Source organism: Brachybacterium sp. (assembly GCF_036379615.1).
GTDB lineage: Bacteria > Actinomycetota > Actinomycetes > Actinomycetales > Dermabacteraceae > Brachybacterium.
The window spans coordinates 1-105524 of the sequence record NZ_DASVGJ010000002.1 but is presented as its reverse complement, the minus strand read 5'-3'; the positions used below and the strand labels follow the sequence as shown (position 1 = coordinate 105524).

General features: G+C 72.1%; 87 protein-coding genes, 2 tRNA genes and 1 riboswitch. Of the genes, 42 read left to right on the top strand and 47 right to left on the bottom strand.

The features are described from left to right. Positions 1-44: 44 nt before the first annotated feature. From VF289_RS00475 to VF289_RS00445, 7 genes are all read right to left on the bottom strand, one after another. Positions 45-1622: a PQQ-binding-like beta-propeller repeat protein gene (locus VF289_RS00475; RefSeq protein WP_330879990.1), complete on the bottom strand. Its 1578-nt coding sequence runs from the start codon at positions 1620-1622 to the stop codon at positions 45-47. Positions 1623-1629: 7 nt separating this feature from the next. Then, positions 1630-2913 (bottom strand): tRNA guanosine(34) transglycosylase Tgt, encoded by a 1284-nt coding sequence (gene tgt / locus VF289_RS00470; RefSeq protein WP_330879995.1) that lies wholly within the window; start codon positions 2911-2913, stop codon positions 1630-1632. A 248-nt stretch (positions 2914-3161) separates the two neighbouring features. Beyond that, positions 3162-4292 (bottom strand): glycosyltransferase family 2 protein, encoded by a 1131-nt coding sequence (locus tag VF289_RS00465; RefSeq protein ID WP_330879988.1) that lies wholly within the window; start codon positions 4290-4292, stop codon positions 3162-3164. A 145-nt stretch (positions 4293-4437) separates the two neighbouring features. Next, positions 4438-6408: a hypothetical protein gene (locus VF289_RS00460; protein ID WP_330879986.1), complete on the bottom strand. Its 1971-nt coding sequence runs from the start codon at positions 6406-6408 to the stop codon at positions 4438-4440. A 4-nt stretch (positions 6409-6412) separates the two neighbouring features. Then, positions 6413-7657: a polysaccharide pyruvyl transferase family protein gene (locus tag VF289_RS00455; protein WP_330879984.1), complete on the bottom strand. Its 1245-nt coding sequence runs from the start codon at positions 7655-7657 to the stop codon at positions 6413-6415. Beyond that, entirely contained in the window at positions 7654-8622 is a 969-nt protein-coding gene (locus VF289_RS00450; protein WP_330879982.1) for a lysylphosphatidylglycerol synthase domain-containing protein, read from the bottom strand. Before VF289_RS00450 ends, VF289_RS00455 begins: the two co-directional genes overlap by 4 nt. A 70-nt stretch (positions 8623-8692) precedes the next feature. Then, positions 8693-9769: a nitroreductase family protein gene (locus tag VF289_RS00445; RefSeq protein WP_330879980.1), complete on the bottom strand. Its 1077-nt coding sequence runs from the start codon at positions 9767-9769 to the stop codon at positions 8693-8695. 165 nt (positions 9770-9934) lie between these two features. Between VF289_RS00445 and VF289_RS00440 the strand changes: the two genes are divergently transcribed. The 4 genes from VF289_RS00440 to VF289_RS00425 all read left to right on the top strand — a co-directional run bounded on the left by VF289_RS00440 (position 9935) and on the right by VF289_RS00425 (position 17258). Further along, complete coding sequence (locus VF289_RS00440; RefSeq protein ID WP_330879978.1) at positions 9935-11797, top strand: hypothetical protein; 1863 nt, start codon at positions 9935-9937, stop codon at positions 11795-11797. A gap of 158 nt (positions 11798-11955) precedes the next feature. Further along, entirely contained in the window at positions 11956-13272 is a 1317-nt protein-coding gene (locus tag VF289_RS00435) for a UDP-glucose/GDP-mannose dehydrogenase family protein (RefSeq protein ID WP_330879976.1), read from the top strand. 93 nt (positions 13273-13365) lie between these two features. Next, entirely contained in the window at positions 13366-15810 is a 2445-nt protein-coding gene (locus VF289_RS00430) for an acyltransferase family protein (protein WP_330879974.1), read from the top strand. A 47-nt stretch (positions 15811-15857) separates the two neighbouring features. Beyond that, positions 15858-17258: a M18 family aminopeptidase gene (locus VF289_RS00425; protein ID WP_330879972.1), complete on the top strand. Its 1401-nt coding sequence runs from the start codon at positions 15858-15860 to the stop codon at positions 17256-17258. Between the two features lie 62 nt (positions 17259-17320). On the opposite strand, the gene VF289_RS00420 is transcribed toward VF289_RS00425, so the two are convergent. Beyond that, on the bottom strand, positions 17321-17611 hold the full coding sequence (locus VF289_RS00420; RefSeq protein WP_330879970.1) for a hypothetical protein: 291 nt from the start codon (positions 17609-17611) through the stop codon (positions 17321-17323). 125 nt (positions 17612-17736) lie between these two features. On the opposite strand from VF289_RS00420, the gene VF289_RS00415 reads away from it, so the two are divergent. Both VF289_RS00415 and VF289_RS00410 read left to right on the top strand, forming a co-directional pair. After that, complete coding sequence (locus VF289_RS00415) at positions 17737-18513, top strand: uroporphyrinogen-III synthase (RefSeq protein ID WP_330879968.1); 777 nt, start codon at positions 17737-17739, stop codon at positions 18511-18513. 7 nt (positions 18514-18520) lie between these two features. Further along, positions 18521-19000, top strand: a complete 480-nt coding sequence (locus VF289_RS00410) for a hypothetical protein (protein WP_330879966.1) — start codon at positions 18521-18523, stop codon at positions 18998-19000. A 174-nt stretch (positions 19001-19174) separates the two neighbouring features. Here the strand turns inward: VF289_RS00410 and VF289_RS00405 are convergent, their stop codons facing one another. Next, entirely contained in the window at positions 19175-20800 is a 1626-nt protein-coding gene (locus tag VF289_RS00405) for a glutamyl-tRNA reductase (RefSeq protein WP_330879965.1), read from the bottom strand. Positions 20801-21120: 320 nt separating this feature from the next. Between VF289_RS00405 and hemE the strand changes: the two genes are divergently transcribed. From hemE to hemL, 8 genes are all read left to right on the top strand, one after another. Further along, entirely contained in the window at positions 21121-22176 is a 1056-nt protein-coding gene (hemE, locus tag VF289_RS00400) for a uroporphyrinogen decarboxylase (protein ID WP_330879994.1), read from the top strand. Further along, on the top strand, positions 22173-23657 hold the full coding sequence (gene hemG / locus VF289_RS00395) for a protoporphyrinogen oxidase (protein ID WP_330879963.1): 1485 nt from the start codon (positions 22173-22175) through the stop codon (positions 23655-23657). Before hemE ends, hemG begins: the two co-directional genes overlap by 4 nt. Further along, positions 23647-24393: a hydrogen peroxide-dependent heme synthase gene (hemQ, locus tag VF289_RS00390; RefSeq protein ID WP_330879961.1), complete on the top strand. Its 747-nt coding sequence runs from the start codon at positions 23647-23649 to the stop codon at positions 24391-24393. The genes hemG and hemQ overlap by 11 nt, the downstream gene beginning before the upstream one ends. Before the next feature lie 40 nt (positions 24394-24433). Then, the gene (locus VF289_RS00385; RefSeq protein ID WP_330879958.1) at positions 24434-25678 is read left to right on the top strand and encodes a ferrochelatase; all 1245 of its coding nucleotides are present in this window, start codon (positions 24434-24436) and stop codon (positions 25676-25678) included. Then, on the top strand, positions 25675-26691 hold the full coding sequence (gene hemC, locus VF289_RS00380) for a hydroxymethylbilane synthase (RefSeq protein ID WP_330879956.1): 1017 nt from the start codon (positions 25675-25677) through the stop codon (positions 26689-26691). Before VF289_RS00385 ends, hemC begins: the two co-directional genes overlap by 4 nt. Continuing rightward, positions 26691-27485: a uroporphyrinogen-III synthase gene (locus VF289_RS00375; RefSeq protein WP_330879954.1), complete on the top strand. Its 795-nt coding sequence runs from the start codon at positions 26691-26693 to the stop codon at positions 27483-27485. Before hemC ends, VF289_RS00375 begins: the two co-directional genes overlap by 1 nt. Next, positions 27482-28519, top strand: coding sequence for a porphobilinogen synthase (hemB, locus tag VF289_RS00370; RefSeq protein ID WP_330879953.1), 1038 nt, complete (start codon positions 27482-27484; stop codon positions 28517-28519). Before VF289_RS00375 ends, hemB begins: the two co-directional genes overlap by 4 nt. A 99-nt stretch (positions 28520-28618) precedes the next feature. Further along, positions 28619-29935 (top strand): glutamate-1-semialdehyde 2,1-aminomutase, encoded by a 1317-nt coding sequence (gene hemL, locus VF289_RS00365; protein ID WP_330879951.1) that lies wholly within the window; start codon positions 28619-28621, stop codon positions 29933-29935. Positions 29936-29962: 27 nt separating this feature from the next. Here the strand turns inward: hemL and VF289_RS00360 are convergent, their stop codons facing one another. Both VF289_RS00360 and VF289_RS00355 read right to left on the bottom strand, forming a co-directional pair. Further along, on the bottom strand, positions 29963-30487 hold the full coding sequence (locus VF289_RS00360) for a hypothetical protein (RefSeq protein WP_330879949.1): 525 nt from the start codon (positions 30485-30487) through the stop codon (positions 29963-29965). A gap of 197 nt (positions 30488-30684) precedes the next feature. Beyond that, positions 30685-32259: an HNH endonuclease signature motif containing protein gene (locus tag VF289_RS00355; RefSeq protein WP_330879948.1), complete on the bottom strand. Its 1575-nt coding sequence runs from the start codon at positions 32257-32259 to the stop codon at positions 30685-30687. A gap of 440 nt (positions 32260-32699) precedes the next feature. On the opposite strand from VF289_RS00355, the gene VF289_RS00350 reads away from it, so the two are divergent. Both VF289_RS00350 and VF289_RS00345 read left to right on the top strand, forming a co-directional pair. Then, a tRNA-Met gene (locus VF289_RS00350) sits at positions 32700-32773 on the top strand. A gap of 115 nt (positions 32774-32888) precedes the next feature. Further along, on the top strand, positions 32889-33554 hold the full coding sequence (locus VF289_RS00345) for a pentapeptide repeat-containing protein (protein WP_330879947.1): 666 nt from the start codon (positions 32889-32891) through the stop codon (positions 33552-33554). A gap of 69 nt (positions 33555-33623) precedes the next feature. Here the strand turns inward: VF289_RS00345 and VF289_RS00340 are convergent, their stop codons facing one another. The 8 genes from VF289_RS00340 to VF289_RS00305 form a co-directional block, all read right to left on the bottom strand. Further along, positions 33624-34199 carry a CoA-binding protein gene (locus VF289_RS00340; RefSeq protein ID WP_330879945.1) on the bottom strand — a complete coding sequence of 192 codons (576 nt, stop codon included), beginning with the start codon at positions 34197-34199 and terminating at the stop codon, positions 33624-33626. Beyond that, entirely contained in the window at positions 34196-35614 is a 1419-nt protein-coding gene (locus VF289_RS00335) for an O-acetylhomoserine aminocarboxypropyltransferase/cysteine synthase family protein (protein ID WP_330879943.1), read from the bottom strand. The genes VF289_RS00340 and VF289_RS00335 overlap by 4 nt, the downstream gene beginning before the upstream one ends. After that, positions 35611-36849 carry a dimethylsulfone monooxygenase SfnG gene (gene sfnG, locus VF289_RS00330; RefSeq protein WP_330879941.1) on the bottom strand — a complete coding sequence of 413 codons (1239 nt, stop codon included), beginning with the start codon at positions 36847-36849 and terminating at the stop codon, positions 35611-35613. The genes VF289_RS00335 and sfnG overlap by 4 nt, the downstream gene beginning before the upstream one ends. An 80-nt stretch (positions 36850-36929) precedes the next feature. Further along, positions 36930-39050 carry an acetate--CoA ligase gene (acs, locus tag VF289_RS00325; protein ID WP_330879939.1) on the bottom strand — a complete coding sequence of 707 codons (2121 nt, stop codon included), beginning with the start codon at positions 39048-39050 and terminating at the stop codon, positions 36930-36932. Further along, positions 39047-39907: an ABC transporter permease gene (locus VF289_RS00320; protein WP_330879937.1), complete on the bottom strand. Its 861-nt coding sequence runs from the start codon at positions 39905-39907 to the stop codon at positions 39047-39049. Before VF289_RS00320 ends, acs begins: the two co-directional genes overlap by 4 nt. Then, the gene (locus VF289_RS00315) at positions 39904-40944 is read right to left on the bottom strand and encodes an aliphatic sulfonate ABC transporter substrate-binding protein (RefSeq protein ID WP_330879936.1); all 1041 of its coding nucleotides are present in this window, start codon (positions 40942-40944) and stop codon (positions 39904-39906) included. The genes VF289_RS00320 and VF289_RS00315 overlap by 4 nt, the downstream gene beginning before the upstream one ends. Beyond that, a complete protein-coding gene (locus VF289_RS00310) occupies positions 40941-41876 on the bottom strand; it encodes an ABC transporter ATP-binding protein (RefSeq protein WP_330879934.1) in 936 nt (311 codons plus the stop codon). Before VF289_RS00310 ends, VF289_RS00315 begins: the two co-directional genes overlap by 4 nt. Positions 41877-42048: 172 nt before the next feature. After that, entirely contained in the window at positions 42049-43044 is a 996-nt protein-coding gene (locus VF289_RS00305) for a GNAT family N-acetyltransferase (RefSeq protein WP_330879932.1), read from the bottom strand. A 400-nt stretch (positions 43045-43444) separates the two neighbouring features. Here VF289_RS00305 and VF289_RS00300 point away from each other — a divergent pair, with 400 nt between their 5' ends. Beyond that, on the top strand, positions 43445-44272 hold the full coding sequence (locus tag VF289_RS00300; RefSeq protein ID WP_330879930.1) for a C40 family peptidase: 828 nt from the start codon (positions 43445-43447) through the stop codon (positions 44270-44272). A gap of 235 nt (positions 44273-44507) precedes the next feature. Here the strand turns inward: VF289_RS00300 and VF289_RS00295 are convergent, their stop codons facing one another. The 3 genes from VF289_RS00295 to VF289_RS00285 are packed head-to-tail and all read right to left on the bottom strand — an operon-like array spanning position 44508 to position 47452. Further along, complete coding sequence (locus VF289_RS00295) at positions 44508-45170, bottom strand: GNAT family protein (RefSeq protein WP_330879928.1); 663 nt, start codon at positions 45168-45170, stop codon at positions 44508-44510. After that, on the bottom strand, positions 45163-46293 hold the full coding sequence (locus tag VF289_RS00290; protein ID WP_330879926.1) for a glycosyltransferase: 1131 nt from the start codon (positions 46291-46293) through the stop codon (positions 45163-45165). Before VF289_RS00290 ends, VF289_RS00295 begins: the two co-directional genes overlap by 8 nt. Before the next feature lie 10 nt (positions 46294-46303). Further along, positions 46304-47452 carry an NAD-dependent epimerase/dehydratase family protein gene (locus VF289_RS00285; protein WP_330879924.1) on the bottom strand — a complete coding sequence of 383 codons (1149 nt, stop codon included), beginning with the start codon at positions 47450-47452 and terminating at the stop codon, positions 46304-46306. Between the two features lie 147 nt (positions 47453-47599). Between VF289_RS00285 and folP the strand changes: the two genes are divergently transcribed. Then, the gene (folP, locus tag VF289_RS00280) at positions 47600-48619 is read left to right on the top strand and encodes a dihydropteroate synthase (protein WP_330879923.1); all 1020 of its coding nucleotides are present in this window, start codon (positions 47600-47602) and stop codon (positions 48617-48619) included. Positions 48620-48670: 51 nt separating this feature from the next. Here folP and VF289_RS00275 read toward each other — a convergent pair whose 3' ends face one another. Next, the gene (locus VF289_RS00275) at positions 48671-49480 is read right to left on the bottom strand and encodes a serine hydrolase domain-containing protein (protein ID WP_330879921.1); all 810 of its coding nucleotides are present in this window, start codon (positions 49478-49480) and stop codon (positions 48671-48673) included. Next, positions 49477-50352, bottom strand: a complete 876-nt coding sequence (locus VF289_RS00270; protein WP_414644428.1) for a serine hydrolase domain-containing protein — start codon at positions 50350-50352, stop codon at positions 49477-49479. The genes VF289_RS00275 and VF289_RS00270 overlap by 4 nt, the downstream gene beginning before the upstream one ends. A gap of 196 nt (positions 50353-50548) precedes the next feature. Here VF289_RS00270 and VF289_RS00265 point away from each other — a divergent pair, with 196 nt between their 5' ends. From VF289_RS00265 to VF289_RS00225, 9 genes are all read left to right on the top strand, one after another. Then, entirely contained in the window at positions 50549-51346 is a 798-nt protein-coding gene (locus VF289_RS00265) for a L,D-transpeptidase family protein (RefSeq protein ID WP_330879992.1), read from the top strand. Positions 51347-51594: 248 nt separating this feature from the next. After that, positions 51595-52308: a DUF3662 and FHA domain-containing protein gene (locus tag VF289_RS00260; protein WP_330879917.1), complete on the top strand. Its 714-nt coding sequence runs from the start codon at positions 51595-51597 to the stop codon at positions 52306-52308. Between the two features lie 7 nt (positions 52309-52315). Further along, positions 52316-52843, top strand: a complete 528-nt coding sequence (locus VF289_RS00255) for an FHA domain-containing protein FhaB/FipA (RefSeq protein ID WP_330879915.1) — start codon at positions 52316-52318, stop codon at positions 52841-52843. Further along, a complete protein-coding gene (locus VF289_RS00250; RefSeq protein WP_330879913.1) occupies positions 52840-54258 on the top strand; it encodes a Stp1/IreP family PP2C-type Ser/Thr phosphatase in 1419 nt (472 codons plus the stop codon). The genes VF289_RS00255 and VF289_RS00250 overlap by 4 nt, the downstream gene beginning before the upstream one ends. Next, positions 54258-55649, top strand: a complete 1392-nt coding sequence (locus VF289_RS00245; protein WP_330879911.1) for an FtsW/RodA/SpoVE family cell cycle protein — start codon at positions 54258-54260, stop codon at positions 55647-55649. The genes VF289_RS00250 and VF289_RS00245 overlap by 1 nt, the downstream gene beginning before the upstream one ends. Next, on the top strand, positions 55646-57091 hold the full coding sequence (locus VF289_RS00240; RefSeq protein WP_330879909.1) for a peptidoglycan D,D-transpeptidase FtsI family protein: 1446 nt from the start codon (positions 55646-55648) through the stop codon (positions 57089-57091). Before VF289_RS00245 ends, VF289_RS00240 begins: the two co-directional genes overlap by 4 nt. Next, the gene (locus VF289_RS00235; RefSeq protein WP_330879907.1) at positions 57088-58749 is read left to right on the top strand and encodes a serine/threonine-protein kinase; all 1662 of its coding nucleotides are present in this window, start codon (positions 57088-57090) and stop codon (positions 58747-58749) included. Before VF289_RS00240 ends, VF289_RS00235 begins: the two co-directional genes overlap by 4 nt. Beyond that, positions 58746-60971 (top strand): Stk1 family PASTA domain-containing Ser/Thr kinase, encoded by a 2226-nt coding sequence (gene pknB / locus VF289_RS00230; RefSeq protein WP_330879905.1) that lies wholly within the window; start codon positions 58746-58748, stop codon positions 60969-60971. The genes VF289_RS00235 and pknB overlap by 4 nt, the downstream gene beginning before the upstream one ends. Continuing rightward, positions 60958-61692, top strand: a complete 735-nt coding sequence (locus VF289_RS00225; protein ID WP_330879903.1) for an anthranilate synthase component II — start codon at positions 60958-60960, stop codon at positions 61690-61692. Before pknB ends, VF289_RS00225 begins: the two co-directional genes overlap by 14 nt. Here the strand turns inward: VF289_RS00225 and VF289_RS00220 are convergent. From VF289_RS00220 to VF289_RS00210, 3 genes are read right to left on the bottom strand one after another with little or no spacing between them, the layout of a single operon-like run. Then, the gene (locus VF289_RS00220; RefSeq protein WP_330879901.1) at positions 61676-61912 is read right to left on the bottom strand and encodes a hypothetical protein; all 237 of its coding nucleotides are present in this window, start codon (positions 61910-61912) and stop codon (positions 61676-61678) included. The two genes, VF289_RS00225 and VF289_RS00220, sit on opposite strands and share 17 nt — an antisense overlap. After that, positions 61912-62652: a class E sortase gene (locus VF289_RS00215; protein ID WP_330879899.1), complete on the bottom strand. Its 741-nt coding sequence runs from the start codon at positions 62650-62652 to the stop codon at positions 61912-61914. Before VF289_RS00215 ends, VF289_RS00220 begins: the two co-directional genes overlap by 1 nt. Further along, positions 62649-63389, bottom strand: a complete 741-nt coding sequence (locus tag VF289_RS00210; protein ID WP_330879897.1) for a DUF881 domain-containing protein — start codon at positions 63387-63389, stop codon at positions 62649-62651. The genes VF289_RS00215 and VF289_RS00210 overlap by 4 nt, the downstream gene beginning before the upstream one ends. A gap of 115 nt (positions 63390-63504) precedes the next feature. Between VF289_RS00210 and VF289_RS00205 the strand changes: the two genes are divergently transcribed. The 3 genes from VF289_RS00205 to VF289_RS00195 all read left to right on the top strand — a co-directional run bounded on the left by VF289_RS00205 (position 63505) and on the right by VF289_RS00195 (position 65523). After that, positions 63505-64086 (top strand): cell division protein CrgA, encoded by a 582-nt coding sequence (locus tag VF289_RS00205; RefSeq protein ID WP_330879895.1) that lies wholly within the window; start codon positions 63505-63507, stop codon positions 64084-64086. A 176-nt stretch (positions 64087-64262) separates the two neighbouring features. Then, positions 64263-65342, top strand: a complete 1080-nt coding sequence (locus tag VF289_RS00200; RefSeq protein WP_330879893.1) for an LppM family (lipo)protein — start codon at positions 64263-64265, stop codon at positions 65340-65342. A gap of 108 nt (positions 65343-65450) precedes the next feature. After that, positions 65451-65523, top strand: a tRNA-Arg gene (locus tag VF289_RS00195). 113 nt (positions 65524-65636) lie between these two features. Here the strand turns inward: VF289_RS00195 and VF289_RS00190 are convergent. Beyond that, positions 65637-65984 carry a metalloregulator ArsR/SmtB family transcription factor gene (locus VF289_RS00190; protein ID WP_330879891.1) on the bottom strand — a complete coding sequence of 116 codons (348 nt, stop codon included), beginning with the start codon at positions 65982-65984 and terminating at the stop codon, positions 65637-65639. Between the two features lie 56 nt (positions 65985-66040). Between VF289_RS00190 and VF289_RS00185 the strand changes: the two genes are divergently transcribed. Beyond that, positions 66041-67099, top strand: coding sequence for a cation diffusion facilitator family transporter (locus VF289_RS00185; RefSeq protein WP_330879889.1), 1059 nt, complete (start codon positions 66041-66043; stop codon positions 67097-67099). A 60-nt stretch (positions 67100-67159) separates the two neighbouring features. On the opposite strand, the gene VF289_RS00180 is transcribed toward VF289_RS00185, so the two are convergent. The 7 genes from VF289_RS00180 to VF289_RS00150 all read right to left on the bottom strand — a co-directional run bounded on the left by VF289_RS00180 (position 67160) and on the right by VF289_RS00150 (position 73853). Beyond that, positions 67160-68413, bottom strand: a complete 1254-nt coding sequence (locus tag VF289_RS00180) for a Gfo/Idh/MocA family oxidoreductase (protein ID WP_330879887.1) — start codon at positions 68411-68413, stop codon at positions 67160-67162. Then, positions 68403-69167 (bottom strand): ThuA domain-containing protein, encoded by a 765-nt coding sequence (locus tag VF289_RS00175; RefSeq protein ID WP_330879885.1) that lies wholly within the window; start codon positions 69165-69167, stop codon positions 68403-68405. Before VF289_RS00175 ends, VF289_RS00180 begins: the two co-directional genes overlap by 11 nt. A gap of 227 nt (positions 69168-69394) precedes the next feature. Continuing rightward, positions 69395-69796 carry a hypothetical protein gene (locus VF289_RS00170; protein WP_330879881.1) on the bottom strand — a complete coding sequence of 134 codons (402 nt, stop codon included), beginning with the start codon at positions 69794-69796 and terminating at the stop codon, positions 69395-69397. Continuing rightward, a complete protein-coding gene (locus VF289_RS00165; protein WP_330879880.1) occupies positions 69793-70371 on the bottom strand; it encodes a histidine phosphatase family protein in 579 nt (192 codons plus the stop codon). Before VF289_RS00165 ends, VF289_RS00170 begins: the two co-directional genes overlap by 4 nt. Positions 70372-70379: 8 nt before the next feature. After that, the gene (locus tag VF289_RS00160; RefSeq protein ID WP_330879878.1) at positions 70380-72086 is read right to left on the bottom strand and encodes an FAD-binding oxidoreductase; all 1707 of its coding nucleotides are present in this window, start codon (positions 72084-72086) and stop codon (positions 70380-70382) included. Then, the gene (locus VF289_RS00155) at positions 72083-73072 is read right to left on the bottom strand and encodes a lysophospholipid acyltransferase family protein (RefSeq protein WP_330879876.1); all 990 of its coding nucleotides are present in this window, start codon (positions 73070-73072) and stop codon (positions 72083-72085) included. Before VF289_RS00155 ends, VF289_RS00160 begins: the two co-directional genes overlap by 4 nt. Before the next feature lie 4 nt (positions 73073-73076). Next, entirely contained in the window at positions 73077-73853 is a 777-nt protein-coding gene (locus tag VF289_RS00150) for an SDR family NAD(P)-dependent oxidoreductase (protein ID WP_330879874.1), read from the bottom strand. A gap of 157 nt (positions 73854-74010) precedes the next feature. Here VF289_RS00150 and VF289_RS00145 point away from each other — a divergent pair, with 157 nt between their 5' ends. The 4 genes from VF289_RS00145 (at position 74011) to VF289_RS00130 (ending at position 79787) form a co-directional block, all read left to right on the top strand. Continuing rightward, positions 74011-76308: an HAD-IB family hydrolase gene (locus VF289_RS00145; RefSeq protein ID WP_330879872.1), complete on the top strand. Its 2298-nt coding sequence runs from the start codon at positions 74011-74013 to the stop codon at positions 76306-76308. Next, positions 76287-77612, top strand: a complete 1326-nt coding sequence (locus VF289_RS00140) for a YibE/F family protein (protein WP_330879870.1) — start codon at positions 76287-76289, stop codon at positions 77610-77612. Before VF289_RS00145 ends, VF289_RS00140 begins: the two co-directional genes overlap by 22 nt. Positions 77613-77842: 230 nt before the next feature. Then, positions 77843-78583: a hypothetical protein gene (locus tag VF289_RS00135; RefSeq protein WP_330879868.1), complete on the top strand. Its 741-nt coding sequence runs from the start codon at positions 77843-77845 to the stop codon at positions 78581-78583. A 154-nt stretch (positions 78584-78737) separates the two neighbouring features. Further along, entirely contained in the window at positions 78738-79787 is a 1050-nt protein-coding gene (locus tag VF289_RS00130; protein ID WP_330879866.1) for a CobW family GTP-binding protein, read from the top strand. A gap of 67 nt (positions 79788-79854) precedes the next feature. Here VF289_RS00130 and VF289_RS00125 read toward each other — a convergent pair whose 3' ends face one another. The 5 genes from VF289_RS00125 to VF289_RS00105 form a co-directional block, all read right to left on the bottom strand. Next, positions 79855-80733 carry an amino acid ABC transporter ATP-binding protein gene (locus tag VF289_RS00125; RefSeq protein ID WP_330879864.1) on the bottom strand — a complete coding sequence of 293 codons (879 nt, stop codon included), beginning with the start codon at positions 80731-80733 and terminating at the stop codon, positions 79855-79857. Further along, positions 80733-81734: an amino acid ABC transporter permease gene (locus tag VF289_RS00120; RefSeq protein ID WP_330879861.1), complete on the bottom strand. Its 1002-nt coding sequence runs from the start codon at positions 81732-81734 to the stop codon at positions 80733-80735. Before VF289_RS00120 ends, VF289_RS00125 begins: the two co-directional genes overlap by 1 nt. Then, positions 81731-82675 (bottom strand): ABC transporter substrate-binding protein, encoded by a 945-nt coding sequence (locus VF289_RS00115; RefSeq protein ID WP_330879859.1) that lies wholly within the window; start codon positions 82673-82675, stop codon positions 81731-81733. Before VF289_RS00115 ends, VF289_RS00120 begins: the two co-directional genes overlap by 4 nt. An 88-nt stretch (positions 82676-82763) precedes the next feature. Next, a complete protein-coding gene (locus VF289_RS00110; RefSeq protein ID WP_330879857.1) occupies positions 82764-84833 on the bottom strand; it encodes an ABC transporter ATP-binding protein in 2070 nt (689 codons plus the stop codon). Continuing rightward, positions 84833-86569: an ABC transporter ATP-binding protein gene (locus VF289_RS00105; RefSeq protein WP_330879855.1), complete on the bottom strand. Its 1737-nt coding sequence runs from the start codon at positions 86567-86569 to the stop codon at positions 84833-84835. The genes VF289_RS00110 and VF289_RS00105 overlap by 1 nt, the downstream gene beginning before the upstream one ends. A 214-nt stretch (positions 86570-86783) precedes the next feature. On the opposite strand from VF289_RS00105, the gene VF289_RS00100 reads away from it, so the two are divergent. Next, positions 86784-87449 (top strand): DUF6318 family protein, encoded by a 666-nt coding sequence (locus tag VF289_RS00100; protein WP_330879853.1) that lies wholly within the window; start codon positions 86784-86786, stop codon positions 87447-87449. A gap of 327 nt (positions 87450-87776) precedes the next feature. Next, positions 87777-88592: a hypothetical protein gene (locus tag VF289_RS00095; protein WP_330879851.1), complete on the top strand. Its 816-nt coding sequence runs from the start codon at positions 87777-87779 to the stop codon at positions 88590-88592. 184 nt (positions 88593-88776) lie between these two features. Here VF289_RS00095 and VF289_RS00090 read toward each other — a convergent pair whose 3' ends face one another. From VF289_RS00090 to VF289_RS00070, 5 genes are all read right to left on the bottom strand, one after another. Further along, positions 88777-89808, bottom strand: coding sequence for a class I SAM-dependent methyltransferase (locus VF289_RS00090; protein ID WP_330879849.1), 1032 nt, complete (start codon positions 89806-89808; stop codon positions 88777-88779). A 5-nt stretch (positions 89809-89813) separates the two neighbouring features. After that, entirely contained in the window at positions 89814-91724 is a 1911-nt protein-coding gene (locus tag VF289_RS00085; protein WP_330879847.1) for an ABC transporter ATP-binding protein, read from the bottom strand. Then, entirely contained in the window at positions 91721-93892 is a 2172-nt protein-coding gene (locus tag VF289_RS00080) for an ABC transporter ATP-binding protein (protein WP_330879845.1), read from the bottom strand. The genes VF289_RS00085 and VF289_RS00080 overlap by 4 nt, the downstream gene beginning before the upstream one ends. Then, on the bottom strand, positions 93889-94401 hold the full coding sequence (locus VF289_RS00075; RefSeq protein WP_330879843.1) for a DUF456 domain-containing protein: 513 nt from the start codon (positions 94399-94401) through the stop codon (positions 93889-93891). The genes VF289_RS00080 and VF289_RS00075 overlap by 4 nt, the downstream gene beginning before the upstream one ends. Positions 94402-94493: 92 nt before the next feature. Further along, positions 94494-95495, bottom strand: coding sequence for a beta-ketoacyl-ACP synthase 3 (locus tag VF289_RS00070; protein ID WP_330879841.1), 1002 nt, complete (start codon positions 95493-95495; stop codon positions 94494-94496). A 75-nt stretch (positions 95496-95570) separates the two neighbouring features. Between VF289_RS00070 and VF289_RS00065 the strand changes: the two genes are divergently transcribed. Then, positions 95571-96242, top strand: coding sequence for a VanZ family protein (locus tag VF289_RS00065; RefSeq protein WP_330879839.1), 672 nt, complete (start codon positions 95571-95573; stop codon positions 96240-96242). A gap of 31 nt (positions 96243-96273) precedes the next feature. Here the strand turns inward: VF289_RS00065 and VF289_RS00060 are convergent, their stop codons facing one another. Further along, positions 96274-99342: an SMC family ATPase gene (locus tag VF289_RS00060; RefSeq protein ID WP_330879837.1), complete on the bottom strand. Its 3069-nt coding sequence runs from the start codon at positions 99340-99342 to the stop codon at positions 96274-96276. Continuing rightward, complete coding sequence (locus VF289_RS00055; protein WP_330879835.1) at positions 99339-100517, bottom strand: exonuclease SbcCD subunit D; 1179 nt, start codon at positions 100515-100517, stop codon at positions 99339-99341. The genes VF289_RS00060 and VF289_RS00055 overlap by 4 nt, the downstream gene beginning before the upstream one ends. A gap of 100 nt (positions 100518-100617) precedes the next feature. After that, positions 100618-100710, top strand: a riboswitch (TPP riboswitch). Between the two features lie 56 nt (positions 100711-100766). Between VF289_RS00055 and VF289_RS00050 the strand changes: the two genes are divergently transcribed. Genes VF289_RS00050 through VF289_RS00035 form a run of 4 tightly spaced genes read left to right on the top strand, consistent with a single transcriptional unit; the run spans position 100767 to position 105254 of the window. Further along, positions 100767-102398 (top strand): bifunctional hydroxymethylpyrimidine kinase/phosphomethylpyrimidine kinase, encoded by a 1632-nt coding sequence (locus VF289_RS00050; RefSeq protein ID WP_414644427.1) that lies wholly within the window; start codon positions 100767-100769, stop codon positions 102396-102398. Further along, the gene (locus VF289_RS00045) at positions 102395-103774 is read left to right on the top strand and encodes an MFS transporter (protein ID WP_330879831.1); all 1380 of its coding nucleotides are present in this window, start codon (positions 102395-102397) and stop codon (positions 103772-103774) included. Before VF289_RS00050 ends, VF289_RS00045 begins: the two co-directional genes overlap by 4 nt. Beyond that, positions 103771-104556, top strand: coding sequence for a hydroxyethylthiazole kinase (thiM, locus tag VF289_RS00040; RefSeq protein WP_330879829.1), 786 nt, complete (start codon positions 103771-103773; stop codon positions 104554-104556). Before VF289_RS00045 ends, thiM begins: the two co-directional genes overlap by 4 nt. Further along, positions 104553-105254: a thiamine phosphate synthase gene (locus VF289_RS00035; RefSeq protein ID WP_330879827.1), complete on the top strand. Its 702-nt coding sequence runs from the start codon at positions 104553-104555 to the stop codon at positions 105252-105254. The genes thiM and VF289_RS00035 overlap by 4 nt, the downstream gene beginning before the upstream one ends. Positions 105255-105524 lie beyond the last annotated feature (270 nt).

The following is a 105524-nucleotide window of genomic DNA, read 5'->3' as shown; positions in this document are numbered from 1 at the left end:
CTCGGACCTCCTCGGCGGTCCGAGGCGCCCGGCCGTCGGGGGCCTCACGAGCCCAGCAGCAGCGTCTCCTCGCCCACGGTGACAAGGGCCCTGCCCGCCCCCACGGCGTGCACAGCGCCGACGTCCCCGGCGACCAGCGTCTCGACGCCCACCTCACCCGTCGCGGCGTCGATCACCCGCAGGCGCTGCGTGGACCGCGGCTCCAGCGGCCGCTCCCGCACGACGGCATCGAGCACCACGGCGGTCCCGGCGTCCAGCGTGCCGCGCACGGCGGCGTCCGGGGCGGACAGCGGCAGCGTCCAGGTGTTGGTGCCGTCGGCCGTGTCGTAGGCGAGCAGCTGCCCGCTCTCGTTGGTCACGATCATCCTCGCGCCGTCGATGCCGATCCGGGCGGAGAAGGCCGCGACCTGGCGCACCCCCTGGCCTCCCGGAGCGGTCCAGTCCGCCTGCTGCTCGGTCGCGAGGATCTCCCCCGGGGTGTCGGTGCCCAGCTCGGTGCCGGCGGCGAGCACCCGGCCCTGGTCCAGGCGCACCGACCAGGTCCCTGCCGGGGACGGGGCGGACTCCCACAGCTGCGCCCCGTCCTGGAAGGCCGTGGCGGTGAGGGCGCCGTCCTCGGCGGAGCAGACGGTGAGCACGCGGGGCGTCGCGTGCAGGGGGTCCTGAGCCGAGGTCGCCTCGCCGGCCGCCGCGATGCGGCACTCCTCCTCGGGGCCGGCGAGGAGGCGGCCGACGGGGAAGCCGGTGGCGGGGTCGAGCTGCACCCAGCCCTGCGCGGGATCGAAGTGCAGCGGGATCGTGGGCAGCACCCCGGTCGCCCGCGCGGCGTCCAGCAGTCCGGGCGGCTCGGCGGGGCGCGCCTCCACCAGGGTCCCGGCCGGATCGGTGCCCCGGGTCTCGGCGGAGCCGCTGACCACCCACAACGGCTCCTCTGGAGCGGTGAGGTCGTAGCCGGAGAGCCGGCAGAGCCCCTCCGAGCAGTGCCGCAGCACGATCCGGTCACCGTCGAGAGCGAGCGGAGTGCCCTCGAAGGAGAAGGTCGGGAAGCCGCCGTCGGGCGCGGAGAGCGAACGGTCCAGGGCCATCACCTCGGTGGAGGCACCGGTGGCGCGCACCAGGCGGGTGCCGTCGGCCGAGAGCGCGAGAAAGTCATGGGCCGTCGCCTCGACGGGGCGGGCGCCGACCTCGTCGAGCAGCTGGGCGGCGCCGCCGGCGCGGCGCACCAGAACCGGGCTGTCGGGGACCGGCACGGAATGGACGAGGTCGCCCTCTGCGAGGGCCTCGATGCTCCCTTCCGCCCGGTCCGCGAGCGGTGCGACGCGGGTGGCGAGCACCGCCGGGACGGTGAGAGCGAGAGCCACGACCACGGCGAGGATCGCGGCGATCATGCGCCGCGGACGCGGGCGCATCCATCGGGCCGGGAGTGCGAGCAGGGCGGCACCCAGTCCGGCCCCGGCGAGGATCCCGGCGGCCAGTCGCAGCGCACCGAGCACGAGATGCTCCCCCAGCAGGGCGCAGATCCCCGCCAGGGCGAGCAGCACCACGGCGGCACCGAGCACGGTGGCGGCGTCCGGAGAGTGCGCGTCATCGCTCCGGGGCGGCCAGGGGGACCGCTCGCTCATCACGGGCTCACCGCGGCGCGCCGTAGTAGGCGCCGGTGGTCTCCTCCCGCAGGGCGTCGAAGTCGCCGGTGTGGAGGGAGTCGCGAATCCGATCCACCAGGCCCACCACGAAGCGCTCGTTGTGGATCGTGCACAGGGTCGAGGAGAGCATCTCCTTGGCCCGGAAGAGATGGTGGACGTACGCGGCGGTGTAGTGGGTGCAGGTGTAGCAGTCGCAGCTCTCGTCGATGGGGGCGAACTGGCGTCGGTACTTCGCCCCGGTGAGGTTCACACGGCCGGTCCGGGTGTAGACGGCGCTGTTGCGCGCCACCCGGGACGGGGAGACGCAGTCGAAGGTGTCGGCTCCCGCCGCGATCGCGACGAAGAGGTCATCGACCTCGCTGATGCCCAGCAGGTGGCGCGGCTTCTCCTCGGGCAGCTCGTCGGTCACCCAGCCGACGATCGTTCCCAGGTTCTCCTTCTCCAGCGCCCCGCCGATGCCGAAGCCGTCGAAGCTCCCGCCCTCCACGTCCATCCCGCCGAGGTCGCGGGCGGCCCGGCGGCGCAGGTCCTCGTACTGGGCTCCCTGGATCACGCCCCACAGCTGCTGGTAGGGGCGGTGGGTGCGCTCGGCGGTGAGGCGCGCGTGCTCGGCCAGGCAGCGGATCGCCCACAGCCGGGTGCGCTCGAGCGCCTGCTCCTGGTAGCCGCGGGAGTTCATCAGCGTGGTGAGCTCGTCGAAGGCGAACATGATGTCCGCCCCCAGCCCGTGCTGGATCTGCATCGAGATCTCGGGCGTGAAGCGGTGCACGTCGCCGTTGATGAAGGAGCGGAAGGTGACGCCGTCGTCGTCCACGTGGGCGAGGCGCTCCTTGCCCTCGCGGACGGCGTCGTCCTCGCCGTTGGAGGTGCGGGCCTTCTCCCCACCGGAGAACTCGCTCGAGAGCACCTTCTGGAACCCGGCCCCGAGGCTCATCACCTGGAAGCCGCCGGAATCGGTGTAGGTGGGGCCGGGCCAGTTCATGAAGGCGCCCAGGCCCCCGGCCTCGTCGACCAGGTCGTGGCCGGGCTGGAGGTAGAGGTGGTAGGCGTTGGCCAGCAGCGCCTGCGCACCCAGGTCGCTCATCGACTCCGGCAGCACCGCTTTGACCGTCGCCTTGGTGCCCACGGGCACGAAGGCGGGGGTCGCGATCTCTCCGTGCGGGGTGGAGATCACCCCGGCACGGGCCTTCTCCCCGTGCCGGGCGAGGACCTCGAAGCCGGTGTCGGCCCTGGGCGCCGCGAGGGTGGGCGACGCGGCGGCGGGCGACACCGTCCCGGCTGACGCCGCGGCGGCGGGCGACGGGGCGGTGGCGGAGGGTTCGGCGCTCGGCAGGGTCACCGGGACATGGTCCCACGGCGGAGCAGAATCCACGGAAACGCCGGTGGTGACGCGGGCGGAGCCCTGCGATCAGGACCTCTGCACCGTGCCCACGACGCATCCCACAGCCCGCCCCGACGGACGCCGGCGCCCCGTCAGCGAACTGACGGGGCGCCGGCGGGGAGCACGTGCGCGGGAGCTCAGGCGGTGGGGGTCCCGGAGCCGTCCCGCGAAGCGGCCGTCGCCCACCGGTCCACGACGACCTCGTCGGTCTCCGCCGCCCCGGCGACTCCCGGGGCGTACTCACGGGGGCCGTCGTCAGACCAGCCGGTGGCGAGGGGGCCGCTCGAGGTGGGCACGCCCTCGTTGGTCCCCACCAGCGGATGGTTCGGGGTGCCGTACTGGAGGAGCTTGACCCGCTCGAGCACGTCCTCCATGAGCACCCGGTTGGTGCGCTGGAGGTCGGCGATGATCATCAGCACCAGCGTGAGGAACGAGCAGGTCAGCAGGACCAGGCCGAAGATCAGCGACTGGATGTGGCCGCCGCCCTCTCCCATCAGCGCGAAGACCAGGAAACGGATGAAGGGCACCAGGCCCAGCACCGCGGCGATCCCGGCCAGCCACAGCAGCACCGTATGGGGCTTGAACATCAGGTAGGCCCGTGCGATCGCCGAGCCCGACTTCGCCATGTGCTGGAAGATGTTGCTGAACAGGCGTGACTCGCGCGTCTTGGGGTTGGTGTCGATCGGGACCGACGCGATGCGCAGGCGCTTGTTGCCCGCCTGGATGATCGTCTCCATGCAGTAGGAGAACTGCGTGATGACGTTCAGCCGCATCAGCGACGCCTTGGAGTACGCCCGGAATCCGGAGGCCGCATCGGGCAGCTCGGTCTCCGCGGCGATGTTCACCACGTGCGAGCCGACCTGCTGCATGACCTTCTTGAAGGGCGAGAAGTGCGCGATCTTCTTCGTCTGGCGGTCGGCGATCGCGATGTCCGCCTCTCCGGAGACCACGGGCGCGACCAGATCGGCGATCCGCTCCTGCTTGTACTGGTTGTCGCCGTCGGTGTTCACGACGATGTCGGCGCCGTGCGCCAGGGCGTAGTCCACACCGTCCCGGAAGGAGCGGGCCAGGCCCATGTTCCGCGCATGCCGCACGAAGTGGGTGACGCCATATTCCTTCGCCACCTCGACGGTGCGGTCCGTCGAGCCGTCGTCGATGATCAGCACCTCGACGGAGTCGACCCCCGGGAGCTCCTTGGGGATGGTCTCGAGCACCAGCGGGAGCGTCTGCTCCTCGTTCAGGCACGGGATCTGGACGAAGACTTTCATGGGCACCTTGTCGGTCGAATCAGGGTTCTGACGACGCTGCATCCTCGGTGAGGGGCATCGCGGACCTCAGCAGACGGTTTCGAGACATCCCACCGTATCGAGCCAGGGTAGCCGGGCGGTGAACAGCACGAGGCCGCGCAGGGGATCACGGCGTGGCGGCCGGCTCGAGTCGTCCCTGTTCAGCGAGTTCATCCTGGAGAGGGCCGGGCATCACCCAGGCGTGATATCCGTAACTCTCGGCGTCGGCGAGCATCCGGGCTCCCCGCTCCGTCCCCTCGGGCCAGATGTCGCATCCCAGGGTCACCTGGGCCGTGGAGGCGTTGCGGTCCGTGGTGACGCCCATCGTGGTCGGGTGGATCCAGTACGCCAGCCGGTTCTGCACGACGGCGTTGTTGCTCATGCCGGGCGTGCACGAACGGTCGAACTCGACGGTGATCGCACCGTCGTGCTCGGCCTGCAGCTGATTGATGTCGGCGGCGAGCGAGGGCCGGCTGCCCTCGAGCTGCTGGAAATGATCGGTCGCCCGGGTGGAGCCGACGGTGCCGGCGGCACTGATCACGAGCATCACCGCCGCGAAGACCGGCGTCCCCCGCTGCCGAAGTCGGCCGCACGCGGTCAGCGCTCCCAGCAGGAGCAGGGCGGGCAGGCTCGCCAGCAGCCAGAAGCGGTTGGCGTTGGTGAAGGTGGGGATCAGGCCCCATTGCCAGTCCTCCCCTGCCTGCTGCGGCAGGGCGGCGAACCAGGGCATCACTCCCGGGATATGGGCCGGGGTCACGTATCCCCAGGTGGGGGCGTCCGGGGCGATCCAGAGCACGGTGCCCGCGACGGCCAGGGCGGTGATCCCGAGCGCCACTGCGAGGACGATCCGGCGCAGCCCGCGCAGGATCGCGGCGAGAGCGAGGGCGATCAGCAGCGAGGAGACCGGATCGATGTAGCGGCCGTACAGCCAGGCGTCGAGGCGTCGCCATCCGGCCGTGTACATCGCCTGCTCGTTGGACCACTGCCCCACGGAGAGCAGCACCACGCCCAGGAGCATCGCGGCGAGCAGGCACACCGGCCCGATCGCGCGCTCGCGACGCAGCTCCCGCCACACCAGGGCGAGCATCACCAGCAGGCCCACGGTCACCAGGCCCAGGGAGCCGGCGACCTGCTCCCACCCCTGCCCGATCGTGGCCCGCGCGATGATCGACGGGCGCGAGGTGAGGTAGTTGTCCACCAGCTTCGACCCCTGGCCCCACCCGCCGCCGAGGAACTGGTTCATCTGCCCGCCGGACCAGAAGGCGAGGTAGGCGAGCGGGGCGAGCACGGCGGTGCCCACCAGGGACGCGCGCCAGGACCGGATCGCCATGCACAGCAGCCACACCACGCACGCGATCGCGAGGGCGAGCGCCCGGGCATGGGTGGCCGTCAGCAGCGCGGCGACGAGCGCGAACACGATCGCGCGCGGGATCGTCGGCCGCTCCCAGAAGCGCAGCGCCGCGAGCATCGCGCAGACCAGCACCAGGAAGAGCAGCTTCTCGCTGGTGACGTAGCCGCTCTGGACCGTCCGCGAGGGCAGGCTCATGACGATCGCCGCGACCACGACGGCCTGCGGCATGGGCAGGCCCACCCTGGTCACGGCTCGGGCGAGCGGCCAGATCGTCGCCAGCGCGACCCCCACGCCCAGCCCGATCGCGAGGCGGTAGGCGACCGCCGGATCGGAGGTCACCCACCACACCGGCGCCATCACGACGCTCCATGCCGGGAAGTACCCGGCGCCGCGCGGCGCGGTCGGCATGCCCTCCCCGGCGAGGAACTTCGAGTACTGCAGCAGCACGATCTCGTCGAAGGGGAAGGACGGGGTGTGCGCACCGAGAGCCACCACCAGGTGGAGCACGGCCGCGAGCACCACGCTCGCCGGGGCGGCCCAGCGCCAGAACGGGCCGACGGCGCGGACCGCGGGCTCCGCGGCGGCCGTCGGCCCGGCCGGGTCCCGGGTCAGCACGGCCATGCCACGAGCCGGGGCCGGCGCCTCTGCGGCGTCGTCGGCACCGGACCTGGCCCCGGGCCCGACGCCGCTCTCGGCCCCGGGCCCGACGGTGGGCTCGGTGGCGGGGGTGGAACTGTCGTTCGTCACCGGATCAGCCGCGCGCCTCGCGACCCGCCGGACGGACCAGTGCGGCGATCAGATCGGCCTGCGCGAGCGAGGTGCGCTTCACCTCGGGCAGGTGACGGTCGAGCTTCTCCTGCACCTCGCCGCGCTGCGCGGAGAGCGTCTCGAAGCGATCCCACAGATGGTCCGGGGTGAGCTGGTCGTGACCGAAGGCCCACTCCTCGAGCTCGACCATCTCCAGCACCTCGCGGTACTTGTGGCTCCACCCGATCACGAGCGTCGGCACCGCCATCGCGAGGGAGGAGACCATCGCATGGAAGCGGCTGGCCACGAAGAGGGAGCAGCGCCCGATCAGGTAGCGCAGCTGCTGGGAGCTGAGCTCGCGATCGACGTACAGCAGGTCCTCGCCGGGCTCCAGGCGATCGTTGATCTCCGTGCACAGCGGGAGGTCGTTGTTGTGGGTCTTGTCGGTGCCGGTGCGGACGCTGTGCGGGACCAGCAGCACCTTGCGGCCGGAGGCGCGCAGCCGCTCGATGAACGCCACCATCTGGCCGACGTAGTCGCCCTCGCGGGCGTCGACCTTCTTCTGCAGCACGACGCTCGGGCACACCCCCACCACGTCTCCGGTCTCGAAGAACCCGAGATCGAGGTGGGAGGCGACGGACTCCGCCTCGGTGCCGTCCATCTCGAGGGAGAAGGCGTAGTCCGCCCCGGCGACGAGGTTGCTCAGGCCCAGCCCGGCCGCATGCTCATGAGTGATCCGGCCGCGGGTGACGAGGGTGCGCGCCTTGGGCAGGAAGACCTTCGAGACGATCCGGTTGATCGGGTTCTTGAACGGGCCGACGGCCTGCGCGCACTTGAACACCGGGGTGCCGAGGTTCAGCGCTGGCAGGATCGAGGCGACGTTGTAGAGCAGGAACTTCTCGCGCCCGTCGGTGAAGGTGATCCCGCCCTGGTCCAGCAGCACGTCGCTGTCCGCGAGCGCGCGCACCGCCCGGTTCCGCCGCAGCAGCGGCCGCGCGAAGGGCAGCAGCCGGTGGGCGAGCGCGAGCGAGTTGATGACCACGCCCAGCCGGAACGGATCCGCCCGCACCACCTCCAGGTTCGGGTAGTGGTTCTGGGCGCGGTCCTCCTCCGGGTACATGCTCAGCAGCGTGAAGTCGACGTCGCCGAGACGCGCGTCGAGGGTCTGCACAGCGCTCTCGAGCATGGCGGCGGCGCCCTTGTTGCCGGACAGTGCCGAGCCGATGATCGTGATCCGGGGACGGGTCATGGACGGGTCTCCTTCGGGAGGGTCTGACGGATGGTGGCGTAGAGGAGGGCGACGAGGACGTCGCCGAGGGTGGCGAGGAGGCGCGCCAGCAGGCTGATGATGACGGCCTCCGTGGTGGGCACGTACTGGCTGAGGACCACCACGATCACCGCTTCGCGCACGCCCAGGCCGCTGGGCACCAGGATCGCGAGGATGCCCACGGCTCCCGCCAGAGCATACGTGGCGGCGAAGGGCAGCCAGTCCTCGGGCGTCACCTCGCTGACGGAGGCGGCGATGAGCACGAAGCCGATGCCGTTGACCACGCGGGGCAGCAGGAACTCCCCCAGCGACAGCAGGGCGCGCCGGCTGCCGAGGAAGTACTCGCGCGGCACCTCGGACTTCAGGAGCTTGCGAGCGGGCAGCGAGATGAGGGTGTGGAACGCGGGCCGGTACAGCACGACGGCCGCCGGGACCAGCACCAGCAGCGGCACGATGAGCAGGGTCGCGTTCGCGCCGAAGATCTCCGGTCCCAGACTGATCAGCAGGATCACCGCGGCCGGGACGATCGAGGCGATCAACAGGAACACGTTCTCGTAGAGGAAGCTGATCAGCACGAGGGTGCGGCTGATGCCCTTGCGGCCGGCCCACAGCACCTTGTTGGTCACCGAGCCGAGCTGACCCGGGATGTACTTCAGCACCCAGGACAGGCACTGCACGGCGATCGCCTCGCGGGCGGGGATCTGCGCCGCCGGGTCGAGCCAGCGCACGATCCGTCCCCAGGCGGTGCCCGTCAGCGCGACCGCCCCCGCGAAGCACACCGTGGCCGGCACCCACCACCAGGAGAATCCCAGGTGCTGCTCGCGCACCTGCTCCCAGTTCTCGGCCAGGGACCGCGCGAACAGCCAGCCGACAACCCCCACGATCAGGAGCGTCACGCTCCAGCGCAGCAGGCGCATCACCGGGGAGCGCCGCTTGCCTCGGGTCACCCGATCTTCCGTGGTCCCATCCCGGGCGCAGTCGTCTCCGGCCATTGCACTCGTCACCTCTTCCGGCATGTCACTCGTTGTAGCGGCGGAAGGTGTCGAGCTCCTTCTTCGCCGAGAAGGGCACCAGGCCGTCCTCGAGGGCATAGCCGAAGCCGATGAGCATGATCACGCGGTCGCTGCCGTCGAGGGACAGCCGGCGCTGCATCGTGGCCTCGAGGGGCTCGAAGTCGGGCCAGTTGATGACCGTCGAGCTCAGCCCCAGGGTCTCCAGAGCGAGGATGAACTGCATCGCGGCGAGCGAGCCGTCGACGTAGATCGCGTGGCGGTCACGGGGGCTGAAGTAGGACTCGAGCTTTCCGACGACCACGGCGATCGCCGGGAGGTTCTCGCCGTACCCGGCGGTGCCGAAGGGGATCTGGCCGATCTCCTGGGCGAGCGCGGGGTCGTCGAAGACCCGGAACTCGTAGGGCATGCGGTTGCAGGCGGTGGGTGCCTGACGGGCCAGCAGCAGCGCCTTGTCGATGAGCTCGCGCTCGACCGGTCGCTGCTCGTACCAGCGCACGCTGCGGCGCTGCATCACCAGCTGCTCGAAGTCGTCGTAGCCCAGGTCGCTGAGCTTCTCCTTGGGGTGGGGGATCTTCCCCGTCGGCTCAGCCTCGTAGGGCGCGGCCTCGAAGCGGGCGCGGGCCGCCTCCACGGTGCGGTCGGTCCTCGCGGAGACCGCGAAGTACTCGACGAGCACGTCGTGCGCCCAGTCCAGCTCCGCCTGGTCCATCGTGCCCGGCGCCGAGTTCCGCTGACGGATCGCCGCCTCGTAGAACTCGATGGTCTCAGTGATGTAGTCCCGGGCGAACACGGGCCGGCGGGGCCGCATGGTGAGGCCCTTCTCCAGCCGGTGCACATTGCGCCGCAGCTCTACGTGCGTGGCGCGCGCCGTGCTCTTGTTGCGGTAGTAGTTCCTCCGCCCCCGGAGAACGGCCGATTGCTCACGGTTGAACGTGAGGAAGTTCCCGGTGAAGAAGAGGTGCGTGAGGATTCGGCTCGAACCGAAGGACTCGAGGAAGCCCCGGTTGACGGTCTCGTAGGTCCGACGGATCCAGGTGATCGCGAGAAGGTCCTTCGCGATCGACTTGAGCTTGTTCAGCACACGATCTCCCGATGAGCGGCATGAGGGTGAGGTCCACCGGACCTCGGTCACTGTATCCCGCGAGGAGGTCCGTCCCCGGCAGGGTGACGAAGGACGCGCGGCCGCCCGCTACGCTTCCCCTGGCCCCGTCGACCCCGGCACGGGCCGGTCGTCCAGGAGGATTCCGTGGCTGCACCCCACAGCGCACCGCCGTCGACCCTGCTCGAAGGCAGGGACCACCCCGCCCGCACCCCTGACGGGGAGCGCTCGGCACACCGGCCGACGCAGCGGGCCGGAAACGGTGCCTGGTGGTGGGTCACCGCAGTCATGGCAGTGATCCTGTGCACCTATCTGCACTGGGAGATCGGGCGCACCGCCTCGGCCCCGCGGACGCCGTGGGACGAGATCCACCCGCTCCAGACGGCCCGCCTCCTCGCGGGACAGTCGGATCTGCTCCCGCTCTCCGGCAGCGGCTACTACCCCGGCTGGGCTCTCCTGCTCGCCCCCGTGTGGTGGTTCACCGACGATGCCGAGCTCGTCTACCGGACCGCGGTCACGTACAGCAACGTCCTCGCACTGCTGACCATCATCCCGCTCGCGCTCCTCGCCCGGCGCATGGGGCTCACCTCGCCGCAGGCGGTCACCGTGGCGGCACTGGTGATGAGCTTCCCCGGCCGCACGGTGCTCGCGGACTACGCCCTGAGCGAGCAGGCGCTGCTGTTCATGCTGGCCTGGGCCGTGCTGGCGATGCACGCGCTGTGGTCGCGACCGACATGGTGGCGCACCGTGCTCTTCGTGGTCGCGGTCGCGGCGACCTACCTCATGCATTCGCGCGAGCTCGCAGTGGTGGCCACTGCGGCGGTGTGGCTGGGGCTGCTCGCGTTCCGGCGCTGGAAGGTCGCCGCTCTCGGCCTGCCGCTGCTGGCCGTGCTGGCCCTCGCGGTCCGTCGCTACTCCTCCCACCTCCTGAACGTGACGCTCGCCGGGGGGTCCGGCGGCAAGGAGGAGCTGCTCAGCCGTGTGATGGAGAACGGCAGGCCGTCCCTGTTCCTCCGCGTGCTGCTGAACCAGACCTGGGCGCAGGCCGTCGGCACCGCCGGACTGGCGGCACTCGGAGCCGTGGTGCTCATCGCCTGGGCCCTGCACGAAGTGCGCAGGTGGCAGATCGGGCCGGGTGTGTTCCTCTTCGGCACCTGCCTCTCGGCGCTGCTGCTCAGCGCGGTGTGGTGGACCCGCCCCGACTTCCTCTACCCCACCGGCTCGTACCAGCGCCTGGACGTGTGGATCTACACCCGCTATGTCGACCACATCGCAGTGTTCCTGGTCCTGGTGGCCCTGATCGTCCTGATCCGCGGAGTTGGCAGGGGCCCGGTGCTGGCCGCGCTGGCCCTGTTCTGCGCGGTCGCGCTCCCCGTGGTGCTGTGGGTCGCCCAGGACATCCCGCTGTGGGGCGCCCTGGACGGGCCCGGCAACTCCGCGGCGCTGCTGAGCTGGACGCAGATGTTCCCGAAGGAGCCGTTCCCGCTCCCCCAGCAGCCCACCTTCACCAACGAGAACCGATTCTGGTTGTGGGCCTCCGTCGTCGGAGCGGCGATGCTCGCCCTCGCCCTGCTGCTGCGTCGCCACCCGCGCCTGCTCCTCTCCTTGCTCCTGATCACGTCCTTCGTCCTCTCCCTCGAGGCGGATCCGACGCAGAAGCGTGACGCTCCTCGACGGATGGAGCGTGCGATCGAACGCGTCGAGGCGACCACCGGGCAGGAGGCGATCGACATCGACATGGACTACTCCTGCCGCGGCCCCGCCCTGACGCGCTATCAGGTGATGAACTGGATCGGGTACTGGATGTCCCCGCGCGACCTGGACCTCGCCGACCCGCCCGCGGGCGTGGAGTTCGACTCGGAGTACGTGGTCTCCTGCGGCGACTGGCCCCGCGCCGAGGAGTACGGCGCCCGCAAGGTCACCGACAGCGGCTTCTACTCCTACGCGCTCTGGGTCATGCCGGGCCCCGCCCTGGACGAGCTCGACGACGCCGGGCTGCTGGAGGGGTGACTGCGAGGGGTGACGACTCCGAGAGGTGACTCAATGACGTGGCCCCGTAGTGACTCCGATGCGACCCCGGAGTGGACGTGGAGCGACCCCCGGAGCGATCCCTCCGGCGTGAGCGGACGCGCGCCCTTCCGTCCCTGCTGAGCTTGTAAGCTCCTCGCATGAGAATCAGCATCATCGGGTGCGGGTACCTGGGCGCCGTCTACGCAGCATCGATGGCCTCGATCGGTCATGACGTCCTGGGTCTGGATGTGGACCAGGACAAGATCGACGGCCTGAACCAGGGCCGCGCCCCGTTCCACGAGCCCGGCTTCGACAAGGTCCTCGCGCAGTCCCTCGAGTCAGGGCGACTGCGCTTCTCCACCGAGTACGCGGACGCCGCCGACTACGAGGCGCACGTGATCTGCGTGGGAACTCCCCAGCAGGTCGATGCCGCCGGCGCCGACCTCACCTACGTGCACGCCGCCGTCGATTCGCTCATCCCCCACCTCTCGGACTCCGACGTCGTCCTGGGCCGCTCCACGGTCCCCGTCGGCACCGCCTCCTCGCTGGTGGAGCGTCTGCGCGCCGCGGGCTCGCAGGCCGTGCTGGCCTGGAACCCCGAGTTCCTCCGCGAGGGCTTCGCGGTGAAGGACACCCTCCACCCCGACCGGCTCGTCTACGGCCTGCCCGAGGATCCCGCCGAGGCGGCGCGGGCACGGGAGGTCCTCGACGCGATGTACGCCCCCATGCTCGAGGCCGAGACCCCGCTGGTCGTCGGCAACTATGCGACCGCGGAGCTGGTCAAGGGCGCTGCGAACTCGTTCCTCGCCACGAAGATCTCCTTCATCAACGCCGTGGCCGAGGTGTGCGAGGCCACCGGCGCCGACGTCTCCGTGATCGCGGAGGCGATCGGGCTGGATGATCGCATCGGCCCCAAGTTCCTGCGTGCCGGCATCGGCTTCGGCGGCGGCTGCCTGCCCAAGGACATCCGCGCCTTCATGGCGCGCGCGGGCGAGCTCGGCGTCACCGAGGCCCTCGGCTTCCTGCGCGAGGTGGACCACGTCAACAACCGTCGCCGCGACCATGTGGTGAACATGGCGCGCAAGGCGCTGGACGGCAGCTTCACCGGGAAGCGGATCGCGGTGCTTGGTGCCGCGTTCAAGCCCGATTCGGATGACACCCGCCAGTCCCCCGCCCTCTACATCGCCTCCAAGCTCTCCGGCCGCGGGGCCGATGTGGTGGTCACCGATCCCGCCGCGAACCAGCGCGTCCACGCCGAGCGCCCGAACCTCGCCATCGCCGAGGACGCCTATGCCGCGGCGACCGGCGCGGACATCGTGCTGCTGCTGACCGAATGGCAGCAGTTCAAGGACCTCGATCCCGTGAAGCTGCGCGAGGTCGTCACGACCCCGCACATGATCGACGGTCGCAATGTGCTGGATCCCGCGCAGTGGCGCGAGGCCGGCTGGACCTACCAGTCGATGGGCCGTCCCTGACCCCGGTCGGAGGACCACACCGCCCCTGACCCGAGAGCCGACGGACGAGCATGCACGCGGGAGGACACGATCAGCTCCCCCGATGACCCCGGGATGCCTGCATCCCGGGGCCGTGCGCACCGCCCGACGGACCCCTCGGACGGGGAATCGCCCTGGATCCAGGATCCCCTCGAGCAGTCACCGCGCCCACGGTCCCGGCTCGATGACTGGCTGAGCGGGCCGCTGCCCTCACGCACCACCTCCCTCGAGGACTGGCTGCAGGGCCCCGTCGAGGAGCACGCCGAGCAGGAGGCGGAGGACGCCTGGTCCACCGGGGACTCCGTCTCGGGGGCCTCGGGCGGTGAGGACCGCTCCCCCGCCGAGCACTCCGGCAGGGATCGCTTCGTCAGGGATCGCTTCGGCAGGGAGCACCCCGAGAGCGGCGCCGCGGGCGAGCGCCCGGCCGACGCCCCCGCCCCCCGGCCCCGTCCGGCCTTCCGGGCCGAGCTGCACGGTCTGCGGGCGATCGCGCTGGGCCTGGTGGCCGTCTACCACGTGTGGCTGGGCCGGGTCTCCGGCGGCGTGGACGTGTTCCTGTTCCTCTCCGCCTTCTTCCTCACCGGCACCTTCCTGCGACGGCTGGAAAGCGGCCGGCCGCTGGGCATCCCGCGCTACTGGCTCCACACCTTCAAGCGGCTGCTGCCCCCTGCGGCGGTGACGATCCTGCTGACCCTGCTGGCCACGGGCCTGCTGCTGCCGCCCTCGTCGTGGCCGGCGATCATGAAGCAGGCGGTCGCCTCCGCCGTCTATCTCGAGAACGCGGCCCTGGTGCTGATGCAGGTGGACTACCAGCAGCAGGATGCGAGCGCCTCCTCCCCGCTGCAGCACTTCTGGTCGCTGAGCGTGCAGGGCCAGGCGTTCCTGCTGTGGCCGCTGCTGTTCGCGCTGGCCCTCCCCGTCGCCCGTCGGGGCCGGGCCGTGCGCCGACCGCTGCTGGTGCTGATGCTGCTCATCGCGGGGGCGTCGCTGACGTGGTCGGTGCTCTCGACCGCGACGCAGCAGCCGATCGCCTACTTCGACACGGCGGCCCGGCTGTGGGAGTTCGCGGCCGGCTCGATGCTGGCCGTGGTCCTGCCGGCGCTCGACCGGCTCACCGGGGCGGCCCGTCCGGAGTCCGGGGCGCCGCCGCGCTTCCGGGTGCTGCGCACGCTGCTGGGCTGGGCGGGGATCGCGGGCCTGCTCGCGATCGGCGTCCTCCTGGACGTCTCCTCGCTGTTCCCCGGCTGGGTGGCGGTGCTGCCGCTGGCCGCGGCCGGGGCGGTCGTGGTCGCGGGATATTCGGGCACCCGGTGGGGGGTGGACCGGCTGCTGTCCACCCGTCCGGCGGCGTTCTTCGGCGACATCTCCTACGCCCTGTATCTGGTGCACTGGCCGATCCTGGTGATGTGGCTGCACGTGAGCGACCAGGGGCGCGCGGGACTCTGGGACGGCCTGGTGGTGCTCAGCGCCTCGGCTCTGCTCGCGTGGTTGCTGACCCGTCTGGTCGATGCCCCGATCCGCCGCTCCGCCTGGCTCGAGGCACGACCCTGGCGCGCGCTGACCGCGGTCGCCGTGAGCCTCGCGCTGGTGGTGGGGACCGCGGCCGGATGGTCCGTCTTCCTGCAGCGCAGCACCACGGAGGAGCCCGCGGCGACCGCGTCCCCGGCGCTGCCCACCGACGAGGTCGCCACCGAGGCCAGCACCGAGATCCTGCCGCACGGATGGGAACGGGATTCCCAGTGGCCGAAGCTCCCGTACCAGTGCGCGGGCAGCTTCGAGCCGGCGAGCACCTTCCCCCATGTCCCGTGCGAGCAGTTCCTCCCGGAGGGCGCCTCCTACGACGGGGTCCTGGTGGTGCTGGGGAGCTCCCACGCCCGCCAGTGGATCCCCTCGCTGCTGCCCTGGGCCCAGGAGCACGGCCTCCAGGTGGTCAACCTGCACATGGACGGCTGCGACTTCGTGCCGGGCATCGAGCGGGGCAGCTACTGCTCCGGCTACGACGAGTACGCGCTGACCTACATCGACACCGTGCAGCCCGACGTCGTGCTCACCACCTCGACCCGCACGGAGCCGGATTCCGCCGAGGAGACCACCCACGAGGGCATGGTCAATGCGGTGGCGGAGCTCACCGGGCGCGGGATCGACGTCATCAGCGTGCGGGACAACCCCCGCTGGGAGCGCGACCAGTTCACCTGCGCGGAAGAGGTCATCACCGACGACGGCACGCCCGCCGATGCGGATGCGGCCTGCGGTGCCGATGCCTCCGAGAAGCTCGCCCCGGAGAGCCCCGCCGCAGGCCTGACTCCCGTCGAGGGAGGCGGCAGCCTCACCCTCGTCGACCTCAGCGACCGGATCTGCCCCGGCGGCCGCTGCTCCCCCGTGCTCGGCGACACCTACGTCTACCTCGATGACGACCACCTGACCCGCCGCTTCGTCGAGCAGGCCCTCGTCGATCCGATGACGGAGATCCTCGAGGGCCCCACCGGTCCGCGCAGCGTGCGGGAGGCCGCCGCGGGCTGAGCTGTGGACGGACCCCGCGGCGCGCGGAGCGATGGTTCAATGGCCGGGTGACTCCAGCGTCCTCCCGCACCCCGTCCGCCCGTACGTCGTCATCCCGTGCCCCGCAGGCCTCCACGGCGCAGTCCTCCACGACGACGTCCTCCACCGCGCGTCGCCAGTCCCGGGCACGCACCGTCGCCCTGGATCTCGGGGCCTTCGTGACCGCCTCTCCCTCGAGCTTCCATGCGGCGCGCGAGGCCGCGCGACGGCTCGCGGCGGCCGGTTTCACCGAGCTCGTGGAGACCCGTCCCTGGAACGCGGCCGACGTCGCCGGGGATCGTTACGTGCTGCGCGACGGCTCGCTGATCGCATGGTCCGCCCCCGCGGGGGCCGACGCCGCCTCCAGCTTCCGGATCGTCGGTTCCCACACCGATTCCCCCGCGCTCAAGCTCAAGCCGAACCCGCAGCTGGGAGCCGAGGCGCTCGCCCAGGTGGGGGTCGAGATCTACGGCGGCCCGCTGCTGAACTCCTGGCTGGACCGCGAGCTGCGAATGGCGGGCCGGCTGGCGCTGGCCGACGGCACCACCGTGCTGGTGGACACCCCCGGGCTGCTGCGCGTCCCCCAGCTGGCCGTGCATCTGGACCGGGCGGTGAACAAGGACGGCCTGCAGCTGGACCCGCAGCGCCATATGCAGCCGCTGATCGGCTTCGCCCCGGCCGACGTGCTGGAGGTCCTCGCCCATCACGCCGGTATCGCCCGCCACGACATCGTGGGGCTGGACGTGGTGACGGCGGATGCGCAGGAGCCCGCACTGTTCGGCGCCGAGGACGAGTTCCTCGCCTCGGGCAGGCTGGACAACCTCAGCTCGGTGCACGCCGAGGTCGAGGCGCTGATCTCGGTGGCGGGCGGTGAGCGGGAGGACCTGGCCGACGGCCCCGCGCCGATCGCGCTGATGGTCGCCAACGATCATGAGGAGGTCGGTTCCGCGACCCGGTCCGGCGCCGCCGGTCCGTTCCTCGAGGACGTGCTGGTGCGGGTGCATGCCGCGCTCGGCGGGGACGAGGCGAGCCGCCGGCAGGTGCTGGCCTCCTCACTGGTGCTCTCCGCGGATGCCGGCCACGCGGCGCATCCGAACTATCCCGAGCGTCATGACCCTGTCACCCGCCCGCGGCTGGGTGAGGGGCCGATGCTGAAGATCAACGCCCAGCAGCGCTATGCGACCGACGCCGTCGGGATCGCGGCCTTCGCGGCGGCGTGCGAGCGGGCCGGGGTGCCGCACCAGCACTTCGTCTCCCACAACGCGATGCCCTGCGGCTCGACCATCGGTCCGATCACCGCGACCCGGTTGGGGATGACCACGATCGACGTGGGCATCGCCCTGCTGTCCATGCACTCCGCCCGCGAGATGTGCGCGACGGTGGACCCGCTGCTGCTGCAGGAGGCCGGTGCGGCGTTCCTCCGCGGGTGAGCAGGGTGGGCGGTGAGAGAGCCGCCGGGTGAGCACTGCGACGGCCGAGCACTGCGGCAGGGTCAGCCCGCGGTCTCGCCCGCCCCTGCCGCTCGCATCCCGATCGCACGCACCGACTCGACGGCCTCCCGCGCTCGGTGCACGGCGGGATGGTCCGGACCGTGCTCTCGCTGGGCGTCCTTGAGCAGCTCCTCGACCTGGTAGTACGAATCGTCCAGGTGTCCGGCCTCGGCCGTGGCCTCGGCCAGTTCGCAGCGCAGCTCGATCGCCTGCGGAGTGAGGGACTCACCGTGCTCGAGCAGGTCCAGGAGCTGACGCGTGGCGTCGTGGACTCGCTGCTGCGGGGTGCTCATCGGATCCTCCTGGGACATCGTGGTGAGCCCCGATCCTACGCCGGGACCGGAGGCTCCCCGCCCGCCGTCCCCAGGCGGACTCGGGCAGAATGGGCCCATACCGTTCTCACCCGCCGGAGGCACCGATGACCCACGCGACGACCCTGCCCGTGCTGGTCCCCGCCCCTGCCGAGCAGGCCGTGGCCGTGATCGCGCAGCTGCGCGAGCGGGATCTCGTCGTGGATCATGCTCCGTTCCTCGAGCTGCGCCCGCAGCGGGACGCGGACACCCGTCACGCCCTCGCCGCCCTCACCGAAGGACGCCTCCGGCACCTGGTGCTCACGCACCCGACGTCCCTCGAGGTTGTCGCCTCGGAGGGCGCGAGCCCCGATCTGGCCGGGCAGCCGCCGGTCGCGCAGCTTCCCGCCGGGCTCGAGATCACGGCCGTCGGCGAGGACACCGCCCACGCCCTGCGCGAGCGCGGCCTCACCCCCACCCGTGTCACCACGACCGCCGAGCTGCTCGCTGCACCTCCGGAGCCGGAGACTCCCGGCGCGCCGCTGCTGCTGGCGGGGATCTCTGCGCTCGATCCCTCCTTCGCCCCGGCCCTCTCCTCCGCGGGGCATGCGGTGACGGCGCTGATCACCCATAGGGTGCGCAGTGCGAGCCTCGAGCCGCAGATCGTCAGGGACCTGCGCCTGCCCGGCTACGGGGCGATCGTGCTCACTGATCCGCTGGTCGCTGACCTCGCCGGCCACCTGGGCATCCATCGGGACATCCGCGTGATCACCCGGGACGCCGAGACCTCCGCGCGGGCCCGCGCACGGTCGCTGGTGGTGCACGGCGAGGCGGCGGCCCCCGATGCCGGGGCCTTCGCGGACGCCGTGCAGCAGGCGCTGCGCACCGAGATCGACCACGGTTGAGCGCCCCGTGGAGATCAATCCGTTCGAGGCCCGTCTGCGCATGCTGGAGCAGATGGACGGGATCCGCATGCAGCGCGAGGCGACTCCTGACGAGGAGACCGCGGGCTGTCCGGGCTGTCCGTACTTCTGGACCTGCCCCGTGCCGCACCGGGGCGAGGAGGTGAGAGCCCCCGAGGAGATCGAGCTGGAGGATGTGCGGGGCACGCTGGGCACGCGCCGCGACTTCATCCCGCGCGATGAGTCGGATATCGGCTGGACCGACGTCTGGGTCGACGAGGAGGGGCTCCCGATCGCCGAGGAGGACCTGAGGCAGGTGCCGCGCACGGAACCTCCCACCGACACCGACACCGACACCGATACAGGCACCGGCATAGGCACCGCGGCCGAGAGCGCCACCGATGCGGGCCCCGGCACGGACGCAGGGGCGGCTCCCGGCACTCCCCGACCCCGACGCACCCTGCGCGAGCTGTTCCGCCGCCGCCGCTGAGCGCGCCCGGAGCATTCGTCAGGAATCCGGAGGGGTCGCTCAGGGTCCGCAGGCGGCCGCTCGGGGTCCGTCACGGCCGCTCGGGGTCCGGAGCAGTCAGCTGGTTCTGCCGGGCAGGCTCTGTCGACACAGCTCAGTCGGACAGGTCCTGTCGGACCCGTCGTGCCGGCCGGGTCAGAGCGCCCGCTGCTCGGCGCTCGAGCCGGAGCTCGCCGGGCACTGCCCGCCGTGCCGCGCGATCCGGGCGAGGTCCGCGGCGGAGAGCCGCCCTGCCTGACCGGCCCGCCCGGCCTGATCGTCCTGCCCCGCCTCGCCGGCCCGGCCCTGCTGGCCGGCCCGACCTGCCTCGACCAGCTCCTCGGCAGCGCCCGGTGATGTCCCGGCGAAGGGCGGCACCGTGCGATCCACGCGCATCCATCCGGCGGGCACGGCCTCGACGACCCCCGTCCGGTCCCCCGTACCCTCCGCGGCTGCTCCGTCGGCGGCGGCTCCGTCCACGGCGGCTCCGTCCACGGCCGCTCCCTGCGCGACCGCACTGTCCGTGAACTCCTGGTCGGCAGAGATGTCGATACCGAAGATGGTGTGGAAGGCCTCGACGTAGGCGTCGGCGTACCCGGTCTCGGCCAGGTGCCGGGCCCGCTCGGCGGGATGGTGCATGACCTTGGCGAGGATGCGGCGCACGGAGCGCTCGAGCTGGTCGGCCGTCTCGCCGGAGACGTCCCGGCGCAGGCGGTCGATCTCCCCGTCGGCCGCGTCGAACACCTCGCGGCGCAGTGCGGCCATGGCCGGGTCGATGCGGCGCACCTCCTGCTGCTGACGGAACGCCTCGACGTTCTCGGCGACGATCCCCTGGGCGGTGACCAGCGCCGGGTCTGCCTCGGCATCGGTGGTGAGCTTGAGGTCCGCCAGACCCAGCACGGTGACGCCCTTGAGGTGGCGCACCATCGGGTGCAGGTCCGAGTGCAGCGCGAGGTCGAGCACCACGGTGCGCCCTGCACCGAGGAACAGCTCGGGGAACAGCGAGGTGCCCCGCCCGGAGCAGGCGAGCACCAGATCGGCCTGCTGCACGGAGTCCTCGAGGTCCGCCGGCCCGACGACCCGGGCGCCGTGGCGCTCGGCGAAGCCGGCGGCGCGACCGGAGGGCGAGAACACGCGCACCTCCGCCACCCCGCGGCGGGTCAGCTCCGCCAGTCCCAGGCGGGCGTAGGCGCCGGTCCCCACGATCAGCACGCGGCGGCCCGCGAAGCCGCCCAGCTCGAGCCCGGCCCGGTCCACGGCGACCGTCGCACCGCTGCGTCCGGCCGCACCGACGGGCGCCTGGGTGGCGACCGACTTCGCGCAGCGGAAGCCGTGCTGGAAGAGGTCATGGAGCATCGAGGTGGTGCGGCCCTCGCGACGGGCGGCCTCGTAGGACTGACGCACCTGCCCGGCGATCTCCGCCTCGCCGAGCACGAGGGAGCGCAGTCCCGAGGTGACCTCGTAGAGGTGACGGGGCACCGGGGCGTCCATCGCGGCGTCGAAGCAGAGCGAGACGATCTCCCGGTCCAGCCCGCTGGTGCGGGTGACCGCGTCGATCACCAGCTCCACTCCCTCATGGAAGCGGTCGGTGTCGAGATAGACCTCGAGGCGGTTGCACGTGCTCACCACGACCTCACCGCCGATGACGGGCGACGTTCCGGCGGAGGCGCGCTCGGCCTGGAGCTGCTCGATGACGGCCGGAAGGGCGTCCGCTCCCCGGGTGAGGGCGTCGAGCACCCCGAGATCGAGGTGCTCGTGGGAGGCACGGAGAGCGACGAGCATGTGCGCCAGTGTAGGCCCGCGCACTGGGTCACCCTCCCCGGCCCCCACCCCCGCTGCCGCCTTTCACATGACCCACTCGGAACCATGTGCACAATGGAGGTGCCATGACACAGAACCCCTTGTCAGAGCCCATTTTTGCCGACAGCGCGTCAGATCGATCGCGACACCTGTCAGCTTCCGGGAACGCCGCAGGCCCCGGGCTCGCCACCGCTGCCGCCCCCCTCTCCGCCACCCCGTCCGCACCCCCCTCCGGGACGCCCGGCGACGCCGCAGGACTGCCCGCAGAGCACCCCGCGCAGCGGCCGACGGCCGAGGGCGGGGTGGCCGATGCCTCACTGCTGCAGGAGCTGCGAGGGGTGAGGACCGCCACTGCGAGCGTGTGGTTCATGCGACAGGCCGGACGCTCCCTGCCGGAGTACCGCGCCCTGCGCGAGGGCACCACGATGCTGGACTCCTGCGTGCGCCCCGAGATGGCCGCCGAGATCACCGTGCAGCCCGTGCGCCGTCACCGGGTGGACGCCGGCATCTTCTTCTCCGACATCGTCGTCCCAGCCCGCCAGGCCGGGCTGGGGGTCGAGATCAAGCCCGGCGTCGGCCCCGTCTTCGACCATCCGATCCGCACCGAGGCCGACGTCGACGCGCTGCCCGCGCTGGGCGATGACTACGAGGCCGCTCTCGACCCGATCCGCGAGGCCGTGCGCCTCACGGTCGCGGAGCTCGGCACCACTCCCCTGATCGGCTTCGCCGGCGCCCCCTTCACCGTGGCCAGCTACATGGTCGAGGGCGGGCCCAGCCGCGACCACCTGCGCACCCGCGCCCTGATGCGCTCCCAGCCCGAGGTGTGGGCGCGCCTGGCGGCCTGGGTCTCGGAGCTGTCCGGACGCTTCCTGCGCGCACAGGTGCTCGCGGGCGCCTCCGCCGTGCAGCTGTTCGACTCCTGGGTGGGGGCGCTGAGCGCCGAGCAGTACCTCGCCCACGTCCAGCAGCACTCCGCCGCGGCCCTCGCCCACGTCTCCGACCTGCCGGTGCCGCGCCTCCACTTCGGGGTGGGCGCCTCCCACCTGCTGGTCCCGATGCTCGAGGCGGGCGCGACCGCGATGGGCGTGGACCACCGGCTGCGGCTGGACCGAGCGCTGGAGATGCTGCCGGCGGGCACCCCGATCCAGGGCAACATCGATCCGGCCGTCCTGTTCACCTCCGAGAAGGCGCGCTTCGCGGAGGCCCGCTCGGTGCTCGAAGCCGGCGCCGCCGCGAGCGGGCACGTGGTCAACCTCGGCCACGGCGTCCCCCCGGACACCGATCCTCAGATCCTCACCGATCTCGTGAGCTACCTCCATGACCAGGACCGCTCTGGGCAGGAGGTCCGCCCGGCATGAGCACTCGGGTCCTCGTGGTCGGCGGCGGTCTGGCCGGGCTGCTCGCCGCACGCCGGCATCAGCGCGCCGGACACCGGGTGGTGCTGCTGGAGGCGTCCGGGACCGTCGGCGGGGCGATCGCCCAGGCCCGGCTCGAGGGCGCCGGCGGCCTTGCCCTGAACACGGGCGCCGAGGCGTACGCGACCGCCTCCGGCGCCGTGGACGCCCTGATCCAGGAGCTGGGCCTGACGGAGCAGGTCGTCGCGCCGCGGGAGGGACTGAGCAGCCGGGTGGTCTCCGCCGCAGGCACGCATCCCGCGCCCGCCGGCTCCCTGCTCGGCATCCCGGGCAGAGCGCTGGCCGCCGACGTCCGCGCCGTGCTGGGCACCGCAGGCGCCCTGCGCGCGAGCCTCGAGCGGTTCCTGCCCGCCCCGGTCGGCGCCCGGGAGGGGGCGACCGTCGCGGAGGTGGTGCGTCGCCGACTGGGACGCCGGGTGCTCGAACGCCTGGTCGCCCCCGTGGTCGGCGGCGTGCACTCCGCCGACCCCGCGACCCTCGAGTTCGCCGCGGCCTCCCCCGCGCTGCACCGCGGCCTGGCCGAGCACGGCTCCCTGCTCGGCGCCGTGCGCAGGCTGCGCGGAGGGCACGCGGGCAGCGCCGGCACCCGGGTCCGCTCCCTGACCCCCACCCTCGCCCTCCTCCCCGAGACGCTGCAGGCGCAGCTCCTGACCGGCGGCGGCATCGTGCGCACCGGGGTGGAGGTCGTCGCGCTCTCGCGCGACGAGGAGCGGTGGCAGGTCCGCACCGCTCGCGACGAGCACCTCGAGGCGGACCGCCTGGTCCTCGCCTGCCCGCCCGACACCGCCCGTGAGCTGCTGGCCGGGGCGGTGCCCGAGATCGCGGAGGCCGTCCCCGAATCCCCGTCGGCCGCCGTGCGTCTGGTCGCACTGGTGCTCGACACCCCCGCGCTCGATGCCCTCCCCCTCGGCACCGGGGCCCTGATCGCCCCGGGCACCCCCGGGCTCCGGGCGAAGGGACTGACCCATGCGAGCGCCAAGTGGGAGCACGTGCAGCAGGCGCTGCGCGAGGCGCTGCCCGCCGCCGAGAGCCCGCACCTGCTGCGGCTGTCCTACGGCCGTCCCGGCGAACAGATCCCGGGCCGGGAGGAGATCGTCGACCAGGCCCTCGCCGACGCCTCCCGCGTGCTCGGCATCCCGCTCGGCCACCGGCAGCTGATCACGGCGGAGGTGATCGACTGGGACCGCGCCATGCGCCGGCCGCAGCCCGGCCACCGCGCCGCCCTGGACCGTCTCACCGCCCTGCTCGCCGCGCAGGAGGACCTCGAGCTCGTCGGCTCCTGGCGGGCCGGCACCGGCATCGACGCGATCGTGCGCGCCGACGCCTCCCTGACCACCCCCGACACCCCTCGCACCTCCAGCACCCCCAGCACCCCCAGCACCCCCAGCACCCCCATTGTGGAAGGAACCCCTCATGACCGCTGAGAAGCACCCCGGCACGACCCCGGGCACGCACCCCGCGACCGACGTCGAGCAGCTCGCCCAGACCACCCGCTACACCAGCTACACCGTCTTCCGCCGCCTCTCCGGGCTCAGCGAGGACGGCGAGGTCACCGCGGAGCAGATCACGGCCGCGCTCGGCGAGGTGACCGCGCTCATGGAGGGCGAGGGGGCGGAGATCCTGGGCTTCTACGACACCTCCGGCTTCCGCGCCGAGGACGACCTCATGCTCTGGCTCGCGGCCGACGAGCCCGCGGCGCTGCAGTCCGCGCTGCGCGAGTTCGAGCGCTCCCTGCCCGGCACCTGGCTGCACCGCGAGTGGGCGGCCGTGGGCGTGCACCGCATCGCCGAGTTCTCCCGCGGCCACGTGCCCTCCTACATGGTCCCCGGCGTCGAACGCCGCGAGTGGATCTGCGTGTACCCCTTCGTGCGCAGCTACGAGTGGTACCTGCTGCCCGAGGACGAGCGCAACCGCATGCTGCGCGAGCACGGAATGATGGGTCGCGACTACCCGCAGGTCAACGCCAACACCGTCGCCGCCTTCGCGCTCGGCGACTACGAGTGGCTGCTGTCCTTCGAGGCGGACGATCTCCACGACCTCGTCGACATGATGCGTCACCTGCGCTACTCCGATGCGCGCCTGCACGTGCGCGACGAGCTGCCCTTCCACACCGGCCGTCGGCTCTCCTCCCTCGAGGACGTCGCCGCCCTGCTCGCCTGAGCCTTCCGACCCTCTCCGCATCCACCACCGAGGACCCACGATGACCGATACCGTCCAGCCGATGCCCGGCCCGTCGATGCCCGGCCCGCGGGCCGTCGACCCCCTCTCCGCCACCCACACCCGGCGCGGGGAGCCGACTCCCTTCGACGCGATCCTGTTCTCCTCCTTCGGCGGTCCGGACGGCCAGGACGACGTGATCCCCTTCCTGCGCAACGTCACCCGGGGCCGTGGCATCCCGGACGAACGGCTCGAGGAGGTCTCCGGCCACTACCGGGCGCTCGGCGGGCGCAGCCCGATCACCGCCCAGAACCAGGCGATGATCTCCGCGCTCGAGCAGGAGCTCGCCGGCCGCGGGATCGACCTGCCGGTCTACTTCGGCAACCGCAACTGGGCTCCGTACAACGCGGAGGCGGTGCGCGCCCTGCACGCGGACGGCCGACGCCACGCCCTGGGCCTCGTCACCAGCGCCTACTCCTCCTACTCGTCGTGCCGTCAGTACCGGGAGGACTTCGGGATGGTGCTCGAGGAGACCGGTCTGGCCGGCGAGGTGAGCATCGACAAGGTCCGCGTCTACTTCAACCATCCCGGGTTCCTCGAGCCCGTGGCCGACTCCCTGGCCGCCGCGCTCGCCGAGCTGGGCGCCGAGGGCCACGACCACGACCGGATCACGGTGCTCTTCTCCACCCACTCGGTGCCGCTGTCGATGGCGGAGGCCTCCGGGCCCGAGGAGACGCGGGTCGAGGGCTCCGGCGGCTGGTACGTCGAGCAGCACCTCGCCGCCTGCCGCTGGGTGATGACCCAGCTCCACGACGACTCCCCTGCGCTGCCCGACTGGCAGCTGGTGTACCAGTCGCGCTCCGGCGCCCCGCACATCCCGTGGCTCGAGCCCGACGTCAACGACGTCATCGAGCGCCTCGCCGCCGACGACGCGGCCGATGCGGTGGTCGTGGTGCCGATCGGCTTCGTCACCGATCACGTCGAGGTGGTCTGGGACCTGGACACCGAGGCGAAGGAGACTGCCGCAGAGCAGGGTCTGGCGTTCCGCCGCGCCGCCACCTCCGGCGAGGATCCCCGCTTCATCTCGGCCCTGGCCGATCTGGTCCAGGAGCGCCTGGACCCGCAGTTCCCGCGCCGCGTGGTCACCGACTTCGGCGCCACCCCCGATGTGTGCGGGGCGAACTGCTGCGTGGGTCGCCTCTGCCGCCCCACCACGAGCGCCGTCGACTCGGCGGAGGACGTCGAGCGCGCCCGGGCGGAGGCCGACGCCGCAGGAGCGTCCTCATGACGGCCGACGACTCCGCCCTGCGGATCGGCACCCGCGCCTCCGACCTCGCCCTGACCCAGTCCGGTCAGGTGGGAGCGGCGCTCGTGGCCGGGACGGACCATGCCGTGGAGCTGGTGCACGTGAGCACCCAGGGCGACCGTGACCGCACCAGCCCGCTGGCCCAGATCGGCGGCACCGGCGTGTTCGTCACCGCCGTGCGGCAGGCGCTGCTGGACGGGACGGTCGATGTGGTCGTCCACTCCTGCAAGGACCTGCCCACCGCGGCGCTCGAGGAGATCACCCTGGCCAGCTACCCGGTCCGGGAGGATCCCCGCGATGCGCTGTGCGCGCGCGACGGGATGACCCTCGAGCAGCTGCCGGCCGGGGCGACGGTGGGCACCGGCTCGCCCCGCCGCGCCGCCCAGCTGCTGCGCGCCCGGCCCGACCTGGACGTGCAGGGCATCCGCGGCAACGTCGAGACCCGCCTGGGGCGGGCCCTCGGCGAGGACGCGGACCTCGACGCCGTGGTGCTCGCCGCCTCCGGGCTGCGCCGGGTGGGCCGTGAGGCCGCGATCAGCGAGCTGCTCCCGGTGGACGTGATGCTGCCGGCTCCCGCCCAGGGCGCCCTCGCGGTCGAGGCGACCAGCGCCTCCCTCGCGTCCGGGCCCTGGTTCGCACAGCGCCTGGCTGCGGTCGACGATCCGGCCACCCGCGCGGCTGTCACCGCCGAGCGGGCGCTGCTGCGCACCCTGGAGGCCGGCTGCTCCGCCCCCGTCGCGGCGTACGCGGAGCTCGAGATCGCTGCTGCGGAGAGCGCCGATGGTGCGGGTGGCAGCGGCGTGCTGCGCCTGCGCGCCCTCGCGATCCGGCCCGACGGCAGCCACGTCGTCGAGGGCGAGGCGCGCGTGACCCTCGACCTCGCTGTCGACGAGCTCTCCGGTCCCGGATCGGTGCCGGCCGAGCTGGGCGCCGAGCTCGCCGCGGACCTCATCGAGCGCGGCGCAGGAGAGATCCTCGCGGAGGCGCGCGCCTGATGAGCGCCATCGCGTCCCCCCGCACCGTGCTGGTCACCAGACCGCCCGGGCGCGGTGACGCGCTGCTGGCACGTCTCGCCGCGCTCGGGATCGAGGCCGAGCACCATCCGTTCCAGCGCCTCGTGCCGGTGCCCGAGGCGGAGCTCGCCGCCGTGCGGGCACTGCTCACCGACGGCACCTGCACGCACCTGGTGGTCACCTCCCCCACCGTCGTCGAGGTGCTCGGCGCCGTGCAGGTCCCGGTGGGGACGGACGTGGTCGCCGTCGGCGAGGGCACCGCCGCCGCGCTCCGCACCGCCGGGGTGCCCGTCACCCTCGTCGCGGGCGGCTCCGGAGCGGCCCTCGTCCAGGAGATGCCGCCGGCTGGACCGGGCGCGAGCGTCCTGTTCCCCGCCTCCGCCGCGGCCGCCCGCACGGTCCCCGACGGTCTGCGGGCCAAGGGCTACCGGGTGCAGGAGGTGCCCGTGTACCGCCCCGAGCAGCTCGAGCTGCCGGCTGCTGTCACGACGGGGCTTCCCACCGGTGGGTACGCCGCGCTCGTGCTCACCAGCCCGCAAATCGCGCGGCGCGCCGCCGAGCTCGGCGTGCACCCCGGGACGGGCATCGTCACGATCGGAGCGCCCACCTCCGTCGCCGTCCGCCAGGCGGGGCTGCCCGTCGGCCGGCAGGCGGAGTCCCCGGACGACGCCGCCCTCGCCCACGCCGTGCAGCAGGTCCTCGCACACCCCACTGATCCCGCGGCCCGACCGGCCGCTCCCCCGCCACCGATCCGCCTCCCGAAGGAGTCCCGTTGACCTCCGCCTCCCTGCCCGGCTCGCACTTCCCGGGACCGATCGACCGCCCCCGTCGGCTCCGCACGAGCAGCGCGATGCGCTCCCTGGTGCGCGAGCACACCCTGCGCCCCCAGGACCTGGTGCTGCCGATGTTCGTGCGCGAGGGCGCGAGCGAGAACACGCCCGTCTCCTCGATGCCCGGCGTCGAGCAGCACACGATGGACTCCCTGGTCCGCGCCGCGACCGAGGCGGTCGAGCGCGGGGTCGGCGGGGTGATGCTGTTCGGTGTGCCCGAGCACAAGGACCCGGTCGGCTCCGGCGCGACCGACCCGGACGGCATCCTCAACCTCGCGCTCGCCCGTCTGAGGGCGGAGCTCGGCGACGACACGGTGATCATGGCGGACCTGTGCCTGGACGAGTTCACCGACCACGGCCACTGCGGCGTGCTCGACGCGTCCGGCCGGGTCGACAACGACGCCACCCTTCTGCGCTACCGCGAGATGGCCCTCGCCCAGGCCGAGGCGGGTGCGCACCTACTGGGCCCCTCAGGGATGATGGACGGTCAGATCGCCGCGATCCGCGACGCCCTCGACGACGCCGGCCACCTGGACACCGCGCTCTACGCCTACACCGCGAAGTACGCCTCCGCCTTCTACGGCCCCTTCCGCGAGGCGGTGGACTCCTCCCTGCAGGGCGACCGCCGCAGCTACCAGCAGGATCCCGCGAACGGCCGCGAGGCCCTGCGCGAGCTCGCGCTGGACGTCGCCGAGGGCGCGGATCTGGTGATGGTCAAGCCCGGCCTGCCCTACCTCGACGTGCTGCGCGACGTCGCCGAGGCCTCCCCGGTGCCCGTCGGCGCCTATCAGGTCTCCGGCGAGTACGCGATGATCGAGGCGGCGAGCGCGAACGGCTGGGTGGACCGCGACCGGATGATCCTCGAGTCGCTGCTGGCCTTCCGCCGCGCGGGCGCCTCGACGGTGCTGACCTACTATGCGAGCGAGGTCGCCGGCTGGTTCCGTGACGGCCTGCCGCCCCACCTGCGCGAATTCCTCTGACGCGGCGCGGCTCTGCCGTCCTGCGGCTTCGCCGCAGTGCCGCTCCGCCACTGCGCCACCCCACCCCTGCCGATCACTCCCCGACCCTCTGACCAGGAGATGCTCTCGATGACCACCACCTCTGCCGACCTCTTCTCCCGCGCCCAGCAGGTGATCCCCTCGGGCGTGAACTCCCCGGTGCGCGCCTTCGGCTCCGTGGGCGGCACCCCGCCGTTCCTCACGGAGGCGAAGGGCGCCCTGCTGCACGACGCCGACGGCAACGAGTACGTGGACCTCGTCGGCTCCTGGGGCCCGATGATCCTCGGCCACGCCGACGACCGCGTCGTCGAGGCGGTGCGGGAGGCGGCCGGCCGCGGCCTGTCCTTCGGCGCCCCGCAGCCGGGCGAGGTGGGCCTCGCCGAGGACGTCACCGCCCGGATCGGTCCCGTGGAGCAGCTGCGGCTGGTCAACTCCGGCACCGAGGCGACCATGAGCGCGCTGCGGGTGGCCCGCGCCGCGACCGGCCGCGACGTGATCGTGAAGTTCGCCGGCTGCTATCACGGGCACGTGGACTCGCTGCTCGCCGAGGCCGGCAGCGGCGTCGCGACCTTCGCCATGCCGGGCTCGGCAGGCGTCACCGCCGCGACCGCCCGGGACACCGTGGTGCTCCCCTACGGCGACCGTGACGCCGTCGCGTCGCTGTTCGCCGAGCGCGGCAGCGAGATCGCCGCGATCATCACCGAGGCGGCGCCCGCCAACATGGGCGTGGTGACCCCGCCGGAGCAGGACGGCGTGGGCTTCAACCGCTTCCTGTCCGAGACCGCGCATGCGCACGGCGCCCTGCTGATCAGCGACGAGGTGCTCACCGGGTTCCGTGCGAGCGCCGAGGGCCACTACGGCATCGACGGCGCGGACCGCAGCTGGGCCCCGGACCTCATGACCTTCGGCAAGGTCATCGGCGGCGGCCTGCCGGTGGGTGCCTTCGGCGGGCGGAAGGACCTGATGTCTCTGCTGGCCCCGGCCGGTCCCGTCTACCAGGCAGGCACTCTGTCCGGGAACCCGCTGGCCACCGCGGCGGGCCTCGCGACCCTCGAGGGCCTGGACGCGGCGGCGTACACGACGCTGGGCAGCGCGTCGCGCACTCTGCAGCAGCTGGTGGCCGACGCGTTCACCACTGCCGGTGTCCCGCACGTCATCCAGACCGCCGGCACCCTGTTCTCGGTGTTCTTCCGTGAGCAGCCCGTGCGCACCTACGAGGACGCGAAGGCGCAGGACACCGCGGCCTTCACCCGCTTCTTCCACGCGATGCTCGAGGGCGGGATCTACCTGCCGCCGTCGGCCTTCGAGGCCTGGTTCGTCTCCACCGCGCACACCCCGGACATCCTGGACCGGATCGCGGCGGCGCTGCCCGGGGCGGCGGCCGCGGCGCGCGGCTGAGCCGAGCCGGACGAGCGGGCGTTCGACCTACCGTGGGTCGGTCGCCGGGCAGACGGAGTCGACCGCGGCGCCGACCGTTCGGACGATGACCACGGCGACGAGTGCCAGCACTGCGAACAGGCTGGTCAGGTGCAGCACGAGGGCCCACGGGGAATGGTCCGCGCCTCCGACGAAGAAGGTGTCGGCGAGGGTCATGCCGGCCGGGAATGACGCCACGAGGTACACCGGGCTGCCCAGCGCGAGCAGGCCGAGCACGACCATGAGGACCGCCGGGGTGGAGAGGCGATCGCGCCATGTGCTGAGCGCGACGGAGGAGGCGATCAGCGGCCCCGGCACCAGCAGCGCGGTCATCAGGCCCCATCCCATCGTGTCCGCCGACCGCCCCACCGCGGCGTGGATCTCGACCAGGGTGCTCCCGGGCACCGTGGCCAGAGGGTTCAGCACCTGGATCTGGAGTGCCGCGAACACGGCATAGGCCAGGACGGCCGCAGCGCCGAGCAGCCCGACCACTCGGGCTGACGTGCTGCGAGGACGTGCAGGAGCGGTGCTCATGCACGGATTCTGGCATCGTCCCGATGCCTGCTCGTGGTGGATCTGTGGAGATCAGGAGGGGGGTTCCGGCCGCGGGAGATCGTCGGGGCGGGACCGGCTGGGCCGACTGCTCCTCAGGGTCCAGTGGGCTGGTCCTGTGGGCTGGTCCTGTGGGCTGGTCCCGTGGAGTGGCTCTGTGGAGCGGTCCGTGACGATCATCAGCCGGGGGATTCCGGCGGGGCTGAGGCATCCGGTAGGGACGTAGGCCGGCGTCTTCGCCGCGGGCGTGAACTCCTGGCCGCCGCTGGCGCGGTCGGGCTCGGCCGGGCTGGTCGCGACGGGGCGGTCAGGGCCCGAGGCCGGGTGGTGCGGCGGGTCCCGGAGCGGCTGATCCACTCCACGACGTGACCATCGGTCGCCGTGTCGCCGGCGCGTCGCACGCCGCCGGTCTGTCGTTCCTTGTCATTGCAGTAGACGCAGAGCCCCTGCCCGTTGTCCAGGCAGGTCTCGCCGCCCGTGGCGTGGGGGCGGATGTGGTCGGTGTGCCGGATCGCCGCATCGCAGAAGGGGCCCCGACACACCTGATCCCGCCAGCGGATGAACGTCGCGAGCGCGGCGGGGAAGGCGCGGGCACGGGACTCGACGGCCACCAGCTCGCCGGCGCGGGGGTGGGTGTACAGCCTGCGCATCACGGCGCGCAGCGCAGGGCCATCAGGGCCCATCGCCTCGTCCGCCTCATCGGTGAGCGCCGTGCCGAGCGCCCCGCGCAGCTCCTCGAGCAGCACCTCGGCCGGGGCGGTGCCATAGCCTTCGAGGTGGGCGAGGTCCCCGGCCGATGGGTGGATGAGGGCGCGCTCGGTGATCATGATGCCGATGTCGAGGGTGGTCGCCACCATGGCGTCCTCCTGCCCGAGCAGCGTGTCCACGAACGAGTCGGCTTGGATCGCCTGGTGGCCGCGACGGTCACCGGCGGCGCGCAGTCGCTCGGCCTCCAGGGAGAGCCGCTTGCGGATCTTCGCTCCGTCGAGGGCGGGGACCCGCGCGGAGACGGTCGCCATGCCGTGCTCCGCGCGGCGCACGGTGACTCGCCGCTCCTGCCGGGCGTGCTGGTGACGGCGCCGCTGGCCATACGGATCGGCAGCGGCGATCGCCCGTGAGGTGGCGTCATCCCAGGTCTCCGCACCGGCACCCTCGAGATCCGGCAGCTGCTCGCCCAGCAGGCGGTCCGCATGAGCGCGCTGGGTGGGGGACAGCGGGGCGAGCGAACGAGAGCTGCTGTGAGCGACAGTGCTGGTGACCTTCGCTGTGGCCAGGGCGGTGAACATCTCGGGCATGTCCGCGACCAGCCGACGCTGCGAGGCCAGGGAATGGGCGGCCGAGGCCGGGGACTTCCCGGTCAGCATCGAGACCTCGCGCGCCGCCTCTCTCGAGGCCTCACGCAGCAGCTGCTTCGCGGGCGGGGCCTGATCCGCCTCCTGGGCGGTGTGGGCCCTGCCCTCTGCCTGCTTCTCGAGAGTGAGCGATCCCGCCAGCGCCACCACGGCGCGGGCCTCCACGGCGTCCATCGCGCTGCGCAGCTCGTGGAGCATGCCGACGACGGCCGTGAACTCAGCACCGAGCCGAGCGTCGGGCGTGAACAGCTGCTGAGGGCGCAGCGCGAGCTCCCGCAGCACGAAACCCTGATCCCCGAGCACCGCGGCGAGCGCGGGCGCGCCCCCACCGTGCACGGCGTCGACGAGCGCCCGGTGGGGATCACCGGGTGCCTGGTCGAGGGCCTGCGTGCTAGGAGCCATCACACCACGATCGCCCATTCCGCCGACGAAAAGAAGGGCCGCCGGGAAATGTGGACAACCTCGATCGGGGAGGAACTCTGAGGGCACAGCACCCGCCGGAACCCTCCGCTCTCCACCTTCATACCTGCAGGTCATTCACCCTGCAGTGGTCGACGACATGAGCACCCTCTCCCTCCCTTCAAAAAGCCTCGAAGACAAAGCACAACCCGGTCGTCAGGAATGTGGACAAGATACGACTGTGGAGGATCCGTCGCACGCTCCGGCCAACGGTGCTCGGCGGGCTCGACCGGGGGTCCGGAAGCTCCACGACCCTTCCGCCGACGGTGGTTCCATGACGCCGGAGGACCCTTCACGACGCTCTGCGTCGGCCGATGACAGGATGCTCGACAGCGACCGCTCCGCTCCCCCAGGCTGGTACGCGTCGGCCCCCGCCGACACCCCGCTTCGTAGCTCAGCCCGGTAGAGCAGCTCCCTCATATGGAGCCGGTCGCAGGTTCAAATCCTGTCGGAGCGTCCGACCCGCCGACACGACCCCGCCGTCCCGACACGCACCTGTCTGCGCCGCCCCGTACGCTCGGACCCTCCGCCGACCGCTCCGCGTCGGACCCCGCCCGTTCCCCGAGGTGCTCATGGCCCGCACGCCCGCCACGACCAGGAAGCCCGTGCTGAGTCGGCTCGTGCTCCCCCCACTCGACTCCGTCGGCGCCGACGCACTCGAGGCGCATGCCCCGCACGAGGGGCTCTCCCTCGACGGCGTCGATCTCACCGGCTGCGACCTCACCGGAGCCGCCTTCACCGAGTGCGAGCTCGTCGGTGTCACCGCGCACACCTCGGTCCTGCAGCACGCACGGCTGGTCGAGACCCGGATCGAGCGGCTGAACGCCCCCGTGCTGGATGCGACGCGCTCCACCTGGCGCGACGTCGCACTGAGCGGTTCACGGATCGGCGCGCTGGACATCTACGACGCCGAGATCCGCTCCAGCCGGATCTCCGGCAGCAAGTTCGACTGGATCAACCTGCGCTCGAGCACCCTCGAGGACGTCCTGTTCGAGGACTGCACGATCGAGGAGCTCGACCTCGCCGGCGTCACGGCGAAGCGCGTCGCGTTCGTGAACTGCCGGGTCGGCAGTGTGGCCCTCGCCCATGCACGGCTGCAGGACGTGGATCTGCGCGGGCTCGAGGTCGGAACGATCAGCAACCTCGAGGCGCTCTCGGGAGCGACGCTCGACGCGGAGCAGGTCACCGCCCTCGCCCCGGCTTTCGCGAGCCACCTGGGGATCCGCGTCGAGGGCTGAGCCGCCTCCCCACAGCAGAACGCGGGCCGAGGGGATCCCCGACCCGCGCCTGATGCGGTGATCGTAGCGTCAGCCGCGTCCGCTGACCCGCTGCTTCCGGGAACTGATCTCCCCGGTGTTGAAACCCGCCAGGTGCAGGCCTCCGTGGAAGCGGGCGTGCTCGATCTTCACGCAGCGGTCCATCACCACGTCGAGCCCTCCGGCCTCCGCGATCGCGGCGGCCTCCTCGTTCCAGGAGCCCAGCTGCAGCCACAGCGCCTTGGCGCCCACCTCGACCGCCTCCTGAGCCACGCCCGGCAGATCGGCGTCCTTGCGGAAGACGTCCACGAGGTCGGGCACGACGGGCAGGTCCGCGAGCGAGGCGTAGGCCGGCCGGCCGAGGATCTCGGTGGCGCGGGGGTTGACGAAGTACACCTCGTAGGGCGAGCTCGAGAGCAGGTACGTGGCCACGAAGTAGCTGGCCCGCGCCGGATTCGCCGAGGCGCCCACGATCGCGATGGACCGGGCGCGGCGCAGGATCGCGAGCCGCTCGGGGGCCGAGGGGCTCCGCCAGGAGCGCTCGGGGGCGCCGCTGGCCCCGTCGGTCGCAGGAGCCGCGGGGACCGCGCAGGCCTCCCCCGCTCCCTGGATGCTGATGCCGGTCATCGCTGCACTCCCGTCGCCGCTGTGATCGCCTGGTCGAGGTCCCACAGGATGTCCTCCACGTCCTCGAGACCCACCGAGATGCGGATCAGATCCGGTCGCACGCCGCCCGCGGCGAGCTGCTCGGGGCTGAGCTGCTGGTGGGTGGTCGAGGCGGGATGGATGACCAGCGTGCGGGCATCGCCGATGTTCGCCAGGTGCGAGGCGAGCTGCAGGTTCGCGATCACCGCCTCGCCGGTCGCGCGGGCCGCAGCGGCCTCCTCCGCCGCGTCGCCGAACTCCCCCGTCGGCCGCACGCCGAAGGCGAAGACGGACCCGGGACCGAGCGGCAGGTACGCCGCCGCCCGCTCGTGGTGCGGATGGGACTCGAGCCCTGCCCAGGTCACGAAGGAGACCCGGGGGTCCGCCTCGAGCCAGGTCGCGACCGCGCGGGCGCCCGCGAGGTGGGCATCGATCCGCTGCGGCAGGGTCTCCACACCCTGCAGCAGCTGGAAGGCGGACTGCGCGGGCAGGGACGGGCCGATGTCGCGCAGCTGCTCGGAGCGGAGCTTGGTGAGGAAGCCGTACTCGCCGAAGTTGTCCCACCACGTGATGCCGCCGTAGGACTCGACCGGCTCGGTCATGCCCGGGAAGTTCCCGTTGCCCCAGTCGAAGCGGCCCGACTCGACGACCACGCCGCCGAGGGTGGTGCCGTGCCCGCCGAGGAACTTGGTGGCCGAGTGGAGGACGATGTCCGCCCCGTGCTCGATCGGCCGCACCAGGTAGGGGGTCGCGAGGGTCGCGTCGACCACCAGCGGCACCCCGTGCTCGTGTGCGAGCTCGGCCAGTCCCGAGAGGTCGGCGATCTCGCCGGAGGGGTTGCCGATGACCTCCACGTACAGCGCCTTCGTCTCCGGCCGGAAGGCGGCGCGGTAGTCCTCCACCTCGGAGGAGGGCACGAAGGTGGTCTCCACGCCGAAGCGGCGCAGCGTGACGTCGAGCTGGGTGACGGTGCCGCCGTAGAGCTGGGCGGAGGCGACGATGTGATCGCCGGCGCCGGCGAGCGCGGCGAAGGTGATGAACTCGGCGCTCATCCCCGAGGCGGTCGCGACCGCGCCGATCCCGCCCTCGAGCGAGGCGATCCGCTCCTCGAAGGCGGCGACGGTGGGATTGCCGATGCGGGAGTAGATGTTGCCGTACTTCTGCAGCGCGAAGAGGTTCGCGGCATCGGCCGCATCGTCGAACACGAAGGACGTGGTCTGGTAGATCGGCACGGCGCGGGCGCCGTGCTGGGCGTCCGGCGTGCCGCCGGCGTGCAGGGCGCGGGTGCGGAAGCCGAAGCCACGCTCGGGCGCCGAGGGAGGAACGGCCGCCGGGGCGGCGGCCGACGACGACGCGTCCGACGTGGAGTGCGGGTGCTGCTTCTCGGTGGCGGTCATGCGGCGGCTCCTGCCTTGGCCGGGTGGTCGGCCGGGAGGGTCTCGAAGGCGGCGCTCTCGGCCTCCTCGGCGGAGACGCCGGGGACGACGGGCAGCAGGTCGGTGTTCAGCTCGGTGCCGTGGGCTCGCGCCAGGTCCTTCTCCTTCTCGCGCACGATCGGCAGCACGTCCCGCCCGAAGGCCGCGACCTCCTCGGTGAAGTGGAGGTAGCAGGTCAGCAGCAGGTTCACGCCGATCTTCTTGTACTCGATGACGCGGTCCGCGATCTCCTCGGGGGTGCCGATCAGCTGGGTCTTGAAGCCGTCGTTGTACTGCACCAGGTCCTCGAAGGAGGAGTCGGCCCACATGCCCTTGCCGTCCTTGGTGGAGGCGCCGGCCTCCTGGACGGACTGGCGGAAGCCCTCGACGGCGGGGCGGTGGGCCTTGGCGACGATCTCGCGCAGGGTCTCCTCCGCCTCCTTGCGGGTCTCGCGGGCGATGACGAAGCCGTTCAGCCCGAACTTCGGGGCGCGGCCCGCGGCGGCGGCGGAGGCGAGCACGCCGTCGACGTTCTCCTCATAGCCCTCGAGGGTGCGGCCGTTGGAGAAGTACCAGTCCGCGACGCGACCGGCGGTGGCCTGGGCGGCGGTGGAGTTGCCGCCGAAGAAGATCTCGGGATGGGGGCGGCCGGGCACGTCGACGGGCTTCGGGTTCAGGGTGAAGTCGTCGATCGAGTAGTACGTCCCGTCCTGGGAGTACCCGTTCTCGGTGAGCAGCCCGCGCAGCGCGGAGATGAACTCCTCGGTGCGCACGTAGCGCTCGTCGTGCTCGAGCCAGGGCAGGCCGAACTTCACGAACTCATCCTTCAGCCAGCCGGAGACGATGTTCACCGCGGCGCGGCCGCCCGAGAGGTGGTCCGCCGTGATCAGCCACTTGGCCAGCACGCCCGGGTGCCACATGCCGGGGTGGAAGGCGGCGATGACCTTCAGGCGCTCGGTCGCGCCGAGCAGGGCGAGGGAGAAGGCGGAGGCCTCGTGCTGCTTGTCCGCGCCGTAGCTGGCGGCGTAGCGGGTCTGGGTCAGCGCGTACTCGAAGCCGGAGTTCTCGGCGATCTGGGCCAGGCGCGAGTTGTAGGGCAGCTGCCAGTCGGTGCGCTGCTCGATGGTGGAGACGACGAGGCCGCCCGAGACGTTCGGCACCCAGTACGCGAACTTCAGCGGCGTCTCGACGCTCGAGGCGGGAGAGGTGGTGGTCATGGGTCCTCCTGGGGTCGTGCAGGATCGGTTCAGCTGCAGGGTCGGTTCACGGATGAGGTCGGGTCAGGTGCAGGGTCGGCTCAGGGCTGCGGCGCGAGGAGCGGGTCGTCGGCCGGCAGGGCGGTGAGCACCGCGGCGACCGCGGCGACCGCCTCGGGGTTCTGCAGGGAGGTGATGTCTCCCAGCGGAGCCGGGCTGCGGCCCGCGCGGCGGTCCCGTTCGGCGTGCGTCAGCTGCGCGAGCAGGCGTCGCATGATCTTGCCGGAGCGGGTGCGGGGCAGGTCCGGGACGGGGACCACGAAGCGGGGCTTCGCGATCGGTCCGATCCCGGTGGCGACCCGGTCCCGCAGCGCGGGCACGTCGAGCGCGGCCCCGTCGGCGGGGATCACGAAGCCGGCGGGGATCACGAAGACCGCGACCGCCTGCCCGGTGAGGGCGTCGTCCACGCCGGCGGCTCCGGCTTCGACCACCGAGGGGTCCGCGACCAGCGCGGATTCGATCTCGATGGTGGACAGGCGGTGCCCGGAGACGTTCACGACGTCGTCGAGGCGGCCGAGGATCCAGAAGCACCCGTCGGCGTCGACCGTGGCGGAGTCCCCGGCGACGTAATAGCCGCCGTGCTCGCCGCGGCCGGCGAAGTCCCGCCAGTAGGAGTCGCGGTAGCGCTCCGGATCGCCCCAGACGGTGCGGGCCATGCCGGGCCAGGGCCTGCGCGCCACCAGCGTGCCGGCGACCCCGGCGGGCAGCTCGCGGCCCTCCGCATCGACCACGGCCATGTCGATGCCGGGCAGCGGCACGGTCGCGGAGCCGGGCTTCAGGGTGGTCACCCCGGGCAGCGGCACGAGCATCGCGGCGCCCGTCTCGGACTGCCACCAGGTGTCGATGATCGGCAGCTCGCCGCGGCCGAAGGTGCGGTGGAACCACACCCAGGCCTCAGGGTTGATCGCCTCGCCGACGGTGCCGAGCAGTCGCAGGGAGGACAGGTCGTGCCCGCTCGGCAGCTGATCTCCGAACCAGTTCATGAAGGTGCGGATCAGCGTGGGGGCGGTGTAGTAGACGGTGACGCCGTAGCGCTCGATGATCTCCAGGTGCCGCTGCTGGGAGGGCTCGCCGGGGGTGCCCTCATAGATCACCTGGGTGAGTCCGTTGCTCAGCGGGCCGTAGATCTCGTAGGTGTGGGCGGTCACCCAGGCGAGGTCGGCGGTGCACCAGTGGACGTCGTCCGGCTTCGCGTCGAAGTGCGCCCAGTGCGCCCAGGAGGCATGGGAGAGATAGCCGCCGGTGGTGTGGACCAGGCCCTTGGGCTTCCCGGTGGTGCCGGAGGTGTAGATGATGAACAGCGGATGCTCGGCGTCGAACGCCTCGGCGGTGTGCTGAGGGCTCGCGACCTCCACGCTCTCGTGCCACCAGACGTCCCGGCCGGGCGTCCACGCGACGTTCTGGCCGGTGCGGCGCACCACCAGCACATGCTCCAGGTGCTCGAGCCCGTCGGCGGCGGCGTCCGCGGCGGACTTCACCTCGACGGCGCTGCCCCGCCGGAACTGGCCGTCGGAGGTGACCAGGAGCTTCGCCCCGGTGTCCTGCAGGCGGAAGCGCACCGCCTCGGCGCTGAACCCGCCGAAGACGAGCGAATGCACGGCCCCGATCCGGGCGCAGGCCAGCGCGATCACCACAGTCTCCACCAGCACGGGCAGATAGACCACCACCCGGTCCCCCGGGACGATGCCGAGGTCGGTCAGGGCGTTCGCGGCCTGGGAGACACGGCGCCGGAGGTCCTCGTAGGTGACGGACCCGCGGTCCCCGCCCTCGCCCTCGAAGTGCAGGGCGACCTTCGTCCCGTTGCCGGCGCGGACGTGGCGGTCCACGCAGTTCTCGGCGACGTTCAGACGACCGCCGACGAACCAGCGCGCGGCGGGGACGCTCAGCGCGCCGGTGGCGGGGTCAGTGCTCGGCGGCTCCCACTCCAGGGCGGTGTGCCAGGGCTCGGCCCAGTCGAGCCGTCGCGCGGCGGCCTCCCAGAAGGCCGTGGGATCGGCCGATGCGGTGGCGTGGATGCTCGCATCGACGTTCCAGGTCCCCTCGAGCGCGGGGTCGGGCGGGAAGCTGCGGGTCTCGACCAGCCGGTTCTCTGCGGCGTTCTGCACAGGAGTTCCTGCGGCAGTCTCTGCGGGAGTGCCCGCGGTGGTCTCCGTGATGCTCATGCCCACCTCTTCAGCAGCTTCTTCTCGGCGAGGCCCAGCAGGGCGTTGGTGAGGCTGCCCAGCAGTGCGAGCAGCACGATGGCCAGCAGGATCCGGTCCACTCGGCCCGTCTGCTGGGAGTCGTTGAGGATGAACCCGAGCCCCATCGAGGAGGCGATCAGCTCCGCCGCGACCAGGAACAGCCAGGCCTGGGCGAGCGCGAGGCGCAGCCCGGAGACCACCGACGGCACCACGGCCGGCAGCTGGATGGTGCGGAACATGGACCAGCCGTGCAGTCCGAAGCAGCGCCCGGCCTCCACCAGGTGGGGGTCGATGTGGCGCAGAGCCGCGGCGACGGTGGTGAACACCGGGAAGAAGGCACCGATCGCGATGAGGGTGACCTTGGATTCCTCCCCGATCTGCAGCCACAGGATCAGCAGCGGCACCCAGGCCAGCGAGGGCACCGCCCGCAGCGCGGCCAGGGTGGGGTTCAGCAGCGCATCGCCTGCCCGGGACAGGCCCACGATCGCGGCGACGGCGAGGCCGATCAGCGCTCCGACCGCGAAGCCCAGCAGCACGCGCTGCACGGAGATCGCGATGTGCAGGCCCAGTTCGCCGCGCTCGATCAGTTCGACCCCGGCCTGCAGCACGGTCACCGGTCCGGGCAGGCGGTAGGCGGGCACCAGCCCGGCAGCGGTGGTGAGCTGCCAGGCGACGAGGATCAGCAGCGGCAGCACGGTGCCCGCGGCGAGGCGCACACCGGTGCGGTCCCAGAACGCGGGGCGGGACTGCGCAGCGCCGGAGGTCGACGCGGTCCCGGAGGGCGACCCGGTCCCGGAGGGCGCGGCGGCGGCGTGCTCGGCCGTCGCGGCGCTCACTGCTTCTCCACCGCGGCGACGGCGAAGTCGGCATGGATGATCTCGCCGCGGGCCTTCTCGACCGCCTCGGCCCCGCCCCGCACGTCCCCGGACTCCGAGAGCATCGGGGAGATCGTCTCGAGCACGGCGAGCTGGTCCTCGCCGGGCACGCCGGAGACATCGAGGTTGGAGCGCTCGGTGATCACCGCGGTCGCGACGGCCAGGTCGATGCCAGCGACCTCGGCCAGCAGCTCCGCGGTGGCCTCGAGGTTCTCCAGCGCCCAGGTACGGGCCTGCTCGTAGGCGTCCACGACCACCTGGGCGACGTCGGCGTGGTTGTCGAGGAAGTCCTCGGTGGCGTTGAGGACGCCGTAGGTGTTGAAGTCGACGTTGCGGTAGACCAGCTGCGCGCCGGATTCCACCTCGGCGGCGGCCATGATCGGGTCCAGTCCGGACCAGGCCTCGACGCTGCCGCCCTCGAGGGCGGAGCGGCCGTCGGCGTGCTGGAGGGGCTGGAGCTCCACATCGTCGATGCTCAGGCCCGCCTCGGCCAGGGTCTGGACCAGGAAGAAGTAGGGATCGGTGCCGGGGGTGGCGGCGACGGCACGGCCTGCGAGATCGGCGGGGCCGGTGATGTCGCTGCCCTCGCCGACCACGAGCGCGGACCATTCGGGCTGGGAGTAGATGCCGATCACCTTGATCGGAGAGCCGTTGGCGCGAGCCAGCAGCGCGGCGGACCCGGCGGTGGAGGCGATGTCCGCGGAGCCCGAGCGGAGGAACTCGTTGGCCTTGTTGGAGCCGGCCGACTGCACCCACTCCACGCTCACCGAGCTCCCCAGGGCGGTCTCGATGAGCTTCTGGTCGCGCACCACGAGGCTGAGCGGGTTGTAGGTGGCCCAGTCGATGGTGAGGGAGCCGGTGGTCCACTTCCCGGCGTCACCGCCGTCGGCGGTGGCGTTCTCGGAGCCCTCGCCGGGCACGCAGGCGGTCAGTGCCGTCCCGGCGAGCGCCGAGAGTCCGAGGGCGGTGGCGGTGCGGCGGCTGATGCGGTGGGTCATGAGGGGTTCTCCGAGGGGGTGGCGGGGCGGGCAGGGCGGGCATGGACGCCGAGGCCGGCCAGGAGGTCGACGCGGAGGTCGGCCAGGGCGTGATCGGCGCGGTCGCGGGGGCGGGCCCCGGGCACCTCGACGGTGCGGGTGAGCGAGCCGGAGGTCGGGTCCTCGCGCAGGGAGCGCAGCAGCAGGACCCGGTCGGCGAGGTAGAGGGCCTCCTCGACGTCGTGGGTGACCACGAGGATCGTGGTGGGCTCGGCGGCGTGGATCTGGAGCAGCAGGTCCTGCATGCGCAGGCGGGTGAGGGCGTCGAGCGCGCCGAAGGGCTCGTCCAGCAGCAGCACCTCGGGTCCGCGGGCGAGGGCCCGGGCGAGGGAGGCGCGCTGGGCCATCCCGCCGGAGACCTCGCGGGGGCGCAGCGCGGCGGCGTGCTCGAGGCCGACCAGGGCCAGCAGCTCCTGGACCCGTTCGCGCCCCTGCTTCCGGCCGACGCCCTTCCCGCCGATGCTGCGCGGCAGCCCCAGCGCGACGTTCTGCGCGAGGGTGCGCCAGGGCAGCAGGCGCGGCTCCTGGAAGGCGACGGCCGTGCGCGGATCGGTGCCGCGCAGCGCCGTGCCGCCCAGGCGGATCTCGCCGGCGCTCGGCTGGTCCAGCCCCGCGACCAGGCGCAGCAGGGTGGACTTCCCGCAGCCGGAGGGTCCCACGACCGCGACGATCTCGTCCGGCGCGAGCTCCAGGTCGAGGTCGCGCAGCACGTCGTGCCGACCCTGCGGGGTCTCGAAGGTCCGGGCGATGGAGTCCAGCCGCACGCCGTTGCGTCGCCCGGGCGCGGCCGGATCGCGGGGCGCGGACGCAGGCGCAATGCCGGGCGCGTCCGGGGTCGCGGCGTCGGCCTCGGAGCCCGGCTGCGTGGCGCGTGCGGTGGCGGTGCTGGTCATGCCGACGATGATGACGGCGCGCCGGGCACCGACGCCACAACGTCGTCATAAGCCGTCATAGTCGGGGTCCCTGCGGCAGGCGTGGGGATGACGGTGGATGACGGCGTGCGAACCAGGTCACACGCGGCCGGAACCCGACGGTGGCATCCCGCGGCGAGCACCGACGGTGGGGTCAGGCGGCGGGGCCCTCGAGGATGCTCAGCCGGTCGACGACGCGGAAGCCCAGCTCGCGGTTCAGGGCGAGCATCGGGGCGTTGTCGGGCGCGGTGTAGGTCTGGATCCAGCGCGAGTCGGCGACCTCGGGGACGCCGGCGAGGTTCTCGAGGTTCGCGAGCTTCAGGACGCGACCGATGCCGCGCCCGCGATGGGCGCGGTCCACCAGGGTGTCGTCCTGGGTGAGGATCTCCGGATCGTGCCGATTCACGAAGATCTCGGTGTAGCCGACGGCGATGCCCTCCGCGTAGGCGAGGGCCCGCACGAGGGTCCAGCCCTGGTCGTCCATCCGCTGCGCGGTGCGGCGGATCTCCTCGACGTCCGCGCGGGAGGCGGGCCGGGTGAGGTCCCCCATCGGCACGTCGGCCTCCATCTGCGTGCTGAGCCGGGCCCAGTCCTCCAGCAGCTCCTCCGGGCAGGCACCCCGCCAGGCGCGCACCTCGATGCCGGGAGCCGGGCGCGCGGAGCCGGCGAGCGCGGCGAGGTCGGAAGGGCCGGCGGGCAGGTCGAGCAGCAGGCGGTCCTCCTGGTGGCCGAGCGCCAGCCCCAGTGATCGTGCGAAGGCGACGCCCGGCTCGCCGTAGGTCTCGGCCTGCACCACCTCGCAGCGGCCGGCGAGGGACTCCTTCACGGCGGCGGCGAGCGCGCTGCCGATTCCCTGGCGTCGGTGGGCGGGCAGCACCGAGATCTCGACCTCGGCGGGGTCCCCGGGATCGACCTCGGCCCCGGCGGCGCCGACGACCTCCCCGTCCAGGCGGGCCTCCAGCAGCACCGAGTGCCGCTCGGGCCTGGGGTCCGCGAAGCGCGCGAGGGTCGTCTCCTCGCTCGCCCACCAGGCCGCCTCGCGCCCGGCGTTGAACCCCTTCCCCAGCACGGCGTTCCAGGCGAGCAGCGACTCCTGGTCCGTGGGGTCGACGGGCGTGATGCTGACACTGCGACGCTGCACGTGGCTCATCCGGCCATTCCAGCACAGGGCAGCCCATGACCCCAGCGAATACTCCGTGCCCCGGCGGGTGATCCGCGCCCGGACGGATGATCTGCTGTCACCCCCGCCCTCGTGCGGCGCACAGCGTGGCGCGCACCGTGTCGCGCACCGTGTGGCGTGCACCCCGTGCGGAGGTCATGTCGCACCAAGTTCCGGAAAACTCCCCCTGGGACGGGTCAATGCGCGCTAAATCCCTCTCTTCCCCTCGTTCACGAGGCGTGCTGCGGGCAGGCGTCGCCCCTAGCGTGGTTCTCACATCCCCGACCGCCCCGGCTGTGAGCACCGCTCCTCCAGGACCCCTCCGCTCCCCGAGCGCGGCGTCGCGGGACACACAGGATCATCAGCAGCTCGTACGAAGGACCATCACCCCATGTCTCACCTGAACACACACCGTGCCGCCGGCCGCGCCGTCACCCCGCTCACCGGCACCCACCGCGCGGCACGCGCCCTCGGCGGCAGCGCCGTGCTCGGCGGCATCCTGGTCGGCACCGCCTTCGCCGGCGGCAGCTCCGCGATGGCGAACGACACCGCGCTCGCGGGCGGCGACGAGGGCTCCAGCACCACGCAGTCCGCTCCCGTCGCCTCCGAGTCCGGCAGCTCCTCCGAGAAGCTGCGTCAGGGCGATTCCGGCGCGTCCGTCGAGGCGCTGCAGTCCGCGCTCAACGCTCAGGGCGCTGAGCTGCCCGAGACCGGCTACTTCGGCTCCATGACCGACGCCGCGGTCCAGGACTTCCAGGCCGCGAACGGCCTCCAGGTCGACGGCGTGGTGGGCCCCGAGACCCACGGTGCGCTCGGCAGCGACTCCTCCTCCGAGGGCGCCCCGGCCGCCGGCGCGACCGCGGTCCCGACCTCCTCCACCTCCGGGACCCGCAGCGCGATCGTCGATGCCGCCCGTTCCGCCGTCGGCACCCCCTACTCCTGGGGCGGCAGCTCGCTCGGCGGCATGGACTGCTCGGGCCTGGTGAACTTCGCCTATGAGGCCGCCGGCATCGACGTGCCGCGCACCAGCAGCCAGATCGCCGACCAGGGCCGCAGCATCTCCCAGTCCGAGGCGCAGCCCGGCGACCTCGTCGTCTGGCCCGGCCACGTCGCGATCTACGCCGGCGACGGCCAGATCATCGACGCCTCCGGCTCGAAGCAGCAGGTCGTCGAGCGCGGCCTCTGGGGCAACCCGACCGGGTTCGTCACCTACCGCTGATCTCGCTGACCGGCCCTGCGCCGGTACGCCTCCGAGGCCCGGTCCCGCATCTCGCGGGGCCGGGCCTTCACCGTCTCCGACCTCGGCCGATACAGGCTGAGCAGGGGCACCCATCGGATCCAGCTGGAGGTCGAGCATCCCGCCTGCATGAGCGTCGACTGGATCCAGCTGGATCGGGGTGGCCTGCGGGACGGCGGCCTGCTGCGGCAGCCGCGTCCGAGGATCCGCAGGCAGCTCAGACGTGCCGGCAGCGCCCGAGCCGCTGTGCGAGCATCGTCCGGATCCCCGGCCACTCCGGCGCGAGGATCGAGTACACGACCGTGTGGCGCACCGACCCGTCGGGCAGGATGCGGTGGGCGCGCAGGATCCCGTCCTGCTGCGCGCCGAGGGCCTCGACGGCGCGGCGCGAGGCGAGGTTCAGGTGGTGGACGCGGAACTCGACGCGCAGCAGCTCGAGCTCCTCGAAGGCATGACCGAGCAGCAGGCTCTTCATCGCCGTGTTCACCCCGGTGCGGTGCACGGAACCGGCGAGATAGGTGTTGCCGATCTCGAGGCCCCGGTCGGCGAGCGCGAGGTTCATGAAGGTGGTCAGCCCCACCACCTGCTCGTTCGTCGCGCGCACGACGGCCCAGGCGAGGCGGGTGCCGGCCTCGACGTCGGCCGTGAGCCGTGCGACGGAGCCCTCGACCGCCTCCGGCGCGGGCACATGCGGGGCGAAGGGCAGACGGTGGATCTCCCCGTCGGTCACGGCGCCCTGCAGACCCGGGACATGCGCTGTGGAGAGAGGTTCGAGACGGATCCCGTGCCCCACGAGGGTCACCGGCTGAGGTCGCGGCAGCGGCGCAGTGGGGACGGCGCGGGTGCGCTCTTCGCGCCCGTCGGCCGCCCCCTCAGTCATGGCGTCGGCCGTGCTGCTCGATCGCCATCTCGTAGTACCGCAGCAGATCGTCGGAGGCGTTCTCCCAGGAGAACTTCTCCGCCTCGGTGCGGGCGGCCGCGCGGATGCGTCTGCGCAGGTCGGAGTCCCCGAGCCGGGTCAGCGCCGCATCCAGGCTCGCCTCGTCCCCGGAGTCGAAGATCAGACCGTTCACCCCGTCGGTGACCTGCTCCATCGTCGGCCCCGAGCGGGCGGCGACCACCGGGAGCCCGGAGGCCATGCCCTCGAGGATCACCAGGCCCAGGGTCTCGGTGACCGAGGGGAAGACGAAGGCGTCGGCGCTCGCGAAGGCGCTCGCGAGCTCCTCGCCCTCCATGAAGCCGGGGAACAGCGTGGAGGTGCCGGCGAAGAGCTGCTCGAGCTCGCGTCGGTACGGGCCGTCGCCCACGATCGCGAGCGCCACGTCGTCCCGCCGCTCCATCATCGGCCGCAGCCGGTGGATCTCCTTCTCAGCGGCCAGACGCCCCACGAAGACCAGTAGCTTCTTCTCCGGATGGCCCTGGGTGAGCCGCTCGCGCATCGCCTCGGAGGCGAAGCGGGGGTGGAAGGTCTGCGTGTCCACGCCGCGGCGCACCACGTGCAGGTTGTGGATGCCCTGCTCGGCGAGCTCCGCCTTCATCGTCTGGGAGGTGGCGATGTTGACGTCGGCGAGCGCGTGGTTGCGCTTGATCTGCCACCACACGGGCCGCTTGCCCCAGCGGTAGGCCCGATAGAGGTCCAGGTAGCGGGGGATGTGGGTGTGGTAGCTGGCGACCAGCGGGATCCGCTGGCGGTGGGCGGCGTAGGCCCCCGAGGAGGCCAGCAGGATCGGCTGGGCGGCGTGGACCACGTCCGGGTGGAAACCCCGGATGATGCCGTCCACGTTGGGGCTCGGGAGGGTGAAGCGACGGTGCTTGTAGAACGGCAGCGTCACCGGGCGGATGCCCACCACCCTCGCCCCGTGATGCTCGGTGACACCGAGCTCGGGGGCGATCACCATGACCTCGTGCCCGAGGTCGGTGAACCGTTCGACGGCGTGGCGCAGGCGCGTCACCACGCCGTCGACGGAGGGCAGGAAGGTCTCCGTGACGATCGCGATCTTCACGGAAGGATGCTCACTTCCAGGTGACGGTGGGCAAGACCAGCTCGCGCGTGACGCGGTCCGTGTTGTGCATCGCGACCTCGAGGACCTCGGCGAGGTGCTCGTCGGTCAGCAGGTGCGGCTCCAGGCCTAGCGAGAGCAGGTTGGTGTTGACCGCGTTGTAGTAGTGGTCGTACTTCTCCACGCGCGGGTTCTCCATCGCGGAGATCGCCACCTCGCGGCCGAGGTCCGCGGCGACCTTCTGCACCTTCTCCGCCAGCTCCTTGACGGAGAACTGCTCGGTGAACTGGTTGTAGACGCGGAACTCGCCGCGGTCGGCGGGGTTCTCGCAGGCGATCTCGATGCAGCGCACCGTGTCCTGGATGTCCAGGTAGCCGCGGGTCTGGGAGCCGTTGCCGTAGACGGTGAGGTCGTGGCCGATGGCCGCCTGGACGATGAAGCGGTTCAGGGCGGTGCCGAACACGGCGTCGTAGTCGAAGCGGTTCACGAGGCGCGGGTCCAGACGGGTCTCGTCGGTCTCCAGACCGTAGACCACGCCCTGGTTCAGATCGGTGGCGCGCACGCCCCAGACACGGCAGGCGAACATGATGTTGTCGCTGTCGTGGACCTTGGTGAGGTGGTAGAAGGAGCCCGGGGCCTTCGGGAACGGCAGGCGGTCCTTGCGGCCCTTGTGCTCGATCTCGATCCAGCCCTCCTCGATGTCGATGTTCGGCTGGCCGTACTCGCCCATGGTGCCGAGCTTGACGAGGTGGCAGTCGGGGGCGAAGTCCTTGATCGCCCACAGCACGTTCAGGGTGCCCTCGACGTTGTTGCGGTGGTTCTCGATCGCGTGCTCGCGGTCGATCATCGAGTAGGGCGCGGAGCGGTGCTCGGCGAAGTGCACGAAGGACTCCGGCTGGATCTCCTGGAAGATCGCGGAGACCGCGTCATAGTCGGTGAGGTCGGCGATCTTCACGGCGATGTCCTTGCCGGAGACCTCCTTCCACACCTGCACGCGCTCCTCGAGCTCGAGGATCGGGGTGACGGAGTTGGAGCCGAGCTCCTCATCGATGTCCCGGCGCACCAGGTTGTCCACGATGGTGACCTCGTGGCCCTTCTGCGAGAGGTACAGGGCAGTGGGCCATCCGCAGAATCCATCTCCACCGGCGACGACGATCTTCATTGCGAGAGTCCTCCAAAGGGTCCTGGTGCCGGTGCGCGGAGCGGGCCGCGACCGGTCTGTGCAAGTCTTGGTCCGCCCATAACGTAGTGCAGGTCGGGAGCAGCTCAAAGACGAGGAGCGCCCGCCCGAACGGTGGAGGAACGGACCATGAACAACGCGTACGACGAGAGTGCGGCAGACCGTCCTCCCCTGTCGGATTCCACTCTAGCCCGCACCCCCGAGACGGGGCTGGACGCCCCGCAGGGAGTGCCCGCGGAGACTGTTCCGGCGGCGGAGCAGCCAGCCCCGGCGGCGGACGGCGCCGCCCCTCCTTCTCCCCGGCCGCTCCCAGGCACCTCGCGTCGGGTGCTGGTGATGGGCATCGTCAACCGCACCCGGGACTCCTTCTTCGACGAGGGCCGCACCTGGGGGCTGCAGGCCGCGGTCGAGGCCGGGATCGCGGCCGCCGCCGACGGCGCGGACCTCGTGGACGTGGGCGGGGTGAAGTTCGCTCCCGGCGAGGCGCTGCCGGTGGCCGAGGAGATCGACCGGGTCGTCCCCGTGGTCCGGGCTCTGCGACGGGAGCTGCCCGCGCGGGTGCTGCTCTCGGTGGACACCTTCCATGCCGCCGTCGCCCGCGCCGCCGTCGAGGTGGGGGCGGACCTCATCAACGACACCACCGGGCTGTCCGATCCGCGGATGGCCCCGACGGTCGCCAGCGCCGGCGCCTCCCTGGTGATCACCCACTCGCTCGCCGAGCCGCGACGGCCCTACCCCAGTCCCCGCTACGACGACGTGGTCGCGGAGGTGCGGGGCTTCCTGGCCGCCCGCCTCGAACGCGCCCTGGAGGCGGGCATCCCCCGCGACCGGATCGTCCTGGATCCCGGGCCGGACCTGAACAAGTCCACCGTGCAGACCCTCGAGGTGCTGCGCGGATGGCAGGAGTACGCCGCCCTGGGGATGCCGCTGCTGGCGGCGCTGTCCCGCAAGGACTTCGTGGGCGAGTCCCTGGGACTGCCGAAGGACGAGCGGCTCGAGGGATCGCTCGCCGCGGCCGCCTGGACGGTGCAGCACGGGGCCCGGATCCTGCGGGTGCATGACGTGGCCGCGACGGTGCGGATGGTGCGCATGCTGGAGGTGCTGGCCGGATGGCGGGAGCCGGCCGGGCCGCTGGTCCACAACGTCTGAGAGCCCTCGACTCCTCAGTGCGGCTCCGCCGTTCTCAGCCCGCCGCACTGCTCAGCCTGCGAATTCCTCCAGCACCGCGTCGGCCAGACGCGGCATGACCTCGCGGTGGGCGTCGCAGAAGTCGTGGGAGGTGCCGATCACGAGGGCCAGATCCGCCTCCGGGTCCACCCAGAACGCGGTGCCGAGCATGCCGAAGTGCCCGATGGTCGCGGGACTGTTGCCCGCTCCGGTCCAGTGGGGCGTCTTGTGCCCGCGCACCTCGAGCCCGAGGGCGAAGGGGTTCGGCTCCTGCTTGCCGAAGCCGGGCATGATGCCCACCAGCTCGGGGAACTGCACGGAGGTCAGCTCGGTGTACCAGCGCTCCTCGAGCAGGGTGGGGCGCAGCAGCTCGCCCGCGAACAGCGCGAGATCCGTCAGCGGCCCGCGAGCGCCGACGGAAGCCGAGCCGGTCCACTCCAGCGCCGTCATCCCCAGCGGTCCGGCGAGCCGCTCCGGGATCCAGTCGCCGAGCTCGCGGCCGAGCGCCCGCTCGAGGTGCCGGGCGGCCTCGTCGATCCCGTAGTTCGAGTAGTGCCGGCGCAGGCCCGGGGCCTGCAGCGTGCTCTCGGACTCGTAGAAGTATCCCGAGGCGTGGGCGAGCAGGTGGCGCAGGGTCGCGCCGGGCGGGCCCGCCTCGTCCTCGAGGTCCACGCGGCCCTCCTGCAGGGCGAGGGCCGCCGTGAATCCGGTGAGGGTCTTGGTGACCGAGCGCCAGGGCCGCACCAGCGTGACGTCTCCGCGTCGGGCCCGCTCCCCTTCGGGGCCGAGCACGATCGCGGCGGCCTCGAAGCCGAACTCGTCGAGTCGGTCCAGGGAGCTCATCGCGCGTCCGCGGGACCGCCGGCGCTCCCGAAGCGTTCCAGCACCGCATCGGTGAGGCCCGGCCACACTCGCACGTGCTCGGGGCCGAAGCGCTCCTCACCGAGGAAGGCTGCGGCGAGGCCGGCCTCCGGGTCCACCCAGAGGAAGGAGCCGGACTGCCCGAAGTGGCCGAAGGTCTCTGCGGAGGAGCGCGTCCCGGTCCAGTGCGGGTCCTTGCCGCCCCGGATCTCGACTCCCATTCCCCAGTCATTGGGCTTCTGGCGGCCGTAGCCGGGCAGGATCCCCGCCAGTCCCGGGAACTGGACGGTCCGCGCCTCGCGCCAGAGGTCCTCGGGGATCAGGGCAGGGGCGAGCAGCTCCCGGCCCACGGCCAGCAGGTCCCGGATCGAGCCGCGGTAGCCCGCGGCCGGGGACCCGGTCACCTCGAGGTCCGCGAGGTCCAGGCCCGCCACGACGGTCTGCTCCAGCCAGTCCGGGAAGTCGAATCCGGTGGCCTCCTCGACATGGGCGGCGAGCACCTCGAAGCCGGTGTTGGAGTAGATGCGCCGCGCGCCGACGGCCCCGACGGTCTCGTCGCCGTCGAAGGCGTAGCCGGCGGTGTGGGCGAGCAGATGCCGCACCGTGGCGCCCTCGGGGCCGGCGGGCTCGTCGAGGTCGACCAGGCCCCGGTCCACGGCGATCAGCACGGCGAGCGCGGTGAGGGGCTTGGAGACGCTCGCGAGGTCCCTGACCCGGTCCGGTTCCCCCTGGGTGTGGACCGTGCCCTCCGCGTCCGTCACCCCCAGCGCATGGGCGAAGTCGACGTCGACGGGGATCTCGGGCGGGGTCTGCGAGGGGCTGGTCTCCACGCCCTCAAATATGGCACAGGACATCTCGCCGGGAGGCACCGGATCGGTGGCCGGCACCGGGCCGGATCCCCGGACGACACCGTGACCATTTCGTGACCTGTCCGATTTGTCCCCACCACCTGGACAGTCGTCCATTGCGTGCGGGGAACTTCGAGACCAGGCCATTTTACCCCCCGTTTACTCTTTTATGCCGAATGCATGATGTTCACGGCGTCCCGACCTGCGGCCGCCCGGACCGGCTCACCGGAGCCGCCGGCTCACCAGAGGGGAACAGCACGATGCACCTGACACTCACGGACAGACCCGAGGGCGGCGAGCAGCTGCCCGTCGCCGCACCGACCCGCCGCCTCCTGCTGCTCGGGGTGGGCACGCTGGGGCCGGGCTCGCCCTGGGCACCGGGGCGGCCACGGCCGCTCCTCCCACGCTCCGCAAGGGGTCCAAGGGCTCCTCGGTCACCTCGCTGCAGAAGAAGCTCACGAGGCTCGAGTACTGGTGCGGAACGCCCGACGGCAGCTTCGGCCATGTGACCCAGCAGGCGGTGTTCGCCCTGCCGAAGGCCGCGGGGCTCGGCCGCGACGGGGTCGTGGGTGCCAAGACCTGGGCCGCCCTGGACAAGGGCACCCAGCCGCGGAGGAGGATCACCACGGGCACCGGCTTCGAGGTGGACCTGGCCAGGCAGCTCCTGATCGGCACCAGCGGGGGCAGGCTCGCGATCATCTTGAACACCTCGACCGGCAGCGGGGAGCGCTACTACTCCGGGGGTCGCTGGAAGAGGGCCACCACGCCCAGGGGTGACTTCAGGATGTACAGCCTCTACTCCAGGGGCTGGCAGGACGGCCCGCTGGGCAGGATGTACAAGCCCGGCTACTACGACCGCGGCTGGGCGATCCACGGCTCGAACTCGATCCCCACCTACCCGGCCTCGCACGGCTGCGCCCGGATCTCGGTCAGCGCCTCCGAGCGCATGTGGTCCGGAGGGTTCTGGTTCCGCAAGGGCCGCCGGGTGCTCGTCTACTGAGCCCCGATCCCGGCGCCGGGCCGACCACCCGGCGACCACCGCTCGACGGCGGGGCCCCTGGGCCCCGCCGTCGGCCGTCTTCACGAGGCCTGCACGAATCTCTCCCCGGCTCCCCGCCCGGTGAGCACGGTGACGACCTGCTCACGCGATACGATCGGACGGCGAGCAGCCTCGCCGACCCTCCCCCGTGACGGCCGGGACGGCGGCGCTCGCGGACCTGTCGACCACAGCGAGAGCGAAGGACCACCGTGGGGATCTTGGATCGGATCGAGCGCGGCCTCGACCGCGGCGTGACGAGCGTCTTCTCGCCCGGCCGTGGGCAGCTCAAGCCGCTCGACCTGGCTCAGGGGCTCAAGCGCGAGTGCGACGACCAGATCCAGGTGCTCGACCGCACCCGGACCCTCGCCCCGAACGTCTACACGATCTATCTGAACTCGCAGGATCACGAGCGCTTCAGCTCCTGGCAGGACACCCTGCTCGACGAGCTGCAGCGCGTGCTCATGGAGCACGCGGACAAGCAGCGCTATATGTTCGTGGGCGCGGTCTCGGTGGCCCTGGAGCGCGACGACGAGGTGCGCGCGGGCCGGTTCGAGACCGAGTCCCGCACCGAGCGCGGCAGCGTCGCGCCCGCCACCGGCGCCGCCCAGGCGGGCTCCGGCGGCAGCCCGATCATCGAGATCGACGGCCAGCAGTACCTGCTCACCGGCCCGGTCACCGTGATCGGCCGCGGCGGCGACGCCGACATCATCCTCGAGGACACCGGGGTCTCCCGCCATCACCTCGAGCTGCGCGCCGAGCCCGACGGGTCCCTGATCGCGACGGACCTCGGCTCCACCAACGGCAGCTTCGTGGACGGCGAGCGGATCCGCACCCCTGTCCCGCTCCAGGACCGCTCGCTGGTGAAGATCGGCCGCACCCGTCTGACCGTGCTGCTGCCCGCAGCCGGCCCGGTCAGCTGGTGAACGCCCCATGAGCGAACTGACCCTGGTCGCCCTGCGCCTGGGCTTCGTGCTGGCGCTGTGGATCTTCGTGGTCGTCGTGGTGCTGGTGCTGCGCAACGACCTCTTCGGCACCACGGTGGTCACCCGATCCAGCCGGGATCCGCGCCGTGAGCAGCGTCCCGCCTCGGGACCGATCGGCGGGGCCGCCGCCGCGGCCGGCACCGATCCCGCGCAGCAGCGCACCGATCCTGAGGTCACCCAGGCCGCGATGGTGGTCACCGCCGGTCCGCTGCGCGGCACCTCGCTCACGCTGGGCTCCACCCCGATCCTCATCGGGCGCGCGCCCGAGTGCACGCTCGTGCTCGACGACGACTACGCCTCCAATCGACACGCGCGCGTCTTCCAGCGCGAGGGCGAATGGATGGTGGAGGATCTGGGCTCGACCAACGGCACCCTGGTCTCGGATCGACGGATCGAGGGCGCGGTCCCGTTCCGTCCCGGGGCTCAGGTGCGGATCGGCCGCACCGAGATCGAACTGAGACGAGGTCCGCGATGAGCATCGCCCTGCGGTACGCCGCCCGCTCCGACGTCGGCCTCGTGCGGTCCAACAACCAGGACTCCGGCTACGCCGGCAGCCACCTGCTGGTGGTCGCCGACGGCATGGGCGGTCACGCCGGAGGCGATGTCGCCTCCTCCGTCGCGATCGGTCGCCTGGCCCAGCTGGACGCCGAGACCCCGGCCTCGGACATCGTCGCCACCCTCGAGGAGAGCGTTCTCGAGGCGAACCAGGAGATCCTGCGCCGCGCCCGGGACGAACCGCAGCTGCGGGGCCTGGGCACCACGATCACCGCGATGCTGCGCGCCGAGGGCAAGTTCGCCCTCGCCCACATCGGCGACTCCCGCGCCTACCTGCTCCGCGACGGCGAGACCACGCAGGTCACCAAGGACCACACCTTCGTCCAGCGCCTGCTGGACGAAGGGCGCCTCACCGAGGAGGAGGCCGAGCGCCACCCCCAGCGGTCCGTGCTGATGCGGGTGCTCGGCGACGTCGACGCCGACCCCGAGCTGGACCTCTCCCTGCGGCCCGCCCACCCCGGCGACCGCTGGATGCTCTGCTCCGACGGACTGTCGGGGCTGGTCTCGCTGGACACCATCGACGCGACCCTCACGGAGTTCGAGGACCCCGGGGAGTGCGCCGAGGCGCTCATCCAGCTGGCGTTGAAGGGCGGCGGCCCCGACAACATCACCTGCGTCATCGCGGACGTGGTGGATCTCGAGGCGCTCCCCCGCGGCGAGGAGGCCCCCTCCACGAGTCCGCAGATCGTCGGCTCGGCGGCCCGCAACCGCCACGCGCCCACCAGCGCCTCCGGCCCCGCGGCGAAGGCTGCGGCGCTGACCCGCGAGGAGCCCGACGTCCCCTACGAGGACGAGGACTTCTCGCAGGAGGAGCCCCCGCGCCGCAGTCCCTGGCCGGCGCTGGTCGCCCTGATGCTGCTGCTCGCACTGCTGGGCGGGCTGCTGTGGGCCGGCTACGCCTGGTCCCAGCGACAGTTCTACGTGGGCACCGACGGCACCAGCGTGGTCCTCTACCAGGGCCTGTCCCAGGACCTCGGCCCGATCTCGATGTCGGAACCGGTGGAGGTCACCGATATCGCGCTCGAGGACCTTCCCGAGGTGACTCGCCAGCAGGTCGAGAACACGATCACGGCCTCGGACCGCGAGTCCGCCGAGCAGATCATCGACCGGCTCGAGCAGGTCTCGCTCTCGAACCAGCCCCCGCCGGCGGTCTCCCCGTCACCCTCGGATGCCGGGGGCGCCTCGGATGCCGGCGGCGCCGGCGATCAGGGGCAGGACGAGGAGCGGTCCTCCGAGGAGAGCGCTGCGGAGGAGAGCGCCGCCGAGGACGAGAACCCGCTGCCCACCCGCTCCGATCGCACGGTCCCGCCGCCCGATGAGGGCGAGGAGACGTAGTGGCCACGATCGTGTCCTACACCGCGCGTCCGCGCCGCCTCATCCAGGCGCTGCTGCTGGCGTTCGCGGTGGTGATCGGTGTGGGCTCCTATGCCCTGGTGGGGCTGGGACGCCATCACGAGCTGCCCGAGAACCTGCTGGTGTACGGGGTCGGCGCCGCTGTGCTCGCCCTGGCCCTGCAGATCGCGGTGATGTGGCGCGCCCCCTACGCGGATCCCGTGATCCTGCCGCTGGTGATGCTGCTGAACCTGCTGGGCATCGCGATGATCGAGTCGATCCATGCCGCCAACGCGATCTACGGGATCCGCAGCTCGGCGAGCGCGGACCGGCAGATGCTGTGGGCGGTGCTGGGGGTGCTGCTCTGCGTGGCGCTGCTGGTGCTGCTGCGGGACCACCGCCGACTGCGCCGGTACACGTGGATCAGCGCCGTCGTGGGTGCCGTGCTGCTGCTGCTGCCGCTCGCGCCCGTGATCGGCTCGGCCCGCAACGGCTCGAAGATCTGGATCAGCATCGCCGGCTACAGCTTCCAGCCCGCGGAGCTGGCGAAGATCGCCTTCGCCATCTTCTTCGCCGGATACCTCGTCTCCCGCCGTGACACCCTCGCGCTCGCAGGTCCGAAGGTGCTGGGCATCCATCTGCCGCGCTGGTCGGACTTCGGCCCGATCCTGGTGGCCTGGGGCTTCGCGATGGCGGTGCTGGTCTTCCAGACGGACCTGGGCACCTCGCTGATGTTCTTCGGCCTGTTCGTGGTGATGCTCTACGTGGCCACCGACCGGCTGAGCTGGCTGGTGATCGGGGCGGTCATGTTCCTGCCCCCGGCGGTCTTCGCCGCCACCCAGATGGGGCACGTGCGCACCCGCATCACCTGCTGGCTGGATCCGCTCTCGAGCGAGAACTACGGCAGCTGCGAGCAGATCAGCCAGGGCCTGTTCGGCCTCGCCAACGGCGGCATCACGGGCGCCGGGCTCGGGGAGGGGCGGCCCGACGTGGTCCCCCATGCGGAGTCCGACTTCATCTTCGCCTCCTTCGCGGAGGAGCTCGGCATGGTCGGGGCCTTCGCCCTGCTGCTGCTCTACCTGCTGCTGGTGCAGCGGGCGCTGCGTGCCGCCGTCGGCATCTCCGACGGCTTCGGCACCCTGCTCGCGGGCGGTCTCGGCTTCGTGATGGCCCTGCAGGTGTTCGTCGTGGTCGGCGGGGTGACCCGGGTGATCCCGCTGACCGGCCTGACCCTCCCGTTCCTCGCCGCGGGCGGCAGCTCGCTGGTGTGCAACTGGATCATCGCCGGGATCCTGGTGCGGCTCTCCGACGCCGCCCGTCGGCCCGCGGCCCGGCAGGTCGCGGCCGGTGGCCAGCCCACTGCGCCCCGGCCCGCTCAGGAGGTGGGGGCATGAACCGTCCGCTGCGCCATGTATGGCTGGTGATCGGCCTGCTCTTCGTGCTGCTGTTCACCTCGACCACCTACTTCCAGGTGGTCGCGCAGGGCCGTCTGAACGCTCACGGCCAGAACGACCGCACCCTCTACAACGAGTACGGCCGCCATCGCGGTCCGATCGTGGTGGACGGGCATCCGATCGCGGTCTCCGAGGCCTCGGGAGACACCTACGGCTACCTGCGCACCTACGATCCCGGGGCGATGTACGCACCGGTGACCGGGTACTACTCGGTGGTCTATGGCTTCACCGGCATCGAGCGCTCGCTGAACGACACCCTCTCCGGCGAGGCGGACGCCCTCTTCTACCACCGCATCTCCGACATCCTCTCCGGGCGCCAGGGGCGCGGCGCGACCGTCGAGCTCACCCTCGACGCCGCCGCCCAGGAGGCGGCGTGGAACGCGCTGGACGGCCGTCGCGGCTCCGTCGTCGCCCTGGACCCGGAGACCGGTGCCGTGCTGGCGATGGTCTCCGCCCCGAGCTACGACCCCGACCGGCTCGCCTCGCACGACCGCGCCGCGGTGAGCGAGGCCTGGACGGCGTTGAACGAGGACCCCGCTCGGCCGCTGACCAACCGGGCGATCGGCGGGGACCTGTACCCCCCGGGCTCCGCCTTCAAGCTGGTCGTGGCCTCGGCGGCGCTCGAGTCCGGCGAGTACACCGCCGAGTCCGAGATTCCCGGGCCGGGCACCTGGCAGCTGCCGAACTCCTCCGCGGTGATGAACAACCGCGCCTCCGGCGGCACCGAGCCCTGCGGCCCCGACGACACCTCGACCCTGGCCGACGCCATGCGCCAGTCCTGCAACACCTCCTTCGCGATGCTCGGGGTGGACCTCGGCGAGGAGCAGCTGCGCGAGACGGCCGAGGGCTTCGGCTTCGGGCAGCGCCTGGAGATCCCGCTGTCGGTGACGCCCTCGAGCATCGGCACCGATCTCGACGACGCACAGCTCGCCACCACCTCGATCGGGCAGTACGAGACCCGGGTGACGCCGCTGCAGATGGCGATGGTGGCCGGCACCTTCGCGAACGACGGGGTGACCATGGAGCCGCAGCTCGTCCAGGCGGTGCGCACCAGTGACCTGTCCACGGTCGCCGAGCTCTCGCCGAGGGAGCTGGGCCAGCCGCTGACCGCGGCGAACGCGGCGCAGATGCGGCAGATGATGGTGGGCGTGGTCGAGGACGGCACGGGCTCGGCGGCCGCGATCGAGGGCGTCGAGGTGGGCGGCAAGACCGGCACCGCGGAGTGGGGCGAGGATCGTGCACCCCATTCCTGGTACGTGGGATATGGACAGCAGGACGACCAGAAGATCGCGGTGGCGGTCATGGTCGAGGAGGGCGGATACGGCTCGCGCACGGCGGCGCCGATCGCCCAGGACGTGATGGAGGCGGTGATCCAGCGATGAGGACCGAACCAGGACTCGTGCTCGAAGGACGGTACGCACTGACCTCCCTGATCGCGACCGGCGGGATGGGACAGGTCTGGAAGGGCCAGGACCAGGAGCTCGACCGTGAGGTGGCGATCAAGGTGCTGCGCGAGGAGTACGCGGGGGACGAGGGCTTCCTCAAGCGGTTCCGGGCGGAGGCCCGGCACACCGCCGCGCTCTCCCACGACGGCATCGCCGCGCTGTACGACTACGGCGAGCTCGACGGCCGCGCCTTCATCGTGATGGAGCTGTGCCCGGGCCGGCCGCTCTCGGACATCATCGAGGAGAATCCCGGCGGGCTGCCCGAGAAGCGGGTCGTCTCGCTGCTCATCGAGCTCGCGCGGGCCCTGGATGCCGCCCACTCCAAGGGCGTGGTCCACCGCGATGTGAAGCCGGAGAACGTGCTGGTCGACGAGAAGAACGACTGGTCCATGAAGATCACCGACTTCGGGATCGCCCGCTCCAAGGACCAGGCCCGGCTCACCAAGACGGGCCTGGTGATGGGGACCGCCCAGTACCTCTCCCCCGAGCAGGCGATGGGCAAGCAGGCCACCTCGCTCTCGGACATCTACGCACTGGGCATCGTGGGCTACGAGATGCTCGTGGGCCGGCGCCCCTTCACCGGCTCCAGCCAGGTGGAGATCGCGATGGCGCAGGTCAAGCAGCAGCCGCCGGAGCTGCCCGAGGCGATCTCCGTGGATCTGCGACGCCTGGTGATGATGATGCTGGCCAAGGCCCCGGCGAATCGTCCCCGCTCCGCCGCGGCCGTCTCGCGGATCCTCGAGGCGATCCAGCGCGGCGTGGAGCCCCGCTTCAGCACCGGCGCGATCCCGGTGACCAAGGTCGCCGACCACGACTGGACCGGGGAGAACCGGGTGCGGCCCGGTGGCGGGAGCTCCGGGAAGCGCGGGAACGGCGGATCCTCTGCCGATTCCTCGTCCTCCACCGGCGGGCACCGCACCGGCGCCTCCCCCACCGGCACCCGCACCGCGGCGATGCCGCTGCCGCTGTCCGGTCGCGGTCGTGGGATCCGGCATCGCTCGGGCTCCTCCGGCCCCTCGGCCCTGTCGGCGGCCTCCGCCGGGTCCGCGCCGCGCCGCGCCCTGCGGCCGGGCCGCTCGGCGAGCTCCGCGAGCTCGGCGAGCTCCGGGGTCTCCGCACTGTCGGCCGGCTCGGCCCGCTCGGCGGCCTCCCCCGCCCCGGCGCCGCGGCCCTCCTCGGCCTCGCCCGCCGCGGTCGCCAGGGACGGCAGCGCCCAGAACGGTGCCGCACAGCAGGGTTCCGGGAAGCAGGGCGCCGGGCAGGACCGGACCGCGCAGGACGGGGCCGGGCGCCCCGCCGGTGTCGCCGCCTTCGACGGCGTGGACACGGCGAACTCCTCGCGGACGGTGCACGGAACCTCCACCACCGGGCGCAAGCTCGCGGGGATGTCGCTGCCGGGACTGGTGCTGCTGGTGCTCGTGGTCATCGCGATCCTCGCCGCGGTCGCGGGAGGGCTCGGGATGCTCCCCCTCGGCGCGTCCGGTCCGCTGGGCGCGGCGGACATCACTCATCTCGCCGCGGGTGACACGGCGTCAGCAACTACGATGGACGGATCGGTCGGTGTCGGCCACGGCACGAGGACGGGTGTGGAGTGAGCGAGAACAGCGTGGTCCTGGGCGGGCGCTACCGCCTGGGGCGGATCCTCGGCACCGGTGGCATGGCCGAGGTGTTCCTCGCGGAGGACACCCGGCTGCACCGCACGGTCGCCGTGAAGGTGCTGCGCTCCGACCTCGCCCGTGACTCCAGCTTCCAGGAGCGGTTCCGGCGCGAGGCCCACAGCGCGGCCTCGCTGAACCACCCCTCGATCGTCGCCGTGTACGACACCGGCGAGGAGCAGCAGACCACGATCACCGGGGCGGACGTCACCATCCCCTACATCGTGATGGAGTACGTCCAGGGTTCGACCCTGCGCGAGTACATCGATCCCGAGCACCCGATGTCCGCCCCGCAGGCGGGCGAGATCATGGCGGCGCTGCTGAGCGCCCTGGAGTACTCCCACCGGGCCGGGATCGTCCACCGCGACATCAAGCCCGGCAACATCATGATCAACGAGGCCGGCGCCGTGAAGGTGATGGACTTCGGGATCGCCCGGGCGATCGCGGACGCCACCAGCGCGATGACCGCGACCCAGGCCGTGATGGGCACCGCCCAGTACCTCTCCCCCGAGCAGGCGCGCGGCCAGCTGGTCGACGCCCGCTCCGACATCTACTCCGCCGCGTGCGTGATGTTCGAGATGCTCACCGGACGCCCGCCCTTCACCGGCGACACCCCGGTCTCGATCGCCTACCAGCACGTGCGCGAGGAGCCGCATCCTCCCTCGGCCTACAACCAGGCGGTCACCCCGGCCCTGGACGCCGTGATCCTCACGGGCCTGACCAAGGACCGCGAGCAGCGCTATCCCAGCGCCGTCGCCTTCTCCCGCGACATCGCCGCCGTGGTGGCCGGGCGGGCGCCTGCCCTCGTGGCCGGCGCGGTGCCCTCGGGTGACGACCCCGAGGCCACGACCGTGCTCGGCGCGGTCGGCGACACCACCGAGGCGCTGCCCGCCCAGGGCTCGGCGGCCGTCGGCGCGGCAGGGCTCGGCGCCGCCGGGGCGTCGGGCTCCCAGGACTGGAGCGCCGTCTCGGCCCAGACCCCCACCACCGGCCCGCTCGCCCTGCACACGGTCGACGAGGTCGAGCTGGAGGAGGACCGCAGGAAGCCCTGGTGGCTGATCATCCTGGTCATCCTGGCGGTGCTGGGGCTCGTCGCCGGAGCGCTCGCGGTGCTGCAGCCGTGGGACCGGGAGCCGGAGAGGGTGCCGGTCCCCGCGGTCGTCGGCGAGACCGAGGACGACGCCCGCACGATCCTGCAGGACGTCGGGCTGGAGCCCGACTTCGTCCAGGCGGAGTCGGAGGAGGTCGAGGCGGGCCATGTCATCTCCTCCGCTCCGGGCGAGGGCGAGGAGGTCGCCGTCGGCACGGCCGTCGAGGTGACCGTCTCCAGCGGCCCGGAGGCGGTGGATGTCCCCGACGTCGTCGGCGAGCCCCGCGACGAGGCCGAATCGCTGATCGAGGAGGCAGGGCTGGTGCCCGTCTACGTCGACAGCGAGGACAAGAAGCAGACCGAGCGCGGCACCGTCACCCGCACGAGCCCCGGCGGCGGCGAGAGCGTCCGGAAGGGCGATCAGGTCGAGATCTGGGACGCGAGCGGCGAGTACCCGGTGCCCGACCTGGTCGGGACCAGCCTCGAGAGCGCCACCGAGACCCTCGTGGATATCGGCTTCGAGGTCGAGAGCACCGAGCGGTCCGATGGCGAGGAGTCGCCGGGCACGGTGCTCGAGCAGACGCCTCCTGGCGGGCGGTCCGAGTCGATCGGCACGACGATCCGCCTGGTGGTCGCGGCGCCCGAGGGCCCGGTCGCCGTCCCGAACGTCACCGGGCAGCCGCTCGCGGACGCCCAGCAGGCGCTCGCGGATGCGGGCTTCGGCCACGAGCACACCGAGGAGGCCTCGGACACCGTCGAGGAGGGGCGCGTGATCCGTACCGACCCCGCCGCGAACGAGCAGGTGGATCGGGGCACCACGATCACGATCGTGGTCTCCTCCGGCCCGGAGCCGACCCCCACCCAGGAGCCGAGCGAGACGCCGACCGAGGAGCCGTCGGAGTCACCTACCGAGGAGGAGACCTCCACCGAGGACCCGCCCAGCGACGAGCCGCCCAGCGACGAGCCCGGGAACGGGACCGGCGAGGACAACGCACAGGGCGGCACCGGCAGAGGGATCGGCAACGGCGGGGGCAACGGCAACGGCAGAGGGAACGGCGATGACAACGGCTGAGGACACGAGCTCGACCCCGGCCGCGAGCGCCGCGGAAAGCACAGGCTCGACGCCGTCGCCGTCGGCGACCGGTCTCCCCGGGGCGCGGGTCCTGGTGGTCGACAACTACGACAGCTTCGTCTACACGATCGTGGGCTACCTCCAGCAGATGGGTGCCCGGACGGTCGTGGTGCGCAATGACGAGGTGCCCACGACCGCGGACGGCGCGGTGGACCTCACCGGTTTCGACGGCGTGCTCCTGTCCCCCGGGCCCGGCAACCCCTCCACGGCGGGGCGCCTGCTGGACGTGATCGGCGCCTGCGCCGCGCAGGAGGTGCCGACCCTTGGGGTGTGCCTGGGCCATCAGGCGCTGGGCCAGTACTTCGGTGCCACCGTCGATCATGCCCCGCAGCTCATGCACGGCCGCACCAGTGCCCTCACCCATGAGGGCAGGAGCGTGTTCGCCGGTGCCCCGTCCCCGATGACGGCCACCCGCTACCACTCCCTGACGGTGGTCCCCGAGACCATCCCGGACCAGCTCGAGGTCACCGCTCGCACGGCCGACGGCATGGTGATGGGCCTGGCGCACCGCGAGCTGCCCCTGCACGGGGTCCAGTTCCATCCGGAGTCGGTGCTCACCGAGAACGGGCACCTGATGCTGGCCCGGTTCCTGCAGCTGTGCGACGGCCGCGACGCCGTCGAACGCTCTGCGGGCCTGCAGCCGCTCATGACCGCCGGCTGAGCTCCCCGCTCTCCGGGCTCGCCTCGATGCTCTCCGCGCCCACTGCACCGCTCTCCGGCCCCGCCGCGCCGACCAGCCCGTCGTTGAAGGGCAGGTACGGGGCGACCGCCGGGAACACCCAGCCGAACAGCACCACCACGAGCGCTGCCAGCAGCACCACGGTGAGCAGGACCCGCACCCACAGCGGGCCGGGCAGGCGACGGAACAGCCAGCCGTACATCAGCTCTCCTCCTGGGGTGCGGGGGCCTCGGTTGCGAGGGCCTCGGGGATGCCGTCGGCCCTGTCCGTCCAGTACGCGAACTCGGCGTGGACGATATAGCGCTCCCGCGCCGAGTACATCGGATGGCAGGCGGTGAGGGTGAGCATCCGGTCGGTGGGCTCGACCCCTGGCTGCCCGGGCGTCGGCGCGATCACCTCGACGTCCTCCGGCTGGACGATCAGAGACTCGGTCACCTCGTACACGTAGAAGGTGTCGGCCGTCTCCACCACGATCGGGTCCCCGGGCTCGAGGACCGCGATGTCCTCGAAGACCCGACCGTAGGTGTTCCTGTGCCCGGCGATCGCGACGTTGCCGACCTCGCCGGGCAGTGCGGTCTCCGGGTAGTGGCCCGCGCCCTTGACGTTGAGGACCTCCTCGAGGCTCACGCCCTCGGCGAGCGGGAACTCCGGACGGTCGAAGGCCGGGACGTGCATCCTGCCGAACACCATGGTGTCCGCAGGTGCCTCGAGCTGCGGCGGCGGGCCGTCCTGGCGGGGCGCGATCTGCTCCTCGTCGACCGCTCCCCACTCCTGCTCGAGGCCGTCGAGCAGACCGGCCTGCTCGCGGTCGGCGACCACGTCGGTCCACCACAGCTGCCACACCAGGAACAGCAGCAGCAGGGCTCCGAGGGTCAGCAGCAGCTCGCCGAGGACCCCGACGACTCCCGCGCCGCGGGGTCGGCGGCGGTGGCTGGGGCTCACGCGGCCACCTCCGCCTCGATGGTGAGGGTGCCGACGAAGGCGGGCAGCGTGGTGGTCTCGAGGGTCTCGACCTTCTCGCCGAGACCCACGTGGTCCACCCAGTCCCGGTAGACGCCCACCCCGGGCGCGGCGTCCAGCGCGGCGGTCATCTCCTCGACCGGGCCGATGACGGTGACCACGAACGGCGGGGAGTACACCCGGCCCTCGAGCAGCAGCGTGTTGCCGGCGCAGCGGAATGCGCTGCCGTTGATGACCCGCTGGTCCTGCAGCATCATCGCCTCCGCCCCGCCGGCCCACAGCGCGTTGATGTAGGCCTCGAGGTCCTGCTGGTGGACCACGAGGTCATTGGGCTCGGTGCCGGGGATCGCGCCCAGTGCGCTGCTCGGCGCATCGGTGAGGGCGATCCGCAGAGCGGGGCCGCTCACCTCGCTGAGGCCCACGGCGTCCGCCATCTGCGCCGTGCGCTCGGCCGTGGGGGCTGCGACGTCCGTGCCGCGCAGCCGCTCGACCTCGACGCGCATCTCCGCGTTCTCCTCGGTGAGTCGCTCGATGTCACGGCCGCGCTCCTCGAGCACGCCCACCACGTCGCTGCTCTCATCACGGATGGACCCTCCTCCGGAGAGCCGGGCGGTGGTTGCGAAGAGCACGCCGCACAGCACCATCACCAACGCCACTCCTGCACGGCCGCGCCCGCGCTGGCGGCGCGGAGTGCTGTCCGAGACGCCGTCTGCGCCCATGTCGGCTCCTCACTTCACGCTCTCGGTCGACGACCATTACCCTAGGGCACGGCCCGCACCTGCGGGCCCGCGCGGCACGCCCGCGCGACCGGCCGCGTCGAGGGAGCACCGTTTCATGGCCAGGAGCAGGAAGAAGTCGTCCGGGCGGACGACGTCGAACGCGAAGGCCAAGGCCACGGCGGCGACCGAGACGGAGACCGCGACCGGGACGGACGCGGACTCGACGGACTCGACGACGAAGGACACGACCGCGAAGGACTCGTCGGCCGAGAAGACTGCGAAGGGCTCCGGCGAGAAGAGCGCGGCCGCGCGGGCGTCGGCGAAGGATGCCGCCCCGTCGAAGCGCTCCGCCTCGGGCAAGGGCGCTGCGTCGGGGAAGGGTTCCTCCAAGGACCCGGTCACGCCCAAGGGCGGAGAGATCGCCGAGAAGGCCAAGGACTCCACCCGCTCCACCTCCGTGAAGAAGGCCGCCGCCGCGGAGAGCACCCGCACCTCCGGCCGACGGGTCGCGGCCGCGACCCAGAACCCGGCATGGCTCGCCCCCGCTGCGGTGGTGTTCCTGATCCTCGGTCTCGCCTACCTGGTCACGTACTACATCTCCGCAGGTCAGCTCCCCCTCCCGATCGGTGACTGGAACCTCGCGGTGGGCTTCGGCGTGCTGATGGTCGGCGGCGGCATGCTGATGTTCTGGAAGTAGTCGCTCGGCAGACCTCGAAGCAGTCGCTCGATGCCTCTGGAAGCAGTCGCTCGACGCGGCCCCCGGCGGGGAGTTCTCCCCACCGCGTCCGCGACCTCCCGCCGGTAAGCTGGTGCTCGCGTGCGCTCCCGTGAGCGTCGTCCACCGATCTCAGCGAACGACCCGACGGGGGCCCCATGAACAGCATCTCGACACGGCGCAGACTCGTCGCCGTCCTCCTCCTCCCGTTCCTCCTGGTCCTCGCCGGGTGCGGGAAGTTCCACGCGGACTTCGACATCAAGAGCGTGGACAGCATGAACGTGTCCTTCGACTTCGCGGTCGACACCGAGTACACCGAGGGCATCTGGGACTCCGCCGAGGCGCTCTGCTCCGAGGCGACGCAGGAGATCGACCTCGGCGAGGACGCTCCGCCCGTGGAGCCCTACGAGGAGAACGGCCAGTACGGCTGCACGATCTCCGGCGTGGTCGACAGCGCTGACTTCGGCAACGGCTTCGACCTCACCGAGGACAACGGCGAGTACCTCCTGACCATCTCCGGCTCCGGCGAGACGGTGGACACCGCGAGCCTGGAGTCCCTCGGGGTCGAGATCGACTTCCGGATGACCTTCACCTTCCCCGGCGAGATCATCGAGGCCTCCGGCGGCGAGATCGACGGCAACTCGGTGACCTTCACCGATATCAACGACGTCTCCTCCGGCATCGAGATCCGTGCCGATGCCAGCAGCTTCCCCTGGCTGGTCGTCATCGGGATCGTGCTCGTGCTCGGCTTCCTGCTCCTGCTCGTCATCGCGGCCGTGGCCTTCTTCCTGATCCGTGCGCGCCGGAACAAGGGCGGCGGCTCGACCCCCACCGGCACGCCCGGCGGCTACGGCGCCGCCGGCACGTCGGCCGCGGCCGGCACTGCACCTCCTGCGGCCCCGCAGGGCCAGCCGTTCGGCCAGGTCTCCCCGGAGGCGCCCCAGGGCGGTCAGTACGGCCAGCAGCCGCAGGGGGGCCAGCAGTGGGGCCAGGCCTCGCCCCCGCCGGCGCCGCACGACGGCCATCAGGCACCGCAGGACCCGCAGCCGTGGAACCAGCAGCCCGGCGCACAGCCGGGTCAGGGCGGTCAGCAGTGGAGCCAGCCGGACCAGGGTGGCCAGCCGTGGAACCAGCAGCCTGGTGGACAGTCGGGCCAGGGCGATCAGCCGTGGAACCAGCAGCCCGGCGGCCAGCCGGGCCAGAACGGCCAGCAGCCGCCGCAGAATCCGGGCTGGTGACACCCCGTCGATGAGCCGCCCAGGAGCCGTGTGAGCAGGGTCATGGCTCCTGGGTTGGCGTCGACCGGACTGCCCCGCTAGAGTTGACCAGGTCAGTTCAGCTGGCAAGCGCCCGTAGCTTAACGGATAGAGCATCTGACTACGGATCAGAAGGTTGGGGGTTCGAATCCCTCCGGGCGCACATCAGGTCGAGGCCCCTCACAGCACCGCACGGTGCAGTGGGGGGCTTCGTCGTGCCCCGGTCCGTGCAGGGCGACCGCCACCGTCCCTGCGGCCGCGCCGGTGCGGGCGCGCTCAGTAGCCGTGCGGGTCGTCGTCCTGCGCAGCACCGGTGACGTGCTCGGCGTGGGACAGGGTCTCGGCGAGCAGTCGCCGAACATGGGGATCCGACGCCCGATAGAAGGCGAAGGTGCCCTCCTTCCGGCTCTCCACGAGGCCCGCGAGCCGGAGCTTCGCCAGATGCTGGCTCACCGCCGCAGAAGGCGCCCCGATGGCCTCGGCGAGCGCATTCACGCTGGACTCCTGCTGCAGGAGCGCCCACAGGATCTTGACCCGCGTCGGATCCGCGAGCATCCGGAAGGTGCTCGCGGCGATCCGCGCGTGCTCATCGTCCGGCACCGCTCGCACAGGTTGGGGATGCATGGGGACATGCTACGAGCACCTTGCTCTCTGCGTAGTTGCGCAGATACATTCCTTCTGTGAACGACGTCCCCTCCGGGCGCTCCCCCGGCCACCCTCACCCACGCCCCCACGACCACGACCACGACCACGACCACGACCACGGTGCCTCCCCCTGGGCTCGGCTGCGCCATGCGCTCACCCCCCCCCACAGCCACGACCACGGCGAGGCGATCCGCACCGCGGAGGAGTCCAGCGCGATCGGCCTCCGTGCGGCCTGGGTGAGCCTCGCCGGCATGGGCGCCACTGCCCTGCTGCAGATCGTGATCGTCGCGCTCAGCGGCTCCGTCGCCCTGCTCGCGGACACCCTGCACAACGTCGGCCACCTCGCCACGACGATCCCGCTGATCATCGCCTTCAGACTGGGGCGGCGCGCCCCCACCCGCAGGTTCAGCTACGGCTTCCGCCGCGCGGAGGACCTGGTCGGCCTCCTGATCGGCGCGGTGATCGCGCTCTCGGCCGGGCTGATCGTCTGGGAGTCCGTGCGGGCGCTGACCACCGCGCGGGACATGACCCATCTGGGCTGGGTGCTCGCCGCGGCCGTCGTCGGCGCCGCGGGGAACGAGGCCGTCGCGCGCTACCGGATCCGGGCCGGCAGGCGCATCGGCTCCGCAGCGCTGATCGCCGAGGGGCAGCACGCCCGCACCGACGCGCTCACCTCCCTGGCCGTGGTGATCGGAGTGTTCGGCGCGTGGCTGGGCCAGCCCTGGATCGACCCGGTGATCGGTCTCGGCATCGCCGCGATCGTGGTGCTGGTGCTGATCAGCTCGATGCGCACCGTGGTCCATCGACTGATGGACGGCGTCGAGCACGGCACCCTGGACACCGTCGAGAGCGCCGCGGCCGGGACGGCGGGCGTGCTCGCCGTCCACGCCGCCCGGGCGCGCTGGAGCGGACACCGCCTCGAGGCCGAGGTCGCCGTCGAGCTCGACCCCGCCCTCACCCTCGCGCAGGCAGTGCCCGTCCTCGCACAGGTCGAGCAGCGCCTGCACGCGGCGCTGCCCCACCTGGAGCACGCGGGAGTGCGCCTCGCCCCGGCGCCGCGGTCCGGTGAGGACCACGGGCACCGGGGCGAGTGAGCCGAGCCGGCCGGGCGCTCAGAGCTCAGCGCGCGAAGAGCGCAGCCTGCGGCGGCGTGCTCAGCGTGCGGCGGCGAGCACCTCGCGCACGGAGGTCCAGGACTGCATGAGGTCCCGTGCCTGCGGATCCGTCTCGGCGGCGATCGCCTCGAGCCGGGCCTGCTCGAGCAGCTCGTCGATCTCGACCCGCTCCCCGCGCTCCACGGAGGCCACTGCCGCCTCGACCATCGCGAAGCTCAGCAGGTTCTCGTGCACCTCGCACATGGGGGTGCGGCCCTCGCGCAGGGCGCTGACGCACTCGATGAGCGAGGCGGCGATCTGGTCCGGCTCCTCGCCGGTCTCCGCGGCGATCGCGGACTGCAGACGCTCGGTGGCGGCCTCGTCCTCGGTGCCGAGCACGGGCGCCCCCTTGCCGTCCCAGGTGGCCGAGCCCTGCTGGGCGCCGATCCGCCACTCGCTGTTCCAGTAGGTCGGCAGCCCGCGCGCGTTCCAGGTGCCGTTGTAGACGAACAGCGAGCCGTCGGACATCTCGAAGGTGGCCGTCACGGTGGCATCGTGCGCATAGACGCTCCACTCCGGCTGCGCACCGCGGGCGGTGACCGCGACCGGGTCCGCGTCCATGATGTACCGGGCGGTGTCGAAGGCGTGGATGCCCATGTCCCGCAGCAGCGGATGCTGCTGCGTGCGGCGGTAGCCCCCCATCTCGGTGAACAGCGAGAAGAAGGCACTGGTGAGCACCGTCGGCCCGTGGGAGGCGACGAAGCTGCGCAGCTGCCGCACCTGGCGGAAGAAGCGCCGCGACTGGGAGACCATGAACGGCACCCCGGTCAGCTCCGTGTGCGCCACCAGGCTCAGCGCTTCCGGCAGGGTCTCGGTGACCGGCTTCTCGCCGAGCACCGGGATCCCGGCATGCAGCGCCTTCACCGTGATGGGGTGATGGGCCAGCGGGACGGTCGGATTGACGAGCAGATCCGCGCCGACCTCGAGGGCCAGGTCCGCGCCGTCGGTGCCGGAGGCGACCGACGAGGGGTCCGCGATGCCGGACTGCGCGATGACCTTCTCCGGCGCGCCCTCGACGAGGTCGGCGACGCCCGCGAGCTCGGCGACCGAGCTGTCGACGATCTCCCGCGCCCACCAGCTGCCCATGCCGCCGGCGCCCACCACGACCACGCGAGCCGGGCGGTCCGCGGGAAGAGTCGGGAATCCGGTCAGATGGGGCGCGAGGGTCGGGGCGGCCGCGGTGTCGGTGCCCTGTGCGGCGGCGAGCTCCCCGGCGGAGAGATCCCCGGCGGCGAGGTCGAGATCAGATGACACGGGTGACCTCCTCGCCGCGGAACCAGTCGCGCGGCGCGTTGGCGATCTTCACCGGCGCGGCCTCGCGCTCCTCGGGGCGCGCCCAGGTCACGGCGTTGGCGAGCACCCGCTGGATCTCCGCCTGGTGGTAGACGGGGTACTCCTGGTCGCCGGGGCTGAAGTAGAAGACCTTGCCCTTGCCGCGACGGAAGGCGGCGCCGGAGCGGAACACCTCGCCCCCCGCGAAGGAGGAGACGAACACGAGCTCGTCGGGGGCGGGGATGTCGAACATCTCGCCGTACATCTCCTGGGCGGGGATGACGATGGGGTGGGGCACGCCGCGCGCGATCGGGTGGGAGCCGTTGACGGTCCACACCCGCTCCTCCTCGCCCTCGTTGCGCCACAGCAGGCTGCAGGTGGTGCCCATGAGCTTCTTGAACACCTTGGAGTAGTGGGCGGAGTGCAGCGGGATCAGACCCATGCCCTCGTGGACTCGGCGCACCACCCGCTCGGCGATGTGGTCCGGGACGTCCTCGTGGGCCATGTGCCCCCACCAGGTGAGCACGTCGGTCTCGGCGAGGGCCTCCTCGGAGAGGGACTCCTCGATGTCGTCGAGCAGGGCGATGCGCACGTCGGCGTCGATGCCGTCGGCGGCGAGCAGGGTGCGCAGCCCCTCCGCGATGACGGTGTGCATTCCGTCCGGGTAGATCTCCTGCACGGTCGTGTCGACCTTCTCGTGCCGGTTCTCGCCGAAGACGGCGATGCGCAGTGTCATGGTGGATCCTCATCCTGTCGCTGGTCGTTCGCGGGTCGTCCGTCGATGGACGATCGGTCCATCGTAGGGGGAAAAGTGATCCACGGAACTGTGACCCGGATGTGATCGGATTCTCATCAGGTCGGCGCTATGGTCAATGCCAGGCTCCTTCAACGGCGAGGGAGCCTGTTCTCTGTGGTGCCGGTGATCCGGCCCGAGGCCGTTCCCGGGGCGGCCGTCCCCTGAGGTCAGCGCTGCCGCGCCTGCACGGAGCGCCCACCGGCCCGGAGCTGCTGCTCGAGCGCGAGGGCGGTCTCCAGGTGCCGGCGGGACGCCCGCGCCCGGCCGACGCTCCCTCCGAGGGTGCGCCCGGCACCGGCGCCCCAGAGGTAGTGCACCTCGACCGCACCCTGCGCCCCTCCGCGCACCTCCCGCAGCTCGATCTGCGAGCGGAGGTGGAAGCGCCGGCCGGCGAAGGCGCCCAGGAACACGGTGCGCCGCAGGCTGCCCGTCTCGACGCTCAGCTCGCCGGGGCCTCGCTCGTGGACCTGCCAGCCGCGGCCCGCGAAGAACTGCGCGACCAGTCCGCGCACGGTGCGCAGATCCCCCGCGACCGTGAGGACCGTCCCGCCGGGGGCTTCATCGCTCATGTGCGGCTGCTCCCGATGCGGCGCAGCTCGGCGTTGCCCAGGTGCGGCACCTCGCGGTGCTCGTGCGGGTCGCTCCCGGCGCCGAGCGCGAGGGCGATCTGCAGCACGTCGCCGTGGGCGACCAGCACCACCGGCGCGGTACGGGCGAACTGATCGGCCTCGTGCAGCACCGCGAGCACCCGCCCGGCGACGTCCGCGACCTGCTCGACCTCGTCGGTGTGGGTGCCGCGGCCGCGGTCGATCTCCCAGATCTGCTCATAGGCGCTGGCCGGGCCCTCGTCATACCGGCCGAAGCTGCGCTCCCGCAGGCGCCGGTCCACCCGGGGCGGAGCGGCGCCGAGCCCTGCTGCGAACTCCTCGGCCGTCTGCCGGGCACGCGCGAAGTCGCTCGTGAGGATCACGGTCCCCGGTCCCAGCCCCTGGACGAGCCCCTCGCGGGCGGCGGCCCGGGCCTGCTCACGGCCGCGCGCGGTGAGCCCCACCTCGGTGAGCGCGCGCGGCCCGGGGACGGAGACGATCAGTCCCTCCACGTTCGCGGTGGACTCGCCGTGGCGGAGCACCCAGAGCTGATCCATGCCCGCGCTCAGGGGGAGGTGACCTTGCCGGGGTTCAGGTTCCGGCCGGGATCGTTGTCGGCGAACAGACCCTTGACCATGCGCTCCCCGACCTCGCCGATGTCCTCGGTGATCCACGGCTGGTGCTCGGTGCCCACCGCGTGGTGGTGCGAGACGGTGGAGCCGAGGTCCACGAAGGTCTGCTGCACCGCGTTCTTGGCCGCGTAGTACTGCTCGAGCGCCTGCTCCTTGCTGGAGTAGGGGAAGGCGAAGGTGAAGTAGAGGCAGGCCCCGGCGTGGTAGCTGTGCGACATGTGGCAGAACATGAAGCCGGGCAGGCCCTGGCGCTCCTGGGTCGCATAGAAGGCCTCATAGGCCTTGGCATGGACCTCGTTGACCTTCGACCAGGTGGCGCCCGTATCGCAGACGTCGCCGAAGACCTGGTAGTCCATGAGGAAGTCGCGCAGGTAGGGGGTGTCGAACTTCTTCTGGTCGTAGATCGCGCCGGGCCCGGCGCCGAGGGTGATGCCGCCGTTGCTCCTGACGATCTTCTTCACGATCGCCTTCTGCTGCTCCACGGCCGCCTTGGACCCCTCGAAGCAGACGTACGAGATCGACATCTCGCGGGTGGTGTCCCATCCCTTCGAGCGCAGGAAGGCGAACAGTCCGTCCTGCACCTTCGCGGCGACCCGACCCTTGGTGGAGCTGGGCTCCTTGACCATGGAGAGGCTGAACTCGGTCTCCGGCCCGTCGGAGAGCCGCGTGAAGGTGGGGGTGACGTCCGTGGAGCGGGCGATCGCGTGCATGCCGCGGATGCCGTGCTCCCAGTCCGGGTACATATAGGCGATCACCTGCCGGACCGGGGCCAGGCGGTGCACCTGCACGGTGGCCTCGGTGATCACTCCGAGCCGGCCCTCGCTGCCCAGGATCATCTCGTGCACGCTGGGGCCCGAGTCCCGGCCCGGGATCGGCTTGGTGACGGCGACCCCGTCGGGGTGGACCATCCGCAGCCCGCGCACGATGTCCTCGATGTCGCCGTACTTGTCCGACTGCATGCCGGAGGAGCGGGTCGCGGCCCAGCCGCCGAGGGTCGAGTACGTGAAGGAGTCGGGGAAGTGGCCGACGGTCCAGCCCTCGGCGTTCAGCTGCTCCTCGAGGTCGGGACCGTAGGCGCCGGCCTCCACGCGAGCCAGGCCCGCGGTCTCGTCGATCTCGAGCACATCACGCATGCGGCCCAGGTTCAGGGAGACGATCGGGCGCTGCTCGGCGACGTCGGGCGTGACCGAGCCGGAGATGCTCGAGCCGCCGCCGTAAGGGATCAGCACCAGGTCCTGCTCGAGCACGATCCGCAGCACCGCGGCGACCTCCTCCTCGGAGGCGGGGTACACGATCGCGTCGACCAGGCGGGCGAAGTCCCCGGAGCGGACCCGGAACAGGTCCGGCAGGGAGCGGCCGAAGGAGTGGATGACGCGGTGCTCGTCCTCCTCGATCACGCTGTCCTCGCCGACCGCTCCGGCCAGCAGGGTGCGCACGGCCTCGGGCAGGCGTCCGGCCGGGACCTCGAGCTCGCTCAGCTGGGGCGTGACCGGCTGCTGGGAGTCCAGGTCCACGCCGACCTTGTTCTTCGCCAGCCCCGCGAAGGCGGGCTTGTTGTCGTAGCGGAAGGTGACCGAGTCCAGACCCCAGCCCCACCACTTGTGCCGCGTGACCTCCCGGGCATCCATCCGTTCCCTCATGCGGTCTCCTCCTCGTCCCCGGCGGCCTGGCCGAGGATCTCGTCATGGTGCTCGTCGTACAGGTCCGTGACCCGGGTGCGGATGCGCTCGGAGAAGGCGACCGCGGATTCGTCCTCGTCGGAGATCATCGGCTCCCCGAAGACCACTGCGACCGGGGGGCGTCCCTGGGGCCAGGTGCGGCCCTTGGGCATCGCCTCGTAGCCGCCGATGATCGCGGCCGGGACCACGGGCACGCCCACGCCGATGGCGAGCGCGGCCGCGCCGGGCTTGAAGTCGGCCATCCGGCCCGTCGTCTGCCGGCCGCCCTCGGGGAACACCAGGATCGGCACGCCGGAGCGCAGCAGCTTGCGGGAGGTGCCCGAGTGCTTGCGGGAGCCGCCGCGATCGATCGGGAAGGCGTTGAGCATCAGGCGCACGAACAACCGGCGATGCCAGTGGTCGAACCAGTAGTCGGTGGCGGCGCCGGTGCACAGGAAACGGCCCTGCGCCCAGGGCAGGCTGATCGCCAGCAGCGGACCGTCCACGTGGCTGGTGTGGTTGGCGACCAGCACGAAAGGTCCTCGAATGCTCTTGACCCGGCGGTGCACCTTGACCTGCGGGGTGACGGCGGAGTTCACCACGGCACGGAAGATCACGCGCTGCAGCACGAAGCGCATCGCGGCCCGCCAGCCGGAGCGGTACTTGGCCAGCTCCCCGGTGGGCTTCTCCCAGCCCTCCCCACGGGAGCGGGCCGACAGCGAGCCCAGCAGCCGCTTCGAGCGGCCCTTCAGCTCATCGCTCGCCCGCGCCGTCGCGTCGGCCGCCCGCGAGCGGGCGGTGGGGCCTGCGGTGGGGACATCGGCCGACGGGTCCTCCTGCGGGCCGGGAGGCCCGGCATCGGTGCCGGGACCGGACGCATCGGGAGCGTCAGCATCTGAGCCGGAGCCGGAGCCGGGAGCATCCGAGCCGGGAGCGTCGGAGCCGTGCGGCATGTCCTTCGAGGTCACGCGATCACTTCTCCCGGTTGCGGCGATGACTGAGCAGAGCGCTGAGCCGGGCGACCAGTCCACGGGGGGTGGTGCGCAGCACGGCGGCGATCAGCTTCCAGCGCTTGGAGGGGATGGAGACGGGCCTGCCGCGGGCGATGTCGCGCAGGCAGTCCTCGACCAGGCGATCGGCGTCGAGCCAGAGGGGGCCGGGGATCGAGGAGCCCTTGATCCCGGCGCGGGAGTGGAACTCGGTGCGCACCCAGCCCGGCATCAGCGCGGCGACCTGCACCCCGGTGCCGCTGAGCTGCACTCCCAGGGACTCCGAGTAGTTGCCCACCCAGGCCTTGATGGCGGAGTAGTTGTTCTGGGTGACCAGCGCGGAGACGGAGCCGACGTTGACGATCCAGCCGTGGCCGCGCTCGCGCATCCCCCGGCCGGCGGCACCGCCGAGCTTGAGCACCGCACGGATCATCACCTCGAAGCCGAGGTCGTGCTCGGAGAGGTCCTCCTCGAGCAGGCTCGCCCGGACGGAGAAACCGGCGTTGTTGACCAGCACGTCGACGGGGTCGACGGCGGTCTCGAGGCGGTCGGCGACGCGCTGCTGGGCGGCGCGGTCGGAGAGGTCGGCGGCGAGGGTCTCCACCTCGACGCCGAACTCGGAACGCAGCTGTGCGGCGGTCTCGTCGAGGCGCTCGGGGTCCCGTGCGACCAGCACGAGAGCCGTCCCACGGCCCGCGAACGCTCTGGCGAAGGCGGCCCCGATGCCTGCGGTGCCGCCGGTGATCAGGGCCCTATGCATGGCGGCTACGATACACTAGCGCCGCCCTGACCAGCGCGGAGAAGTCCCCTGGCAGGAGGCCCTCCGGGCGTCGCGAGCGCATCCTGGCGCACCGGGGCCACGAGTCTCTGCGCCGTCCGCCCCCAGCGCCCCGCCGTACCCGTCCACAGAGGATCCCATGACGCACAGCACCTCCCCCGCCGCTCAGACCGCCGACGGCGGCCCGAGCCGAGAAGGCCGTCGGATCCTGCTGACCGGCGTGACCGGGTTCCTGGGCCAGGCGGTGCTGCGCTCGCTGCTGGAGACCACCGAGGGCACCCATGTCACCGCCGTGGTGCGGCCCAAGGGCTCGGTCACCGGTCGCAAGCGGCTCGAGCAGCTGCTGCGCAAGCCGGTCTTCGCCTCCTGGGCGGAGCTGCTGACGTCCGAGGGCACGGACGAGGCGCCCGTCGACGGCAAGGCGCGTCTGAAGGAGCTCTTCGACACCCGCGTCGGCGTGCTCGAGGGTGACCTCACCGACATGCCCGCGCTCACCGAGCCCTTCGACGTCGTGATCCACTCCGCGTCCTCCGTCTCCTTCGACCCGCCGATCGACGAGGCCTTCCGCACCAACGTGGGCGGTGCCCGGAACCTCTACGAGGCACTGCTGGCCTCCGGTCAGGACCCGCACGTCATCCACGTCTCCACCGCCTACGTCGGCGGCATCTCCAAGGGCCTGCGCCAGGAGGGATCCCTCCCGGCCGACGTCGACTGGCGCGCCGAGTACGAGGCCGCGCTCGCGGCCCGCGCGCGGGTGGAGGCTGAGTCCCGTCGGCCCGAGACCCTGCGCTCCCAGATCCGCGCCGCGAAGCTGCGCGTGGGCCGGATGGGCCCCAAGACCGTCGCCGCCGCCTCCGAGGAGGCGCGCCGCGAATGGGTGGACGAGCGCCTGATCGACTTCGGCCGCACCCGCGCCCAGTCCGTGGGCTGGACCGACATCTACACCTTCACCAAGGCGATGGCCGAGCAGGTCGCCGAGGAGCTGTGGGCGGCCGACGGCCACCGGGTCTCCTTCGTGCGCCCCTCGATCATCGAGTCCGCGATGCAGAAGCCGTACCCCGGCTGGATCGACGGCTACAAGGTCGCCGATCCGCTGATCATGGCCTACGGCCGCGGCGTGCTGCCCGAGTTCCCGGGCCTGGCGGATTCGATCCTCGACGTCATCCCGGTGGACCACGTGGTCAACGTGATCGTCGCGCTCGCCACCCAGGACGTCTCCCGCCGCGGGGACGACGCCTACTACCAGGTGGTCTCCGGCGCCTCGAACCCGCTGCCCTTCCACGAGATGGTCACCGCTGTGCGCGAGTACTTCGTCGAGCATCCGCTCGAGGACGACAAGGGCCGCCCGATCCAGGTGCCCGAGTGGTCCTTCCCCGCGGTCGAGATGGTCGAGCAGCGCTTCCGCGCCAAGGAGCTCTCGGCGAAGGTGGGCGCGGCCGCCGTCGCCTACCTCCCCGCCACCAAGCGCACCCGCGAGTGGACCTCCGGCCTGCACAAGGCCACCTCGGGCCTGACCATGCTGCGCAAGTACATCGAGCTGTACCGCCATTACACGAAGACCGAGATGGTCTTCGACGACGCGAACACCCGCGCGCTGCGGGCCGAGCTCCCGGCGGCCTTCCTGGACTCCCACGACTTCGACATCGCGGGGATCGTGTGGAAGGACTACTTCCAGAAGCAGCACCTGCCGGCGGTCACCGACCTCACCAAGGCCTACTCGCGCGCGAAGTCGGCGCAGAAGAAGCGCGCGACGCGCCCCGCCCCCGCGCTGAAGCAGTCCACCGACGCCCTGGCCGTGTTCGACCTCGACGGCACGGTGCTGGCGACCAACATCGTCCAGCAGTACTTCGACGTGGTCCGGGCGACGAAGCCGCGCCGCACCTGGCCGGCGGAGATCGGCGGCCTGCTCGCCGCCGTGCCCGGCTACCTGCGCGCCGACCAGCGTGACCGCTCGGAGCTGATCCGTCTGGTCAACCGCCGCTACAAGGGCTACCGCAGCCAGGAGCTGCGCGCGCTGATGCAGGGTGAGGCCGGGCGTCGGATCCGGGCCTCCATCCGCCCGGAGGCGCTGGAGACCATCGAGCGGCACCGCGCCGCCGGACATCGCACGGTGCTCGTCTCCGGCGCGCTGGACGTGCTGGTCGCGCCGCTCGCGGACCTGTTCGACGAGGTCGTCGCGACCCACATGGACGAGGACGCCGACGGCGTGATGACCGGCTACCTCGCCACTCCCCCGCTGGTCGACGAGGCCCGCGCGAACTGGCTGCGCAAGTACGCGGCGCAGCACGGTGCGGACCTCGCCACCTCCTACGGCTACGGCGACTCCCACGCCGACGCGGCCTGGCTCGACCTGGTGGGCACCCCCGCCGCGGTCGCCCCGGACCTGGGTCTGTACGCCGTCGCGAAGAAGAAGCGGTGGCAGATCCTGGAGTGGTGAGCACGGGGAAGCGCGCCCGCCGCGGCCCTCGCCCCGCCGCAGAGCACGGACACTCCCACGGGCACGGGCACGGCGCAGGCGACGGCGACGCCGCGCCCGCCACCCATCGGGCACGGATCGTGCTCGCGGCGCTGACCGGTCTGCTGCTGCTCGCGACCCTCGTCGGCATGATCCTGCTCTGGCCCGCGCAGGGCACACAGGTCGAGAGCAGCGAGTTCCTCGCCCCGGGCGTCGAGATCGTGCCGGCCACCGTGGCGGAGATCGGCGAGAGCACCGGCGAGAGCGTCGACGCCGAGGAGCTCGCGCTGATCGAGGCCGTCGGCCGGGCGGCACCGTTCGACGGGGAGACGCTCTCCGTGGAGGTCCCCCCGGCGATCGCCGCCGACGGGATCCATGAGGGCGACCGCATCAGGGTGCTCAGCGTGGCCGAGGGCGGAGCTGCCTCTCCCGGGCAGCCCCAGCTCATGTACTACCTCGACCACGACCGGACGCTGCCGCTGGGAGTCCTGCTGGCCGCCTACCTGGCGCTGGTCGCGCTGGTCGCGCGCGGAAGCGGGCTGCGGGCGATGGCCGGTCTCGCGGCCGGAGTGGCGATCGTGCTGTGGTTCATGCTGCCGGCGATCTTCGCAGGCGAGAACGCCGTGCTGGTAGCCCTGGTCGCCGCCTCGGCCATGATCTTCCCCTGCGTCTACTTCGCCCACGGGGTCTCGGTGCGCACCACCACGGCGGTGCTCGGCACCTTCGGCGGCATCGCGGTCACCGTGCTGATCGCCCTCGCCGCCGGGCGGCCGACGGGGATGACTGGGGCCGACGGCGATGCGGCACAGGTCCTCTTCTCCGCGCACCCGCATCTGTCACTGTCCACGGTGTTCCTGGCGGGAGTGATCATCTCCGGGCTCGGCGCCCTCAACGACGTCACCATCACCCAGGCCTCCTCCGCCTGGGAGCTACGGGCCGCGATGCCGACGGCCTCCCGCCTGCAGGTGTTCACCGCGACCATGAGGATCGGCCGCGATCACATCGCCTCGACCGTCTACACCCTGGCCTACGCCTACATCGGGTCCGCCCTGCCGCTGCTGATGTACGCGAGCACCGTCAACCGCTCGCTGATCGACACCATCACCTCCGGCGAGATCGCCGCGGAGATCTTCCGGACCCTCGTCGCCTCGATCGGACTGGTGCTCGCGATACCGCTGACCACGGCGATCGCCGCCGCACTGGCCACCCGGCCGGACTCCGCCGGCTCGCGGCACGCGACCGGCTCGCGGCGCCGGAAGCTCGAGGAGCGCCTGGCCCGGTACTGAGCGACGGCAGGGCCGCCGCTCCCGCCATGGGGACCTCTGACGGGGCAGCACTGCACGGGGACTCCTCCCCATGGTGCGCATCGGGCATCCCGCTTACTCTCGAGACATCACCACAGGCCAGGGAGCAGAGCACCGCTCCCGGGCCGCAGGAGCGGAGCCGCGCGACCGTGCTGCTCCGTCATCGCAGGGGACGGCCGCAGCCGCGCCCCGGCTCATCTGAGGAGGACTCCATGTCTCGCACGATCATCGCCCGCGGCGCCGCTCTGGCCGCCGCCACCATGCTGGCCCTGACCGCCTGCGGCGGCACGGAAGAGGCTCCCGCCGAGCAGCCCGCTGGGGCCGCCGAGCAGGAGGCCGAGCAGGACGACACTGCCGGGGACGACGCAGAGGGTGACGCCGAGGAGTCCGACACCGCGGAGGACACGGAAGGGACCGAGGACGCCGAGGACGCCGCAGACGGCGGGGACGACGCGGCGGCCGAGGGTGACGACGCCTCCGAGGGTGGGGACACGGCGGGGGCCGAGGCCGGTGCCGTGGTGGAGATCGGCACCGAGTTCACCGATGAGGAGACCGGCGATGTGATCACCATCGTCTCCGCCGTGCGCGGCAACGACACCGAGTACTACCTGGCCAACGACAACCCCGACGGCGAGATGATCTACCTCGAGGTCTCCGTGACCCCTGGGAACACCTACGGTGGCGTCGTCAGCCAGCGGGACTTCTCCCTGGAGGACGGCGGCGAGGAGGTCAACTACGCGGCCAGCGCCGATGACGAGATGATCGAGGCGGGCTACGACTACTTCGACGGGCCCTCGCGCCGCGATGGCGAGGCCACCGGCTACATCCCGATCTACGTCGAGACCACCGGAGACACCCTCAAGGGCTCCTACGTCCGGCCCGAGATGAAGATCCTCGGCGAGGACGAGACCGTGCCCGAGTTCCGCGGAGAGTTCGAGATCCCGGCCGCCTGAGCCGTTCCCCCTCCGCGGCCCCTTCGCCGCCGTCCCGCCGCCCCGCCCCCGCCGGTCGGGGCGGGACGTGGCGCGGGGCGGGGTGGGAGGGGCTGCGGTGAGGATCGGCACGCACCACACTGTCGAGACTCCTTCTCATCTACAGTGGTCTCCCATGAGCGCACCCTCGGTTCCCGTCATCGCGCTGACCGGTTTCCTGGGCGCCGGCAAGACGACCGTGCTGAACTCCGTGCTGCAGGCGCCGGGCGCTCGGTTCGGCGTCGTGGTCAACGACTTCGGGTCGATCAACGTCGATGCCGGCCTCATCACGGGCCAGGTCGACGAGGCCGCGTCGATCGCGGGCGGCTGCCTGTGCTGCCTGCCCGAGCATGGCGAGCTCGACGAGGCCCTCGAGACCTTCTCCCAGCCGTCCCTGAGACTGGACGCGATCCTGGTCGAGGCGAGCGGGGTCGCCGAACCGCTCGCGGTCGCCCGGCTGATCCGCTTCACCTCCGCCGAGCGCACCCGGCCGGGCGGCGTGATCGAGGTGGTCGACGCCTGCGCCTACTTCGACACGGTCGACACCCCCGGGCCCGGCGGGCATCGCGGCGAGCCCCCGGTCCGCTTCGCGGCGGCGTCGCTCGTCGTCCTCACCAAGACGGCACTGCTGCCGCCCTCCCGGCGTCGCGCGGTGATCGAGGAGATCACGGCCCGGATCCGCCGCCGGAACGAGACCGCGCCGATCATCGAGGCGCCCCACGGAGCCATCGACCCCGCGCTGGTCACGGACATCACTGATCGCGAGGATCCTGCGGGGCAGCTCCCGCTGGCGGCCGTCACCCGCGAGGCTCGTCGGGAGCAGGCCCGGGCGCACGACCACGAGCACGAGCACGCCGAGGCGGTGACCGCCCGCCCCTCGGGGCCGGTCGACCCGGGCGCCGTGCTCGATCTGCTCGAGGATCCCCCGCCCGGGGTGTACCGGATCAAGGGCATGATCACCGTCCGGACCCCACGCGGGACGCGCCGGCACGTCGTGCATCTGGTGGGGCGGCACATCCACGTCGCGGCCTGCGCGCCGGGGACCGACGACGCCCTGGTGGCGATCGGCCCGCACCTGGACACCGCGGCCGTGCGCGCCCGGCTGGAGCTCGCCCTGCAGGAGCCGCAGGCCGGCACCGCGGCAGGTCTGCGCCGGCTGATGCGCTACCGCCGACTGAGCGACTGAGCGACCGGGCCACCGAGCCACCGAGGGGTCACGCGCCGACAGCGGCAGAGCGGCGGGCCCGCAGGCCTCAGAGCACCGAGGCGAGGAAGCCCCTGAGCCGCTCGGACTCCGGGTGGTCGATGACCTGCTCGGGGGTGCCGCGCTCGAGGATGCGGCCCTCGTCCATGAACACGACCTGATCGGCGACCTCGCGCGCGAAGCCCATCTCGTGGGTCACCACGACCATGGTCATCCCGTCGGCCGCCAGATCCTTGAGGACGGTGAGCACCTCGGAGACCAGCTCCGGGTCCAGGGCGCTGGTGGGCTCGTCGAAGAGCATCAGCTCGGGATCCATGGCCAGTGCCCGGGCGATCGCGACGCGCTGCTGCTGGCCGCCGGAGAGCTCGGAGGGGTAGTGGTCGGCGCGATCGGCGAGGCCCACCCGCTCCAGCAGCGCTCGAGCCTTCTTCTCGGCGGCGGCCTTGGGCAGGCCGCGCACCTGCACCGGCGCCTCCATCACGTTGCCGAGCGCGGTGAGGTGCGGGAAGAGGTGGAAGCGCTGGAAGACCATGCCGATGCGGGAGCGCTGGGCCGCGATCTCGGCGGAGGAGAGCTTCTGCCAGCGGCCATCGGGCAGCGGATCCGGCTGGTAGCCCTGCACCTCGCCGTCGATCAGCACCCGTCCGGCGCTGGGCTCCTCGAGCTGGTTGATGCAGCGCAGCAGCGTGGACTTGCCGGAGCCGGAAGGGCCCACCAGCACGGCCACCTCGCCGGCGTGCACCGTGAGGTCGCAGTCGTCCAGGACGTGCAGGGCGCCGAAGGACTTGTGGACCCCCTCGACCTGGATGACGGGGCGGGCGGCAGCGGCGCCGGGATCAGTGTGGCCGGATGCCGATGCCGGGGTGCTGGGATCAGCGGCCCCGGCATCGGGGGTGCCGGGCGCGGGGGTGTCGGGGGTCGGGGTCATCACTGCTCCACCTCCGGGAGCGGGTCGTGCGGGGTGGTGCCGGCGCGGTTCACGGCGGCCTGGCGGGAGCGTCCGCCGCGGCGGCCGGTCGTGGCCGCACCGGTCGGGGTGCGGTCATCGAAGCCGCGACCGAAGTGGCGCTCGAGGTAGTACTGGCCCACCATCAGCACGCTGGTGATCGCGAGGTACCACAGGGCGGCGACGATCAGCAGCGGGATCGGTGTGAACAGCTTGTTGGCGATGCCGTTGGTGGCGAAGGTGAGGTCGAGGGTGAAGGGCACCGCGAGCACCAGCGAGGTGGTCTTCAGCATGCCGATGGTCTCGTTGCCCAGCGGCGGCACGATCACCCGCATCGCCTGCGGCACGATGATCCGTCGCAGGATCAGGTTGTTGCTCATGCCCAGTGCCCGGGAGGCCTCGCTCTGCCCCTTGTCCACGGAGTTCAGTCCGGAGCGGATGATCTCGGCGAGGTAGGCGCCCTCGTTCAGGCCCAGGCCGATCACAGCGGCCCAGAAGGCGGTGAGCAGATCGCGGGTGGAGAAGCTCAGCAGCTCGGGGCCGAAGGGCACCCCGATCACAATCTTGGGCACGATCACGGTGAACAGACCCCAGAACACCAGCTGGGTGTAGACCGGGATGCCGCGGAAGATGAAGATGTACGCCCAGCTCACTCCCCGCAGCACGGGGTTGTCGCTGCGGCGCATGACCGCGGCGGTGAGCGCCACGACGGTGCCCAGCACCATGGAGAGCACGGTCAGCAGCAACGTCCAGCCGACGCCCTGGATCACCTTGACGTCCAGGATGTACGTGGCGACGGTGCCCCACTCGAGCACCGGGTTGGTCACCAGGAAGACGGCGAGCCCCACGACCAGCAGGGCGACGACGACGGCGGAGATCCAGGTGCCGGGGCGCGGGGCGGCCTTGGCACGGATCGGGGTGAAGCGCTCCGTGGCGGGCGGCGCGGCCGACGGGGAGGGGGCGGGGGTCTGAGGGGTGCTCACGGCTGGGGGTTCACTTCCGCGGTCGGGATCATGCCTGCGTCATTGCCCCATGCAGCGAGGATGCGCTCCATGTGGCCGGAATCGATGAGGTGCTGCACCGCCGCGCGGATCGCCTCGGCCAGCTCGGGCTGGTCCTTGGCGACGACGATGCCGTTCAGGGCGGACTCCTCGATGTCGCCGATCGCCTCGAGGGTCCCGCGGGAGCGGGCGATGGCGTAGGCGGTCACCGGGGAGTCGGCCATGAGGATGTCGCCCTTGCCGCCGGCGACGTTGGTCGCCGCGTCGGAGTTCGAGGCGTAGGCGAGCATGTCGTATCCGCGCTCGCCCGCCTCGCGGCACTCCTCGGAGCGCTCGAGGGAGAGCTCCTCCTGGTAGGTGCCGACCTGGAGCGCGACGCGCTTGCCGCAGAGGTCGTCGGGGTGGACGTCGTAGGGGTTGCCCGCCTTCACGGCGTAGGAGATGCCGGCCTGGAAGTAGGAGACCATGCTGACGGCCTCGAGCCGCTCCTCGTTGACGGTGAAGCTCGAGATGCCCACGTCGTAGGTGGAGCCGACGGCGGGAATGATCTGCGCGAACACCGCGGCCTCGGTGCGGGTGGACAGCCCCAGCACCGCGCCGATCCCGGCGAGGATGTCGATGTCGTAGCCGACCGCCTCGCCATTGGAGCCGACGAACTCGCCGGGGGCGTAGTTCAGCGCCGCACCGTTGATCAGCTCACCGCGCTCCCGGATGGCGTCCGGGACGAGTGCCGCGATCTCGGGCACCTCGGCGATGTCGGAGAGGTCGACCTCGGGGACGGCGTTGGACTCGGCGTCCAGGCGCTCGGAGGCGCGGGTGCACGAGGCCAGCGCCGGGGTGAGGAGACCCGTGGCAAGCGCCAGGGGCGCGGCGCGCAGCAGAGTGCGGCGACGGGGGTGCCGACGGGGGCGGGAAGAAGTCACCGATGAATAGTATTCACAGGCTTGCATGAAAACAAGTTCCTGTCGGATGGTTCACCTCTCCGGCCGGGGGCGTCACCCGGCAGGGAGCTCACCCTCCCAGCGCGATCCCACCGGTCGTCGTCGGCGCCTCGTCCTCGGCGCCGCTGCCGGCGAGCTCCTCCGCGGCGTCGATGTCCACCGCGGCGCCCTCGAACTGCGAGCGGTACAGCCGGGCGTAGGCGCCGCCCCGGGCGAGCAGCTGCTCGTGATCCCCCTGCTCGACGATGTCCCCGGCCTCCATCACCAGGATCAGGTCCGCATCACGGATGGTGGAGAGGCGGTGGGCGATCACGAAGGAGGTGCGGCCCGCACGCAGCGCGTTCATCGCCTTCTGGACGAGCACCTCGGTGCGGGTGTCCACGCTCGAGGTCGCCTCGTCCAGGATCAGCAGGTTCGGCCGGGCGAGGAACGCCCGGGCGATGGTGACCAGCTGCTTCTCGCCGGCGGACAGCGAGGACTCGTCGTCGTCGACGATCGTGTCGTAGCCGTCAGGCAGCTGGCGGGCGAAGTCGTCGACGTGGGTGGCGCGGGCCGCCTCGATGACCTGCTCGTCGCTCGCATCCAGCCGGCCGTAGCGGATGTTCTCCCGCAGCGAGCCCTTGAACAGCCAGGTGTCCTGGAGGACCATGCCGGTGCGCTCGCGCAGCTGGGCGCGGGTGAGGTCGCGGATGTCGATCCCGTCGATCGTGATCCGTCCGCCGTCGACCTCGTAGAAGCGCATGACGAGGTTGACCAGGGTCGTCTTGCCCGCTCCCGTCGGCCCCACGATCGCGACCGTGTGCCCGGGGTCCGCCACCAGCGAGAGGTCGCGGATCAGCTCCCGCTCGGGGGTGTAGGAGAAGCGCACGTGCTCGAACTCGACGCGGCCCTCGCGGATGCCCGAGGCGGCGGTATCCACCGTGGTCTCCGGCTCCTGCTCCTCGGCATCCAGCAGCTCGAAGACGCGCTCGGCGCTGGCCACACCGGACTGCAGCATGGTCGCCATCGAGGCGACCTGGGAGAGCGGCTGGGTGAACTGGCGCGAGTACTGGATGAAGGCCTGCACATCGCCGAGGGTGAGCTGGCCGGAGATGATCCGCAGCCCGCCCACGATCGCGATCGCGACGTAGCTGAGGTTCCCCACGAACATCATCAGCGGCATGATCAGGGAGGAGACGAACTGGGCGCCGAAGGTGGCGCGGAACAGGGTCTCGTTGCGCTCCTCGAAGCGGGCGGCGACCTCGTCGCGTCGGCCGAAGACGGTCACCAGGGAGTGCCCGGTGTAGGCCTCTTCCACCTCGGAGTTCACCACGCCCGTGGCGTCCCACTGCTGGGCGAACAGCTTCTGCGCCTGCTTGCCGACCACGCCCGTGACCACGAGCGCCACCGGGATCACGGCGAGCGCGATGAGGGAGAGCTGCCAGGAGATCGTGAACATCATGACCAGCACGCCGATCACCATCAGGATCGAGTTGACCAGGCCCGTGACCGTGTTCATCAGGGTGTTCTGGATGTTGTCGATGTCATTGGTGACGCGGGAGAGGATCTCTCCGCGCTTCATCTTGTCGAAGTAGGCCAGCGGCAGGCGGTGCAGCTTCTCCTCGATGTCGCGGCGCAGGCGCGAGACCATGCGGTAGATGATCCGGTTCAGGGCCACGCCCTGGAACCACATCAGCAGCGCGGAGATCGCGAACAGGCCGACGGCGAGGCCCAGAGTCTGGTGCAGCGCGGTGAAGTCGATGCCCACGCCGGGGGTGAGGGTCATGCCCGAGAGCATGTCCGCGAACTGGTCCTGACCGTCGGCGCGCAGCTGGGCGATGACATCCGCCGGATCGGCGCCCGCGGGGAGGTCCCGCGAGATGAGGCCGGTGAAGATGATGTCGGTGGCGTGGCCCAGGATCTTGGGTCCCACCACGGAGAAGGCGACGGAGACGAAGCCCACCGCGATCGCGATGAACAGGTAGACGCGCTCCGGGCCCATCTCGCCGATCAGGCGCTTGGTGGAGGGCCAGAAGTTCCGCGCGCTCTGACCGGGTCGCAGCCCGCGGGCCGCGTCCTTCTCGCTCGCGATCTCTGCGGCGGCCTGCGCCTCGTCCCCTGCGGCGACGGGTTCCTGCTCGGGGGTCTCGGATGCGGTCATCACGCCACCTCCTCCTCGACGCCCTGCGAACGGACGATCTCCTGGTACGTCTCCGAGCTCTCGAGCAGCTCGGTGTGGTTGCCCTGCGCGACGATGCGGCCGTTGTCCAGCACCAGGATCAGATCCGCGGCGGTGATGGTCGAGACCCGCTGCGCGACCACCAGCTGCAGCGCGTCCCGGGTCTCGGGGACCAGCGCCGCCCGCAGCTTCGCGTCCGTGGTGAGGTCCAGCGCGCTGAAGGAGTCGTCGAACAGGTACAGCGACGGCTTCGCCGCCAGCGCGCGGGCGATGCACAGCCGCTGCCGCTGCCCACCGGAGACGTTCGTGCCGCCCTGGGCGATCGGGGACTCGAGCTCGGTGGGCATCGCGGCGACGAAGTCCCGGCCCTGGGCGACGGTGAGCGCGTGCCACAGGTCCTGCTCGTCGGCCGTCGGGTTCCCGAACCGCAGATTGCTGGCGACGGTGCCGGAGAACAGGTAGGGCCGCTGCGGGACCAGGCCCACCCGGTCCCACAGCACGCGGGCGTCGAGGTCGCGCACGTCGTGTCCGTTCAGCAGCACCCTGCCCTCGGTGGCGTCCATCAGGCGCGGGACGAGGTTGATCAGGGTGGTCTTGCCGGCGCCGGTGCCGCCGATGATCGCGACGGTCTGCCCGGCGCGGGCGGTGAAGGAGATGTCCTCGAGCACGGGCCGCTCGGCGCCGGGGTAGGTGAAGGAGACGTCCTCGAAGGTCAGCTCGATCTGGCCCTCGATCTCGTCCACCCCGTCGATGCGCTGGTGGACGCTGGTCTCGGTCCCGAGCACCTCGGAGATGCGCTCGGCGGAGACCATCGCGCGCGGGATCATCATCGTCATGAAGGTCGCCATCATCACCGCGATGAGGATCTGCATCAGATAGGCGATGAAGGCGGTGATCGCACCGACCTCCATCTGCCCGGCGTCGATGCGGGGCGCGGCCACCAGCAGCACCATCACGCTGGAGACGTTGAGGATGAACATGATGATCGGATTGATGAGGATCATCAGCAGGCCGATCCGACGGTTCAGGTCGGTGAGCTCCCCGTTGACCACGGCGTAGCGCTCGCGCTCGCGGTCCTCGCGCACGAAGGCGCGCAGCACCCGGATGCCGGTGATCTGCTCGCGCAGCACGGAGTTGATGTCGTCGATCTTGCCCTGCATCTGCTTGAACAGCGGTGCGGCCCGGAAGATCAGGATGCCGACGGCGACCAGCATCACCGGCACCATCACCGCGATCAGCCAGGCCATGCCCGGCTCCACGCGCAGCGCCAGGATCACACCGCCGACCCCGGTCACCGGGGCCTGGACCAGCATGTTCAGCGAGAAGAACACCAGCATCTGGACCTGCTGGACGTCATTGGTGGAGCGGGTGATCAGCGAGGGGGTGCCGAACTCGGCGAGCTCGCGCGGGGAGAAGGAGCTGACCTGGCCGAACACCCGCGAGCGCAGATCCTTGCCCACCCGCATGGCCGAGCGCGCGGCGAAGAAGTTGGCGGCGACCAGGGCGATGATGTTGCCGAAGGAGATCACCAGCATCAGCCGGCCCAGCTGCCAGATGACGGGGACATCGGCCTTGGCGACGCCGTCGTCGATGATGTCCGCATTCAGGGTGGGCAGGTAGAGGGCGGCCAGCACGCCGACGATCTGGAAGAGCACCACCAGGAGCACCCAGATCCAGTACGGCTTCAAGCCCCTCAGCACCAGTCGCAGCAGGGTCACGAGAATCCTTCCGGGAAGCCGCACGGCCGAAGCGTTTCCGGGCGACCCGGGAAGCATAGGCCCTCCCCCCGACGCGCGACATCCGACTATCGGTGGATCCGCGCAGGGCAGAACCGTGACCGGAACGGTGGCGGGTGTCGGGAGACGGCGCCGTCGGGTGGCGGCGACCACGTCGCTCGACGCCCGCGCAGGCACGTCGTCTACCGTGGGCCGGGTGAACCGACCAGTCCAACGCGTCATCATCATCGTGCTCGCACTCGTGCTGCTGGTCCCCCTCGGTGCGATGGGGATCGGTCAGCTGCTGGGCCCGGGCGCCGAGGATCGAGCGGTCGAGAACCCGGACGATCGGCCGACGGCGGACCCCGACGAGCAGCCGCCCCGTCCCGAGCTCCCCCGCCCCGAGGAGCCGTCCGGCATGACCGAGCAGAGCACTGAAGGGGCCGAGGCCACCCTCACCTACCTGCTCGAGTCCTACGACTACATGATGAGCAGCGGCGACGTCTCCGTGTGGGAGGGGTCCGTGGACTCGAACTGCCAGGTGTGCGTGCGCTTCCTGGAGAACGCCCAGGTGCTCTCCGAGCAGGGCGGCTACCTCGTGGACGGTGCCTTCGAGGTGCACTCGACCACGTTCGAGGGCACCGGCGAGCCGCCCGCCACGGGCACCGTGGTCGCCCAGTTCACCCAGCAGGAGTCCATCCTGGTGGACAACCCGAACCTCCAGCCCACGGCCCTGGACTCGGTCACCGGGCAGCTGATCGCCACAGTCACCTGGGACGGCGAGCGCTGGAAGGTCACCGACATGAGCATCGCCCCGCCGGAGGGCGCGGCACCCTCGGACGGCGGCGGCGCGGGCGCGAGCGACGCGGGCACCGGGAGCTGAGCCGCTCAGCACCGTCCACCGTTGCGCAGTGGGCGCTCTGAGCCCCCAGAACGCCCACTGCGCAACGGTCGACGCAACGCGGACCCCATCGCTGAGTCACCGCTGGACACCTCGTGCCTCTGAGCAGGGCATTGTGGACGACGTCGGCGGTCCGACCCCCGACAGCATGCTGGGGCCATGGCCCGTCGACCTGCCGCTCTCCCCCCGTCACTTCCCTGGCCCGTGTTCTCTCGGGCGGAGGCGTTGCGTGCCGGTGTCCCTGCCGACAGGCTGCGCAGACCCGACCTCGAGCGGCTCCGTCGGGGGCTGTACGCACGTCGGGATGCGATGAGCCACGAGATCCACATCGCGGCCGCGCTCTGCCGCCATGACCCGCGCCTCGTGATCGTCGGGCTCTCCGCTGCACGGCTGCTGGGCGTCCCGATGCCGCACCACCTCGAGAGCTGGACCCCGCAGATGCCCGTGGAGGTCGCGACCTCGGGCGCCCGGGGCCGCTCCGACGGGGTGGTGCGCTGGCACGATCTGTCCTTGTCGGCCGGTGACATCCAGCGGGCGGAGTATCTCCACACGGCCAGCGGCCGCACTTCTCCGCTGCCGATGACCTCTCGAGCACGGACCTGGCGGGACCTCGCCGCGCATCTGGGACCGACAGCGCTCGTCGCCGTCGGTGACCACCTTCTGCGTATCCCGCGGCCGCGGTTCGAGGGCAGGGACGAGCCGTGGTGCACCCGAGCCGATCTGCTCGCGGTGGCGACGGGACGGCACTCCCGTGCGCTCCAGGCGGCCATCCGCCATATGCGGGTCGGTGCCGATTCACCGAAGGAGACCGAGCTGCGCCTCGCCTTCCTCTCCGCCGGCCTCCCGGAGCCGGAGATCAACAGGCCGCTGCTCGGCCCCGACGGCGTTGCGCGGCACGAGCCCGACTTCCAGTGGCGGGAGTTCTCGGTGTGCGCGGAGTACGAAGGAGCTGTGCACAACGACCCGGAGCAGATCCAGCGGGACATCCGGCGTGCGCGTGCGGCGAGGGCTGCAGGCTTCCTCGAGATCCGCCTCCACAAGGAGGACCTCCGACGAGGATGCGCGCCGGCCGTGAGCGCGGTGCGGAATGAGCTGCGGGCACGGGGGTGGCGCCCTCCCTCGTGAACGACGACTGCGCCCGCACCCCTGCCTGACATCCGTGATCACCAGCGCGAGCCGCGACCCCGACCACAGACCACCGGCACCGGCACCGTTGCGCAGTGGGCGCTCTGAGCCCCCAGAACGCCCACTGCGCAACGGTCGACGCAGGGACGCAGGAAAGCGGGCGGGAGTGGAGGTGGGGTGGGGCTCAGGTGCTGGCGACAGGTCGGCCTGCGACCCGGTAGAGGAACAGATCCGTGCGGTAGGGGACGCCCACCAGGGCGCCGGGCGCGTGGCCGAGGTGATCGTGCAGGTACCAGTCGAGGTTCGCGAGCACCTTCGCGCGCCGCTCCTCGGGGGCGGTGATGACGTAGCTGCGGGTGCGGGCGAGGTCGATGACGTCGCCGGTGGGCATCGGGTCCTCCCAGCGGTGCACAGAGCGTTCGACGAGCTCGAGCCGGGCGCCGACGGTGGGCAGGAAGTCCTCGCGATGGATGTCTCCGGCGTGCATGATCCGGGAGAGGCGGTGCACCCAGGGGATCGTCACGTCGAGCATGTTCCAGACCAGCGCGAGCACCCCGCCCGGGGCCAGCAGCCGCACCACCTCGGCCGACGCCTCGACAGCGTCGAACCAGTGCCAGGCCTGAGCGACGGTGATCAGGTCAGCGCATCCCTCCGGCAGCCCTGTCGCCTCAGCCACTGCGAGGTGCGTGCTCAGGCGGGTGGACCGGTGCGCGGCCGGAGGTCTGGTGGGATCCGCGGCAGGTTCGGGCGTGGGATCCGCGGCGGGTTCGGGCGTGGGATCCGTGACCGGATCCGTCGAGGGACCAGGACCATTCCCGCGCCGCAGCGCCGTCTCGAGCATCGCGGCGCTGGTGTCCACTGCGATCACCTCGAGGCCCCGGTCCACGAGCGCCCAGGAGAGCTTTCCCGTCCCCGCGCCCAGGTCCACGGCCCGCAGCGGCCGGTCCGCCGACGAGTCCGACGCCGAGCCCGACGACGAGCCCGACGACGAGCCCGACGCCGTCACCTGCGCGAGCATCGCGTCCAGTGCGGCGACCGGGTAGCCGGGGCGCAGCCGGTCGTAGTCCTCGCCCTGGTCCTGGAAGGCTCCGGCGAGTGCGTCCTTGCGTGCGGCGCTGGCGAATCGCGGCTCCGCGCGCGAGGAGATCGGCGGCACCGGAGGGTGCAGCGGATCGCTCCTGCTGTTCCTTCTGTTCCTGCTGTTCCTGCTGTTCATGCCGCTCACCGCTCGCTGCGGTGCGCGACCCAGGAGTGGTGCAGGCCCGCGTAGATCCCGTCCTCGAGTGCGACCAGCTCGGCGTGGGTGCCGTGCTCGGCGAGGTCGCCGTGGTCGAGCACCATGATCCGGTCGGCGCGCTCGGCGGTGGAGAGGCGGTGGGCGATGGTGATGGTGGTGCGGCCGCGGGCGAGACCGTCGATGGCTTGCTGGAGGCGCACGTCCGCTGCGGGGTCGACGGCGCTGGTGGCCTCGTCGAGCACGATGATGTCGGGGTCGGCGAGGTAGGCGCGGGCGAGCGCGACCAGCTGCCGCTCCCCCGCGCTGAGGGATTCGCCGCGCTGGCCGACGGGGGTGGCGAGCCCCTCGGGCAGCTCCTCGGCCCAGGTCGCCAGGCCCAGCTCCTCCAGCGCGAGGTGCATCTCCGCCTCGCTCGCCCCGGGCTTCCCGTAGAGCAGGTTCCCGGCGACGGTGGTGTCGAAGAGGAACCCCTCCTGCGGCACCATGATCACGCGGGAGCGCAGCGAGGCGTAGGGCACCAGGTGCAGCGGCACGCCGCCGATGAGGATCGTGCCCGAGGCGGGGTCCATCATGCGGGTGAGCAGCTTCGCGAAGGTGGTCTTGCCGCTGCCGGTCTCGCCCACGATCGCGATCCGGGAGCGGGCGGGGATGTCCACGTCGATGCCGTGCAGCACCTCGGGACCCGTCGGGTAGGCGAAGCGCAGATCCCGGATCTCGATGTCCAGCAGTCCGTCCGGCAGCGCGGCCGCGCCGGGGACGGCCTCGGCCCGTCGGCCGGTGTGCGGGTCCATCGCGCCCGCGGGGTCGGCGACGTCGGCCGGGGTGTCGAGCACGCCGAGCACGCGCCGCCAGCCGGCGACCGCGTTCTGCGCCTCGGAGAGCATCTCGATGCCCATCCGCACGGGCTGGCTGAACAGGGAGACCAGGAAGACGAAGGCGATGACGCCGCCGGCGGTGAGATCGCCGCCGGGCAGGTCGATGCCGAGCGCGCCGGTGCCCAGCACGATGCCGACCACGACCACCACCGCGGTGGCGAGACCGTCGGCCGTCTCCGAGAGGAAGAAGGAGGCGGACTGCGGTCGCAGCACCGCGAACTGCGCGTTGCGCACCTCGGTGATCCGGGCGTCCTGCCCGCGGCGGGTGCGCTCCTCGGTGCCGTAGGCGCGCACGGTGGCGGAGCCGACGAGGGACTCGGAGACGGCGCCGAGCATGTGGCCGACGTTCGTGCGCACCACCTGGTAGCGGGCACGGATCCGCTTCTGCAGGGAGCCCATGATGAACAGGATCGGCAGGTAGCACAGCCACACCACGAGCGCGAGCGGCCACGAGTAGAAGACCATGACGGCGGTGGCGAGGACGAGCTGGAAGCTCATCACCACCAGCATGATGCCACCGAAGCTCATGAACTGGCTGACGGTGTCGACGTCGCTGGTCACGCGGGAGACGAGCGCCCCACGCTGCTCGGTGCCCTGGGTGAGGAGCGACAGGTCGTGGATATGCCGGAAGGCGCGTTTGCGCAGGGTGGCCAGGGAATGCTCGGCCAGGCGGAACAGGCGCCGGTTCATCAGCACATTGCAGCTCGCGGTCACCAGCAGCACTCCGGCGGCGAGGCCCGCGGCGCCGGCGACGAAGGCGACGTCGGGCGATTCGGGAGCGATGATCCCGCGATCCAGGATGGACTGCACCGCGATCGGCACCACCACCTTGCCGGCGGTCGCGATGACGGCCAGCAGCAGCGTGATCCACAGTCCGCGCAGCAGCTCAGGAGTGAGTGCGAGGCCGCGGCGGATGGTGGCGAGCGCTCCCTCGTCGGTGCGTGTCTCGCCGCCGAGGGCGGAGGACGCCGAGGCGGAGGACGCGGCCGCAGAGCTGCGGGCGGCGGGTGCGGCGGTCATCGGCCGTCCTCCTCATCGAGCTGGTCGGGCATGGGCTGGTCGGGCATGGGCTGGTCCGGCACGGTCCGGTCGCGCTCGCTGCGGTCCGGCTCGGTGGGGTCGCATTCGCGGTCATCGCCCCAGATCTCCTCGCGGCGGTACCGGCCGGTGCCGTGGATCTCGATCGCGCCGGTGACGGTGCGCTCGCGCTCGGCGGGCACGGCGACCGCAGGATCCGGGCCGTCGCTGGGCTGGGGTCCTTCGGCCTCGAGCAGGCTGTGGGAGATCGCGGCCTCGTCGTAGGCGTCGACCAGGGCCCGGTAGCCCTCGCTGCGCACGCGCAGCTCCTCATGGGTGCCTGCCGCCCCCACCCGGCCGTGATCGAGGAAGACGACCTGGTCGGCGAGGGAGATGGTGGATTTCCGGTAGGCGATCAGCAGCAGGGTGGAGGCGGTCATCTCGCGGCGGATCCCGTCGAGGATGGCCAGCTCGACGCTGGGGTCGCAGGCGCTGGTGGCGTCGTCGAGGATCAGCAGTCGCGGCCGACGGGCGAGCGCCCGGGCGAGTGCGATGCGCTGGCGCTGGCCGCCGGAGAGGGAGCCTCCGCGCTCCCCCAGCTCGGTGTCCAGCCCGTCCGGCAGGGCGTCGACGAACGCCTCGGCCTGGGCGACGCGCAGCGCCCAGCGCACGGTCGCCTCGTCGATGTCCTCGCCGAGAGTGACGTTCTCGCGCACGCTCGCGTCGAAGATGAAGGCCTGCTGGAGCACCAGGATGACGTCCGCCGTGAGCGCCTCTGCGGTGAGGGCGCGCAGGTCCGCGCCGTCCAGGGCGATGCGGCCGTCGGTGGGGTCGATGAGTCCGGCGGCGAGCAGCGCGAGGGTGGACTTGCCGGAGCCGGTCGCGCCGACGACGGCGAGCACGCGGGTGCCCTCGTCGGGGTCGGCGCGCAGGGTCACCCCGTGCAGGGCGCGGCCCTCGCGGATCTGCGGATCGGGACCGTGCTGGTCGCGCTGGTCGCGGCCCAGGATCACCTGGGCGGGGTCGTCGCGGTAGACGAAGGAGACGTCCTCGACGGTGAGCGCGCCGGGGCCGGCCGGCAGCGGGTCGGGACCGTATTCGCGCTGCTCGGTGACGTCGAGGATCTGCTGGACACGGCCGCCGCCGACGACGGTGCGGGAGAGGTCCCCGAGCACCCAGCCGAAGGAGCGGATGGGCAGGGACATCAGCGTGAACAGGTAGGCGACCTCGACCAGCTGCCCGGTGGTGAGGTGGCCCTCGCCGATCCGCCAGGCGCCGAGCACGGCCACGGCGAGGATGCCGAGGTTGGGCAGGGCGTCGATCGCGGGGTCGAACCAGCCGCGGATGTAGCCGAAGCGGATGCCGGTCTCGCGCAGGTCGTCGGCGGCGCGGGTGAACCGCTTCTCCTCGACGTCCTCACGACCCAGCGACTTCACCACGTTCGCACCGTCGAAGGATTCGTGGGCGATCTCGGCGACCTCCGCGCGCAGCTGCTGGGAGCGCATCGCGATCGGGGTGGCGAAGCGCTGCAGCAGCACGTTGAGGACGATCAGCACGACGATCAGGGCGAGCATGACCAGCAGGATCACCGGATCGATGCGGAAGACGACCACCGTCGCGTAGACCAGCATCACGATCGTGGACAGCGCGAAGGGGAAGGGCGCCATCGCGAAGAAGGTCGCCTCGACGTCGGAGTAGACGGAGCTGAGCAGGGTGCCGGTGGCCTGGCGGCGGTGCCACAGCAGCGGCACCTTCGCGTACACCGCGGCGATCCGTTCGCGGTAGAGGCGGAAGAGGTCGTACTGGGTGGCGGCGGCGAAGATGCGCCGCGCCATCACGGTGACGGCGCGGGCGACGGCGATGCCGAGGATCGCGAGTCCGCCGCCGGCGAGCAGGGCGGGGGTCGCCTCGCCGCGCTGGAAGGAGGGGACGATGACCTGCTCGGTGACCCGGCCGATCACGGCGGAGGTCGCGATCTGCAGCAGGGCGAAGGCGATCGCGCCGAGCACCGCGAGGGCGAACCACCTGCGCAGCTCCCAGGACCCCTTGAGCAGTCTCTTCAGGCCCGGGACGAGGACGGCGGGATGCTGCGGGGTGCGCTGCTGCGGCGCGCGACCCTGCGAGGTGGGCTGCTGCGGTGCGGGCTGCTGCGCGGTCGAGGGCGCGGTCATGCCGTGACGAAGTGGACGACGACCGCGATCGCGAAGACGATCGTGGCGAACATGGCGAGGGAGAACTCGATGAGGATGCCGGTGCCGAGCGCCTTGATCGCGACCCAGGCAGAGGTGATGCCCTTCTTCCAGTCCTTCTGGCGCAGCGCCTCGGAGATGTACAGACCGATCAGGAAGCCGATCGGCAGGCCCAGGAAGGGGATCACGAAGATCCCGACGATGCCGGAGGCGATGCCCACATAGACCGGCCACATCGGCACCTCGGCGGCATGCAGCCGCTTCCCGGTGAGGACGTAGCTGGTGGCCATCCCGATCGCGCCCAGGATCAGCACCAGGGCGAAGGCGATCCAGGCGGTCCAGCCGCCGATCACGATCGCCCAGATCAGGGTGGCGAGAACCAGGGTGATGGTGCCGGGCAGCACCGGGACCACGATCCCGGTGAGGCCCACGACATAGGCCAGTCCGGCCAGGACCGTCACGATGATCTGGACGGTCAGGGAGTCGACCACGGGATCCTCCAAGAAGAGCGGGGGCCGACGGGAAGCGCCTGCCGGACCTCGTCCATCCTATCGGGCGGAGGGATCCTCCCGCGGACCGGATCTCAGGGCAGGCGCACCACCTGGCCGGCCCAGGCGAAGCCGCCGCCGAAGCCGATCAGCAGCGCCGTCGCCCCGGCGGGGATGCGTCCCGCCTCCCGCAGCCGGGAGATGGCCAGGGGGATCGTCGCGGCGGAGGTGTTGCCGGAGGTGATGATGTCGTCGGCGACGACGGCGTCCTCGCGCAGGCCGAGCGAGGCGGCGAGCGGCTCGATCATCCGCAGGTTCGCCTGATGGGGGACGAACACGTCGATGTCCTCGATGCTCAGCCCCGCCGCCTCGACGATCCGACGGGCGATGCCGGGCGCCTCGCGCAGCGCCCAGCCCAGCACCTGCCGGCCCTGCTGGGCGAAGTAGGGGCCCTCGCCGTCGACCGCGTTGATGGTGACGGCGTCGGCGAGCTCGGGCTCGGTGCCCCACACCACCGGGGCGATGCCGGGCTCCTCGCTCGCGCGCAGCACCATCGCGCCGGCCCCGTCGGCCGTGAGGATGCAGGTGGTGCGGTCGCTGTAGTCGGTGAAGGCGGAGAGCTTCTCCGCGCCGATCACGAGGGAGACGCTCGAGGCGCCGGTGCGGATCGACATGTCCGCGACGGCGAGCGCGTGCTCGAAGCCGGAGCAGGCGGCGCCCACCTCGAAGGCGGAGGGTGCGGGGATGCCGAGCGCCTGGGCGACGCGGCCGGCCGCGCTCGGGGAGCGCTCCTCGTTCGAGCAGGTCGCGACGATGATCTGGGTGACCTCGGAGGGGTCGACGTCCGCGTCGGCGAGGGCGGCGCGGGCCGCGGCGATCGCCATCTCGGGCACCCCTTCGCCGTCGGCGGCGACGTGCCGCTCCTCGATGCCGGTGCGCTGGCGGATCCATTCGTCGCTGGTCTCGACCAGCTGTTCGAGGTCCTGGTTCGTCATGACGCGCTCGGGCCGGTGGTGGCCGGTGCCCACGATCCGGGAGCCGGGGCTGAGCGGTGCCGTGCGGAAGGCGGGACGTGGGGCGTCCGGGGTGGTGGACATGTCGGCTCCTGGCTCCTGGGGGACTGTGACGGGCCGGTGCGGCCCGTGCTCAGCTGGAGACCATACGGTGCCTGTGTGAACGAGTTGCTGAGGCTGTCCCTGGTGGGCATCGCGGGCGGGCTCGGCGTCTTCGCCGTGCTCCTGCTGCCCGCGATGTGGCTGCAGCGGCGGCGTTTCGGCCGGGTGCGGCCCTCCCGGCTGGTCGGGGTGGCCGTGATCTGCCTCTACACGATGTCGCTCGCGGGGCTGACGATCGCCCCGGCGTATGACGTCGCGGCGACCTGCCGCAGCCGGCCCGGCGGGGCGCTGCGACTGGATCCCTTCCACTCCGCCGCCGAGCTGCTGGGCCTGCAGCGCGGCGGGGCGGGCCTGTGGGAGCTCGCGGTCAGCTTCCCGGTGCTGCAGATCGTGATGAACATGGCGCTGTTCGTACCGCTCGGGCTGATCCTGCGGGGCGTCTTCCGGCGGGATGTGACGACCTCGCTCGCCTCGGCGGTGCTGCTGTCGGCGCTGATCGAGGTCACGCAGTACACCGGCGCGTTCGGGCTGTACCCGTGCGGGGTGCGGATCGCGGACATCGAGGATCTGCTGGCCAACGCCGCCGGTGCCTGGATCGGTGCCCTGCTCGCCCCGCTGCTGATCCGCTGGCGGGTGCCGCTGTTCGCCCGCGAGGAGCGGCGGCGGGAGTCCGACGGCGGTGCGGCGGGCACGGACGAGGTCGAGGACCTGTTCCGCCGCGAGTTCTGAGCCAGCCCCCAGCACCGCAGCACCTCAGCAGCTATGCCGTGATCGTGAGCGTGGAGCGGGCATCCGCGCCGCGGCGCACGTGGATCTGCTCGGCGATCTGGGCCTTCATATCGCCGACGTGGCTGACGATCCCGATCACGCGGCCGCTCTCGGCGAGGCGGCCGATCTCGCGGACCACGGTCTCGAGGGTCTCGGGGTCCAGCGATCCGAAGCCCTCGTCGATGAAGAGGGTCTCCATCTGCACTCCCCCGGCCTCGCCCATGACGATGTCCGCCAGCCCCAGCGCGAGCGCGAGGGACACGAAGAAGGTCTCGCCGCCGGAGAGCGTCTCGGGCACGCGCACCTGGTCGGTGCGCCGGTCCAGGACCAGCAGGTCCAGGCCCGTCTTCCGCGCGCCGCGGGCGCCGGTGTCGCGCTGCAGCTCGAGGTCGGAGCCGGAGAACAGGGCCAGGCGCGTGTTCGCCGCCTCGATGACGGCGTCGAGCCGCCACATGAGCACGTAGGTGGACAGCTGCACGCGCTCCCCGTCGCTCGAGCGTCCGGTGGCGAGGTCGGCGACGCGCACGGTGACCCCGGCGTCCTCGCTGACGGCGCGCACCTGCGCCGAGGCGGTCGCAAGCGCCGTGCGCGCGGTGGCACCGCGTTCGGCGATGCCGCCGAGCCGGGCGGCGATCCCGTCGGCCTCCCGGGCTGCGGTCTGCGCCGCCGTGAGCTTCTCGCCGGCCGCGGCCACCGCGGCATCGGCCTGGTCCCGTGCGCCATCGCTCGCGTCGACCTCGGCGATCCCCTCCTCGGCGAGCCCGTCGGCGAGCCGGGTCTCCTCGACGGCCCGGAGCTGGACGAGCTTCTGCAGGCGCTCGCGCTCGGGCGGGGCGAGCACCGCGGCGCGGACCGCCTCAGCGGTGGCGAGCCCGGACGCGGCGAGGGCCTGATCGGCCTCCGCCGTGACCTCGGCGGCCTGCTGCTCGGCCTGGGTGCGGCGGCGCACGGCCTCGAGCAGGCCGGTCGCGGCGCGGGCGCGGGCGCTGTGGGCGCGGCGGCGGGCGGCGATCGAGGAGTCCTCTCCCCTCGCCCGCACGATCTTCTCCCGGTCGGTCTCGAGAGCGCGGGCGGTCTCGTCGATCGCGGTGCGTTCACGTTCGACGTGAAGGGCCGTCTGCTCCTTCGCGGTCGCGAGGCGCTGGGTCTCCTCCTCCTGCGCGGCGAGCTTCTTCTCCAGCTCGGTGGCCTGCTGCTCGGCGGCGACCGCCGCGGTGACCGCCTGCCGCGCCGTGTCGACGAGCTGCTGCGCGGTCTCGGGGGTGTGCTGGCCGGCGGCCTGCTGCAGGCGCGCCAGCTCCTGGCGGGCGAGGGCGAGGGCCTGTTCGTCGCGGTGCTGGGCGTGCTCGGCCTGCTGCCGCGCGGCTTCTGCGGCCTCGACCTGCTCGGGGCTGACGGCGTCGTCGGCCGGATCGGCGGGATGCGGGTGCTCGAGGGCGCCGCAGACGGGGCAGGCCTGCTCGGGCTCGAGATCGGTGGCGAGCTCTGCGGCGATGCCTGCGAAGCGGCGGCGGCGCAGCGAGGTCTCGGTCTCGGCGCGCTGTCGGGCGGTGCGCAGAGTGGTCTCCGCCGCCTGCCGGGCCTTCTCGACGGCCTTCTCCTGGGTCGCCGCGGCGGTCGTCGCCTGGTGGACCTCCTGCGCTGCGGAGAGCGCGATCTTCGCCTCGCCGAGCCCGGCGGCGGCGGTCCGGGCAGCGTCCCGCTGCGTGATGAGGCCCCTGCGCTGGGCGGGGCGCTGCTCGAGCTGTGCGATGGCGGTGGTCAGGCGCTGCTGCTGGGCGGTCAACGCCTCTCGGCGGGTCGCGAGTTGCGACTCCCGCTCGGGCAGAGCGGTCTCGAGGGCGGCCAGGTCGGCGAGCGCTGCGGCAGCACCGGTCGCCTCCTCGACCGCGGAGGTCAGTGCGGCGTCGGCTTCTTCCGCCTCGAGCAGCTCCACGAGCTGCGGGTGCTCCGTGCGGGTCCTCGCGGCGAGATCGGTGAGAGCCTCCAGCGCGGTGGCGACGGTGCTCGAGGCCCGGTCGCGTCGGCGCAGCACCTCGGCGACAGGCCGCGCCGTCTCGTCCTGCTGCAGCGAGGACTGCGCGGCCTCTGCAGCCGGCTTCTCCCCGGTGAGCCGGGTGGCCAGGGCATCGAGCTCGCGGCGGCGGTCGATCCGCGTGCGGGCGGTGCCGGCGGTCTCCGCGGCGGAGCGGGCCTGCTGCTCTGCGGTCTGGGCGAGGCCTGCCGCGCTGTGCGCCTCGGCGGCGCGTGCAGTGACGGACGCGAGGTGCTCCTCGGCGAGGGCGGCCAGCGGTTCCAGCCGCAGGGCCCCGGCATGCTCCTCGAGCACCGTCACCTGCTCGTCCTCGAGGCCGGTGGCCTCGGTGAAGCGGGCCAGCGCCGTGCCGAGGGTCTGCTGGGCGGCGTCGACCTCGCGCCTGGCCTGCTTGCGCATCTCCTCGAGCTGCTTCTCGACCGCGGCGTAGGTCTCGGTGCCGAAGACGCGCTGCAGCACGGCCTGGCGCTCCCCGGTGCCGGCGCGGAGGAACCGGGCGAACTCGTTCTGCGGCAGCAGCACCGTCTGGGTGAACTGCTCGCGGGTGAGGCCGACGGCGCGCTGGATCTCGCGGCCCACCTCGTCGATGCGGGTCGCGATCGCCTCCAGCCCGCTGCCCCCGCCGGCGGTGTCGGCGATGACGTCCGCGATCAGCTGCGGGGAGCCGATCCTCCACAGCCCAGCCCTGGCCTGCTCCTTGGTGGTGCCCGTGCCGCGCAGCTTCTGGCGCTGGAACTCGGGCTGGCGACGCACCCGGAAGATGCCGGAGGCGGTCTCGAACACGAGGTCCACAACGCTCGCCTCGACGGGCGCGGCGAACTGGGAGCGGATCCGGTCCCCGCTGGTGGCGCTGCCGGCGACCTGCCCGTACAGGGCGTAGACGATCGCATCGAGAATCGTGGACTTGCCGGAGCCGGTGGGGCCCTCGAGCAGGAACATGCCGCTCGCACCGAGGGCGGCGAGGTCGACCTCCACGGTCCCGGCGAAGGGACCGATCCCGGTCAGGCGCAGGTGGTGGAGCTTCACGAGGCCTCCCGCTGACGGCGCACAGCGGTGTAGGCGCGGTCCAGCACGTCGTGCTCGGCCGGTGTGGGGGCCGCGCCGGTGACGTGGGCGAGGAACTCGTCCATCACCTCGAGCGGGTTCTGCTCGCGCCGCACCACCGGCGTGCCCTCGCGTGCGTCGCGGCCCTCGGGCGCGTACTCGGTGAGCAGCAGGTGCGGGAACGCCTCCCGCAGCTGTTCCTGCAGGTGGGCGGGGCGTGCCGGATCGGTGACGACAGCCTTGAGCCAGTCGCCGCCGTGCGCCTCGGCGTGGGTGAGGATGTGCTCGAGGGTGCCGCGCAGCTCGGTGAGGGGCCGCGGGACGGGGGTCCGGATCCGGCGCACCTCGACCTCGGCCCGGCCCCCGTCGGCCGCAGGAGCCCCGAGCTCGACCAGCAGCACGGACTTGCGGTGGTTCTTCTCGGAGAAGGAGAAGGCCAGCGGTGAGCCGGAGTACCAGGCGGGCGCGCCGACGGCGCCGGTGAGGTCCTGGCAGCCGTGCAGGTGGCCCAGCGCCAGGTAGTCGATGCCGCCGAGCACGCCCGCGGGCACGGAGTCGACGCCGCCGACGGAGAGGTCCCGCTCGGAGTCGCTCGCATCGCCGCCGGTGACGAAGGTGTGGGCGAGGACGACGGTGCGGGCACCGGGGCGCGCGGCGGCACGCTGACGGACGCGGTCCAGGGCAGCGCGGGTGACGGCCTCGTGGCTGCGGGCCAGGGGCGCCTCCCCCTCGGCGACCAGCTCGGTGCGGGCCCGATCGGGCTCGAGATAGGGCAGGCCGAAGAACAGCACCTCGCCGTGCTGGTCCTCGACGGAGACGGGGTGCTCGATGCCGGGCACATCGGTGAGCAGGTGGATACCGGGCTTCATGAGGCCGCGCCCGAAGCCGAGCCGCTCCGGGGAGTCGTGATTGCCGGAGGTGAGCACCACGGTGGCGCCGGTGCCGGCCAGCCGCGCCAGCGCATCGTCGAGCAGCGTCACACTGGTCACGGCCGCAACGGCGCGGTCGTACACGTCCCCGGGGATGACGACCACGTCGACCTGCTCGGCCTCGACCAGGTCGACCAGCCAGTCGAGGAACGCGGACTGGTGCTCATGGAGGTCGACCTTGTGCAGGGTGCGTCCCAGATGCCAGTCCGAGGTGTGCAGGATCTTCATGCCCCGAGCCTACGAGCGGAGGCCGACAGTCGGCGCCGCCGTGCACATCCTGCAGGTCGTGGACGCTCGCCCCGGGGTCGCGGCCTCTGCCCTAGGGTGGGCGGCGGACACGGGGTGCGCCATCGGCGCTGAGATCACACCCGTGGAACCTGATCTAGTTCGTACTAGCGAAGGGATGTCCGCATCATGACGGATCCTTGCACCCATTTTCCGCCTGCCCCCACGCCCGCACGCCCTGCGGTGCCGCGCGTGCTCTCGATCGCCGGGACCGACCCCACGGGCGGCGCCGGCACCGCCGCCGACCTCAAGTCGATCACCGCCGCCGGCGGCTACGGGATGGCGGTCGTCACCGCGGTGGTCGCCCAGAACACGCACGGCGTGCGCGCGATCCACGTGCCGCCGGCGGCGGTCCTCGGCGCACAGCTGGCCGCCGTCGCCGACGATGTCGCGCTCGAGGCGGTCAAGACCGGCATGCTCGGCACCGTCGAGGTGATCAACACGGTCACCGCATGGGTCGACGCGCACCCGCCGGGGGTGCTGGTCGTCGATCCGGTGATGGTCGCCACCAGCGGTGACCGGCTGCTCGAGCCCGAGGCGGAGCAGGCCATGCTCCGGTTCTGCCGCCGCGCGAGCGTCGTCACCCCCAACATCGACGAGCTCGCCGTGCTCACCGGCGCACCCCGGGCACGGACCGAGCAGGCGGCGCTCGAGCAGGCCATCGGCTGGGTGGAGGAGACCGGGGTCGCCGTCGTGGTCAAGACGGGCCACCTCGAGGGCCGGGAGCTCGCCACCACCTGGGTGGGCGCCGACGGGGCGCGCCACCGGGTGCGGTCGATGCGGGTGAACACCACCAGCACGCACGGCACCGGCTGCTCGCTCTCCTCCGCCCTCGCGACCCGCCTGGGCGCCGGGGACTCCCCCTCCGACGCACTCGACTGGGCCACCTCCTGGCTGCACGAGGCGATCCGGCACGGGGCGGAGCTGCACGTCGGATCGGGCCACGGCCCGGTGGACCACGCTCACCGCTCCCGTCGGCTCCAGGCGGCCGGCTCCTCGGCGCCGTGGCTGGCGGCAGACGCCGTCCCGCCACGGCTCGAGCATCCCGCGGACCTCGCACCGTCGACCGCGGCTCTGCGATCGGAGGGTGCCGGACGATCGGAGGTCGCCGTGCCTCCGGCGGTCGCCCCCGTCGGTCCCTGGACCGCGGCGCTGTGGGCCGCGAGCGCCCCGCTCGCCGCCGAGATCGCGGACTCCTACTTTGTGCGCGGCCTGGTGCACGGCAGCCTGCCCGAGTCGGCCTTCGCCTTCTACCTGGCCCAGGACGCGCTCTACCTGAGCCGCTACTCCCGCGCGCTCGCCGCCCTCGCGGAGCGGTCCGCGGACCCCTCGGCACGGGAGTTCTGGAGGGGATCTGCCCACCACTGCCTCACGGTCGAGTCGGAGCTGCACCGCTCCTGGCTCTCGCATCTGCCCGCCGAGGCCGATACCGCGCCCGGTCCCGTCACCGCCGCGTACACGGACTTCCTGCTCGCGCACGCGTTCGGCTCCCCCACGGCGGTCGCGGCCGCGGCGGTGCTGCCCTGCTTCTGGCTCTACGCACAGGTGGGCGGCGGGCTCCCCGCCGTCGCGTCGGATCATCCCTATGCCGCCTGGCTGAACACCTATCGCGATCCGCAGTTCGTCGAGAGCGTCCGCGGGGCGCTGGGCGCCGTCGAGCGCGAGTTCGCCGCCGCGAGCCCGCAGGACCGGGCCGATGCCGCCCGCGCGCATCTCCTCGCCAGCCGGCACGAGCTGGAGTTCTTCGAGCAGGCGCAGCGACTCCCCCACAGCGCCGAGGCCCGTCGGTCCCCGGGAGCGGCACTCGCGACGGCGACCCGATGAGCGCGCCGGCCCCTTCCCCCTCTCCCGTCCCCGCCCCTTCCGCCGTTCTCGGCTCCCCGCACGCCCTGCCGCCGGCGGGCAGTGCCGCCCTGCGCGCCGGAGTGGTCGGCAACTTCATCGACAACGTCCATGTGTTCCTGCCGGTCACAGCGCTCACCCCGGCGATGCTCGTGCTCGCCGGGCCCGGTGCGACGGCGTCGGCCGCGTCGCTGATCATCGTCGCGATGCTGTTCGGCCGGCCCGTCGGCGGGGTCGTGTTCGGTCGGATCTCGGACCGCCTGGGCCGTACCCGCACCACCCGTGTCGCGATCGGCGGCACCGCCGCGTGCGCCCTCGCGATCGCGGTGATCCCCACCCACGATCTGCTGGGCGCTGGGACGGTGGCGCTGGTGCTGGCGCTGCGCTTCCTCGGCGGGATCTTCGTGGCCGGCGAGTACTCGGCGGCGATCCCGCTGGCGATGGAGTGGTCTCCGGCGCGCCGACGGGGACTGATGAGCGGGCTGATCCTGTCGATGGCGCCCTGGGCTCAGGCGAGCGTCGCCTTCGCGGTCGCGGTGCTGCTGGCGGCCCTGGGGCCGGAGCAGTACGCCGCGTGGGGATGGCGGGCGCTGTTCGTGCTCGGCGCCCTGCTCTCCCTCGGCATGCTCGTGTACTACCGCCGCCACGTCGTCGACGCCCCGATGCCGCCCCGCCCGGAGCCGGTGCCCGCCGCCGAGGGTGCGCGATCCGCGCCGACCCTGCGCGGCCTGCTCACCGGCTCCTGGGCTCCCGCGTTCTGGCAGGTGTTCGTGCTGATGACGGGCCTGTGGCTGCTCACCGACTCCACGGTCCTGCTGCTCACCGAGCGGCTGTCCCAGGACTCGTCGCTCGATCCGACGGCCGTGCCGGTGGTCATGGGCCTGGCATCGATCGCCCAGGCGCTCGCGATGGCGGCGGCCGGGCATCTCTCGACGTTCACCGGGCGGCGCCGGCTGCTGATGATCTGGGGCGCGGCCGCGGCGGTCGCGGGTCCGGTGCTGTGGTGGGCCGCCGTCAGCGCCTCCACGCTCGCCGTCGCGGCCGCGTGCGCGGCGCTGCTGCAGGTCGCGACGGTCTCGGCGTACGGTCCGATCGCGGCGTACCTCTCGGAGCGGTTCCCCACCTCGCTGCGCTCGACCGGTTACGGCGCGGGGTACAGCCTGTCCCTGGTGCTGCCGGCGCTCTATCCCTTCTACGTTCCGGCGCTCGTTCCGCTGCTGGGCCGGCACGGCAGCGTGCTGGTCATGGTGGTGCTCGGAGGTGTGCTGGTCGTGGTCGGCGCCGCGCTCGGCCCGCGGCTCTCCCCGCGGGAGCTGGACGCCGATCTGGACACCGTGGCCGACGGGGGCACCCGATGAGCGGCGATCCGGACCTGGCCCGGGCGGCACCGGTGCTCGAGGCGGTGCGCGCGGCGCGGCCGCTGGTGCACTGCCTGACCGCCACGGTGTCGATGGCGATCGTGGCGGACGGTCTGCTCGCGGCCGGTGCCCGACCGATGATGACCGAGACCGCGGCCGAGGCACCCGTGGTGACCACGATGGCCGACGCACTGGTGATCAACCTCGGCACGCTGAGCACCGACGCGATGGAGGGCATCCCGCCGACGGTCGCGGCGGCCGTGCGGGACGGGCGCCCCTGGGTGCTCGATCCCACCGCGATCGGGATCGCCCCGGTCCGCACCCCGCTCGCCCGGCAGCTGCTGGGGTCCCGGCCCGCTGTCGTGCGCGGCAACGCGTCCGAGGTGCTCGCCCTGACGGGGGCGGGGCCGGGCGGCCGGGGGCCGGATTCCTCGATCGTGGGGGACGGTACGGAGGTCGCTGTCGAGCACGCCGCCCGGGAGGTCGCCTCCCGGACCGGCGGGGCGGTCTCGGTCTCCGGGGAGGTGGACCTCGTGCTGGACTCGCAGCGCAGGGCGCAGGTGGCGCGCGGCACCGCGATGCTGAGCAGGGTCACGGGCACCGGCTGCCTGCTGGGGGCACTGACCGCGGCGTGCGCGGCGGTGCAGCCCTCAGCGTGGGAGGCGGCGGTCGCTGCTGTCGCCTGGCTCGACCTGGCCGGGGAGCTCGCCGCCTCGCGGGCCACCGGACCCGGCAGCTTCCGCATGCATCTGCTCGACGCACTCGACGAGGTGGGACGATGACCGCACGAAGCACGGCCCCAGCACACCGCATGGACCTGGGCTCGGATCTGGGCTCGGATCCGGACCTGCGCTGTTATCTCGTCACATCGGGCACCTCGCGGCGAACGGTCGAGGTCGCCGCCGCCGCAGCGGCCGCTGGGGCCGGGGTGGTGCAGGTGCGCGCCAAGGAGGCCACCACGGCGGCGCTGCTGGAGCTCGTGCTCGCCGTGGCCGAGGCCGTCCGGGCCGCGAATCCCGCCACCCGGGTGCTGGTCGACGACCGGACCGACGTCGCGGCCGTGGCTCGCCGGCGTGGGGCTGCGGTGCACGGTGTGCATCTGGGCCAGGACGATCTGCCTGTGGCCGATGCGAGGGAGCTGCTGGGACCGGAGGCGATCATCGGCCTGACCACCGGGACGCTGGATCTGGTGCGCGCCGCCGAGGGGCTGCGCGACCACATCGACTATCTCGGTGCCGGCCCCTTCCGGCGCACGCCCACGAAGAACTCCGGGCGGTCGCCGCTCGGGGTCGAGGGGTACCCTCCCCTCGTCTCCGCCTCCTCGCTGCCGATCGTGGCGATCGGAGATGTCACCCCTGCTGATGCTGCTGCTCTCGGCCTCACGGGGGTGGGCGGGGTGGCCCTGGTCCGCGCGATCATGGAGGCTCCGGACCCTGCGGCCGTCGTGCGGGAGGTGCTGGCAGGCATCGCACCGGGGTGATTGGCTCCTTGATCAGCTCCCGGCGGGACGCATCGAGCACTGGCATGCATGTGCCCCGGTGCGCGCGGAGGCGCACCGGGCACGGCATGGACTGCGGGGAGACAGCGAGGTCAGAAGGGCGGCGGTCCGTTGTCGCCCCAGGGTCCGGGCGGGATCTCGGTCCTGCCCGGCGGGGTCTCGGTCCTGTCGGGTGGGATCTCGGTCCAGCTCGGCGAGATCTCGGTTCCGCGCGGCGAGGTCTCGGTTCCGCGCGGCGGGGTTCCGGTACCG

Coding starts and splice junctions, on each gene's coding strand:
- VF289_RS00475 (WP_330879990.1), bottom strand. CDS start 1,622: ATGAGCGAGCGGTCCCCCTGGCCGCCCCGGAGCGATGACGCGCACTCT.
- VF289_RS00465 (WP_330879988.1), bottom strand. CDS start 4,292: ATGAAAGTCTTCGTCCAGATCCCGTGCCTGAACGAGGAGCAGACGCTC.
- VF289_RS00455 (WP_330879984.1), bottom strand. CDS start 7,657: ATGACCCGTCCCCGGATCACGATCATCGGCTCGGCACTGTCCGGCAAC.
- VF289_RS00435 (WP_330879976.1), top strand. CDS start 11,956: ATGAGAATCAGCATCATCGGGTGCGGGTACCTGGGCGCCGTCTACGCA.
- VF289_RS00430 (WP_330879974.1), top strand. CDS start 13,366: ATGCCTGCATCCCGGGGCCGTGCGCACCGCCCGACGGACCCCTCGGAC.
- VF289_RS00420 (WP_330879970.1), bottom strand. CDS start 17,611: ATGAGCACCCCGCAGCAGCGAGTCCACGACGCCACGCGTCAGCTCCTG.
- VF289_RS00415 (WP_330879968.1), top strand. CDS start 17,737: ATGACCCACGCGACGACCCTGCCCGTGCTGGTCCCCGCCCCTGCCGAG.
- VF289_RS00405 (WP_330879965.1), bottom strand. CDS start 20,800: ATGCTCGTCGCTCTCCGTGCCTCCCACGAGCACCTCGATCTCGGGGTG.
- hemG (WP_330879963.1), top strand. CDS start 22,173: ATGAGCACTCGGGTCCTCGTGGTCGGCGGCGGTCTGGCCGGGCTGCTC.
- hemQ (WP_330879961.1), top strand. CDS start 23,647: ATGACCGCTGAGAAGCACCCCGGCACGACCCCGGGCACGCACCCCGCG.
- VF289_RS00385 (WP_330879958.1), top strand. CDS start 24,434: ATGACCGATACCGTCCAGCCGATGCCCGGCCCGTCGATGCCCGGCCCG.
- hemC (WP_330879956.1), top strand. CDS start 25,675: ATGACGGCCGACGACTCCGCCCTGCGGATCGGCACCCGCGCCTCCGAC.
- VF289_RS00375 (WP_330879954.1), top strand. CDS start 26,691: ATGAGCGCCATCGCGTCCCCCCGCACCGTGCTGGTCACCAGACCGCCC.
- hemL (WP_330879951.1), top strand. CDS start 28,619: ATGCTCTCGATGACCACCACCTCTGCCGACCTCTTCTCCCGCGCCCAG.
- VF289_RS00360 (WP_330879949.1), bottom strand. CDS start 30,487: ATGAGCACCGCTCCTGCACGTCCTCGCAGCACGTCAGCCCGAGTGGTC.
- VF289_RS00355 (WP_330879948.1), bottom strand. CDS start 32,259: ATGGCTCCTAGCACGCAGGCCCTCGACCAGGCACCCGGTGATCCCCAC.
- VF289_RS00345 (WP_330879947.1), top strand. CDS start 32,889: ATGGCCCGCACGCCCGCCACGACCAGGAAGCCCGTGCTGAGTCGGCTC.
- VF289_RS00340 (WP_330879945.1), bottom strand. CDS start 34,199: ATGACCGGCATCAGCATCCAGGGAGCGGGGGAGGCCTGCGCGGTCCCC.
- VF289_RS00335 (WP_330879943.1), bottom strand. CDS start 35,614: ATGACCGCCACCGAGAAGCAGCACCCGCACTCCACGTCGGACGCGTCG.
- sfnG (WP_330879941.1), bottom strand. CDS start 36,849: ATGACCACCACCTCTCCCGCCTCGAGCGTCGAGACGCCGCTGAAGTTC.
- acs (WP_330879939.1), bottom strand. CDS start 39,050: ATGAGCATCACGGAGACCACCGCGGGCACTCCCGCAGAGACTGCCGCA.
- VF289_RS00315 (WP_330879936.1), bottom strand. CDS start 40,944: ATGACCCACCGCATCAGCCGCCGCACCGCCACCGCCCTCGGACTCTCG.
- VF289_RS00310 (WP_330879934.1), bottom strand. CDS start 41,876: ATGACCAGCACCGCCACCGCACGCGCCACGCAGCCGGGCTCCGAGGCC.
- VF289_RS00305 (WP_330879932.1), bottom strand. CDS start 43,044: ATGAGCCACGTGCAGCGTCGCAGTGTCAGCATCACGCCCGTCGACCCC.
- VF289_RS00300 (WP_330879930.1), top strand. CDS start 43,445: ATGTCTCACCTGAACACACACCGTGCCGCCGGCCGCGCCGTCACCCCG.
- VF289_RS00295 (WP_330879928.1), bottom strand. CDS start 45,170: ATGACTGAGGGGGCGGCCGACGGGCGCGAAGAGCGCACCCGCGCCGTC.
- VF289_RS00285 (WP_330879924.1), bottom strand. CDS start 47,452: ATGAAGATCGTCGTCGCCGGTGGAGATGGATTCTGCGGATGGCCCACT.
- folP (WP_330879923.1), top strand. CDS start 47,600: ATGAACAACGCGTACGACGAGAGTGCGGCAGACCGTCCTCCCCTGTCG.
- VF289_RS00275 (WP_330879921.1), bottom strand. CDS start 49,480: ATGAGCTCCCTGGACCGACTCGACGAGTTCGGCTTCGAGGCCGCCGCG.
- VF289_RS00270 (WP_414644428.1), bottom strand. CDS start 50,352: ATGTCCTGTGCCATATTTGAGGGCGTGGAGACCAGCCCCTCGCAGACC.
- VF289_RS00255 (WP_330879915.1), top strand. CDS start 52,316: ATGAGCGAACTGACCCTGGTCGCCCTGCGCCTGGGCTTCGTGCTGGCG.
- VF289_RS00250 (WP_330879913.1), top strand. CDS start 52,840: ATGAGCATCGCCCTGCGGTACGCCGCCCGCTCCGACGTCGGCCTCGTG.
- VF289_RS00240 (WP_330879909.1), top strand. CDS start 55,646: ATGAACCGTCCGCTGCGCCATGTATGGCTGGTGATCGGCCTGCTCTTC.
- VF289_RS00235 (WP_330879907.1), top strand. CDS start 57,088: ATGAGGACCGAACCAGGACTCGTGCTCGAAGGACGGTACGCACTGACC.
- VF289_RS00225 (WP_330879903.1), top strand. CDS start 60,958: ATGACAACGGCTGAGGACACGAGCTCGACCCCGGCCGCGAGCGCCGCG.
- VF289_RS00220 (WP_330879901.1), bottom strand. CDS start 61,912: ATGTACGGCTGGCTGTTCCGTCGCCTGCCCGGCCCGCTGTGGGTGCGG.
- VF289_RS00210 (WP_330879897.1), bottom strand. CDS start 63,389: ATGGGCGCAGACGGCGTCTCGGACAGCACTCCGCGCCGCCAGCGCGGG.
- VF289_RS00205 (WP_330879895.1), top strand. CDS start 63,505: ATGGCCAGGAGCAGGAAGAAGTCGTCCGGGCGGACGACGTCGAACGCG.
- VF289_RS00200 (WP_330879893.1), top strand. CDS start 64,263: ATGAACAGCATCTCGACACGGCGCAGACTCGTCGCCGTCCTCCTCCTC.
- VF289_RS00190 (WP_330879891.1), bottom strand. CDS start 65,984: ATGCATCCCCAACCTGTGCGAGCGGTGCCGGACGATGAGCACGCGCGG.
- VF289_RS00175 (WP_330879885.1), bottom strand. CDS start 69,167: ATGACACTGCGCATCGCCGTCTTCGGCGAGAACCGGCACGAGAAGGTC.
- VF289_RS00170 (WP_330879881.1), bottom strand. CDS start 69,796: ATGAGCGATGAAGCCCCCGGCGGGACGGTCCTCACGGTCGCGGGGGAT.
- VF289_RS00165 (WP_330879880.1), bottom strand. CDS start 70,371: ATGGATCAGCTCTGGGTGCTCCGCCACGGCGAGTCCACCGCGAACGTG.
- VF289_RS00160 (WP_330879878.1), bottom strand. CDS start 72,086: ATGAGGGAACGGATGGATGCCCGGGAGGTCACGCGGCACAAGTGGTGG.
- VF289_RS00150 (WP_330879874.1), bottom strand. CDS start 73,853: ATGCATAGGGCCCTGATCACCGGCGGCACCGCAGGCATCGGGGCCGCC.
- VF289_RS00145 (WP_330879872.1), top strand. CDS start 74,011: ATGACGCACAGCACCTCCCCCGCCGCTCAGACCGCCGACGGCGGCCCG.
- VF289_RS00135 (WP_330879868.1), top strand. CDS start 77,843: ATGTCTCGCACGATCATCGCCCGCGGCGCCGCTCTGGCCGCCGCCACC.
- VF289_RS00130 (WP_330879866.1), top strand. CDS start 78,738: ATGAGCGCACCCTCGGTTCCCGTCATCGCGCTGACCGGTTTCCTGGGC.
- VF289_RS00125 (WP_330879864.1), bottom strand. CDS start 80,733: ATGACCCCGACCCCCGACACCCCCGCGCCCGGCACCCCCGATGCCGGG.
- VF289_RS00110 (WP_330879857.1), bottom strand. CDS start 84,833: ATGACCGCATCCGAGACCCCCGAGCAGGAACCCGTCGCCGCAGGGGAC.
- VF289_RS00095 (WP_330879851.1), top strand. CDS start 87,777: ATGAGCCACGAGATCCACATCGCGGCCGCGCTCTGCCGCCATGACCCG.
- VF289_RS00090 (WP_330879849.1), bottom strand. CDS start 89,808: ATGAACAGCAGGAACAGCAGGAACAGAAGGAACAGCAGGAGCGATCCG.
- VF289_RS00085 (WP_330879847.1), bottom strand. CDS start 91,724: ATGACCGCCGCACCCGCCGCCCGCAGCTCTGCGGCCGCGTCCTCCGCC.
- VF289_RS00080 (WP_330879845.1), bottom strand. CDS start 93,892: ATGACCGCGCCCTCGACCGCGCAGCAGCCCGCACCGCAGCAGCCCACC.
- VF289_RS00070 (WP_330879841.1), bottom strand. CDS start 95,495: ATGTCCACCACCCCGGACGCCCCACGTCCCGCCTTCCGCACGGCACCG.
- VF289_RS00055 (WP_330879835.1), bottom strand. CDS start 100,517: ATGAAGATCCTGCACACCTCGGACTGGCATCTGGGACGCACCCTGCAC.
- VF289_RS00045 (WP_330879831.1), top strand. CDS start 102,395: ATGAGCGCGCCGGCCCCTTCCCCCTCTCCCGTCCCCGCCCCTTCCGCC.
- thiM (WP_330879829.1), top strand. CDS start 103,771: ATGAGCGGCGATCCGGACCTGGCCCGGGCGGCACCGGTGCTCGAGGCG.
- VF289_RS00035 (WP_330879827.1), top strand. CDS start 104,553: ATGACCGCACGAAGCACGGCCCCAGCACACCGCATGGACCTGGGCTCG.